At 67.5% G+C, this 113164-nt stretch carries 106 protein-coding genes and 1 tRNA gene (2 of these 107 running past the window's edge); 50 read left to right on the top strand and 57 right to left on the bottom strand.

Translation table 11 applies throughout. From position 1 onward, the window contains the following. From OHZ10_RS22710 to kdpA, 9 genes are all read right to left on the bottom strand, one after another. Nucleotides 1-303, bottom strand: partial view of an ABC transporter ATP-binding protein gene (locus OHZ10_RS22710; protein WP_174993080.1) — the beginning only. 465 nt of this gene lie to the left of the window's left edge; only the first 303 of its 768 coding nucleotides appear in the window; it begins with the start codon at nt 301-303; its stop codon lies off the left edge, out of view. A 33-nt stretch (nt 304-336) separates the two neighbouring features. After that, nucleotides 337-1050, bottom strand: coding sequence for an ABC transporter permease (locus OHZ10_RS22705; protein WP_059237437.1), 714 nt, complete (start codon nt 1048-1050; stop codon nt 337-339). After that, a complete protein-coding gene (locus tag OHZ10_RS22700) occupies nt 1047-1736 on the bottom strand; it encodes an ABC transporter permease (protein ID WP_059237438.1) in 690 nt (229 codons plus the stop codon). Before OHZ10_RS22700 ends, OHZ10_RS22705 begins: the two co-directional genes overlap by 4 nt. A 174-nt stretch (nt 1737-1910) precedes the next feature. Continuing rightward, complete coding sequence (locus tag OHZ10_RS22695; protein ID WP_059237439.1) at nt 1911-2684, bottom strand: ABC transporter substrate-binding protein; 774 nt, start codon at nt 2682-2684, stop codon at nt 1911-1913. Between the two features lie 290 nt (nt 2685-2974). After that, a complete protein-coding gene (locus OHZ10_RS22690) occupies nt 2975-3709 on the bottom strand; it encodes a response regulator (protein WP_059237440.1) in 735 nt (244 codons plus the stop codon). Next, nucleotides 3706-5391: a DUF4118 domain-containing protein gene (locus OHZ10_RS22685; protein ID WP_342705832.1), complete on the bottom strand. Its 1686-nt coding sequence runs from the start codon at nt 5389-5391 to the stop codon at nt 3706-3708. Before OHZ10_RS22685 ends, OHZ10_RS22690 begins: the two co-directional genes overlap by 4 nt. An 80-nt stretch (nt 5392-5471) precedes the next feature. Next, complete coding sequence (gene kdpB / locus OHZ10_RS22680; protein ID WP_425394794.1) at nt 5472-7556, bottom strand: potassium-transporting ATPase subunit KdpB; 2085 nt, start codon at nt 7554-7556, stop codon at nt 5472-5474. A gap of 20 nt (nt 7557-7576) precedes the next feature. Then, complete coding sequence (kdpC, locus tag OHZ10_RS22675) at nt 7577-8278, bottom strand: potassium-transporting ATPase subunit KdpC (RefSeq protein WP_174993078.1); 702 nt, start codon at nt 8276-8278, stop codon at nt 7577-7579. A 10-nt stretch (nt 8279-8288) separates the two neighbouring features. After that, entirely contained in the window at nt 8289-9992 is a 1704-nt protein-coding gene (gene kdpA, locus OHZ10_RS22670) for a potassium-transporting ATPase subunit KdpA (RefSeq protein ID WP_342705831.1), read from the bottom strand. Between kdpA and OHZ10_RS22665 the strand changes: the two genes are divergently transcribed. The 4 genes from OHZ10_RS22665 (at nt 9972) to hutC (ending at nt 13009) form a co-directional block, all read left to right on the top strand. Next, nucleotides 9972-10337 (top strand): hypothetical protein, encoded by a 366-nt coding sequence (locus OHZ10_RS22665; RefSeq protein WP_230950415.1) that lies wholly within the window; start codon nt 9972-9974, stop codon nt 10335-10337. The two genes, kdpA and OHZ10_RS22665, sit on opposite strands and share 21 nt — an antisense overlap. Nucleotides 10338-10547: 210 nt before the next feature. Beyond that, entirely contained in the window at nt 10548-10862 is a 315-nt protein-coding gene (locus OHZ10_RS22660) for a hypothetical protein (protein ID WP_081051941.1), read from the top strand. A gap of 142 nt (nt 10863-11004) precedes the next feature. Next, complete coding sequence (locus OHZ10_RS22655) at nt 11005-12132, top strand: porin (protein WP_342705830.1); 1128 nt, start codon at nt 11005-11007, stop codon at nt 12130-12132. 181 nt (nt 12133-12313) lie between these two features. Next, entirely contained in the window at nt 12314-13009 is a 696-nt protein-coding gene (gene hutC, locus OHZ10_RS22650) for a histidine utilization repressor (RefSeq protein ID WP_174993075.1), read from the top strand. A 15-nt stretch (nt 13010-13024) separates the two neighbouring features. Here hutC and OHZ10_RS22645 read toward each other — a convergent pair whose 3' ends face one another. Continuing rightward, a complete protein-coding gene (locus OHZ10_RS22645; RefSeq protein WP_342705829.1) occupies nt 13025-14266 on the bottom strand; it encodes a glycosyltransferase in 1242 nt (413 codons plus the stop codon). A gap of 92 nt (nt 14267-14358) precedes the next feature. Between OHZ10_RS22645 and OHZ10_RS22640 the strand changes: the two genes are divergently transcribed. Continuing rightward, a complete protein-coding gene (locus OHZ10_RS22640) occupies nt 14359-14979 on the top strand; it encodes a TetR/AcrR family transcriptional regulator (RefSeq protein ID WP_174993073.1) in 621 nt (206 codons plus the stop codon). 122 nt (nt 14980-15101) lie between these two features. Here OHZ10_RS22640 and OHZ10_RS22635 read toward each other — a convergent pair whose 3' ends face one another. Next, entirely contained in the window at nt 15102-15716 is a 615-nt protein-coding gene (locus OHZ10_RS22635; RefSeq protein ID WP_059237448.1) for a TetR/AcrR family transcriptional regulator, read from the bottom strand. A gap of 389 nt (nt 15717-16105) precedes the next feature. On the opposite strand from OHZ10_RS22635, the gene OHZ10_RS22630 reads away from it, so the two are divergent. The 3 genes from OHZ10_RS22630 (at nt 16106) to OHZ10_RS22620 (ending at nt 18926) form a co-directional block, all read left to right on the top strand. Continuing rightward, nucleotides 16106-16768, top strand: a complete 663-nt coding sequence (locus tag OHZ10_RS22630; RefSeq protein WP_342705827.1) for a DUF3313 domain-containing protein — start codon at nt 16106-16108, stop codon at nt 16766-16768. 34 nt (nt 16769-16802) lie between these two features. Further along, on the top strand, nt 16803-18395 hold the full coding sequence (locus OHZ10_RS22625; RefSeq protein WP_342705826.1) for an intermembrane transport protein PqiB: 1593 nt from the start codon (nt 16803-16805) through the stop codon (nt 18393-18395). A 177-nt stretch (nt 18396-18572) separates the two neighbouring features. Then, on the top strand, nt 18573-18926 hold the full coding sequence (locus OHZ10_RS22620) for a hypothetical protein (RefSeq protein ID WP_059237450.1): 354 nt from the start codon (nt 18573-18575) through the stop codon (nt 18924-18926). Between the two features lie 35 nt (nt 18927-18961). On the opposite strand, the gene OHZ10_RS22615 is transcribed toward OHZ10_RS22620, so the two are convergent. Then, the gene (locus OHZ10_RS22615; protein WP_342705825.1) at nt 18962-19759 is read right to left on the bottom strand and encodes an alpha/beta hydrolase; all 798 of its coding nucleotides are present in this window, start codon (nt 19757-19759) and stop codon (nt 18962-18964) included. A gap of 109 nt (nt 19760-19868) precedes the next feature. After that, nucleotides 19869-20786 carry a LysR family transcriptional regulator gene (locus tag OHZ10_RS22610; RefSeq protein ID WP_059237452.1) on the bottom strand — a complete coding sequence of 306 codons (918 nt, stop codon included), beginning with the start codon at nt 20784-20786 and terminating at the stop codon, nt 19869-19871. Between OHZ10_RS22610 and OHZ10_RS22605 the strand changes: the two genes are divergently transcribed. Then, nucleotides 20785-20967, top strand: a complete 183-nt coding sequence (locus OHZ10_RS22605) for a hypothetical protein (protein WP_342705824.1) — start codon at nt 20785-20787, stop codon at nt 20965-20967. The genes OHZ10_RS22610 and OHZ10_RS22605 overlap by 2 nt on opposite strands. Here the strand turns inward: OHZ10_RS22605 and OHZ10_RS22600 are convergent. The 3 genes from OHZ10_RS22600 to OHZ10_RS22590 form a co-directional block, all read right to left on the bottom strand. Continuing rightward, entirely contained in the window at nt 20949-21194 is a 246-nt protein-coding gene (locus tag OHZ10_RS22600; RefSeq protein ID WP_006482527.1) for a DUF3717 domain-containing protein, read from the bottom strand. The two genes, OHZ10_RS22605 and OHZ10_RS22600, sit on opposite strands and share 19 nt — an antisense overlap. A 267-nt stretch (nt 21195-21461) precedes the next feature. Beyond that, the gene (locus OHZ10_RS22595; RefSeq protein WP_059237453.1) at nt 21462-22997 is read right to left on the bottom strand and encodes an amino acid permease; all 1536 of its coding nucleotides are present in this window, start codon (nt 22995-22997) and stop codon (nt 21462-21464) included. Nucleotides 22998-23404: 407 nt separating this feature from the next. Continuing rightward, a complete protein-coding gene (locus OHZ10_RS22590) occupies nt 23405-23647 on the bottom strand; it encodes a hypothetical protein (RefSeq protein WP_174993056.1) in 243 nt (80 codons plus the stop codon). On the opposite strand from OHZ10_RS22590, the gene OHZ10_RS22585 reads away from it, so the two are divergent. From OHZ10_RS22585 to argG, 3 genes are all read left to right on the top strand, one after another. Further along, nucleotides 23586-25118: a sensor domain-containing diguanylate cyclase gene (locus tag OHZ10_RS22585; RefSeq protein WP_174993068.1), complete on the top strand. Its 1533-nt coding sequence runs from the start codon at nt 23586-23588 to the stop codon at nt 25116-25118. The two genes, OHZ10_RS22590 and OHZ10_RS22585, sit on opposite strands and share 62 nt — an antisense overlap. Nucleotides 25119-25464: 346 nt before the next feature. Then, nucleotides 25465-26535 carry an FUSC family protein gene (locus tag OHZ10_RS22580; protein WP_256086671.1) on the top strand — a complete coding sequence of 357 codons (1071 nt, stop codon included), beginning with the start codon at nt 25465-25467 and terminating at the stop codon, nt 26533-26535. Nucleotides 26536-26863: 328 nt separating this feature from the next. After that, entirely contained in the window at nt 26864-28198 is a 1335-nt protein-coding gene (argG, locus tag OHZ10_RS22575) for an argininosuccinate synthase (protein ID WP_031399031.1), read from the top strand. A 69-nt stretch (nt 28199-28267) separates the two neighbouring features. Here argG and OHZ10_RS22570 read toward each other — a convergent pair whose 3' ends face one another. Next, on the bottom strand, nt 28268-28921 hold the full coding sequence (locus tag OHZ10_RS22570) for an Imm5 family immunity protein (RefSeq protein ID WP_342705823.1): 654 nt from the start codon (nt 28919-28921) through the stop codon (nt 28268-28270). 219 nt (nt 28922-29140) lie between these two features. On the opposite strand from OHZ10_RS22570, the gene OHZ10_RS22565 reads away from it, so the two are divergent. Together OHZ10_RS22565 and OHZ10_RS22560 are read left to right on the top strand one after the other, a co-directional pair. Continuing rightward, a complete protein-coding gene (locus tag OHZ10_RS22565) occupies nt 29141-29638 on the top strand; it encodes a shikimate kinase (protein WP_256086673.1) in 498 nt (165 codons plus the stop codon). Between the two features lie 350 nt (nt 29639-29988). Then, the gene (locus tag OHZ10_RS22560; protein WP_059237458.1) at nt 29989-30783 is read left to right on the top strand and encodes a polysaccharide lyase family 7 protein; all 795 of its coding nucleotides are present in this window, start codon (nt 29989-29991) and stop codon (nt 30781-30783) included. Between the two features lie 80 nt (nt 30784-30863). On the opposite strand, the gene OHZ10_RS22555 is transcribed toward OHZ10_RS22560, so the two are convergent. Then, on the bottom strand, nt 30864-32174 hold the full coding sequence (locus OHZ10_RS22555) for an MFS transporter (RefSeq protein ID WP_059237459.1): 1311 nt from the start codon (nt 32172-32174) through the stop codon (nt 30864-30866). 195 nt (nt 32175-32369) lie between these two features. After that, a complete protein-coding gene (locus tag OHZ10_RS22550) occupies nt 32370-33452 on the bottom strand; it encodes a tartrate dehydrogenase (RefSeq protein WP_174993064.1) in 1083 nt (360 codons plus the stop codon). A 108-nt stretch (nt 33453-33560) separates the two neighbouring features. Here OHZ10_RS22550 and OHZ10_RS22545 point away from each other — a divergent pair, with 108 nt between their 5' ends. Further along, complete coding sequence (locus OHZ10_RS22545) at nt 33561-34481, top strand: LysR substrate-binding domain-containing protein (RefSeq protein ID WP_059237461.1); 921 nt, start codon at nt 33561-33563, stop codon at nt 34479-34481. 40 nt (nt 34482-34521) lie between these two features. Here OHZ10_RS22545 and OHZ10_RS22540 read toward each other — a convergent pair whose 3' ends face one another. From OHZ10_RS22540 to OHZ10_RS22530, 3 genes are all read right to left on the bottom strand, one after another. After that, complete coding sequence (locus OHZ10_RS22540) at nt 34522-35589, bottom strand: LysR family transcriptional regulator (protein ID WP_342705822.1); 1068 nt, start codon at nt 35587-35589, stop codon at nt 34522-34524. 101 nt (nt 35590-35690) lie between these two features. Then, entirely contained in the window at nt 35691-36110 is a 420-nt protein-coding gene (locus OHZ10_RS22535) for a hypothetical protein (protein WP_059237462.1), read from the bottom strand. Between the two features lie 117 nt (nt 36111-36227). Further along, nucleotides 36228-37028: an AraC family transcriptional regulator gene (locus OHZ10_RS22530; RefSeq protein WP_059237463.1), complete on the bottom strand. Its 801-nt coding sequence runs from the start codon at nt 37026-37028 to the stop codon at nt 36228-36230. A gap of 170 nt (nt 37029-37198) precedes the next feature. On the opposite strand from OHZ10_RS22530, the gene OHZ10_RS22525 reads away from it, so the two are divergent. After that, nucleotides 37199-37825 (top strand): LysE family translocator, encoded by a 627-nt coding sequence (locus OHZ10_RS22525; protein ID WP_059237464.1) that lies wholly within the window; start codon nt 37199-37201, stop codon nt 37823-37825. Nucleotides 37826-37838: 13 nt separating this feature from the next. Continuing rightward, nucleotides 37839-38588, top strand: a complete 750-nt coding sequence (locus OHZ10_RS22520; protein ID WP_174993062.1) for a class I SAM-dependent methyltransferase — start codon at nt 37839-37841, stop codon at nt 38586-38588. A gap of 21 nt (nt 38589-38609) precedes the next feature. On the opposite strand, the gene OHZ10_RS22515 is transcribed toward OHZ10_RS22520, so the two are convergent. The 4 genes from OHZ10_RS22515 to OHZ10_RS22500 all read right to left on the bottom strand — a co-directional run bounded on the left by OHZ10_RS22515 (nt 38610) and on the right by OHZ10_RS22500 (nt 41850). After that, a complete protein-coding gene (locus OHZ10_RS22515) occupies nt 38610-39299 on the bottom strand; it encodes a DUF2848 domain-containing protein (RefSeq protein ID WP_059237466.1) in 690 nt (229 codons plus the stop codon). 71 nt (nt 39300-39370) lie between these two features. Beyond that, nucleotides 39371-39757 (bottom strand): hypothetical protein, encoded by a 387-nt coding sequence (locus OHZ10_RS22510; protein ID WP_011356002.1) that lies wholly within the window; start codon nt 39755-39757, stop codon nt 39371-39373. Between the two features lie 50 nt (nt 39758-39807). Next, entirely contained in the window at nt 39808-41286 is a 1479-nt protein-coding gene (locus tag OHZ10_RS22505) for a 4-hydroxyphenylacetate 3-hydroxylase family protein (protein ID WP_059237467.1), read from the bottom strand. Between the two features lie 36 nt (nt 41287-41322). Further along, entirely contained in the window at nt 41323-41850 is a 528-nt protein-coding gene (locus OHZ10_RS22500; RefSeq protein WP_059240788.1) for a flavin reductase family protein, read from the bottom strand. Nucleotides 41851-42124: 274 nt separating this feature from the next. Here OHZ10_RS22500 and OHZ10_RS22495 point away from each other — a divergent pair, with 274 nt between their 5' ends. After that, nucleotides 42125-43336, top strand: a complete 1212-nt coding sequence (locus OHZ10_RS22495) for an IscS subfamily cysteine desulfurase (RefSeq protein ID WP_174993061.1) — start codon at nt 42125-42127, stop codon at nt 43334-43336. A gap of 45 nt (nt 43337-43381) precedes the next feature. Here the strand turns inward: OHZ10_RS22495 and OHZ10_RS22490 are convergent, their stop codons facing one another. Continuing rightward, on the bottom strand, nt 43382-43924 hold the full coding sequence (locus tag OHZ10_RS22490) for a MarR family winged helix-turn-helix transcriptional regulator (protein WP_059240789.1): 543 nt from the start codon (nt 43922-43924) through the stop codon (nt 43382-43384). A gap of 276 nt (nt 43925-44200) precedes the next feature. Between OHZ10_RS22490 and OHZ10_RS22485 the strand changes: the two genes are divergently transcribed. Beyond that, nucleotides 44201-44776, top strand: coding sequence for an AidA/PixA family protein (locus tag OHZ10_RS22485; RefSeq protein ID WP_059237469.1), 576 nt, complete (start codon nt 44201-44203; stop codon nt 44774-44776). Nucleotides 44777-44941: 165 nt separating this feature from the next. Here the strand turns inward: OHZ10_RS22485 and rtcR are convergent, their stop codons facing one another. Next, nucleotides 44942-46579 (bottom strand): RNA repair transcriptional activator RtcR, encoded by a 1638-nt coding sequence (gene rtcR / locus OHZ10_RS22480; protein ID WP_342705821.1) that lies wholly within the window; start codon nt 46577-46579, stop codon nt 44942-44944. 338 nt (nt 46580-46917) lie between these two features. Between rtcR and OHZ10_RS22475 the strand changes: the two genes are divergently transcribed. The 4 genes from OHZ10_RS22475 to OHZ10_RS22460 all read left to right on the top strand — a co-directional run bounded on the left by OHZ10_RS22475 (nt 46918) and on the right by OHZ10_RS22460 (nt 51116). Beyond that, a tRNA-Phe gene (locus OHZ10_RS22475) sits at nt 46918-46990 on the top strand. Between the two features lie 257 nt (nt 46991-47247). Then, entirely contained in the window at nt 47248-48387 is a 1140-nt protein-coding gene (locus OHZ10_RS22470) for a slipin family protein (RefSeq protein ID WP_059240790.1), read from the top strand. 60 nt (nt 48388-48447) lie between these two features. Further along, entirely contained in the window at nt 48448-49671 is a 1224-nt protein-coding gene (locus OHZ10_RS22465; protein ID WP_340625753.1) for an RtcB family protein, read from the top strand. A 293-nt stretch (nt 49672-49964) separates the two neighbouring features. Then, the gene (locus OHZ10_RS22460) at nt 49965-51116 is read left to right on the top strand and encodes a DUF1176 domain-containing protein (protein ID WP_059237471.1); all 1152 of its coding nucleotides are present in this window, start codon (nt 49965-49967) and stop codon (nt 51114-51116) included. 9 nt (nt 51117-51125) lie between these two features. On the opposite strand, the gene OHZ10_RS22455 is transcribed toward OHZ10_RS22460, so the two are convergent. Further along, a complete protein-coding gene (locus tag OHZ10_RS22455; RefSeq protein ID WP_059237472.1) occupies nt 51126-51794 on the bottom strand; it encodes an O-methyltransferase in 669 nt (222 codons plus the stop codon). 149 nt (nt 51795-51943) lie between these two features. Here OHZ10_RS22455 and OHZ10_RS22450 point away from each other — a divergent pair, with 149 nt between their 5' ends. Further along, the gene (locus OHZ10_RS22450) at nt 51944-53239 is read left to right on the top strand and encodes an O-acetylhomoserine aminocarboxypropyltransferase/cysteine synthase family protein (protein ID WP_059237473.1); all 1296 of its coding nucleotides are present in this window, start codon (nt 51944-51946) and stop codon (nt 53237-53239) included. 162 nt (nt 53240-53401) lie between these two features. Next, nucleotides 53402-54127 (top strand): ZIP family metal transporter, encoded by a 726-nt coding sequence (locus tag OHZ10_RS22445; protein WP_059237474.1) that lies wholly within the window; start codon nt 53402-53404, stop codon nt 54125-54127. A gap of 14 nt (nt 54128-54141) precedes the next feature. On the opposite strand, the gene OHZ10_RS22440 is transcribed toward OHZ10_RS22445, so the two are convergent. Further along, nucleotides 54142-54645, bottom strand: a complete 504-nt coding sequence (locus tag OHZ10_RS22440; protein ID WP_174993059.1) for a hypothetical protein — start codon at nt 54643-54645, stop codon at nt 54142-54144. A gap of 66 nt (nt 54646-54711) precedes the next feature. Next, entirely contained in the window at nt 54712-54987 is a 276-nt protein-coding gene (locus OHZ10_RS22435) for a DUF4148 domain-containing protein (protein WP_059237476.1), read from the bottom strand. Nucleotides 54988-55303: 316 nt separating this feature from the next. Here OHZ10_RS22435 and OHZ10_RS22430 point away from each other — a divergent pair, with 316 nt between their 5' ends. Beyond that, complete coding sequence (locus OHZ10_RS22430) at nt 55304-56464, top strand: porin (RefSeq protein WP_340625244.1); 1161 nt, start codon at nt 55304-55306, stop codon at nt 56462-56464. A gap of 26 nt (nt 56465-56490) precedes the next feature. Further along, nucleotides 56491-56808 (top strand): hypothetical protein, encoded by a 318-nt coding sequence (locus OHZ10_RS22425; protein WP_342705820.1) that lies wholly within the window; start codon nt 56491-56493, stop codon nt 56806-56808. A gap of 26 nt (nt 56809-56834) precedes the next feature. Here the strand turns inward: OHZ10_RS22425 and OHZ10_RS22420 are convergent, their stop codons facing one another. Then, entirely contained in the window at nt 56835-57074 is a 240-nt protein-coding gene (locus OHZ10_RS22420) for a hypothetical protein (RefSeq protein WP_059237478.1), read from the bottom strand. Nucleotides 57075-57370: 296 nt separating this feature from the next. Between OHZ10_RS22420 and OHZ10_RS22415 the strand changes: the two genes are divergently transcribed. Continuing rightward, nucleotides 57371-57658 (top strand): DUF4148 domain-containing protein, encoded by a 288-nt coding sequence (locus OHZ10_RS22415; protein WP_059237479.1) that lies wholly within the window; start codon nt 57371-57373, stop codon nt 57656-57658. A gap of 79 nt (nt 57659-57737) precedes the next feature. On the opposite strand, the gene OHZ10_RS22410 is transcribed toward OHZ10_RS22415, so the two are convergent. The 11 genes from OHZ10_RS22410 to OHZ10_RS22360 all read right to left on the bottom strand — a co-directional run bounded on the left by OHZ10_RS22410 (nt 57738) and on the right by OHZ10_RS22360 (nt 74074). Continuing rightward, nucleotides 57738-59174 (bottom strand): heavy metal sensor histidine kinase, encoded by a 1437-nt coding sequence (locus OHZ10_RS22410; RefSeq protein ID WP_059237480.1) that lies wholly within the window; start codon nt 59172-59174, stop codon nt 57738-57740. Next, entirely contained in the window at nt 59171-59854 is a 684-nt protein-coding gene (gene irlR / locus OHZ10_RS22405) for a heavy metal response regulator transcription factor IrlR (RefSeq protein WP_006490455.1), read from the bottom strand. Before irlR ends, OHZ10_RS22410 begins: the two co-directional genes overlap by 4 nt. After that, entirely contained in the window at nt 59854-63066 is a 3213-nt protein-coding gene (locus OHZ10_RS22400) for an efflux RND transporter permease subunit (RefSeq protein ID WP_059237481.1), read from the bottom strand. Before OHZ10_RS22400 ends, irlR begins: the two co-directional genes overlap by 1 nt. A gap of 125 nt (nt 63067-63191) precedes the next feature. After that, the gene (locus OHZ10_RS22395) at nt 63192-64661 is read right to left on the bottom strand and encodes an efflux RND transporter periplasmic adaptor subunit (RefSeq protein WP_059237482.1); all 1470 of its coding nucleotides are present in this window, start codon (nt 64659-64661) and stop codon (nt 63192-63194) included. A gap of 26 nt (nt 64662-64687) precedes the next feature. Beyond that, entirely contained in the window at nt 64688-66001 is a 1314-nt protein-coding gene (locus OHZ10_RS22390) for a TolC family protein (RefSeq protein WP_342705819.1), read from the bottom strand. Between the two features lie 243 nt (nt 66002-66244). Continuing rightward, on the bottom strand, nt 66245-67435 hold the full coding sequence (locus OHZ10_RS22385) for a phosphotransferase enzyme family protein (RefSeq protein ID WP_342705818.1): 1191 nt from the start codon (nt 67433-67435) through the stop codon (nt 66245-66247). 36 nt (nt 67436-67471) lie between these two features. Next, complete coding sequence (gene pnuC / locus OHZ10_RS22380) at nt 67472-68104, bottom strand: nicotinamide riboside transporter PnuC (RefSeq protein ID WP_059237485.1); 633 nt, start codon at nt 68102-68104, stop codon at nt 67472-67474. A 59-nt stretch (nt 68105-68163) separates the two neighbouring features. Continuing rightward, entirely contained in the window at nt 68164-70395 is a 2232-nt protein-coding gene (locus OHZ10_RS22375) for a TonB-dependent siderophore receptor (RefSeq protein WP_342705817.1), read from the bottom strand. 601 nt (nt 70396-70996) lie between these two features. After that, entirely contained in the window at nt 70997-71200 is a 204-nt protein-coding gene (locus tag OHZ10_RS22370; protein ID WP_006486164.1) for a DUF2970 domain-containing protein, read from the bottom strand. Nucleotides 71201-71321: 121 nt separating this feature from the next. Continuing rightward, nucleotides 71322-73394 carry a pyridoxamine 5'-phosphate oxidase family protein gene (locus OHZ10_RS22365; RefSeq protein ID WP_340625249.1) on the bottom strand — a complete coding sequence of 691 codons (2073 nt, stop codon included), beginning with the start codon at nt 73392-73394 and terminating at the stop codon, nt 71322-71324. A 35-nt stretch (nt 73395-73429) separates the two neighbouring features. Next, the gene (locus OHZ10_RS22360) at nt 73430-74074 is read right to left on the bottom strand and encodes a glutathione S-transferase family protein (RefSeq protein ID WP_059237488.1); all 645 of its coding nucleotides are present in this window, start codon (nt 74072-74074) and stop codon (nt 73430-73432) included. Nucleotides 74075-74201: 127 nt separating this feature from the next. Between OHZ10_RS22360 and OHZ10_RS22355 the strand changes: the two genes are divergently transcribed. Both OHZ10_RS22355 and OHZ10_RS22350 read left to right on the top strand, forming a co-directional pair. After that, nucleotides 74202-75146: a LysR family transcriptional regulator gene (locus tag OHZ10_RS22355; protein ID WP_059237489.1), complete on the top strand. Its 945-nt coding sequence runs from the start codon at nt 74202-74204 to the stop codon at nt 75144-75146. 230 nt (nt 75147-75376) lie between these two features. Continuing rightward, entirely contained in the window at nt 75377-75640 is a 264-nt protein-coding gene (locus OHZ10_RS22350) for a fucose-binding lectin protein (RefSeq protein WP_059237490.1), read from the top strand. A 309-nt stretch (nt 75641-75949) separates the two neighbouring features. Here the strand turns inward: OHZ10_RS22350 and OHZ10_RS22345 are convergent, their stop codons facing one another. After that, nucleotides 75950-76591: a TetR/AcrR family transcriptional regulator gene (locus OHZ10_RS22345; RefSeq protein WP_226195930.1), complete on the bottom strand. Its 642-nt coding sequence runs from the start codon at nt 76589-76591 to the stop codon at nt 75950-75952. Between the two features lie 103 nt (nt 76592-76694). Here OHZ10_RS22345 and OHZ10_RS22340 point away from each other — a divergent pair, with 103 nt between their 5' ends. From OHZ10_RS22340 to OHZ10_RS22330, 3 genes are read left to right on the top strand one after another with little or no spacing between them, the layout of a single operon-like run. After that, nucleotides 76695-77597: an SDR family NAD(P)-dependent oxidoreductase gene (locus OHZ10_RS22340; RefSeq protein ID WP_059237492.1), complete on the top strand. Its 903-nt coding sequence runs from the start codon at nt 76695-76697 to the stop codon at nt 77595-77597. Further along, nucleotides 77594-79168: a flavin-containing monooxygenase gene (locus OHZ10_RS22335; protein ID WP_059237493.1), complete on the top strand. Its 1575-nt coding sequence runs from the start codon at nt 77594-77596 to the stop codon at nt 79166-79168. The genes OHZ10_RS22340 and OHZ10_RS22335 overlap by 4 nt, the downstream gene beginning before the upstream one ends. A 7-nt stretch (nt 79169-79175) precedes the next feature. After that, nucleotides 79176-80159, top strand: coding sequence for an alpha/beta fold hydrolase (locus OHZ10_RS22330; RefSeq protein ID WP_059237494.1), 984 nt, complete (start codon nt 79176-79178; stop codon nt 80157-80159). 57 nt (nt 80160-80216) lie between these two features. On the opposite strand, the gene OHZ10_RS22325 is transcribed toward OHZ10_RS22330, so the two are convergent. Beyond that, nucleotides 80217-80615 (bottom strand): carboxymuconolactone decarboxylase family protein, encoded by a 399-nt coding sequence (locus tag OHZ10_RS22325; RefSeq protein ID WP_059237495.1) that lies wholly within the window; start codon nt 80613-80615, stop codon nt 80217-80219. A gap of 360 nt (nt 80616-80975) precedes the next feature. Between OHZ10_RS22325 and OHZ10_RS22320 the strand changes: the two genes are divergently transcribed. Together OHZ10_RS22320 and OHZ10_RS22315 are read left to right on the top strand one after the other, a co-directional pair. Continuing rightward, nucleotides 80976-83351, top strand: a complete 2376-nt coding sequence (locus OHZ10_RS22320) for a collagen-like triple helix repeat-containing protein (RefSeq protein ID WP_342705816.1) — start codon at nt 80976-80978, stop codon at nt 83349-83351. 127 nt (nt 83352-83478) lie between these two features. Beyond that, nucleotides 83479-84762 (top strand): isoprenylcysteine carboxylmethyltransferase family protein, encoded by a 1284-nt coding sequence (locus tag OHZ10_RS22315; protein ID WP_059237497.1) that lies wholly within the window; start codon nt 83479-83481, stop codon nt 84760-84762. A gap of 63 nt (nt 84763-84825) precedes the next feature. Here the strand turns inward: OHZ10_RS22315 and cml are convergent, their stop codons facing one another. Then, on the bottom strand, nt 84826-86019 hold the full coding sequence (gene cml / locus OHZ10_RS22310) for a CmlA/FloR family chloramphenicol efflux MFS transporter (protein ID WP_256086691.1): 1194 nt from the start codon (nt 86017-86019) through the stop codon (nt 84826-84828). 669 nt (nt 86020-86688) lie between these two features. On the opposite strand from cml, the gene OHZ10_RS22305 reads away from it, so the two are divergent. Both OHZ10_RS22305 and OHZ10_RS22300 read left to right on the top strand, forming a co-directional pair. Further along, on the top strand, nt 86689-87357 hold the full coding sequence (locus tag OHZ10_RS22305) for a histone acetyltransferase (protein WP_342705815.1): 669 nt from the start codon (nt 86689-86691) through the stop codon (nt 87355-87357). 56 nt (nt 87358-87413) lie between these two features. Next, nucleotides 87414-87986: an NADPH-dependent FMN reductase gene (locus OHZ10_RS22300; RefSeq protein WP_059237499.1), complete on the top strand. Its 573-nt coding sequence runs from the start codon at nt 87414-87416 to the stop codon at nt 87984-87986. A gap of 34 nt (nt 87987-88020) precedes the next feature. Here OHZ10_RS22300 and OHZ10_RS22295 read toward each other — a convergent pair whose 3' ends face one another. The 5 genes from OHZ10_RS22295 to OHZ10_RS22275 form a co-directional block, all read right to left on the bottom strand. After that, nucleotides 88021-88647 carry a DUF2894 domain-containing protein gene (locus OHZ10_RS22295; protein WP_342705814.1) on the bottom strand — a complete coding sequence of 209 codons (627 nt, stop codon included), beginning with the start codon at nt 88645-88647 and terminating at the stop codon, nt 88021-88023. Then, nucleotides 88644-89288 (bottom strand): OmpA family protein, encoded by a 645-nt coding sequence (locus OHZ10_RS22290; protein ID WP_342705813.1) that lies wholly within the window; start codon nt 89286-89288, stop codon nt 88644-88646. Before OHZ10_RS22290 ends, OHZ10_RS22295 begins: the two co-directional genes overlap by 4 nt. A gap of 3 nt (nt 89289-89291) precedes the next feature. Beyond that, nucleotides 89292-92339 carry a DUF802 domain-containing protein gene (locus tag OHZ10_RS22285; RefSeq protein WP_342705811.1) on the bottom strand — a complete coding sequence of 1016 codons (3048 nt, stop codon included), beginning with the start codon at nt 92337-92339 and terminating at the stop codon, nt 89292-89294. A gap of 10 nt (nt 92340-92349) precedes the next feature. Continuing rightward, nucleotides 92350-93132 (bottom strand): DUF3348 domain-containing protein, encoded by a 783-nt coding sequence (locus tag OHZ10_RS22280; RefSeq protein ID WP_342705809.1) that lies wholly within the window; start codon nt 93130-93132, stop codon nt 92350-92352. A 309-nt stretch (nt 93133-93441) separates the two neighbouring features. Then, the gene (locus tag OHZ10_RS22275; protein WP_012493146.1) at nt 93442-94080 is read right to left on the bottom strand and encodes a LysE family translocator; all 639 of its coding nucleotides are present in this window, start codon (nt 94078-94080) and stop codon (nt 93442-93444) included. Nucleotides 94081-94231: 151 nt separating this feature from the next. Here OHZ10_RS22275 and OHZ10_RS22270 point away from each other — a divergent pair, with 151 nt between their 5' ends. The 4 genes from OHZ10_RS22270 (at nt 94232) to OHZ10_RS22255 (ending at nt 97869) form a co-directional block, all read left to right on the top strand. Next, nucleotides 94232-94696, top strand: coding sequence for a GNAT family N-acetyltransferase (locus tag OHZ10_RS22270; protein ID WP_059237503.1), 465 nt, complete (start codon nt 94232-94234; stop codon nt 94694-94696). Between the two features lie 48 nt (nt 94697-94744). Further along, nucleotides 94745-95323, top strand: a complete 579-nt coding sequence (locus OHZ10_RS22265; RefSeq protein WP_342705808.1) for a hypothetical protein — start codon at nt 94745-94747, stop codon at nt 95321-95323. A 191-nt stretch (nt 95324-95514) separates the two neighbouring features. Next, on the top strand, nt 95515-96891 hold the full coding sequence (locus tag OHZ10_RS22260; RefSeq protein WP_059237505.1) for an FAD-containing oxidoreductase: 1377 nt from the start codon (nt 95515-95517) through the stop codon (nt 96889-96891). A gap of 75 nt (nt 96892-96966) precedes the next feature. Beyond that, nucleotides 96967-97869 (top strand): LysR family transcriptional regulator, encoded by a 903-nt coding sequence (locus tag OHZ10_RS22255; protein WP_059237506.1) that lies wholly within the window; start codon nt 96967-96969, stop codon nt 97867-97869. Here the strand turns inward: OHZ10_RS22255 and OHZ10_RS22250 are convergent. After that, nucleotides 97835-100858 carry an amino acid adenylation domain-containing protein gene (locus OHZ10_RS22250; RefSeq protein ID WP_342705807.1) on the bottom strand — a complete coding sequence of 1008 codons (3024 nt, stop codon included), beginning with the start codon at nt 100856-100858 and terminating at the stop codon, nt 97835-97837. The genes OHZ10_RS22255 and OHZ10_RS22250 overlap by 35 nt on opposite strands. Before the next feature lie 355 nt (nt 100859-101213). On the opposite strand from OHZ10_RS22250, the gene OHZ10_RS22245 reads away from it, so the two are divergent. Continuing rightward, nucleotides 101214-102203, top strand: a complete 990-nt coding sequence (locus tag OHZ10_RS22245; RefSeq protein ID WP_059237508.1) for a zinc-dependent alcohol dehydrogenase family protein — start codon at nt 101214-101216, stop codon at nt 102201-102203. A 32-nt stretch (nt 102204-102235) separates the two neighbouring features. On the opposite strand, the gene OHZ10_RS22240 is transcribed toward OHZ10_RS22245, so the two are convergent. Next, nucleotides 102236-103129, bottom strand: coding sequence for an SDR family oxidoreductase (locus OHZ10_RS22240; RefSeq protein WP_342705806.1), 894 nt, complete (start codon nt 103127-103129; stop codon nt 102236-102238). Nucleotides 103130-103224: 95 nt separating this feature from the next. Here OHZ10_RS22240 and OHZ10_RS22235 point away from each other — a divergent pair, with 95 nt between their 5' ends. From OHZ10_RS22235 to OHZ10_RS22225, 3 genes are all read left to right on the top strand, one after another. After that, the gene (locus OHZ10_RS22235; RefSeq protein ID WP_340625262.1) at nt 103225-104082 is read left to right on the top strand and encodes a helix-turn-helix transcriptional regulator; all 858 of its coding nucleotides are present in this window, start codon (nt 103225-103227) and stop codon (nt 104080-104082) included. A gap of 184 nt (nt 104083-104266) precedes the next feature. Beyond that, a complete protein-coding gene (locus OHZ10_RS22230; protein WP_342705805.1) occupies nt 104267-105496 on the top strand; it encodes a cyanate transporter in 1230 nt (409 codons plus the stop codon). Between the two features lie 141 nt (nt 105497-105637). Further along, nucleotides 105638-106408, top strand: a complete 771-nt coding sequence (locus tag OHZ10_RS22225; RefSeq protein ID WP_059240794.1) for an ABC transporter substrate-binding protein — start codon at nt 105638-105640, stop codon at nt 106406-106408. Between the two features lie 78 nt (nt 106409-106486). On the opposite strand, the gene OHZ10_RS22220 is transcribed toward OHZ10_RS22225, so the two are convergent. Beyond that, the gene (locus tag OHZ10_RS22220; RefSeq protein ID WP_059237511.1) at nt 106487-106873 is read right to left on the bottom strand and encodes a hypothetical protein; all 387 of its coding nucleotides are present in this window, start codon (nt 106871-106873) and stop codon (nt 106487-106489) included. 302 nt (nt 106874-107175) lie between these two features. Here OHZ10_RS22220 and OHZ10_RS22215 point away from each other — a divergent pair, with 302 nt between their 5' ends. The 5 genes from OHZ10_RS22215 to OHZ10_RS22195 all read left to right on the top strand — a co-directional run bounded on the left by OHZ10_RS22215 (nt 107176) and on the right by OHZ10_RS22195 (nt 110875). Then, nucleotides 107176-107919, top strand: coding sequence for an SDR family oxidoreductase (locus tag OHZ10_RS22215; RefSeq protein ID WP_342705804.1), 744 nt, complete (start codon nt 107176-107178; stop codon nt 107917-107919). A 73-nt stretch (nt 107920-107992) separates the two neighbouring features. Next, nucleotides 107993-108514 carry a GNAT family N-acetyltransferase gene (locus tag OHZ10_RS22210; protein ID WP_059237512.1) on the top strand — a complete coding sequence of 174 codons (522 nt, stop codon included), beginning with the start codon at nt 107993-107995 and terminating at the stop codon, nt 108512-108514. 263 nt (nt 108515-108777) lie between these two features. Next, on the top strand, nt 108778-108972 hold the full coding sequence (locus tag OHZ10_RS22205) for an antibiotic biosynthesis monooxygenase (RefSeq protein WP_217468154.1): 195 nt from the start codon (nt 108778-108780) through the stop codon (nt 108970-108972). A 335-nt stretch (nt 108973-109307) separates the two neighbouring features. Next, a complete protein-coding gene (locus tag OHZ10_RS22200; RefSeq protein WP_174992811.1) occupies nt 109308-109601 on the top strand; it encodes a hypothetical protein in 294 nt (97 codons plus the stop codon). A 326-nt stretch (nt 109602-109927) separates the two neighbouring features. Then, nucleotides 109928-110875 (top strand): GlxA family transcriptional regulator, encoded by a 948-nt coding sequence (locus OHZ10_RS22195; RefSeq protein WP_340625265.1) that lies wholly within the window; start codon nt 109928-109930, stop codon nt 110873-110875. Between the two features lie 90 nt (nt 110876-110965). Here the strand turns inward: OHZ10_RS22195 and OHZ10_RS22190 are convergent, their stop codons facing one another. The 3 genes from OHZ10_RS22190 to OHZ10_RS22180 all read right to left on the bottom strand — a co-directional run. Further along, on the bottom strand, nt 110966-111448 hold the full coding sequence (locus OHZ10_RS22190) for an SgcJ/EcaC family oxidoreductase (RefSeq protein ID WP_342705802.1): 483 nt from the start codon (nt 111446-111448) through the stop codon (nt 110966-110968). Between the two features lie 124 nt (nt 111449-111572). Continuing rightward, nucleotides 111573-112427, bottom strand: coding sequence for a DJ-1/PfpI family protein (locus tag OHZ10_RS22185; RefSeq protein ID WP_342705981.1), 855 nt, complete (start codon nt 112425-112427; stop codon nt 111573-111575). A gap of 153 nt (nt 112428-112580) precedes the next feature. Further along, a protein-coding gene (locus tag OHZ10_RS22180) for an SDR family oxidoreductase (protein ID WP_174992814.1) crosses the window boundary here: on the bottom strand, nt 112581-113164 show its 3' portion. Its footprint extends 163 nt past the window's final position; 584 of the gene's 747 nt are visible here — the last part of the coding sequence; the start codon falls outside the window, past its right edge; its stop codon occupies nt 112581-112583.

Genomic DNA, 113164 nt, shown 5'->3' with positions numbered 1-113164 from the left:
CAGGTTGAAGTGCTGGAACACCATCGACAGCTTCGTGCGCATCCGCTGCAGCTGCTTCTGGTCGGCCACGCGCAGCGCGCCGTTGCGGTCACGCGTGGTCTGGATCGGTTCGCTGCCGATCGTGATCTGCCCCGAGCACGGCTGCTCGAGGAAGTTGATGCAGCGCAGGAACGTGCTCTTGCCGGAGCCGCTCGAGCCGATGATGCTGATCACGTCGCCGGCCTTCGCCTTCATCGACACGCCCTTCAACACCTCGTTGTCGCCGAACTTCTTGTGCAGGTTGTCAACGGTAAGCTTGTACATGCTGGGTCCTTCCTTGCGAATCTTGCGGATGCGTTAATGGCTGCGCGGCGAGAGGTACGCGAGCCAGCGCGTCTCGAGCTTGCGGAACGCCCAGATGAGCGTGAACACGACGGCGGCGTACAGCACGGCGGCGATGCCGTAGGCCTGGAACGACATGTACGTCGCCGAATTGACGTCGCGCGTGACCTTCAGGATGTCGGGCACGGTCGCGGTGAACGCGAGCGTCGTCGCATGCAGCATCAGGATCACTTCGTTGCTGTAGCTCGGCAGCGAGCGGCGCAGCGCGGACGGCAGGATGATGCGCGTATAGAGCTTGAAGCGCGACATCCCGTAGGCCATCCCGGCTTCGATTTCGCCGGCCGACGTCGCCTTGATCGCACCGGCGAAGATCTCCGTCGCATATGCGCACTCGTTCAGCACGAATGCGAGCAGCGTGCAGTTCATCGCGTTGCGGAAGAACGTGTCGAGCAGCACGTGATCGTGCACGACCTGCAGGCTGTAGATGCCCGTGTAGCACATCAGCAGCTGCACGTAGAGCGGCGTGCCGCGGAACACGTACGTATAGAGCCAGACGGGGCCCGAGATCCAGCGGTTCGACGACGCGCGCGCAATCGCGAGCGGCACGGCGAGCGCGAAACCGAGCGCGATCGACACGACCAGCAGCCACAGCGTGATCGCGAGGCCGCTGAAGCGGTAGCCGTCGGTATAGAGATAGCTTTGCCAGTACTGGCTGACGAGTTCGATCACAGTGCGAGCCTCCGGACACCGACGGAATAACGCTTCTCGAGGTGATGCAGCACGACGTTGGACACCGTCGTGATCGCGAGGTAGATCGCGCCCGCAGCCAGCGTGAAGAAGAAGAAATCGAGCGTGCTCTTGCCTGCGTCCTGCGACGCCTTCACGACGTCGGCGAGGCCGATGATCGACACGAGCGCGGTGGCCTTCACGAGCACCTGCCAGTTGTTGCCGATGCCGGGCAGCGCGAAGCGCATCATTTGCGGGAACAGGATGCGGCGGAACACGCGCCAGCCGCTCATCCCGTACGCGAAGCCGGCTTCGAGCTGGCCGCGCGGCACCGCGAGGAACGCGCCGCGGAACGTCTCGGTGAAGTACGCGCCGTAGATGAAGCCGAGCGTGATGACGCCCGCCACGAACGGATCGATGTCGATCTGGTCCCAGCCGAGCATGTCGGTGAAATTGTTCAGCAGGATCTGGATCCCGTAGAACAGCAGCAGCATCAGCACGAGGTCCGGCACCGCGCGGATCAGCGTCGTGTAGAAGGTGCCGATCGACTTGAGCATGCGGTTCGTCGACAGTTTCGCGCTCGCGCCGATGAGGCCCAGCACGAGCGACGCGGCGAGCGACAGCACCGCGAGCTTCACGGTCTCGACCGTGCCGGCCCACAGCAGCGGGCCAAATCCTTGGAAGATCATATGAGGGATCCAGAACGAGGTGGCTGGATTGTCAATAGCCATTAGCCGCGCATCAAACGATATCTGCGCACAACCTGATGCACCCTGCTCATCAAGTCGGACACGTCACGCGATGCGGGTTGCACCCACGACAGGCGCGGCGCGCGCCACAGCCGGAGCGCGCCGCATGCTTGATCAGCCGCCGTAGACGTCGAACGCGAAGTACTTCTTCTCGAGCTTCTTGTACGTGCCGTCCTTGATGATGTCGGCGATCGCATGGTCGATCTTCGCCTTCAGGTCGGCGTCGTCCTTGCGCAGGCCGATGCCGGCGCCGTTGCCGAGCGTCTTCGGATCGTCGATGTCCTTGCCGGCGAATTCGAAGTTCGCGCCGCGCGGCGTCTTCAGGAAGCCGATGTCGGCCTGCACCGCGTCCTGCAGCGCCGCATCGAGGCGGCCCGACATCAGGTCCTGGTACACGCCGTCCTGGTTCTGGTAAGGCACGACCTGCACGCCCTTCGGCGCCCAGTAGGCCTTCGCGTAAGTTTCCTGGATCGTGCCCTGCTCGACGCCGACCGACTTGCCCTTCAGCGAATCGGCCGTCGGCTGCAGGTTCGCGCCCTTCTTCGTGACGAGGCGCGTCGGCGTATTGAACAGCTTGTCGGAGAACGCGATCTGCTCGGCGCGCGCCGGCGTCATCGACATCGACGACAGCACGCCGTCGAACTTCTTCGCCTTCAGCGCCGGGATCATCCCGTCGAAGTCGTTCTCGATCCACACGCATTTCGCCTTCAGGCGCGCGCAGATCTCGTTGCCGAGATCGACGTCGAAGCCGACGACCTTGCCGCTTGCGTCCTTCGATTCGAACGGCGGGTAGCTGGCGTCGACGCCGAACCGGATCGTCGACCAATCCTTGGCGTGGGCACCGACCGCGATGCAGGCAAGGGCAATACTGAGCGCGAGTTTCTTCATGGCGTTCCTGTCAGAGGCGAACTGGGCAGGGATCCCGTCGGGCGGCGCCGCCGTGAACCCTTCCAACCCGGGGATCGCCCTTCCGGCGACACTCGAAGTTGTACATACAACTTTGCCTTTTCAGGAGGTACGCCAGCAATCCGTGTTTATCACTAGTTGTCGGCGGATTGTTTCACCAACGGCGTTTTTCCTTTAATTTCAATTAACTACGAATTACGAAAAGCTAAACAACAGCTTTCTCCATACGTACTCGCACCGCCACGAACCGGCTTTCACTTGTCTAGACGTGGCTACGCCGCACCGCGCGGCCCGTCCGCCATCCCGACCGTTTCCAGACCGACCAGCCGGTACCCGAACTGCAGCTCCGTCAGCAGGTGCCGCGGCCGCGCGGGTACCGGTTCGAGCTTCTGCCGCAGGTTCGTCATGTACACGCGCACGTAGTGCGCGCGATCCGCGTCGTGAATGCCCCAGACCTCGGCCAGCAGCTGCCGCGCCGCGACCACGCCGCCGCGCGCGCGGATCAGCGCCGCGAGCAGCCGGAATTCGAGGCGCGTCAGGTGGACGGGCTCGCCGCTCCGAGCGACTTCGTGCTTGCCGAGATCGACCGTCACGTCGCCGAACCGCACGATCGACGACGATTGCCCGTCGGCCGACACGAACGCCGCGCGCCGCAGCTGCGCGCGCGCCCGTGCGAGCAGTTCGGGCACGCCGAACGGCTTGGGCAGGTAATCGTCAGCGCCCGCGTCGAGCGCCGCGACCTTCTCCACCTCCTGCTGGCGCGCCGACAGCACGATCACGGGCACCGTCGACCACTCGCGCAATTCACGGATGAAGGTCTTGCCGTCGTCGTCCGGCAGCCCGAGATCGACGATCACGAGATCGGGCTTGCTGCTCGACGCATACATCCGCGCCTCGCGGGCCGTCGACGCCTCGCAGGTGTCGAGCCCTTCCTGTTCCAGCGCCATCCGCACGAAGCGGCGAATGTCCGATTCGTCTTCGACGATAAGTACGCGCGATCTGATCATGTCCGGCTCTCGTGTTCGATGTCGGGCGGCGCGCCCAGCGGCAGACGAATCTCGAACCGCGCGCCGTGCGGATCGAGCGGCACCGCGCGGATCGAGCCGCCGTGCGCGTTGACGATGCTGCGGCACAGCGCGAGCCCGAGCCCCACGCCGCTGATCGACGATTCCTTGCGTTCGCGCTCGAACGGTTCGAACAGCGGCTCGGTGTTGCGCGCGATGAAACCGGGCCCGTCGTCCTCGACGAACACGTACAGCGTTTCGCCGAACACGCGTGCGCGCACCGACACCGCCGCCTCCGCGCCCGCGTATTTCGCCGCGTTGTCGAGCAGGTTCATCAGCACGCGCTCGATCAGCAGCGCGTCGACGTCGATCAGCGGCAGGTCGGCCGGCAAGTCGGCGCTCACGTCGCGGCCGACCAGCACGCCGGCCGAATGCGCGAGCGCGCTGCCGACGATCTCGTCGAGCATGTGCCACTCGCGATTGAGCCGCACGCCTTCGCTCTGCATGCGCGCGAGATCGAGCAGGTTCACGACGAGCCCGTGCAACGCCTCGGCCTGGTTGCGGATACCGTGCGCGAGCGCGGCCGGCTGCCCTTCCGCCAGACGCTCCGGCTTCTCCAGCGTCTCGGCGAGCCCGCGGATTGCGGTGAGCGGCGTCTTCAGGTCGTGCGACACGGCGGCCAGCAGCGCATTGCGCAACCGTTCGCCTTCGATCCGGACCAGCGTGTGCTGCGCGACGCCGACGTAGTGCACGCGTTCCAGTGCCATCGCGATCGACGAGCACAATGCATCGATCAGGCGGCGATCGTCGGGGTCGGTCGGCACCGGCTGCGCATCGCCGAACAGCACGAGCACGCCGCGGACGCGCATCGGCGCCTTCAGCGGCAGGTATTGCGCGGCCGCGCGTTCGAACGGCGGCATCCCGCAACCGGCAGCGCGTGCGTTCTCGAAGACCCAGCGTGCAGTCGGCACTTCGACGAACCGTGCGTGCTGCGCGGGCATCAGGCGATCGTCCGCATCGGGCAGCACGAGCGCGACGCGGACGCCGAGCAGCGGCGCGATCGTGCCGGTGCAGATCGATGCGATCTGCTCGGTCTCGATCGCGGCCGACAGATCGTGCGCGACGCGCGCGAGTGCGGCCGAGCGTTTCTCGTTCGCCCGCGCGGCGCGTGCCTCCGCGCGCAGGCGGGCCGCGAGCTGGCCGATCGCGAGCGCGACGGCCAGCATCAGCGCGAACGTGAACACGTACTGCGTATCGGACACCGCGAACGACAGCCGCGGCTCGACGAAGAAGAAGTCGAAGCAGCCGACGCAGACGAACGCGGCCCATGCACCGGCCAGCCGGCCGAGCCGCAGCGCGATCAGCACGACGGTCATCAGGAACAGCATCACGACGTTCGACAGGTCGAACACGCGCAGCAGCGCGCTTGCCGCGAGCGTCGCGAGCGCGCAGACGAGCGTGGCCAGCAGCAGCGGCACCACGTACTGCGACACCCAGACATGCGTGCGCGGATGCGCCTCGCGCACCGCCAGCGCGGGCTGCGCGTCGGGCCCGGCGCCCGCGATGCGGTCGGCCATCGCCGCGCATGCGCGCAGCACGCTGCGCCAGCGATCGCGGCCCGCACCGGTTTCCAGCGGCGCCCTCGCCCGTCGATTCGCTTCGTTCACGTCCACATTCACATCCATGATCGCTTCCGGCAATTGAAACGCCGAACGGCCCCGCGCACGCCGCGAAGGCGTGAGCGGGGCCGCGACGGCGCGTTCGGTCAGATAAACGGCGTCAGCAGCATGTCGATCAGCTTGATGCCGATGAACGGTGCGACGATCCCGCCCACCCCGTAGATCAGCAGGTTGCGCCCCAGCAGCTTTTCGGCCGGCTCCGCGCGGTACTTCACGCCTTTCAGCGCCAGCGGAATCAGCGCGACGATGATCAGCGCGTTGAAGATCACCGCCGACAGAATCGCCGACGTCGGGCTGTGCAGGCCCATCACGTTCAACGCGCCGAGCGCCGGATACGTCGCGACGAACGCGGCCGGGATGATCGCGAAATACTTCGCGAGATCGTTCGCGACGCTGAACGTGGTCAGCGCGCCCCGCGTCATGATCATCTGCTTGCCGACCTCGACCACCTGCATCAGCTTCGTCGGGTTGCTGTCGAGGTCGACCATGTTGGCCGCCTCCTTCGCCGCCTGCGTGCCGCTGTGCATCGCGACGGCCACATCGGCCTGCGCGAGCGCCGGCGCGTCGTTGGTGCCGTCGCCCGTCATCGCGACGAGATGGCCCTTCGCCTGGTGCTCGCGGATCAGCCGCAGCTTGTCTTCGGGCGTCGCTTCGGCCAGGTAGTCGTCGACGCCGGCTTCCGCCGCGATCGCGGCCGCGGTCAGGCGGTTGTCGCCGGTGATCATCACCGTCTTCACGCCGACCTTGCGCAGCTCGGCGAAGCGCGCGCCGATCCCGTGCTTGACGATGTCCTTCAGCTCGATCGCGCCGAGCACCGTGGAGCCGTCGGCGACGACGAGCGGCGTGCCGCCGCGCCGTGCGATGTCGTTGACGGCCGTCTCGACCGTTTGCGGAAACACACCGCCGAGCGCATCGACATGCGCGCGGATCGCGGACGCCGCGCCCTTGCGTACCCGGCGTTCGCCGATATCGAGGCCGCTCATCCGCGTGCGTGCGCTGAACGGCACCGCGATGCTGCCGTCGGCCGCCGACACGTCCAGCGAGAAGCGCTGCTTCGCGAGCGCGACGATCGAGCGCCCCTCGGGCGTCTCGTCGGCGAGCGACGACAGCTGCGCGGCTTCGGCCAGCGCACGTTCGTCCACGCCCGGCGCCGGCCGGAACTGCACGGCCTCGCGGTTGCCGAGCGTGATCGTACCGGTCTTGTCGAGCAGCAGCACGTCGACGTCGCCGGCCGCCTCGATCGCACGGCCCGACGTCGCGAGCACGTTCGCGCGCATCATGCGGCTCATCCCCGCGATGCCGATCGCCGACAGCAGCGCGCCGATCGTCGTCGGGATCAGGCACACGAGCAGCGCGATCAGCACGGTCAGGCTCACGGCCGAGCCCGATGCGTTCAGCAGCACGCTGAACTGCGAGAACGGCAGCAGCGTCACGCACACGAGCAGGAAGATGATCGTCAGCGCGACGAGCAGGATCGTCAGCGCCACTTCGTTCGGCGTCTTGCCGCGCTTCGCGCCTTCGACCATCGCGATCATCCGGTCGAGGAACGCTTCGCCCGGTTGCGCGGTGATCTTCACGATGATCCAGTCGGACAGCACGCGCGTGCCGCCCGTCACCGACGAGAAATCGCCGCCCGACTCGCGGATCACCGGCGCGGATTCGCCGGTAATCGCCGACTCGTCGACCGAGGCAACGCCGTCGATCACTTCGCCGTCGGCCGGAATCGTGTCGCCCGCCTCGACGAGCACGATGCTGCCGGCCGCGAGCTCATCGCTCGGCACGCGATGGCTCGTGCTGCCGAATTGCTTCGGCTCGTCGAGCACCTTCGCGTACACGCGCTTGCGCGCCGCGCGCAGCGCATCGGCCTGCGCCTTGCCGCGCCCTTCGGCCAGCGCCTCGGCCGCGTTCGCGAACAGCACGGTGAACCACAGCCAGCACGCAACCGCGAAGATGAAGCCGGCCGGCGCGTCGGCGGTGCCGGTCAGCGCCTGCAGCCACAGCATGGTCGTGACGATGCTGCCGAGATAGACGACGAACATCACCGGGTTCTTCAACTGCACCTGCGGCGCGAGCTTGCGGAACGCTTCGCGCACCACGGCCGTCCAGCGCATCGGCGGCACGGCGCCGACCGGCATGGCCGCCGGGTTGATCGGGGTTTCGATATGGGACATGAGTGACTCCGTGGTTCCTGCTATTGCTTCGCGCCGGCCGCGTGGCCGAACGCGCGGTCGAGCGCGAGGTTCAGGTCGAGCACGCGCACGCGCGGTTCGCCGAGCACGCCGAGCTGGCGCGGCGAGGCGATGCGGTCGACCAGCGTCGCGACCTGCGCGGCATCGACGCCGCGCGCATGGGCAACGCGCGCCGCCTGCAGCCGCGCGTTCGCGACCGAGATCTCGGGATCGAGCCCGGACGCGGACGCGGTGACGGCGTCCGCCGGTACCGGCGTACCGTCGGCGAGCGCGTTCTCCTGCCGGTACGCACGCACGCGCTGCGCGATGTCGGCGAGCAGCTTCTTGCTGGTCGCGCCCTGGTTGCTGGCGCCGCTGCCGGCCGCGTTGTACGGCTGGTCGACCGTCTTCGACGGATCGGCCGGATCGGTGCCGACCGTCGCGCTCGGCCGCGCATGGAAGTAGCCGGCTCGCGTGAATTGCTGCCCGATGACTGCCGAGCCGATCGTCGTGCCGTTCTGCTGCACGAGACTGCCGCGCGCCTGCGCCGGGAACAGCACGTTCGCGACGCCCGTGGTGAGCAGCGGATACGCGAGGCCCGTCACGAGCATGAACAGCACCGACGATGCGATCACGGGCCGCACGAGGCCGCGCGTCGCCGCGCCGAACGAAGAACCGGGTGCCGGCGCGGCGGCGGCCGCTGCCTGGCGATTGCCTTGAATCATGATGTTTCCCTCAGAACAGTTGGCCGCCCGACATCAGCAGGTGCTCGACGACCGGGCCGAGCGCGAGCGCGGGCAGGAACGTGAGACCGCCGACCACCAGGATCACGAACACCAGCAGGCCGGCGAACAGGCCCGTCGACGTCGACAGCGTGCCCGCGCTTTCCGGTACGCCCTTCTTCGCGGCGAGGCTGCCCGCGACCGCGAGCATCGGCAGCAGCGTCAGGTAGCGGCCGATCAGCATCGCGAAGCCGATCGTCGTGTTGAAGAACGGCGTGTTCGCGTTCAGCCCCGCGAACGCGGAACCGTTGTTGGCCGTGCCCGACGTGTACGCGTACAGCACTTCGCTGAAGCCGTGCGGCCCGAGGTTCGCGAGGCTATCCATCGTCGAGTGCAGCATCGCGGCCAGCGCGGTGAAGCCGAGGATGCTGAACGGGTGCGCGAGCACCGCGAGCATCACGAACTTCATCTCGCGCGCCTCGATCTTCTTGCCGAGGAATTCCGGCGTGCGGCCGATCATCATCCCGACGAGGAACACCGTGAGGATCGCGAACGTGAACAGGTTGATCAGCCCGACGCCGTCGCCGCCGAACACGTTGTTCAGCATCATCTGCGCGATCGGCACGAGGCCGCCGAGCGGCGTCAGCGAGTCGTGCATCGCGTCGACCGAACCGGTGGTCGCCGCCGTCGTGACGGTCGCGAACAGGCTCGTCTGCGCGATGCCGAAGCGCATTTCCTTGCCTTCCATGTTGCCGCCCGGCTGCGCGGCGCTCATCTGCTGATCGACGCCGAGCCCGGTGAGCAGCGGATTGCCGTGCTGCTCGGCCGAATAGATCACGGCGAGGAAGCCGACGAACATCACGACGAATGCGCCGAGGAGCACCCAGCCCTGGCGGCGCCGGCTGATCATCGTGCCGAGCGTATAGGTCAGCGCGGACGGGATCAGCAGCATCGACAGCATGTGCAGCGTGTTCGTGAGCGGCGTCGGGTTCTCGAACGGATGAGCGGCGTTCATGCTGAAGAAGCCGCCGCCGTTCGTGCCGATGTGCTTGATCGATTCGAGGCTCGCGACGGGCCCCATCACGATCTGCTGGCGCGCGCCTTCGAGCGTGGTCGCCCACGCGTCGGCGGCGAGCGTCTGCGGCATGCCCTGCCATACGTACACCAGCGCCATCGCGAAACTGAGCGGCAGCAGCACGCGATAGGTCACGCGCGTGAAGTCGACCCAGTAGTTGCCGATGTCCGCCGCGCTCTTGCGGCTCAGCCCGCGGATGAAGCCGCCCGCGGCCGCGACGCCGGTCGCCGCGCTGACCACCATCAGGAACGTGATGACGGCCATCTGCGAGACGTTCGACAGGCTGCTCTCGCCCGCATACGCCTGCCAGTTCGTGTTCGTGATGAACGACGCGGCCGTGTTGAACGCGAGGTCGGGGCTTTGCGACGCGCGCTGCAGCGCATCGAACGGCAGCACGTCCTGGATGCGCAGCAGCAGGTAGCCGAGCAGCATCATCCCGGCGTTACTGAGCAGCAGCACCATCCCGTAGCGCTGCCACGACATCGCTTCGTCGGGGTTCACGCCAAGCAGCGCATAGGTACGGCGTTCGACCCACGCGTGGCGCGGGCTCGTGAAGGCGTGCGCGAGCCATTTCCCGACGACGGGCACCAGCGCCAGCATGATCGCGAGAACGATCGCGAATTGAATGAGATTGTTGAACATGTCGACGCTCGCTCAGATCCGGTCGAGGCCGGTGATGAAACCGGCCGTCAATGCAAAGAACGCGAGCGTGAAAAAAATGAAAAGCAGATCGCTCATGACATTCACCGATATTTTCGAATTCCTGTTGAATCGCGCCGATCAATACCGCTCGGGCTTGATCAATGCATGAAACAGATAGATAAAGAGCGCGAGCGACAACGCGCCGGTGATCCACAACATGGCTTTCCCCTTTTTTCGTATGCGCGGCAACGCCGCGCGACCGTCGGCGCAGCGGGCCCTGCCGTATCGGCGCAGGCCCGGATGACGCCCCCATGCTCATCTGGCGAATGGGATGCGACAGTGTAGAAATCCGCGTATCAAAGCGGTGTTCAATTTCCTTGCAGGGAATAAAAAAGCTGTAAAGACGGCAACCGGCCGGCGCGCGTTTTTATGCATTCTTTTCAGGGCCGGTGCGAGTCTATACACCGTATCGCCACCGCGATTCTTAAACTGGGCGCCATGTCCAAGACGAGCTTTCCGCGGTGCGGAGCTCGATGCGTGCCGGGGGATGAAAGCATGAAACCGACCAGAACCGAATCCGCTGCTTCACGCGATCTGCCGCCCGTCCGCTCGCGGCGCAGGCTCCCTGCAGACGAACTCGTGCTGCTGTCGATCCGTGTCGAATCGGACAACCTCGCGGCCGTGCGCCGCCGGCTGCATCAGGCCGTCGGCGCCGCGCTCAATTTCTACACGGCCGCGATCGACAACCGTACCGGGCGCGCATGCATCGAGCTCGAAGTCGCGCGGTCGCAAGCATCGCCCGCGATCCTGTCGATCCTCCGCCTGCTGCCGGCCGCCGAATTCGGCACGATCCGCCTGCTGCAGCACTAGCCGGCGTTCACCGCCGCCGCGCGTGACACGTGACACACGTCACACGCGCCCCCTTTCATCGATTCGAACGCGCGTGCCCGCACGGACACGCGCGACGAATCGTCGTTCCCGTCGCAACGGGCCTTTCCAGGAAGCACACGCAATGAAAAAAGCAGTCGTCGGTACCCTCTCCCTCGCCTTCTTCGGCGCCGCCGCGCACGCGCAAAGCAGCGTCACGCTCTACGGGATGCTGGATGCCGGTATCGCCTATACGAACAACCAGTCGGGTAAAAGCGCGTGGCAGCAAGGCAGCGGCCTGCTGTCGAATACGGTCTTCGGCCTGAGCGGCAACGAGGATCTCGGCGGCGGCCTGCATGCGCTGTTCCGCCTCGAGAACGGCTTCAACCTGAACAACGGCACGCAGTCCTACAAGAACACGATGTTCGGCCGCCGCGCGTACGTGGGCCTGCAGAGCGACCGCTACGGCGCGCTGACGCTCGGCCGCCAGTACGACGCGGTGGTCGACTATCTCGGCCCGCTCGCGATGGCGAACAACGGCGACGGCAACAACCTCGCGTCGCATCCGTTCGACAACGACAACATCGACGATTCGTTCTACATCGACAACGCGGTGAAATACACGAGCCCGACGCTCGCCGGCTGGCAGTTCGGCGGCCTGTACGGGTTCAGCAACGCGGCCGGCGGCTTCGCGAACAACCGCGCGTACAGCGCGGGCGTGTCGTATGCGAACGGGCCGGTCAGCCTCGGCGCCGCGTACCTGCAGCTCAACCGCGGCGGGCTGACGGCCGGCGGTGCGCTGTCGACCAACGACGCGCCGAACTTCCCGGCCGTGCGCCAGCGCGTGATGGGCGCCGGCGGCAGCTACGCATTCGACCGGCTGACGGTCGGCGCGCTGTGGACGCATTCGATGTTCGACGAAACGGCCGCCTCGTCGCTGCCCGGCGCGCTGAATGCGCTGCGCTTCGACAACTACGAGGTCAACGCGCGCTATGCGCTGACGCCGGCCGTCTCGCTCGCGGGCGCCTACACGTTCACCGACGGCCGCTACGACGACGCAGCCGGCAGCCACCGGCCGAAATGGCATCAGGTGACGCTGATGGCCGGCTACGCACTGAGCAAACGCACCGACGTGTATGCGGAAACCGTGTACCAGCACCAGTTCGGCGTGCCGTCCGGCGCGACGCTCGGGTTCGCGAACGTGACGGGGCTCGCGGCTTCGTCGACGAATACGCAGGTGGTCGCGACGGTCGGCATCCGGCATAGGTTCTGACCGCGCGCCGGCCGTCGCAGGCCGGCCGCTCTGTGCAATCCCGCATGGACGCGCGCCGGCCGAACAGGGATCATTCGGGAATCCGGGCCCGCTCGCCCGCGAAACCGGTACACTCGGCGCCGGGCGCGCGCCGGATCGGCATTCGGCAGCGGGCCGCCGCCGACTCTGGAATCGCGATCCCATGACCACACCGATCTATCAGGAAATCAAGGACTTCATCCTCGCCCGCATTCATGCCGGCGAGTGGGCGGAAGGCGACCAGGTGCCGTCGGAGAACGAACTCGCGCGCGAATTCAACGTCGCGCGGATGACCGTCAACCGCGCGCTGCGCGAACTGACGGCCGAACAGGTGCTCACGCGCACGCGCGGCTCGGGCACGTATGTCGCATCGCCGAAGTACGAATCGACGCTCGTCGCGATCCGCAGCATCTCGGACGAAGTCGCCGCGCGCGGCCACGGCTACCGCGCGCAGGTGCTGCAGGTCGGCGCGGCCGTCGCCGATGCGAAGCTCGCCGACGAACTGCGGCTCGACACCGGCAGCCCGATCTTCCATTCGCGCGTGCTGCATTTCGAGAACGACACGCCGGTGCAGCTCGAGGAACGCTGGGTCAATCCGGCCTGCGCGCCCGAATATGCGTTGCAGGACTTCACGACGACGACGCCGAACCAGTACCTGACGCGCGTCGCGCCGCTGCAGCGCGTCGAATACCGGATCGAGGCCGCGATGCCCGACGCCGAAACGCGCCGCCACCTGACGATGGACGACCGCGAGCCGTGCCTGCTGCTGCATCGGCGCACGTGGTCGCAGGGGATGGTCGCGTCGGTCGCCAATCTGTGGCACCCGGGCAGCCGTTACCGGTTCACCGGGCATTTCTGATGCCGATGCGCGGGTTCACCGCGCGGCGGCGCGCCCCCATCGCTCGATCGCGCTGACGGCCAGCGTCAAACCGTCCTCCTGCGCGATGCGCGTGCCGAGTTCCGTCGCACGCGCCTTCGTCTCGCTGCGATCAGCAAACGCGATGGCACGCGCCAACACTGCAGCCTCCATACGCCGCCCCGCCACGGGTGCATCGGCGACACCCAGTCGCTGCAACCGGTTCGCCCAGAAGAACTGATCGCCCGCGAACGGCACGACGACCGACGGAATGCCGGCCCGTGCAGCCGAATGCGTGGTGCCCGACCCGCCGTGATGAATCGCCATCGATACGCGCGGGAACAGCCAGTCGTGCGGCGTGTCACCGATCACGCGAACCCGTGCCGGCAGCATCGACGCGTCGATACCGCTCCAGCCCGGATAGAACAGTGCGCGCCGGCCGGCGAGCGCATCGGTCAGCGCGTCGACCATGGCTGCCCGGTCGAAGCCGGCCATGCTGCCGAATCCGATGTACACGGGCGGATCGCCCGCTTCGAGAAACGCCGACAGCTCGGGCGGCGGCGCCCATGCACGCGCATCGATCCGCCACTGGCCGCATGCCTGCACATTCTCCGGCCAGTCGACCGGGCCGGACAGCAGCGCCGGCGACACACCATAAAGCATTGGATGCTCGGTCCACACATGCTTGCGCGGCGGCAACCCGCACACGCTGCCGCGCGCCACGTTCGTCGACTTCCTGAACGCCTGCCACAACAGCGCATTCACGAACCGGTGGCTCGCGCGATTCAGCCAGCGCGGCAACTTTCCCGGCGGCAGGAACGGCGACGCGAATCCGGCGGTCGGCGTGATCGGAATCATGCCGGTGCCGATCGCAGGTACACCGCGATACTCGGCGACCGACAGCCCGACGAACGACGCAAGCCCCGACACGAGGATCGCGTCGCAACCGGCCGACGCATCCGCGACTTCGCGCATCCACGCCGCCGTGTTCGCATTCGCGATCGCCGCGAGCGCCTTCGACGTGTCGGTGAAGCCACCACGCCCGCGCACCGCATCGGCCAGCGCGCCGTCCGGCGCGATCGCGCGGCGGATGTCGCCGGACAACGGTGCCGACGGCACGCCGAGCGCGGCAGCGGCCCCGAGCGTCGCCGCGTCGGCAAGCAACCGGGCGTCGTGGCCGGCGTCCAGCAGCGCGCGGCCCAGCGCCGCGAGCGGACGCGTGTCGCCTTCGGTGCCATAGGTGGCAATGACGAACTTCATGCACGACTCCTCGCACGACGGAAGCAGGTGGATTCTAAAAAATGCACGTCGTATACTAATGCAATTCGTACATTTTCAGCCAATCCCCCGCCATGACGATTCAGACCGACGATCCGGGCCGCCGTGCACGCAAACGCATCCAGATGCTCGCGCATCTCGCCGCCACCGCTGCGCGCCTGTTCGATGCGCACGGCTACGAGGCCGTCACGATGGAGCAGATCGCCGCCGAGGCCGATGTCGCGAAGCGCACGCTGTACAACCACTTTCCGACGAAGGAAGCCGTGCTCGCGCACTGGCTCGAAGGCGAACTCGCGCGCGATCTCGCACATCTGCAGCACGACGTCGCGCGGCGCAAGACCTTCGCGTCGCGCATCGGCTGCGTGCTCGACGCGTCGGCCGCATGGTGCGAACAGCATCCCGCGTACCTGCTCGCGTACCTGCGGCACCGGCTCATGAGCATCGGTGCAGTCGAACCGGACAGGAGTGGACAGAACGGCAGCGACATCGCGCTGGTGTGGCAGCAACTGATCGTCGCGGGGCAACAGGCCGGCGAACTGAACGGCACGCTGCAGGCGGATCAGCTCGCCACCTGGTTCCATCACCTGTATCTCGCGGCGATGCTGCGCTGGCTGACCGTGCCGGGATTGTCGCTGAAACGGGAGTTCCAGTCGGTCGCGAAGCTGTTCATCGAAGGCGCGGAAGCGAAGCGCTGAGCAACGCCCGCGTTCACCTCAGGCAGTCACACGCTCGTACGCTTACAAGCGCCCGAGCACGACCGCGAGCAGCGAGCGCCCGAAACGGGCGACCGCCGCGCCGCATGTCACCCACGCACGCTTCATTTTTTCGGTGTCGCGTTCGCCGCCCGCGCACCGCGTTGCGCGGCAGCGTCACCGCCCGACGGCCATTGCGTCTCGTCGAGCAGCCGGTCGAACAGCCTGGCGCGCTCGTCGTCCGACAGCGGACACAGCCCGAACATCGCCGATAGCGCGAGCCCCCATGCGGCCTTCCATCGCAGCAGCGCGAGATCGGGATCGCCCGATTCGGCCGCCATCCGCTTCACGTTCTCGGCATCGGTTTCCCGCACCTTCTGCAACGGCGCGGGATCCTCGACGAGCGCCGCCATGATCGCGAGCGCCGCCGACGGCTGCTGGTCGATCACTTCACGCATCGTCGCGATCTGCGCGGACAGCGTCGGCTGCGCTTCGCGCGGATCGCGCGCGGCCAGATAGTCGCGCTGGAAGCGTTGGTAGGTGTCCTGCTGATGTTCCATCAGCGCGTTCAGCACGTCGCCTTTCGTGCGGAACTGATGCATCAGGCCGCCCTTGCTGATCCCGCTTTCGCGCGAAATCGCATCGAACGTGAGCTTGCCCGGACCGTCGCGCTCGAGAATCGCGAGCGCCGCCTGGATCGCGGCAGTGCGCGTTCGCTCGGAACGCGTCGGGTTATCCATGAACTGTCCCCGGTATGGAGTGAGGCCATGCGACCGCGGCGTACCGTTGCGATCGCATGAAAGAAGTGCGCGGAGTCTATCACAAACAAACCGCCTGGTCGGTTTACATCCGGAAATGGCGGTGCTACGATCGGCTCCCGCATCGGCCCCGGCCGGATGACGGGCACGTCGCGCACGGCATGGTGCGACGCGAGCGCCATCTGCAGCCTGGCTTTCCGGCCGATGACTGCTACCGGATGGCCTGTCGTCCCCGATCTTCATGCGGTTATTGCGCCCCACAAACAAACCGTCTGGTTGGTTTTTTTTCATAAACCCGAGCGGCGATGCCGCCCTGTTGCACGACCCTTCGCACCGGCTCCACCGGCGCGAATCCCGACCCGGAGAGTCAGATGAACCGATCGATCAAGCCCAACCACCTGCTCAATGCCGCGCTTTGCGTCGCACTCGCCGGATGCGCCGGCGTCCAGCCTACCCGCTACAGCGGCATCGAATCGTCGCCGTACCTGCGCAGCGATCCGCAGGACAAGTCGGGTCGCGTGCCCTATCGCTACGCGCTGCCGGCGAACTGGCACCCCTACCGGAAGCTGATCCTCGACCCGGTCGCGATCTATCGCGGCACCGATCATCAATTCGGCAACCTGACCGACCAGGACAAGTCGACGCTCGCCACGTACATGGGCGACACGTTCGCGAAGAAGCTCGGCAAGCGCTTCGAGCTGACGAGCACGCCGGGCCCCGACACGCTGCGCGTAAAGCTGACGCTGACGGGCGCCGTCACCACGACGACGTTTGCCGGCGCCTTCGCGCATTTCGATCTCGCAGGCAACGTGTACAACGGCGTGCAGGCGATCCGCGGCCGCGAAGGCGCGTTCACGGGTTCGGTCATCTACGCGGTCGAGATCCGCGACGCGTCGACGAACCGGTTGATCAACGCATACGTGACGAAGCAGTATCCGAATGCGATGAACATCGGCGCGAGTTTCGGCGCGCTCAGCGCGGCAAGGACCGGCATCGACAAGGGTGCCGATGCGCTCGTCGCACAATTCGACTGAAGCCTGCCGGCGTACGTTGGCACGTGTCGCACAGATGCGTGCGGGGTGGCCGCGGGCGGCGATCTTCTGGCTCGTTCCGCTCGCGGCCGCTGCGTGCTGTCTCGCATGGGGTGCGTCGCTGCTCGGCAGCCGCGGCCCGACGATCACGATCGCATTCGCGACAGCCGACGGACTCGAAGCCGGCCGATCGACGCTGCGGCTGCGCAACGTCGAAATCGGTCGCGTCACGCGCGTTCGTGCAGCGCGCGGACAGCCGGGTGTCGTGATCAATGTCCGGCTGGACACCGACGCGCGCGCACTGGCGGTGGCGGACACGCGCTTCTGGATCGTGCGGCCGCGCATCGGGCCCGGTGGCCTGTCGGGTCTCGACTCGATGCTGTCCGGTTCATACCTCGCGGCCACCCTCGGCCGTTCGCACGAACCGCGCACGCGTTTCACCGGGCTCGATGCGCCGCCCGTGACCGAGGACGGCGGCCGGCATTACACGCTGCGCGCGACCTCGCTCGGCTCGGTCGCAACCGGTTCGCCGGTCTACCACCGGCGCGCACGCGTCGGCCAGGTGACCGGCCATGCGCTCGATGCAGACGGACACGGCGTATCGATCGACGTATTCATCGCCGCGCCGTTCGATCGCCACGTCGATGTCGATACGCGCTGGTGGCAGGCCGGCGGCCTCGGCCTGCGGCTCGACGCAGGCGGCATGCAACTCGACACGCCGTCGATTGCCGCGCTGCTCGCCGGCGCGCTCGCGTTCGGGTCACCGCCCGGACGCGCATCGACCATCGCAGCACCGGAAGGCACACGCTTTCGCGTCGCCGACAACGAAATCGACGCGATGCGCACGCCGAATGCACCGGCCGCGCCGGTGGTGATGCGTTTCGACCGCTCGCTGCGCGGCCTCGCGGTCGGTGCGCCGGTGGATTTTCGCGGTATCGAACTCGGCAACGTGACGGCCGTCGGCACCGAATACAACGCCGCACGCGGCGACGTCACGATGCGCGTGACGATGGCGCTCTACCCCGATCGTCTCGGGCAGCGCTATCGCGACGTGCTCGGCAACGGCGACACCGACGCCGGCAGGGCATTGCTGCGCACGCTCGTCGCACGCGGTTTGCGCGGCCAGTTGCGCATCGGCAATCCGATTGCGAACCGGTCGTATGTCGCGCTCGACATGTTCCCGCACGCGCCGCCTGCATCGGTCGACACGACCCGCGAACCGATTGCACTCCCGACCGTGCCCGGCACGCTCGACGTGCTGCGCGACCAGATTGCCGACATCGCCGGTACGGTTTCCCGATTGCCGCTCGACCGGATGGGCGCGCACCTGAACGCCGCGCTCATGAACACCGATGCGCTGTTCGCACGACTCGATACCGAACTCGCGCCGCAAACGCGCGATGCGCTGCGCACCGCACGTGGGGCATTCATGACTGCGCAGACCATGCTTCGACAAGAGGGTGCGAACGCATCGAACGTCCGCCGCACGCTGACGCAATTTGCGCGTACATCGAGCGCACTGCGCGTATTGGCAGACGATCTGGAACAACATCCGGAATGGTTGCTGCCGAACGGTTCAGGCGTCACGCGGCAGGATCACGTACCGCATCCGGCACGTACGGCGCGGTAAATGCGTCGCGCGACGCACACACATTATTACGACGAACGCACGCACCGCATGCCAAATTTCCCGCGCAGCAGTATGCTGATGACGTACGGCGGCGCACTGTGCATCGGGTAATCCCTTCGTTCGCACGTGATCGCGCCGCCGTCGCGACCGCAATCATGCGTTGCAAGGAGGGTTGTGATGGCTACCACGCATCAGCACTTCCACCTCGAACTACGGCACGCCACCGCGCCGACTTACTTCATCAGTTACCTGTTCCCCGCCTTGCTGTTCGTGTACGAACTGTTGCGCGTCGGCCAGTGGATCCGCGATCACGGGATGCAATTCGCCGCGTTCAAGCAGATGGGCTACGAGTATCTGCTGATGCTGCTGTTCGTCGGGTTACAGATCGTCGTCGAGGCGATCTTCCTGCTCGGCGCCGCGATGCGCCGCGACAATCGCGACTTCGAGCACCGGCTGCCGAACGTCATGCTCGGCATCGGCTGCTCGATCGCGGTGCTCGCGCTCGATCTCGCGATCCAGCTGTCGTTCTGACGGCGGGCGGGCCCCGCCCGCCGGTTGCCGGGCGCTCAGGCGCCCGCGTCGCGCACGCACGTCGCGATGGCGGCCAGCACGTCGTCCGTCCGCTCGCGGTGCGGCATGTGCCCGCATTGGGCGAGCAGCAGGAACGACGACGGCCCCGCGACGCGCGCGGCGATCCGCTTCGGATGCACGTCGGACCCGTATTCGTCGTCTTCGCCGTGAATCGCGAGCGTCGCGCATTGCACGCGCGGCAGCTCGTCATCAAGATTCCAGTTGCTGAACGCCGGCGACAGCCACGTTTCGACCCAGGCGCGCAGCACCCATTCGGCCTTGTCGCCGTGATAGCGCGCAAGCCGCCCGAGTTGCCCCGGCTCATCGAACTGCTGTCCTGCATCGCGAATGCCGGCCAGCGTGCGATCCTCGACGAACGCCTGCGCAGCAACCGTCACGAGTGCGCGACAGCGATCCGGATAGGCGGCCGCACAGCCCACCGCCATCCCGCCGCCAACGCTGTGCCCGAACACGACGAACGCATCGACGCGCAGTTGTTCGAGCACCGCAGCGAACGCATGATCGGCCTCGTCGCGCACGAACGTCGTGCCGAGCTTCCCCGGATGACGATCCGAGCGGCCGAAGCCGAGGCGGTCGTATGCGATCACGTCGCGCTGCGTGGCACGCGCGAGTTGCTCGGGAAAGTCGCGCCACAGATCGACGCAGCCGAGCGAATCGTGCAGCAGCACGATGGGCGCTGTCGCGTCGTGCGCCGCACGCGCACGCCAGCGTTTCGCAAAGAGACGTCCTTGCGGCGTCCCGACGGTTGTCTCCTCGGTCACGATATCGGTCATGTGTCGGTCGTCTGCGTGAAAGCGGCCGCACACAGGCGGCCGCATCGAATCGGGACATGGTGGCCTGCCGGCGCGCGCAGCGTCAAGCAAGCCCCTACGGCCCGCGCGTTCATTCGGGCTGCGGCGGCAGGTACTCCATCTGCGCTTCGTCGTACAGCCGGTAGATCAGCGCCTGCATCGCGCGGATGTCCTCCGATTCGTCGAGCATCCGCATGCTCATGATGATCGGCGACACGAGGTTCGGATCGTCGAGCGGCTTGTAGCTGATGTCGTCGCGCTTCAGCCCGTACACGCTGTGCGGCACGACCGACACGCCCTCACCCATCGCAACCAGGCCGAGCGCGATCTGCAGTTCGCGCGTCTCGTAGATCCTGCGCGGCTGCAACGCGCGATCGTGGAAGGCCGCGAGCACCTGGTCCGCATAGCTCGGGCGCGGCGCCTTCGGGAAGATGATCAGCGTGTCGTTGACGAGATCGTGCAGCGACAGCACGGGCTTCGCGCTGTCGAGCACATGGCCGACCGGCAGCGCGACGATCATCCGCTCCTCGCGCAGCACGACGCGCCGCACGCTCGGATCCTCGTGACGGATGCGCCCGAACCCGACGTCGATGCGTCCTTCCTTCAGCGCCTTGATCTGGTCCATCGTCGACATCTCGTGCAGGCTCAGTTCGACGGCCGGATATTCGCTGCGAAAGCGCCGGATGATCTTCGGCAGCATCCCGTACAGCGTCGAACCGACGAAGCCGACCGACATGCTGCGCTCGATCTTGCCGACCCGCTTCGTCATCGATTCGAGTTCGGTCGTCTGCGCAAGCAGCTGCACCGCATGCGAATAGAAGAAGCGCCCCGCGTCGGTCAGCTTCAGCGGCCGCGCGTTGCGCTCGAACAGCGGCACGCCGAGCGCCTCCTCGAGCTGCTGGATCTGCCGGCTCAGCGGCGGCTGTGCGATATGCAGCCGTTCCGCCGCCCGCGTGAAATTCCGCTCTTCGGCCACCGCGACGAAGTAGCGGAGGTGTCTCAACTCCATGTTCGATGCCTCCCGGACAGCGATCCAGCGCAAACCGCGGCCGGATGATGTCGTCACGATACCGCAGGCGGCGCACATCGCGCCGCGTAAAGCAAAACGGGAAGCCCGCGAGCTTCCCGTCGTTTCATCGCCGCCGCAACGCGGCGGCATCGCGACCGCGCGTCACCCCTCGGTCGCGTAGAGCGCGTCGCGCTGCTCATGGCTCAGCGAGTCGAGCGGCACGTCCGGCAGCTGGTAGCAGATCATCGTGCCGTACAGCTCGGCGAGGCAGTTGCTGCCGGCGTCCAGCGCGTAGCCGTCCTCGCCGTCCGGCGCCGGCGGGTACACTTCGCGCCACGCGTTGATCGCGGCTTCGATTCGCACGATGGAAACGGGTCCGGCCTTCCGCTCGGCGGGTGATGCGCTCATGGATTCCTCTGGGTTGCGCGCTCCGCGGGCCGTGCCGGCCCGGATGGAACGATGAAAACGCCGGACATGTCGCCGGCCGTCGCGCGCCGCGCACGCCGGATGCCGATCCGCGCTGCGCCTGTCGCGCCGGCCGGGCCGTGGCCCGGTAGGGTCGGGCAATATAACCGGCTTTGACCCCGTGCAGGCAAAAGCCGGGCAAAAAAAACGGGAAGCGCGCGGCTTCCCGTTGTTTCGTCGACCGTCGCGCGGCAGCCTGCCGCGCCCGCGTCAACCCGCGGTTTCGCGGTTCGCCACCGGCTGCCGCTGCGCGCCGCGGCTCGCGGCGATCCACGGTGCGATTTCCATGTCTTCGTAGCGCACGAAGCGGCTCTTCTTCAGGAACCGGAAGCCGAGCCACACCACGAGGAACAGCGGAATGCCGACATAGGTCGCGGCCACGCCGGCCCAGTCGATCCGGTTCGCGAGGAACGCCTGGTAGTCCTGGCCGAGCGCGATCACGAGGCACAGCACGAACGCGAACAGCGGTCCGAACGGGAACCACTTCGACTGGTACGGCAGCTGGTCGAGCGAATAACCCTGCTTCACGTAACCCTTGCGGAACCGGTAATGGCTGACCGCAATGCCGAGCCAGGCGATGAAGCCCGTCATCCCCGACGTGTTCAGCAGCCACAGGTAGACGGTCTTGTCGCCGTACAGCGACGTGAAGAAGCACAGCGCGCCGACCGCGGTGGTCGCGTACAGCGCATTGCGCGGCACGCCGCCCGACGACAGCTTCGCGAATATCTTCGGCGCGCGGCCTTCGGTCGCGAGGGTATAGAGCATCCGCGTGGACGCATACATGCCCGAGTTGCCGGCCGACAGCACGGCCGTCAGGATCACCGCGTTCATCACGCCGGCCGCGAACGCGAGGCCTGCGTGGCGGAACACGAGTGTGAACGGGCTCACGCCGATGTCGGTCACGTCCGTCTTCAGCAGGTTCGGGTCGGTGTAGGGAATCAGCACGCCGATCACGAAGATCGCGAACACGTAGAACAGCAGGATCCGCCAGAACACCTGACGCACCGCGCGCGGGATCGTCGTGCGCGGGTTTTCCGATTCGCCGGCCGCGACGCCGATCAGCTCGGTGCCCTGGAACGAGAAGCCCGCGATCATCGCGACGCCCATCAACGCCGGCAGGCCGCCCGCGAACGGCGCGTCGCCGATCGTCAGGTTGCCCCAGCCGTTGCTCGGCGCGCCCTTCAGAATGCCGAAGATCATCAGCAAGCCGACGCCGATGAACGCGACGACGGTGACGACCTTGATCAGCGCGAACCAGTATTCGGCTTCACCGAAACCGCGCACGGTGAGCGCATTGAGCAGGAACATCACGCCGAGGAAAGCCGCGCTCCACCACACGCCCGGCACGTCCGGAAACCAGTAATGCATCACGAGCTGCGCGGCGACGAGTTCCACCGCGATCGTCACGGCCCAGTTGTACCAGTAGTTCCAGCCGAGCGCGAAACCGAAGCCTTCGTCCACGTATTTCGCGCCGTAGGTCGCGAAAGAACCCGACACCGGCATGAACGCGGCCATCTCGCCTAAGCTCGTCATCAGGAAGTAGACCATCAGGCCGATCAGCATGTAAGCGACCATCGCGCCGCCGGGGCCGGCCTGCGAGATCGACGCGCCGGACGCGACGAACAGGCCCGTACCGATCGAGCCGCCGATGGCGATCATCGTCAGGTGGCGCGCCTTCAGCGCGCGATGAAGCTTGGGGGGGTTCGCGGACGAACCGGGTGGGTCGGAATTCGGAATTGCGGACATAAACGAGACGAACGTTGAGCGGGCCGGCATCCGTTGCCGGCGCATGCGGGATCGGAGCGCGGTGCGCGTCCTGCGATGCAATCGATGCGGCCCCGATACGCGTTGCGCGGCGGGCGCCTGCGGCGAAGCGCGGATTCTACCTGATTCGCCGCGGGGACAGCGCAGGTCGGCACGCCCGCCGCCGCGCGGGAGATTTCGCAGAATCAAGGAGTTGGCTGCATCGACACGGCCGCGACCGCATGCCGGTGCAAAAACCTTGGTTAATTCGGGGTTATTTGGTTTTCTCGTCGTGGCCGGTCAGCGCGCAATCCTGTCCCGATCCGCCAAATACTTCACCAATACGCAAAATCGACCGATCGGCGCACCATTAATCAGACAAAAAGACCGACACTGATAATTGATTCAAATCAAATCACCCGCGCGCAATGCAGTAATGATGCGTAACCGTTTCGAATCGCCGTATCCGCATGCATGTTTTGCATGCGCACGCGAAAGTCCGGAATTCGCGAGATAATGCGGGTTAATTCGAAATAATCAGCGCGCGGAACCGCCAACGACGCGAATATCCGCCGCCCGCCACGCCCGAGGATGAAGTCACTCCCGCTGCCCGCCACGCTGCGCCGCCATACCGCGTCGATCGTGGCACGCATTCTGTCGCCCCGCGGCGTGCTCGTTGCGGGCATCGTCCTGCTGATGTTCAGTTGGGGACTTTCCACGTCGCTATTAATCGAGGCACGGCGCGACGCGTATGACCATGCGGTCGAAAATGCGCGCAACCTGATGCTGCTGATCGAACGCGATATCGCACGCAATATCGAGCTCTACGATTTGTCGCTGCAAAACGTCGTCGACGGCGTGGCCGATCCGGAACTGATGACGTTGCCGCCGCGCCAGCGCCATCGGCTGCTGTTCGACCGCGCGGCGACCGGCGAGTATCTCGGTTCGATTTTCGTGATGGATCCGCACGGCAATATCGTGATCGATTCGAGCGCGTCGCCCGCGCGGCAGGGCAATTTCGCCGACCGCGACTATTTCGCCGTGCACCGCGACCGGCTCGCACCAGGCCTCTACATCAGCCGGCCGTACGCATCCCGGCTGCGCGGCGGCGCGCTGACGATCGCGCTGAGCCGCCGGATCAACCGGCCCGACGGCACGTTCGGCGGCATCGTCGTCGGTACGCTCAGCATCGACTACTTCCGCGCGCTGCTCGACGGCCTCGCGGTCGGCACGCACGGCAGCGCGGCGATCGTCGAAGACAACGGCACGCTCGTGTCGCGCCTGCCGTACGACACGCACGTGGTCGGCCTCGACCTGCACGACTCGCCGCTGTTCATCGATTCGCTGCGCAGCCGCCACGGCGAGCTGACCGGTGTCGGCGCGATCGACGGCGTCCGGCGCATCTATGTTTACAAGCATCTCGCCGGCCTGCCGCTGATCGTCGACGTCGCGCCCGCCGAGATCGACATCTACGCGTCGTGGCACCACCGCGCGTTCTGGACCATCGTGCTGATGGGCCTGTTCACCGGGTTCATCGCGTGGGGCTCGCTCGCGCTGTCGCGCGAGCTGAAGCGCCGGCAGATCGCCGAATCGAAGCTGTACCGGCTCGCGCACACCGATTCGCTGACGGGCCTCGACAACCGCGGCACGTTCGACACGGTGCTCGCGAAGGAGGCACAGCGGGCGTCGCGCAGCGGCCGCCCGCTGTCCGTGCTGTTCGTCGACGTCGACCACTTCAAGGCATTCAACGACTACTACGGCCACCCGGCCGGTGACGACGTGCTGCGCCGGGTCGCGCAATCCGCGTCACGCTGTCTGCGCCGCGACGGCGATCACGTCGCGCGCTACGGCGGCGAGGAATTCGTCGTCACGCTGCCCGACACCGACGCGCAAGGCGCGGCCACCGTCGCCGAAGGCATCCGGCGCGCCATCGCGGGGCTCGGCATCGAGCACGTGAAGAGCCCGTACGGCCGCGTCACGGCCAGCATCGGCACGGCAACCACGGCCGACGGCCGGATGAACGCCGCAACGCTGCTGCGGCGCGCCGACGAAGCGCTGTACCGCGCGAAGTCCGGCGGCCGCAACCGCGTACTGGACGCGCTGCCGACCACGGCCGACGCGTGACCTGACGTCACGTCGCGCGTCGGATTGTGCCGCCTGACTGCTTGCCTGCCTGTCTGCCCGCCTACCCGCCTACCCGTCTCCTGCCCGTCTGCCCGTCTGCCCGTCTGCCCGTCTGCCCGTCTGCCCGTCTGCCCGTCTGCCCGTCTGCCCGTCTGCCCGCCGGCCCGCCGGCTCGGCAGCTCGGCAGCTCGGCAGCTCGGCAGCTCGGCAGCTCGGCAGCTCGGCAGCTCAGCGTAGCGCCGTGGACAGCCCGCGCGCGTTCGGTTAGCGTGACGTCTGCTGCGCATGCGGCGCGGCGCCGGCCCGCGCAGGCCGCCGTGCGCGTTCCGGCCACCCCAGCTCCGTCATGACCACCCCGCTTCCTACCCGGCTGCCGCCCCTGCTGCGCAACGCGCTGCGCCCGCTGCTCGACCCGTACCGCCGCTACCGGCACGCGAAGCTGATCCATGCGGCGCGCGTCGCGCTTGCGATTCTCGTGTCGATCGCGCTGTCCACCGGCCTGCACGTGCCGCACGGCGAGTGGTCGACGATCACCGTGCTGATCGTCGTCGGCGGGCTGCAGCACCACGGCAACATCCGCAAGAAGGCGGCCGAGCGCGCGCTCGGCACGTCGATCGGCGCGCTCGCGGGGCTCGGGCTGATCCTGCTGTATTCCGTCGTGCATGCGCCCGTCGCGATCTACCTGCTGATGGCCGTCGCGTGCGGCTTCTGCGCGTATCACGCGATCGGCAAGGCCGGCTACATCGCGCTGCTGTCGGCGATCACGATGGTGATCGTCGCCGGGCACGGCGACAACGAGATCGTCGACGGCCTGTGGCGCGCGGTGAACGTGCTGGCCGGCATCGCGATCGCGCTGGCATTCTCGTTCGCGCTGCCGCTCTACGCGACCTACTCGTGGCGCTACAAGCTCGCCGACGCGCTGCGCGCGTGCGCGGCCGTGCATGCCCGGCTCGCGGGCGACCGCCACGTGAGCGACGACGCACACCTGAAGGAAATGGCCGCGCTGAGCGCGCTGCTCGTGCAGTTGCGCTCGCTGATGCCGTCGGTATCGAAGGAATGCGAGACGTCGATGACGCAACTCGAGGCGATCCAGCGCAGCCTGCGCCTGTGCATCGGCTACCTGGAGATCCTGTCGAGCGCGGTGCCGGCCCGCGACGACGTGGCGGCCCGCGAATACATGCGCGTCGAGATGAAGGCCGTGAACCGGCGCATCCGCGACACGCTGGTCGGCGCGAGCCGCGCGCTCAAGTTCGGCACGCCGAGCCGGCTCGCCCCGCGCCGCCGGCCCGTCGATCCGCCGCACGACGCGCCGCCGCCGCAGTTGTCCGGGTACGTGTCGATCACGGCCAAGCTGGCCGGCGAAGTCGATCAGTTGCGCGAGAAGCTGCTGGATACCGCACAGTCGTGGAATATCTGAGGCGCTGACGGATTCCGGGTTTCAATGGCCGTCTTTCATATTCCTTTCGGCGCAGCAAGCCGGCCGCCTGACGGCCGCCGCCCCGCCCGGCGGTCGATCCGGCCCCGCAAACCCGGCCCGCGACCGCACTCGTCCAGGCCCGTTTCGGCCGCGGTTTCGCGCCTTTCCGCATCGCTTTCTCCGCCTGGTTAACCGCTCGCCAGGCCCGCCCGACGGGCCGGACGACGATTCCGCACGAAAATCAGCCCTTGCCCCAACTTCCCGGACAGCCGATACTCGCATATTCCGCGAAATACGATCCCACCGGCTTCAATCCACGGTTATTCCTATGAGCACGATTCTCGAAAGCCTCCCGACCGGCCAGAAGGTCGGTATCGCCTTCTCCGGCGGCCTGGACACCAGCGCTGCGCTGCACTGGATGAAACTGAAGGGCGCCGTCCCGTACGCATACACGGCGAACCTCGGCCAGCCCGACGAAGACGATTACGACGCGATCCCGAAACGCGCGATCGAATACGGCGCAGCCGGCGCCCGCCTGATCGACTGCCGCGCGCAGCTCGTCGCCGAAGGCATCGCAGCGCTGCAAAGCGGCGCGTTCCACATCACGACGGCCGGCGTCACGTACTTCAACACGACGCCGATCGGCCGCGCCGTGACGGGCACGATGCTCGTCGCCGCGATGAAGGAAGACGGCGTCAACATCTGGGGCGACGGCAGTACGTACAAGGGCAACGACATCGAGCGCTTCTACCGCTACGGCCTGCTCGTGAACCCGGATCTGAAGATCTACAAGCCGTGGCTCGACCAGACGTTCATCGACGAGCTCGGCGGCCGTGCCGAAATGTCCGAATTCATGAACCAGGCGGGCTTCGCGTACAAGATGTCGGCCGAGAAGGCATATTCGACCGATTCGAACCTGCTCGGCGCGACGCACGAAGCGAAGGATCTGGAAAGCCTCGAAAGCGGCATCAAGATCGTGAACCCGATCATGGGCGTCGCGTTCTGGCGCGACGACGTGAAGATCGCCGCCGAAGAAGTGACGGTGCGCTTCGAAGCCGGCCAGCCGGTCGCGCTGAACGGCGTCGAGTTCACCGACCCGGTCGAGCTGCTGCTGGAAGCGAACCGCATCGGCGGCCGCCACGGCCTCGGCATGAGCGACCAGATCGAGAACCGCATCATCGAGGCGAAGAGCCGCGGCATCTACGAAGCCCCGGGCCTCGCGCTGCTGTACATCGCATACGAGCGTCTCGTCACCGGCATCCATAACGAAGACACGATCGAGCAGTACCGCGAGAACGGTCGCCGCCTCGGCCGCCTGCTGTACCAGGGCCGCTGGTTCGACCCGCAGGCGATCATGCTGCGCGAAACCGCGCAACGCTGGGTCGCACGCGCGATCACCGGCGAAGTGAAGATCGAACTGCGCCGCGGCAACGACTACTCGATCCTGAGCACGAAGTCGCCGAACCTCACGTACCAGCCGGAACGCCTGTCGATGGAGAAGGTTGCATCGACGTTCTCGCCGCGCGACCGGATCGGCCAGCTGACGATGCGCAACCTTGACATCACCGATACGCGCGACAAGCTGCGCGTGTACTCGCAAGTCGGGCTGCTGACGCCGGGTGAAACGTCGGCGCTGCCGCAGATCAAGGGCGACGACAAGTAAGTCGCTTGACGCCGCTCGCGGGCCGGTCGATTTCCGACACGCCCCGTGAGCGGCCGACTCGATCACCAATCAGACGCTCTGCCCCGGGTTCGCCTGCACCCGTTTGAACGGCAACGGCGCGAGAACGTCCCACGCCCGAGGGACTGCCTTCTCCAGATACCATCGCCAATACAATCGGCGACTTGCATCACCTCCCTTCTCCTCCCACACTGCACTGCCCGAAAGCGCCAGCGCCCCGTAATAACCGGCATCCCAATCGTCCGGGCACACGTTTTTTTCGTTTTCGCCGACCGCATCGAAATTCGTGTCGTACAAGATCGTATTGATCGCCGCGAAAACGGTCATGCCGGCATAAACCGGGACAAACGCCGCTTCGCCGTGTTCAAACAGATCGATGACCCGGGTGTGGTACGCGCCGTTGTCTCTTCCCAGACAGACCAGGTCATATTTTCCGGCCAGCGCGTCGGCGCCGTTCGCCAGAATGGTCCGTGCCGCCGTCAGCACGTTCGCGTACGGATTCAGCCAATCGATCGCCTCTTCGGCACACAGCATCGCCAGCCGCACGCGGCGCAAGTATCCGGCATCGCCATGTTCGGCAGACGACAACGTCTCGATCAACCGAAGTAGCTCCCTGCGCACGGCAGCCGGAAGCTCCCCGTCAGCCGTAATTGCCGACAGCGACACCGACAACGCATCTGCCAACTCTTGCGGAATATTCGTCATCTACGCAGATTCACAATAAGGAACATAGGGCGCACTTCACTTTCGGGGCACCCGGTTTGAACGGCACCCGTGCGAATTCCCGCACCCGGCCCACCCAGCGCGACACGCATCTTACTGACCAAACGCGCGCTGATCCATCGCCGTCACCGGTGCCGTTCGGCACTGCACCGCTGCGCCGGTCGTGGCAAGCTGCGAGTCGTTCGATTTCTTCGTTGGCTCATGACCACCCTGACCGTCATCCACCTGAACGGCCCGATCAACAGCGGCAAGACGACGATCGGCCTCGCACTCGCACGCGTGCTGCCCGATGCGCGCTTCATCGACGGCGACGATCACGATGCCCCTGAAGATGCGCCGTTCGACGTGCAGTGGGCGATCGCGCTCGAACGTCTCGTCACGCAGATCACGGACGCGCGCGAACGCCATCTGGTCATTGCCTATCCGATCGGCGAAGCGGAACACGAACGGCTGCGCGCCGCCTGCGACGCGCGTGATGCGCGGTTGTTCGTCGTCACGCTCGCGCCGCCCGAAGCAATCGCGGCGTCGAATCGCGGCGCGCGCGTGCTGACGGACTGGGAGCGCAACCGGATCGCCGAGATGTATCGCGAAGGCTATGCGTCGCGGCCGTTCAGCCAGATGGTGCTGGATACGTCCGGTGCGACGCCCGAAGCGTGTGCGGCACGCATCGGGCGCCAGCTCGCGGCGACGACGGCGTAGCGCCTGCGCGCACATCCCGGTGCCGATACGCGGATCGCGCGCGGCGCATCCCGGCATCAAACGGCCTAGACAACCCATTAAGGAAAACGTTTACTCCTTCTGATCTTCTTGATAGCATCGGCTCCGATCGGTTGACAAAACCATTCAGAAAGCCGATCGCAAGCATCATAAATTTCAACATTCCCGCTTTTTATTCCAGTTTCTCCAGCTGTATTCGAGCCATACCTGCTTTCTGTATTTTGGAGTGCTTTCTACCGGCAGCCGATCGCCCTCGCGGCAATCTCGCGCCCAAACAGGAAAACGTTATCCACAACGTGGCGCCCAGCCACGGACCATCAGAGAGAGACACCATGAAGAACAGGATCATCCCGTGCGTCGTCGCCGTTCTGTCCGTTGCGTTCCTTTCCGCCTGCGGCGGTGACGACCCGGCCAGCCCGGCCGCCGCTGCGCGCCAGCAGGCCACCGCGATGGCGCTCAGTCCGTCGAATCCGCCCGGCTCGAACTTCAACCTCGCGCCGTTCACACTGCAGTTGCCGACCGGCTCGTCCGGCAAGGTCGACACCGTGAGCGGCTCGTCGCTCGCAGGCGGCTACGTGAACCCGACGTATTTCTACACGGACGGCAGCGACGGCTCGATGGTGATGATGGATCCGACGCAGGGCTGGACCACGTCCGGCTCGCTGCATCCGCGCACGGAACTGCGCGAGAACGCGATCTGGCCAACCTCCGGCACCAACCGGCTGAATGCGACGGTGGCCGTCACGCAGGTGCCCGATCACACGACGATCGGCCAGATCTTCCAGGGCACCGGCCCGAGCAAGCCGCTGTGCGAACTGCAATTCACGTCCGGCGGCGTCGTACAGCTGCTGCTCGAAAGCACCAACCAGGGCGGCAAGTCGACGACCACGCCGATCACGACGGTCGGCGTCGGCAAGAAGTTCAGCTACGCGATGAGCCTGAGCGGTACGACGATCACCGTCACCGCGAACGGCACGACCAGGACCTTCACGATGGATTCGAGCTTCGACGGCGAAAGTTTCTACTTCAAGGCGGGCGACTACGACCAGACGGCCGTGTCCGGCACGCCGCTGACGACGCCCGGCACCGTCGTGAAATTCTATGCGCTGACGCTCACGCACAGCTGAAGGTGAACGCGCGTCACGACGCATGAAGCCGGGCGGGTACGCAACACGCACCCGCCCGGCTTCATGCACACATCCCGCGCTTACGAGTGATGCCGCACGCCCGGCACGACCGCTTCCCGCGCACGCTTGCGGCTCAGCATCAGCGTGACGACCGCCGACACCGCGAGCGTGCCGGCCACCACGTAGAGCCCTGCCGCATACCCGCCCGTCACATGCTTCAGCCAGCCGATCGCGAACGGCCCGACGAACCCGCCGAGATTGCCGATCGAGTTGATCATTGCAATGCCTGCCGCCGCACCCGCGCCGGACAGGAACGCGCTCGGCATCGCCCACAACGGCGCTTTCGCGGCACTGATCCCGATGTTGACGACGACCAGCGCAAGCACGGTCAGCAGCGCGGTGCTCGCCTGCCCCGCGAACACGAAACCGATGCATGCGAGCACGCACGGAATCACGACGTGCCACGTGCGCTCGCCGGTGCGATCCGAATGACGCGCCCACACGATCATCGCGACGACGGCGGCGATGCTCGGGATACCGGTCAGCAGGCCCGTCTGCAGCGCGGTGAAGCCGAACTGCTTGACCATCAGCGGCGCCCACAGGCCGAGCGTGTAGAGCCCCGCCGACGTGCCGAAGTAGATCAGCGCGAGCGCCAGCACGCGCGGATCGCGCAGCGCCTGCCACGCGCCGGCCGTGTGCCCGGCGTGCGTATGGCGCGCGTCCGCTTCGGCCTTGAGCTTCGCGATCAGCCAGTCGCGTTCGTCGGCGCGCAGCCACGCGGCCTTCGACGGCGAATCGGTCAGGCACTTCAGCACGACGAAGCCGAGTACGACCGCCGGCAGCGCTTCGACGACGTACAGCATCTGCCAGTCGGCGAGCCCGAACATCGGCGGCATCTGCATGATCGCGCCCGACAGCGGCGAGCCGATCGCGGTCGAGATGGGCGCGGCCGCCATGAACCACGCGGCGGCCACCGCGCGCTGCTTCGCGGGGAACCACAGGCTCAGGTACAGGATGATGCCGGGGAAGAATCCGGCTTCGGCCATGCCGAGCAGGAAGCGCAGCACGTAGAAGCTCGTCGGCCCCGCCGCGAAGGCGGACACGGCCGACACGATCCCCCACGTGATCATCACGCGCGCGATCCAGATGCGCGCGCCGACGCGGTGGAGGATCAGGTTGGACGGCACTTCGAACAGGAAGTAGCCGATGAAGAACAGGCCGCCGCCGAACCCGAACGCGGTCGGCGACAGGCCGATCGCCTTGTTCATCGTCATCGCGGCGAAGCCGACGTTGACGCGATCGAGAAAGCTGACGAAGTAAAGCAGCATCACGAACGGAATGATGCGCCACATCAGTTTCCGCGCGACACGGGTTTCCAGATCCGCTTGCATGTGTCTCCTCCTTCGAGGTCGAGCCGTGCTCTGTCTGTGAATGCTCGCCGGCACCGCGATGACGCGGGCGGCCGGCGCCCGGCTCGCGTCGGATGCGCGAGTCTCGGGCAGGAAAATCCGGGGCGATGAACGGGCGGCGCGCCGATTACCGCTTGACGCTTTCGCGCCGCCCGCCGCCCGCCGCCCGCCGCGTCGTCAGGCTGCGACCGCCGCGTGCGCAACGCGCTCGCAAACAGCCGCCGTCACCTGCGCGGTCGTCGCGCTGCCGCCGAGATCGCGCGTATGCAGCGACGGGTCGGCCGTCACGGCCTCGATCGCCTGCATCACGCGCGCGGCCGCGTCCGTTTCGCCGAGGTGCTCGAGCAGCATCACGACCGACCAGAACGTGCCGACCGGATTCGCGAGCCCCTTGCCCATGATGTCGAATGCGGAGCCGTGGATCGGCTCGAACATCGACGGATAGCGGCGCTCGGGATCGATGTTGCCGGTCGGCGCGATGCCGAGGCTGCCGGCCAGCGCGGCGGCGAGATCGCTGAGGATGTCCGCGTGCAGGTTGGTCGCGACGATCGTGTCGAGCGACGCCGGGCGGTTGACCATGCGCGCGGTCGCCGCATCGACGAGCTCCTTGTCCCACGTCACGTCGGGGAATTCCTGCGCGACCTGCTTCGCGATCTCGTCCCACATCACCATCGCGTGCCGCTGCGCGTTGCTCTTCGTGATCACGGTGAGCAGCTTGCGCGGACGCGACTGCGCGAGCCGGAACGCAAACCGCATGATCCGTTCGACGCCGGCGCGCGTGAGGATCGACACGTCGGTCGCGGCCTCGATCGGATGGCCCTGGTGCACGCGGCCGCCGACGCCCGCGTATTCGCCTTCGGAATTCTCGCGGACGATCACCCAGTTCAGATCGTCCGGCCCGCAGCGCTTCAGCGGCGCATCGATGCCCGGCAGGATGCGCGTCGGGCGCACGTTCGCGTACTGGTCGAAGCCCTGGCAGATCTTCAGGCGCAGCCCCCACAACGTCACGTGGTCGGGTACGTCGGGATCGCCCGCCGAGCCGAACAGGATCGCGTCCTTGCCGCGCAGCGCGTCGAGACCGTCGGCCGGCATCATCGCGCCGTGCTGGCGGTAGTAGTCGGCGCCCCAGTCGAAATCCTCGAACTCGAAGGCAAAGCGGTCGCTGCCGCGGGCCAGCGCTTCCAGCACCTGCTTGCCGGCCGGCACCACTTCCTTGCCGATGCCGTCGCCGGGAATCGTTGCGATACGGTAGGTCTTCATGCGGAGATCCTCGATTGATCGTGAGCGTGAATGCACTTTACCGAACCAGCAGTGTAGAAACCGGGGCTATACTCAAAGCATCTTTAACTTGAATTCATGAATCCCGCCATGGCGGATACCGTCCAGCCGGCCGATCTCGGCTTCTTCTCGACGCTGGCCGCGTCGGGCAGCCTGAGCGCGGCCGCGCGCGAACTCGGGCTGACCGCCGCGGCCGTCAGCAAGCGGCTCACGCAGATGGAGCGGCGCGCGGGCGTCACGCTCGTCAACCGCACGACGCGGCGGATGATGCTGACGCCCGAAGGCGACGTGTATCTCGACTACGCGCGCCGGATCCTCGACCAGATGGACGAACTCGGCGAGCTGCTCGGCAGCGCGAAGCAGCGGCCGAAAGGGCTGCTGCGCGTGAATGCGACGCTCGGGTTCGGGCGCAGCCATATCGGCCCCGCGATCTCGCGCTTCGTCGCGCGCTATCCGGAAGTGACGGTGCAATTGCAGCTGTCGGTGATGCCGCCGCCGCTCACCGACGACGCGTTCGACGTGTGCATCCGCTTCGGCGAGCCGCCGGATACGCGCGTCGTCGCGCGGCGGCTTGCGCCGAACCGCCGGCTGCTGTGCGCGGCGCCCGCGTATCTCGCGCGGCACGGCGTGCCCGGCACGCCGCACGACCTGGCGCGGCACAACTGCATCGGCATCCGGCAAGGCGACGAGGGTTACGGCGTCTGGCGCCTGACGAGCGGACGCGGCGCGGCGCGTCGCACGGAAGCCGTGCGGATCAACGGCAACCTGACAACGAACGACGGCGAGATCGCGGTGAAGTGGGCGCTCGACGGGCACGGGATCCTGATGCGTGCGGAATGGGACCTGCGCGACTATCTCGCCGACGGGCGTCTCGTCGTCGTGCTGCCCGATCACGAAACGCCGAGCGCCGATATCTATGCGGTGTATGCGCAGCGTCACCAGATGTCCACGCGGATTCGCGCGTTCGTCGATTTTCTGGCGGAAGAACTCGGGCGCCTGAAAGGCGCGTGACGCGGCGGCCGCCCTTTTGCGCCGGGCGTGAAAGGGCGGCTCAGTTCACCGCGGCCAGCGCAGCCTGTTCGAGCGCGCCGGCGGTCGTTTCGAACGCCGCGCGCGTACCGTCGCGCCCGGTCGCGCCGCTTTCCGGCGCGTGCGCAACGCGCGCATCCGGCGCCGGCCGCCACCCCACGGCCCCCGCTGCCACCCGCCCCTCGTGCTCGTGCACGGCCTGCACGAAACGCTCGGCGATCCAGTCGACGAACGCGCGCACGCCGGGCGACACATGCGGGCGCTTTACGTAGACAGCCGACACGGCGACCGCATCGGGTTGCCAGCACGGCAGCACTTCCTGCAGCCGTCCCGCATCGATCAGCGGCTGGGCGGCGACGCGCGTCGGCTGGATCAGCCCGAGGCCGTGCTCGCCGCACGCCAGATACGCCTGTTCGTCATCGACGCTGACGATGCTGTCGAGCCGGACCTTGCGCACGGCATCGTCCACAATGAAATCGAGTTCGGCCGCGCGCTGGCCGGTCACCAGCACGCCGCTGACCGCACGGTGTGCCGAGAGCGCGTCGAGCGTGCGCGGAACGCCGAAGCGGTCGAAATACGCGGGGCTCGCGCACGTCACGCGTTCGAGCGTGCCGAGCCGGCGCGCGACGAGCGACGAATCGGGCAGCGCGCCCAGCCGGATGCCGCAGTCGATCGCGTCGGCGTCGCGATCGCCCGCGCGCCCGGCCACGCCCAGCATCAGCACGAGATCGGGATGCCGCGCATGAAATGCGTCGAGCGCCGGCAGCACGATCGCGCCGGCCACCGACGCCGGCACCTCGACGCGCAGCGGCCCGCTCGGATGCCGCGCGGCACCGCGAATGCTGGCTTCGAGCTCGTCGACGTCCGCCGTGATGCTGACGCAGCGCCGGTAATACGCATCGCCTTCGGACGTCGTCCGCAGCGCGCGCGTCGTGCGCACCAGCAGCGGCGTACCGAGCGCCGCTTCGAGTTCCTGCACGGTCCGCGTTGCGGTGGCGCGCGAGATGCCGAGCGCCAGCGCCGCGCGTGTAAAGCTCTTCATTTCGACGATGCGCGTGAAGATGCGCATCGCGCGGATCGGATTGTCCACCGGTCACCCCTGCGTGATTGCGACATGCCGCGGCGCGCGCGTGCGCACCGTGCCTGCGTGTCGATGTCGACGAAAGCCGCGCGAACGGCGCGGCCGCCGGGTCAGGCGTTCGCCGCCGCGAGGCTGCGCGCGGGTTCGGCCAGCAGCCGTTGCGCGAGCGCCAGCGCGTCGTCGCGGCTCGCCGCCGCGTTCAGCGGGTAACCCCAGACCTTCTCGAACGTGCCCGAGAACGCATCAAGCGCCGCGCGCCGCGCCGCGTCGGGCTCGATCGCGATCATCGCGGGAATCCATTCGCGCGACTGCGCGCGATTGGCCTTGCTCCACTTCGCGAGCTGCTTGCGCATCTCGTGATCGTTGTCGGCGCGATCGTCGCCGGACGGCGCATCGTCGGTCAGAAGAACGAAGCGTTCGCGGCGCGCCAGCAACGCGTCGAGTTCGGCAATCAGGCGAGCGGGATCGGTATGGGTCGCGCCGCTGTAACGCAGCCAGACGAACGGGAACTCAGTCGTGGTGATTTGCATGTCGGCCTCCAGATGAGAATGGTTCTCATTTTATGGATCGACACTCCATGCGTCATTTCTCATCCCGGCCAACTGCTTTCTCAATCCGGCCAACCGTGCACGGGCGGGCCCGGCCGCTCAGCGTTGCCGATCGGTCAGGAATTGCGTCGGCGGCTTGCCGGTCGCCTTGCGGAACATCGTGACGAAGCTGCTCGCGCTCTCGTAACCGAGGTCGATCGCGATCTGGTGCACGCGGCGGCCGGTCGTCAGCATCCGCAGCGACAGCGCGACGTGCAGCCGCCGGCGCCAGTCGCCGAGGCTCATCCCGAGTTCCTTCGTCGCGAGCCGTGTGAGGCTGCGCTCGCTGATGCCCGCGCGCCGTGCGAGTTCGGGCAGCGGCGACTTGTCGGCCGGATCGTCGAGCAGATGATCGATCAGCTTGCGCAGCCGGCGGTCGGCCGGCATCGGCAGGTATAGATCCTCGACCGGCGCCGCGACGAGTTCGTCTAGCAGCGTCGCCACCAGCCGCCCTTGCGGCCCGTCGACGTCGTACAGGTTCGGGAAGCTCGCCGCCTTCAGCAGCAGTTCGCGCAGCAGCGGCGACATGGCCAGCGTGCAGCAGTGCCTCGGCAGGTCGAGCGCCGCATCGGGTTCGACCAGCACCGCGTAGAAAGTCGCGCCGGCCGAGCCGCGCGCCGCATGCGGCACGTCGCCCGGAATCCAGACCGTACATTGCGGCGGCGCGCTCCATACGCCGCCGTCGATCTCGCAATAGATGACGCCGCTCAGCGTGTAGAGCAACTGCGCCTGGCGATGACTGTGCCGCTCCAGCCGCCATTCGGGCTCGACGACCGAGCCGCCGAACACGACGAGCGGACGCGGCACGTGATAGACGTCGGCGTCCGCGGCGGGATCGGTAGTCGGTGGAAGCTCGCGCATGGAACGACAGGAGGTGGAAAAGGACGGACACCGGCACCGCGCGTCCTTTCGTGCTTATACCAGAAAGGCAGCGGCGCAGCCGGGCCGTTCGACGGGGCGTCTGCGGCCGCGCGCCGAACCGAATACAATGCCCCGATCCCCTACCGCTGCGCCACCCCGCCGGAGCCGCCATGTTCGACCTGACCACGCTGACCACCTTCACGGCCGTCGTTCTGGGCCTGTTCCTGATCCCCGGCCCCGCCGTGCTGCTCGTGCTGAGCCGCACCGTGCAGGGCGGGCGCAAGACCGGCATCCTCACCGGCCTCGGCGTCGCGAGCGGCGACTTCGTGCACACGCTGTTCGCGGCCGTCGGGCTGTCCGCGCTGCTGATGACGTCGGCGCTCGCGTTCAACGTCGTGAAGCTGGTCGGCGCCGCGTACCTGATCTATCTCGGCGTGCGCGCGCTGCTGGAGAAGGCGTCCGATCCGTCGCTGCCGCAAGTGTCGCCCGTCACGCCGCTCAAGGCCTACCTGCAGGCCATTCCCGCCGAAGTGCTGAATCCGAAGACCGCGCTGTTCTTCCTCGCGTTCATGCCGCAGTTCGTGCATCCGGAGCGCGGCTCGACGTTCGTGCAGTTCGCGGTGCTCGGGCTGATCTTCGTCGTGCTCAGCTCGCTCTACACGACGCTGATCGCGTGCTCGATCCGCCCGCTCGGCCGCATCGTGAAGCGGCTCACGTGGCTCACGCGCTGGCAGGGCAAGATCATCGGCTCGATCTTCATTGCGCTCGGGCTGCGCGTGGCCGTGCAGCAGCGCTGATACCCGCGGCCGCATGACGCCCGACGGCGAAACCCTCTACACCGATCCGCGCCTCGTCGCGCTCTACGACCTGTTCAACGCGGGTGATCGGGACTTCGCGTTCTATGCCGCCGTGATCGGCGCCGCTCCGCAACGCATCCTCGATCTCGGCTGCGGCACCGGCACGTTCGCGCGCCGGCTCGCGGCGGCCGGCCACGACGTCGTCGCGATCGATCCGGCACCGGCGATGATCGACTACGCACGACGCCAGCCGGGCGCCGGCGCCGTGCGCTGGCTCGCAGCCGGACTCGGCAGCCTGCCGCCCGGCGCGCCGTTCGATACGGTCGTGATGACCGGGCATGCGTTCCAGTGCCTGCTGACCGACGACGACATCGACGCGACGCTGCATGGCGTGCGACGCGTGCTCGTCGACGGCGGCCGCTTCCTGTTCGACACCCGCAATCCGCGCGTCGAGCCGTGGCGTGCGTGGACGCCCGCGCATTCGGCACGCAGTGTCGAATCGCGCGACGTCGGCAGCGTGGTTCTCCATCACGCGGTGCGCGCGATCGACAACGCGATCGTGACGTTCGACACGTGCTACCGCTTCGGCCGCGACGATACGCTGCTGACGAACACGAGCCGGCTGCGCTTCATCGCGCAACCCGAACTGCGGGTACGCGTGGCCGCAGCCGGTTTCGCATCGGCCGACTGGTGCGGCGACTGGCAGCATGCCCCGTTCGACGAAGCGACCAGCGCGGAGATCATCGCGATCTGCCGCGCCTGAGTTGCGCGGGCGTCGGCTGCGTCAGCCCGCGACAGGCAGCGTATCCACCGCATACGTATGCCGGATCGTGCGGCCCAGCACCGGATCTTCCAGCTCGACCTCGAACCGCTCGGCCGGCCGAATGCCGCCGATCGCGGCCAGCGTCCCGCACAGCATCGCCGTGCCATCCTCGAAGCGGCCATCGTGGCGCGCAAACTGCGCGAGCAGATCGTCCGGCGTGCGCATCGCCGTCACCTTGCCTTCCTGATACAACACGCGCTCGCCGTCGATCGTCGCATATGCGCGCAGCACGAGCTGATCCCAGTGGCCGGCCACGTCGTCGAACTTCCACAACGTGTTCGCGCACGGCTTCCCGCACATCTGCTTCGATACGGTGATCCCGTACGTCTCGACCTCGCGGTCGGTATGGTCGGACGCGATGCCGACGAAGGTTTCGCCGCCGTCGCGCACCAGCACGAATTCGGCTTCGCCGCTGCTCTGCCCGCCCGAGACCTGGATCGCAGGCGACGGATCGAGGCGATCGGCCGCGACACGGTAGAACACCGGTGTCGTCGCCGGGCGCTTGACGCCGAGCGCTTCGAGTTCGCGGATATGCTTCTCCATGGCGACCGTGTCACGGCCGGTCCAGCCCGCGATCACGAGCGTGTCGATCGCGATCGCGCGCTCGGTGCGGCCGTCGCGACCGTCGATCGCGAACGTGATGGTTTTCATCGAATGCTCCTGGTGGCGGGCAGCGCACGCGCGACGTGCCGCCGCCCGCCGTGTGTCATTGACCGGCCGGCTTACGCCGGATCGTAGTAGTGGATCTCGAGCAGCACGCAGCCGCCGTTCGACTTGAACGGGCCGTGCCATGCGCCGGGCGGCCGCACCGCGTATGTGTAGCCCTTGAACGGCGTGCCGCCGTTGCCGTGCTCGTCGTTGCCGACGGTCAGGTCGCCTTCGACGAGAAAGACTTCTTCCCAGTAGTCGTGCACGAACGGCTTCTTCGTATGCAGTCCGGCCGGCAGGCGCAGCAGGCGCGTGCGGCTGCCGCGCTTGCGCTCGGTGTCGAGCGCACCGGACAGGATCAGTTCCTGCGCGCCGGATGCCGGGTCATAGCCTTCCGGCAGCCGCCAGTCGCGCTGCATGTCCAGCGTATGGAATTCGTCGTGAAGCTTGTTGATGGCCATCTGTCTCTCCTGAATGCGATAGCGGGTGAAATCGGGCGCGACGGGACGCGTCAGGCAGCGCGCGGCGTCGACAGTTCCTGGCTCAGCGAGTAGCTGCCGAGCATCGAATCGACGAGATGCGACGCGCGCTGCCAGTCGTACGTGCGGTACGCATGGCCCTTGGTGACGAACGATGCGCCGGCGTAGAACAGTTCGTACTGGTTGTGGCGCGACGCGAATTCGGAGCCGACGGCGTCCCATGCGAGCTTGAAGAACTTCACGCGATCCTCCGACGAGCACACCGGCGACTTCTGCGTCTTCTCGATGATGCGCAGCAGGTCGGGGTTCTCGAAATCGCGCACGCTGGACGGCAGCATGATCATGCCGCCACCGGCAAGCTCGCGCAGCGTGTTGAGCACCTTCGAATACAGCTGCTGCGTGACGACCTGCGAGCCGTACAGCATGTTGCGGTCGGGCACGTAGAAGCCGTTGACGACGGTGCCCTTCGCCTCCATCCCGTAGACCCACGCCTCGACCATCGACGCTTCGGCCGCGAGCTGCCCCAGCGTCTCGCGCACCTGCGGGAACGTGTTCGTGCCGTTGACCTCGGAGATCTTCAGGCCGAGCCCGACGAGGAAGCGCAGCTTCGTCATCAGTCGTACCTGGCATTGATAGTTCTGGTACACGTGTGCAGGCGTCGCATGGAACTGCTTCGCGCACATCGCCGTATTGCCCGCGACGAAGATCCGCTCCCACGGCACCTTCACGTCGTCGAAATACAGCACCGCATCGTTCTCGTCGAAGCGGCTCGACAGCGGGTTGTCGAACACCGACGTCGCGTTTTCCTCGTACGACTTGCGCGACATGATCTTCATGCCCTTCGCGTTCATCGGCACCGCGAACGACAGCGCGTACATCTCGTCGCCTTCGCGCAGCGGCTGGATGCAGCTGCAGAACACCTCGTTCGCCATGATCCCGCTCGTCGCGAGCATCTTCGCGCCGCGCACCGTGATGCCTTCGGCATCCTGATCGACGATGCCGACCGCGAGGTACTTGTCTTCCTGTTCGTGCGCCGGCTTCGACTGGTTCGCCTGCGGATTCACGATCACGTAGGTCAGGAACAGGTCGTTGTCCCGCGCATAGCGGTAGTAATCGCGCAGCGCACCCGCACGCGCCGGGTCGTATTGCTCGAACACCTCGACGCCCATGACCATGCCCGACAGGCATGACGCGACGTGATCGGGCGAGCGGCCCATGAAGCCGTAATGCAACTCCGACCACGCTTCCAGCGCGGCACGGCGTTCGACGAGTTCGTCATAGGACGTCGGCAGTTGCCAGATCCGGCTGACGCGGTTGCCCGTGTCGGGCGACACGAACGTCATCTTCTCGACGTTCTCGTCGCGTGCCTGGTAGTCGTACAGGCTTGCGTAGCTGCGGATCGAATTGCGGAATGCCGCGTGCGCGGTCACATCGCCGACCGGCTGGCCGTTCAGGTAGACCTGCCGCCCGTCGCGCAACGACGCGATGTGCTGAGTCCCGTTCTTGATCATGATGTCCTCCTGGGTGGAATGAATCGTGGGTCGCGTTCACACGGACGGCGCATGCGCGCCGTCGAGCGTGCGATAGCGGCCGCCGAAGAAGATCAGCGGGCGCCCTTCCGAGCGCACGCGGTGCCGCGTCACGCGGCCGACGAAGATCACGTGGTCGCCGCCGTCGTATTGCGCATAGGGCGCGCATTCGAAGGTCGCGAGCGCATCGGGCAGCAGCACCGCGCCGTCGTCGTCCGCCGCGCCGGCGCGCCAGCCCCATTTGTCGCCGTTCGTCTTCGCGAAGCAGTTCGACAGGTGCTGCTGCGTCTCGTCGAGCACGTTGACCGCGTAACCGTCCGCACCGGCCAGATCGCCGAGGCTCAGGCTGCGGCGGTCGACCGAGAACAGGATCAGCGGCGGGTTCAGCGACACCGAATTGAACGACGCGACCGTGATGCCGACCGGCACCCTCTCTTTGCGCGGTGCGGTAATCACCGCGACGCCCGTCGCGAACATCGACAGCGCGGTGCGAAAGCACCGCTGCTCGTCGGCGCCCGCGCCGGTTCCGGCATGGTTCTCGCTCATCTCTTCCTCCTTGGGTTGCATCGCCGGATTCCGCTGCGGAATCCAGCCCAACAAAGCACCGTCATTTAGCTTTGTTATTTAGCTTTTATTAAATGTAAACACAAAGACGGATTCAAGTTGTCGTAAACCCTGACCTTAAAAGCTTTATTTGAAAGACAACCCTACTGGCGTGATGGATGTTGCGTGGCGCCCGCGAATGTCCACGTACACTGCGCCAACCGTATTCCCCGGCTTTCGCGACCCGCGAGAGACACAGCTTTCCGGAGCCTTTTCGATGCAATCCCGTCCGATCTACATGGACTACAGCGCGACGACGCCCGTCGATCCGCGCGTGGTCGACAAGATGGTGCCGTTCCTGCACGAGCAGTTCGGCAACCCGGCTTCGCGCAGCCACAGCTATGGCTGGGACGCCGAGCAAGCCGTCGAGGAAGCGCGCGCGCACGTTGCCGCGCTGCTCGGCGCCGACCCGCGCGAAATCGTGTGGACGTCCGGCGCGACCGAAGGCAACAACCTGGCGATCAAGGGCGCCGCGCACTTCTACCAGGGCCGTGGCAAACACCTCGTCACGGTGAAGACGGAGCACAAGGCCGTGCTCGATACGTGCCGCGAACTCGAGCGCCAGGGTTTCGACGTCACGTACCTCGACGTGCGGGAGGACGGCCTGGTCGATCTCGATGCGTTGCAGCAGGCGCTGCGCGCCGACACGATCCTGGTATCGGTGATGCTCGCGAACAACGAAACGGGCGTGATCCAGCCGGTGGCCGACATCGGCGCGCTGTGCCGCGCGCGCGGCATCGTGTTCCACTGCGACGCCGTGCAGGCGGCCGGCAAGATTCCGGTGGACGTGAATGCGCTGAATGTCGACCTGCTGACGGTGACCGCGCACAAGGTGTATGGCCCGAAGGGGATCGGCGCGCTGTACGTACGCCGCAAGCCGCGCGTGCGCATCGAAGCGCAGATGCACGGCGGCGGCCACGAGCGCGGCATGCGTTCGGGCACCCTGCCGACGCATCAGATCGTCGGCATGGGCGAAGCGTTTCGGCTTGCGAAGGAAGAGATGGGGGAAGAAAGCCGCCGCGTCGGTGCATTGCGCGACCGGCTGCTCGCCGGCCTGTCGACGCTCGACGAGGTGTACGTGAACGGCGATCTGGCGCACCGGATTCCGCACAACCTGAACGTCAGCTTCAACTTCGTCGAAGGCGAATCGCTGATCATGGGGATCAAGGGCGTCGCGGTGTCGTCAGGTTCCGCGTGTACGTCGGCGTCGCTGGAGCCGTCGTACGTGCTGCGTGCGCTCGGCCGCAGCGACGAACTCGCACACAGCTCGATCCGCTTCACGCTCGGCCGCTTCACGACCGAAGCCGAAGTGGACAGCGTGATTGCTCAGGTGTGCGACACCGTCGGCAAGCTGCGCGCGCTGAGCCCGCTGTGGGACATGCATCTGGAAGGGGTCGATCTCGATACGATCGAGTGGGCCGCGCACTGAGCGAGCGTGCGCCGCGACGTCGCGCCGGCCTGCGGCCGGCGTGCGTCAGCCTTTTTCCTGGCGTGCGATCATGTGCGCGAGGTCGAGCGTCGCGCGATCTCCGTTGGTGACAAGGCGGTCGATCACCGAGCACAGCACCTTGAATTCGGTCTTGGTCACGCCCTCGAACAGCACGTTGTTGATACGCTGCTGGGTCGGCGCCAGCGCCTTCAGCAGCTTCGTACCGGCCGGCGTGACCGTGAGCCGCATCTTGCGCTTGTCGTCCGGGTCCGCGCGCTTGTCGATCAGGCCGAGCTTCTTGAGCTTGCCGGTCTCGATCGTCACGAACGCGCCGCTCAGGTGCAGGTGGTCCGCCAGGCGGTTGACGGTCACGACGTCGTCGTGGGACAGGTGCGCGACCGATACGAGCAGCGAATACTGGATGCCGGTGAGCCCGGCAATCGAGCCGAAGCCGTCGCGCACCGACAGCAGGCGGGCCGCGAACGGCAGCAGCCCGTTGATCAGGTGGCGGAATTCCGTGTCCGTGCCGTCGATCAGGCAGGCCGGGTGGGTAATGGTCAGAACGGACTCCTCTTGCTGCTTGGCCATGACGTCGACGCTCCGTGCAGTCATGCGAATTTAGCTTTGAAACGAAATTATACGGCAAAGGCACATGCGCTCCCGGCCGGGCCGCCGCGGACTGCGGCGGCCATTGCTCCGCCGAACTGTAATCGCGTGTAATCGATTCGCGTGCCCATTACGCCTACGCTGCCAGCACCCCTTCACCCGATTCGGATTCTTCCAGGAAGAAGACTATCGACCTGAAAGGGACGCTGGCGCCGCAGGCGCCCTCACTTGGCACATCATTTCTCTTCGGAGCGAATCATGGGACACCGCGAAATTCTGGCCGGCGCACCGGCGACCATCGAGATCGTCACGCTGTTCGACGTCGAGCTGATTCTGCACGACTTCAAACCCGTGGGTAACAAGACGCCTCAGACCGCCATCTGGCTCCCTCACGGGCCCGCCTCGGTGAAGTATGCGTACATGGTTGCACCCGAGGAGTATGTGAAGCCTTCGACGAATGCGACGCCGGACATCTCGATCTACGGCTTGAGCGGCGACACGGTTCGCTGGCGCGGCCTCTCGTTCAGCGGGAACGTCAATCACGCGGGAGCGCTGGTTGCGGTCGAGCCGAACGGCGCCTCCAAAGTCCTCAAGTTCCAGGGCCCGCCGAACGATGTTCCGGGATCCTATCTTGCGTACAACATCGACAAGAAGGAACCCTACGATCTCAAGAATTTCCTGGACAACCGCGTCAGCGCTTCCGTTGTCGGTTACGGTACCGATCAATACATCGTGACCTTCTACGCAATGGAGGTCGACCGCAGGACCGGGGAGATCGATTATGCAAAATCCGGATACTACAAGTGGGATCCGGAAGTGACCTGCCTCGCCTGAAGCGATCTCCGACCGACGCGGGGGCGATGATGCCTCACCAATCGCCCCCGCGGATGAAGCAGCCCCTTTTTTAGCGAGAAGGTCCCCTGCGGCCAGCCGCCCTGACCGGCGGCTGGCCGCAGGCCGCTCGTGCCGGCCGCTCCGACGGCTTGCGAAGTAACGCCGCTAACGCCCGCCGGCCGACGGAACACCCCGGTCGAGCACCTGCCTCACCGCCTCCCAATCCAGCCCGAACCGCGCAAGATACTTGCGCAGGCGGTCCGCATCGTTCGGTTGCCGCTTGCTCTGCCGCGACACCGCAAACAGCGTGCGCCCGGCCTCCGACAGGCTCGCCGATGTGCGGCACACGTCGAGCACGCGTTCGAGCTGCACACAGTCGAACAGGTCGAGTTCCGCCGCACGCGTACCGAACACCGCGTCGACGCACGGTTCCGACCCGCCCGCGCCGCCCGGCGGCGACCACGTGCGCGTCAGCCGCTCGACCTCCTGCTCGGCGAGTTCCTCGGTAATCCGCCCCGCATCGGCCAGCGTCGCCATCCGCGTGACCGAGGCCGACAGTTCGCGGAAGTTGCCGGCCCACACCGCGCGCGGTGACGCCGCGAACGCGAGATAGCGCCGCTTCGCCTCCACGTTGAATCGCACCTGCTCGCCCTGCTCGCGGCCAAAGCGGTCGAGTTCGAATTCGAGGTTCGGCTCGATGTCCTCGCGGCGCTCGGCCAGCCCTGGCAATTCGTAGGTCCAGAGATTGATCCGCGCATAGAGATCCTCGCGGAACGTGCCGGCCGCCACCATCTGCCGCAGGTCGCGGTGCGTACCTGCAATCAGCTCGAAATCGCTGGTCGCCTCGACGTCCGCGCCGACCGGCAGGAAGCGTTTCTCCTCGATCGCCTTCAGCAGCATGGCCTGCTCGTCGAGCCCGAGCTCGCCGATTTCGTCGAGAAACAGCAGCCCGCCTTCCGCGGCGCGCAGCAGCCCCGCGCGTGCCGACTGCGCGCCCGTGAACGCGCCTTTCACGTGACCGAACAGCGTCGACATCGCCGCGTCGCCGCGCAGCGTCGCGCAATTGATCTCGATGAACGGCCCCGCGAGCCGATGGCGGCCGCGCTTCAGCTCGTACACGCGTTTCGCGAGAAACGACTTGCCGGCGCCCGTCGGCCCGACCAGCAGCATCGGCGCGCGCGAACGCACGGCCACGCGCTCCAGCTGTTCGATCAGCGCATTGAAGCGCGCGTTGCGTGTCGCGATGCCGGCCTTCAGGAACGACACCGTTTCATCGCGCTCGCGCGTGAAACGCTGCGCGATCCGGTTGTAGCGCGACAGGTCGAGATCGATCACCGATATCGTGCCCGGCCCGCTCGGCCCTTCGTCGGTGCGCTGCGGCGGCCCCGTCTGCACGAGGCGCGCGGGCAGGTAGCGCGCTTCCGCCAGCAGGAACCAGCAGATCTGCGCGACGTGCGTGCCGGTCGTGATGTGGATCAGGTAGTCCTCGTGCTCGAGGTCGAACGGATACGCGCGCGCGAAGTCGTGCAGCGTCGCGTAGACCTTCTCGAAATCCCATGGATCGTGGAGCGTGACGGGCGTAAGCCGCACGTCGGTATGCGGCGACAACTGCGCGAGATCGTCCCGCACGTGACTGGCGAGACGCACGTACTCCTGCGGATACAGCAGTTCGAGCCGGTCGATCGGCAGGTCGGGATGCTCGCACAGCGAAATCGTCGGCCGCCATTTCGGGTAGCGGCGCGCGGTGCGGTCGCCCTGATCGAGCACGGTGCCGAGGAAACCGATGGCAACGGTCTTTCGCATGCTTATCTCATGGGATAAAAAACGATCAGATTGTATCGGAAATTCATCATGACGCGAGACGGAAGGCATCGACACCCAACGCAGCCCATCAAATAAAACTCCTTTATTTTCAATGAATTAAAAAACATCCCGAGCGCAAACACACCCGCTGGCACGCTCCTCGCTAAATAGAACACGCCGGATGTCCCGCTGGCCCTCGAGCCAGGGTTCCAACGCCCTGCTGGTGCGCCGCCGCCGAACCTCGTTCGTCGCGGCAGCGCATGCCGCCATGGACAGATGAAGGCAAAAGGGGCGCGCGCCAGGATGCCTCGTCCGGGTTCGAATCCCGGAGCGCCCATTGTTCGGAAGCTCAGCCAGGTGGAGCAGCCGGCGAAAGCCGGCCGGCGGCGGGTTCGAATCCCGCTCGAACACTGTCCGCAAGGACAGTCTTGTGATGAAAGCAGTACCCGCCGGTGCGGGCCGACAGGCCCGCCGCGCGTCGGACCGGTTGCGGTTCCGCGCGATCGGCCGGGCGGCCGCACGGCCCGCGCGAATGCGCACGACGACGCGATGCAGGATGCGTCACCGTGGGCTTCGACGCCGGCCAGCGCGCCGCCCGCCCGATTGCGTCGCACCCCGATTCGCACGATGCGCGTCACCCGGCGGTCATTGAAAAAAAGGACAAAAATATGTGGAAGCGACATGTAGTGAAAAAGAACGAGCGCGCGCTGCTGATGAGCGAAGGCGATTTCGTCAAGGTGCTGGAACCGGGCGTGTTCAAGGCCTTCGATCCGCTCAAGCGCCTGTCGGTGCAGACCGCGCGTCTCGATGCGCCGCTCGCCGACGCGGCGCTGGCCGACTACCTGCGTCACGACGCACCGGACGTGCTCGCGCAGTACTTCGTCGCGATGGATCTCGCCGACGATGAAGCGGGCCTGCGCTATGAAGACGACGTGCTCGTCGAGATCCTGGCGCCCGGCACGCGCCGGCTGTACTGGCGCGGCCTGGCCGAGCATCGCCTCGAACGCGTCGACCTCGCGCAGCACAGCATGCTGCCGGCCGCGCTCGTGAAGCGCATCGCTCAACCGGCGCTGCGTGCGCGCGGCGTGGCGGGCCTGACGGGCGTGCTGCTGGCGCAGGTGCCGGCGTACCACGTCGGCGTGCTGAAGATCGACGGCAAGATCGAGCGGTTGCTGGACGCGGGTACCTCGGCGTTCTGGCGCTTCAACCGCGACATCGCGGTCGAACTCGTCGACCTGCGCCTGCAGGCGATCGAAGTCGGCGGACAGGAAATCCTGACGCGCGACAAGGTTGCGCTGCGGCTGAACCTGTCGGCGACGTGGTGCTATGCGGACGTGCTGCATGCGTTCGGCCGGCTGCAGAAGCCGGTCGAGCACCTGTATCGCGAGCTGCAGTTCGCGCTGCGGTCGGCGGTCGGCACGCGCTCGCTCGACGAGCTGCTGGAGGACAAGCAGTCGATCGACGAGGTCGTGATCGCGCAGGTGCGCGCCCGTCTCGGCGATTCGGGCGTGGACGTGCGCAGCGTCGGCGTGAAGGATATCGTGCTGCCGGGCGACATGAAGGCGATCCTCGCGCAGGTGGTCGAAGCGGAGAAATCCGCGCAGGCGAACGTGATTCGCCGCCGCGAGGAAACGGCGGCCACGCGTTCGCTGCTGAACACCGCGAAGGTGATGGAAGAAAACCCGACCGCGCTGCGGCTCAAGGAGCTGGAAACGCTCGAGCGCGTCGCGGAACGGATCGACCGCATCTCGGTGTTCGGCGGTCTCGACCAGGTGCTGAACGGACTCGTCAGCATCAAGGGCACGTAATGCAGGACACGGCGCGGCACACGTGTGCCGCGCCGGATAACGGAATGAATGGTGAAGCAAATGAATGACATGGGTTATCAGGTGATGGAACTGGCGGGCGGCAAGCCGGTGAAGATGTGGACGCAGGGTGTCGCCGTCGAGGACGAAGCGCGCGCGCAGCTGCGCAACACCGCGCAGATGCCGTTCGTCTTCAGCCACATCGCGGTGATGCCGGACGTCCACCTCGGCAAGGGTTCGACGATCGGCAGCGTGATTCCGACGAAGGGCGCGATCATCCCGGCCGCGGTCGGCGTCGACATCGGCTGCGGGATGATGGCCGCGCGCACGACGCTGACCGCGTCCGATCTGCCGGACTCGCTCGCGGGGCTGCGCAGCGCGATCGAACGCGCGGTGCCGCACGGCCGTGCGCCGGGCCGCCGCGATCCGGGCGCGTGGGGCGATCGCACGCCGGCCGCCGTGACCGAATCGTGGAAGTCGCTGCAACCGGGCTTCAAGCGGATCGTCGACAAGTATCCGAAGCTGGAAAAGACGAACCACTACGCGCATCTCGGCACGCTCGGCACCGGCAACCATTTCATCGAAGTGTGCGTCGACGAAGCGGACCACGTGTGGTTCATGCTGCACAGCGGCTCGCGCGGCGTCGGCAACGCGATCGGCAGCCTGTTCATCGAACTCGCGCAGGCCGACATGCGTCAGCACATCGCGAACCTGCCGGACCGCAACCTCGCGTATTTCATCGAAGGCAGCCGGCACTTCGACGATTACGTCGAAGCGGTCGGCTGGGCGCAGGACTACGCGCGGCGCAACCGGCAGGCGATGATGGACGCGGTGATTGCCGCGGCACGCGACGTGATCGCGAAGCCTTTCGCGGTCGACGAGCATGCGGTGAACTGCCACCACAACTACGTGCAGCGCGAACGCCACTTCGGCGAAGACGTGCTCGTGACGCGCAAGGGTGCGGTGTCCGCTCAGAAGGGGCAACTGGGGATCATTCCGGGCTCGATGGGCGCGAAGAGCTTCATCGTGCGCGGGCTCGGCAACCCGGAAAGCTTCTGCTCGTGCAGCCACGGCGCAGGCCGGACGATGAGCCGCACCGAAGCGAAGCGGCGCTTCACGGCCGACGACCAGGCCAGGGCCACGCAGGGTGTCGAATGCCGGAAGGACGCGGGCGTCGTCGACGAAATCCCGATGGCCTACAAGGACATCGACGCGGTGATGGCGGCCCAGCGCAGCCTCGTCGAAGTGGTGCACACGCTGCGCCAGGTGGTGTGCGTGAAGGGATAGCGCGGTGCGGCGTGTCGATGCGCGACACGTTCCCGCGCGATGCCATCGACTGTCGATGAAAAGCAAACGGCGCGGTGCTTTCGGGCATCGCGCCGTTGGTCCATTTGCAGCTGTCGCTGCGCGGCCGGCAACGCGCGTACCCGCACGTTACGGGCCGTCGCATCAAGCGCCGCCCGTTGCAGCGGTATACTTGATGCCGTTCGCGCCGCTGCACTCGACCTGCACCGCTTGCCGACGATGCGCTTGCAGTCCGGCATCTTCCGCCCGCCCTTTCACCGTCGATACGAACCGTCATGCCGCACCGCTTTTCGCTTGCCCTCGCCGTCCTCCTCGCCGCTTCCCCGATCGCCGCACAGGCCCGCCCGCTCGCGCGGCCGCCGATCGAGCGCGATTTCAAGAGCTGGTCGGTCGTCTGCGACAACGGCAATCGCTGCGTGGCCGAGAGCCACACGGACGATATCGACGATGCACGCCCCGCCGTCATCCTGCGCGTGACGCGCGATGCCGGCCCCGATGCGCAACCGTCGCTCGATCTCTACGCGTCGGCGCCGCTGGACCTGCGTACCGCACGCGTTGACGGCCGCCCGTTCGATGCCGCCCCGGCCCAATGGCATGCATTCGGCGACAAGACCGATGACGAAGCGCACCCGCTGCGGATCCGCACGAACGATCCGGCAACGGTGGCCGCCTGGCTTTCTGCATCGCGCAATGCGCAACTGCTGAGCTTCGGCGATCCGGCGTCGGCACACAGCGCGCGTACGCCGTTGTCGGGGTTGAATGCCGCGCTGCTGCTGATCGACGATACGCAGGGCCGCGTCGGCACGGTCACGGCGCTGCTGCGCCCCGGCACCAGGCCTGCGTCGTCGGTGCCGGCCGCGCCCGCATTGCCCCCCGCCGTCACGCCGGCGCCGCCGCCCGCCGCGAACCTGTCGGCGGCAGAACAGCGTCCGCTCGTCGACGCGGTGCTCGCGAAATTCGGCGCCGACGTGAAGCAATGCGCGGCCGATGTCGAAGACGAAATGTCGGCAAGCGATCGCCGCAAGGCATCGACGGCCGTGGCGATCTCCGCCGACGAGGCACTCGTCGCGATCCCGTGCCAGACCAGCAGCATGTATAACCACACCGACCTGTGGTATCGCATCCGCCGCACCGCACCGTACGCGCCGACGGCGATGAACTTCGGCGAAAACGCGAACGCGGGCCTCGATTCGCCGTCGTTCCCGAATGAACTGACCGAGGCCGGCTACGATCCGGCCAGCGCGATGCTGTCGAGCAAGGTCCGGTTGCGCAGTGCCGGCGATTGCGGTTCGACCGCATCGTGGATCTTCGACGGCCGGCGCTTCCTGCTCGACGACATCGCGACACACGGCACCTGCAACGGCCTGTTCCAGGACCAGTGGCCGCGCCTGTATCGCCGCGCCGACGCGGCTGCTAGCGCGCACTGACGCATCAGGTCACGCGCCGACGATCGAGATCGAGAACCCGTCCCAGCCCTTCTGACCGACCGTCTGCACGGCCGTCGTCGTGAGCGCCGGCTCGGCGACGAGGCGCGCGAACCCGTCGCGCACGCCGACCACGTCGGGCTCGCGATTGTCCGGATCGGCCACGCGCCCGCGCCGCACGACGTTGTCGACGACGATCACCGTGCCGGGCCGCGACAGCTTCAGCGCAGCGTCGAGATAGATCGCGTTGTTGTCCTTGTCCGCATCGATGAAGATGAAATCGAACGGCGCCTCACCGGCGTCGACGAGCCGCGCAAGGCTGTCCTTCGCGCTGCCGACCACCACCGACACGACGTCCGCGAACCCGGCGCGCGCAATGTTCTGCGTCGCAACCTTCGCATGGCCGGGGTTCAGTTCGAGCGTCACGAGCGAGCCGCCGGGCGGCAATGCGCGCGCGAGCCAGATCGTGCTGTAGCCGCCGAGCGTGCCGACCTCGAGGATGCGGCGCGCGCCGCGGATCGTCGCGAGCAACTGCAGCAGCTTGCCCTGGTTCGGCGCGACGTTGATCGCGGGCAGCCCGGCCGCGTCGCTTGCCGCCAGCGCCGCGTCGAGCGCGTCGTCGGACGGCACGAGCGTCGCGGAAAAATACGCATCCACCTGATTCCACTGATCCTGATCCATCGCGCACCTTTCGTCTGCGGAAAAACGCATTCTATGCGCCGCGCCTCCATAAGCAACAAACCATTCGTTCTAAGGACAGCAGCGCGCGTGCTCCTATAATCGCCGGACGGCAGGACCCCTCGACCTTCACAACAACAAACGGAGCACCCATGACCGATCAGGCCAATTCGAACTGGCGTCTCGAAACCATCGCCGTGCACGGCGGCTATCGTCCCGACCCGACCACGCGCGCGGTCGCCGTTCCGATCTACCAGACCGTTGCGTACGCATTCGACGATACGCAGCACGGCGCCGACCTGTTCGACCTGAAGGTCCAGGGCAACATCTACACGCGGATCATGAACCCGACGACGGACGTGCTCGAGCAGCGGATCGCCGCACTCGAGGGCGGCATCGGCGCGCTCGCGCTTGCCTCGGGCCAATCCGCCGTCACGTACGCGATCCAGACGATCGCCGAAGCCGGCGACAACATCGTGTCCGCGAGTTCGCTGTACGGCGGCACCTACAACCTGTTCGCGCATACGCTGCCGCAATACGGGATCACCACGCGCTTCGCCGATCCACGCGACCCCGCGTCGTTCGAACCGCTGATCGATGCACGCACGAAGGCGATCTTCGCGGAATCGGTCGGCAACCCGCTCGGCAACGTCACCGACATCGCCGCGCTCGCGGAAGTCGCGCATCGCCACGGCATCCCGCTGATCGTCGACAACACGGTGCCGTCGCCCTACCTGCTGCGCCCGTTCGAGCACGGCGCGGACATCGTCGTGCACTCGCTGACGAAGTATCTCGGCGGGCACGGCACGAGCCTCGGCGGCGCGATCGTCGATTCGGGCAAATTCCCGTGGGCCGAACACGCGGACCGCTTCAAGCGGCTGAACGAGCCGGACGTCAGCTATCACGGCGTCGTCTATACGGAAGCGTTCGGGCCGGCCGCGTATATCGGCCGCGCGCGCGTGGTGCCGCTGCGCAACATGGGCGCGGCGATCTCGCCGTTCAACGCGTTCCAGATCCTGCAGGGCATCGAGACGCTGGCGCTGCGCGTCGAACGGATCAGCGACAACGCGCTGAAGATCGCGCAGCATCTCGCGCGCCACGAGCACGTTGAATGGGTGAACTACGCGGGCCTGCCCGACCATCCCGACCATCCGCTCGTCGCACGCTACCTGTCGGGCCGCGCGCCGGGCATCCTGACGTTCGGCGTGAAGGGCGGCCGCGACGGCGGGGCGAAGTTCCAGGACGCGCTGATGCTGTTCACGCGGCTCGTCAACATTGGCGATACGAAGTCGCTCGCGACGCACCCGGCATCGACGACGCACCGTCAGCTGTCGCCAGCCGAGCTCGCAAAAGCCGGCGTGAAGGAGGAAACGGTACGGCTGTCGATCGGCATCGAGCATATCGACGACCTGCTCGCCGATCTCGACCAGGCGCTCGCGCAGCTTTGACCGGAACGGACGCGCCGGCTCGCCGGCGCGTCCCGCATCAAACATCTTGACCTTGAAGCGGCTTCAAGGTGTTCAATCCCCGGTTGATGCCGGGGCGACGCCCGGCGCGTACGATCGTGCAACGCAGCCTGCGCTGCGGCACGCCCACCGCCGAGACGCCTCATGACACCGACCGCGAAGCTTGCACTGCTCACGTTACCGCCCGTGCTGGCGGCCTGTTTCGGCGCCCTCGCGGCCGCGTGGCGCGCGCCCGGCCCGAAAACGTCGAGCGTCATCCAGCATTTCACCGGCGGCATCGTGTTCGCCGCCGCGGCGCTCGAGCTGCTGCCGCAGGACCGCGCGCATGCGCTGTTTCCGGTCGTCGTCGGGTTCGTGCTCGGCATCGCGCTGATGCTCGCGATCCGCGCGCTGTCGGGCGCGATCGAGACGCGCTACGAGGAAGCGCGCTTGCCCGTGAGCCTGATCATCGTCACCGCGATCGACCTCGTCGTCGACGGCCTGGTGCTCGGCATCGCATTTTCCGCGAGCGACGAAAGCGGCATCATCCTGACCGTCGCGCTGACGCTCGAAGTGCTGTTCCTCGCGCTGTCGGTCAGCGCGGCGCTTGCCGCCGCAGGCATCGGCCGGATGCTGTCGATCGTCGTGCCGGTCGGGCTCGCGGCGCTGCTGAGCATCGCGGCCGTGGCCGGCAACGCGGCGTTTGCCGGCCTGCCGGCCAACATCTACGCCGCATTGCTGGGGCTCGGCACCGTCGCGCTGCTGTACCTCGTGACCGAAGAACTGCTGGTCGAAGCGCACGAGGTGCCCGAAACGCCGTTCGCGACGGCGGCGTTCTTCATCGGCTTCATCGTGTTCTTCCTGATCGAAGGATCAGTGAAGGCAGGATAAGCCGTACGCGCCGGCTACCACGTCGTCGCGCCCGTCGGATACGTCTCGACGATACGCGTGCCGTTCACGGGCGTGACGCCCTCGTTGCGCAGTGCGGTCCACAGGTCGATCGCATGTTCGCGCGACTTGCGGCTGCCGTCGTCGGTCAGCACGTTCAGCGCGATCACTTCGTCGCGCGTCGTCAGCTGCAGTTGTTCCTTGAGCTTGCGCGACTGATGCGACGCAGTGCGGACGTCACCGAGCACGATCCGTTTCTCCGCCGTGGCCGGCTCGCTTCCCGCATCGGCCGGCACGAACGTCAGCCGGCCGTTGTCGACCTCGCACTGTCCGCGCGAAAACGTCGCGGTCCATGCGCCCGCCGGCACGGCCGCCAATTCGCAGCGCATCCGCTCGTTCGCACGCTGGCCGACGTCGTGTGCCGGCGCGTGCGACAGCGCCCGCTCCGGCCAGCCGGCCGCCATCGCGGCGCTCGACATCAGGCATGCCGCCAGCACGATTCCCTTCGCGATATCGCGCATGACACTCTCCTCTGCATGATTGAATCCGGCCGGCGGGCTTCAGCCCGGCCGACCGCGAATGATTGATCAAAGCACCGCGAAGCGGTTGTCGTGTGCATCGACCATTGGCGCTTTCTCGCCACGATGCACCGTCGAACGATGGATTTCCTGATTGCGCGCGACGGTGGCCGGGCTCGCCGGGTAGTCGTGATTCGGGCTCGGAATCACGCCGTCGTGGCGCGCGCGCACCAATTCCTGAATCACCTCCTGACGACTCTTCGGCTGCGCCGACACGGCCTGCGAGAAGGCGGAAATCGACAGTGCGGCAACGGCGACGGCGATCATCGGGCGCGGAATGTTCATGGTGTTTGCTCCTTGCGGGAGAGGCGTAACAGGAGCCTTCACTGTGATCCGGCGACGGTGCGGAATCGTGATCGCCGCATGACGGTTTCGTCACCGGCCCAACATCTCCTGCATCGCAGTGCGAACGAAGTTTCGCGCATTATTCGTCGCTCATGACACCGCGATGACATTTTTCTCATTTGTCCCTCACCTCCACGATTCGAACGCTTTCCAGAATCGCCAGCGCGATCGCGATATTTCGGCCTGCCGCCACAAGGCTCGGCATCGGAATCGATGCGATGCACGAAACGATCTTCTTGAACCTCAGGGGCACACCATGAAAACTCCAGTTCGGCTCGTCATGATGTCGGGCACGCTGCTCGCAGCCACCCACGCGGCTCACGCGACGGAAGTCACGCTCTACGGCCTGTTCGATACGTCGCTCACGTATGTATGGAACGCCAATGCGGACGGCAAGAATCTCGTTGGCCTCGGCAACGGCAATCTGCTCGGCAACCGCTTCGGCGTGAAAGGCGCGGAAGATCTCGGGGGCGGCCTGAAAGCGGTCTTCACGCTGGAAAACGGCTTCAACCCGAACACCGGCGCGCTCGGGCAAGGCAACCGGATGTTCGGGCGGCAGGCGTTCGTCGGCCTCGAAAGCGCGCGCTGGGGCACGCTGACGCTCGGTCGCCAGTACGATGCGCTCGCCGATGTCGCGTGGCCCGTCACCGGCGACTTCTACTTCGGCAGCGTGTACGCAACGCCCGGCGACGTCGACAACTACGACACCTCGTCGCGAACCGACAACGCGGTGAAGTACACGTCGCCCGTGATCGGCGGATTCCAGTTCGTCGGCATGTATGCGCTCGGCGGTGTGGCCGGCAAGAGCGGCGCCGGGCAAACCTGGTCGGCCGGCCTTTCATACAGCAACGGCCCGGTCGATGTCGCGGGCGGCTACTACTACGCGGCCAACCGGTCATCGCTCGCCAACGGCATCCGGACCGGCTGGAACGGCACCTCCGACGGCACGTTCGACGGTTCGCTGGTCAATGGCGGCTACATCTCCGCGAAATCGATCGGCATCGCGCGCGGTGCATTGCGCTACAACTTCGCGCCGTTCGCGGTCGGCATCGACTACAGCAATGCGCTGTACAAGGCCGATGTGATGTCCGCGTTCCGCAGCACGCAGAAGTACGACACCGCGCGCGGCTTCTTCAATTACCAGGCGACGCCCAGCCTGCTCGTCGGCCTGGGCTACAGCTACACGCGTGCCCGCGGCGATACGAGCGCGACCTACCATCAGGTGTCCGCCGGCGCCGACTATGTGCTGTCGAAGCGCACCGATCTCTATGCGGTCGGTGCGTGGCAACGTGCGAACGGGGAACAGCGCACGCTCGATGGCGGCACGCAAACGGCGCAGGCGTCGATCGGTTCGTATGGCTATGGCGGCACGCGCACGCAGGGCATCGTCAATCTCGGGTTGCGTCACCGGTTCTGAGCGCGGCCGCCGCCCATGCGCACCGCGTGACGAAAATTTCATGTTCCGATCAGGTTCACGATGCGTCTCGCCGCTACGATCGGAACGGTAACGGGCCACGCCCGTTCCCACCCACGCAGCGGGTCGATGCCGCACGGCACGATCACGCGTTAGGCCCGGGCTCGTCGAGTGCCGGGCCTTTTTTTGCGTCGCGAGCCGGCACCTGGGCGCGCGGACGCGGCTGGGCGCTGTGGAAGGCGCTCATCACGCTCGCGAAACTGGATGAAAGCCTGCACGCGAGCGATCCGTCGACCCGCACGATCCGGCACCTGCTGGACGATCATCGCCGGGAATGCGGACACTGAGCGCCGACTGACCGCCCGCGACGCGATCACGGCGTGCCGATGCGTTGCGGAAACAGGCACGTATGCGTTTTCACGTACAGGTTCGGATTGCCGCAGCGGTGGCCGGCATAGTCGATCTGCTCGCCGGGCATGAGGTCGGCCGGCACCGTCTTGCGCGCCGCGGCGGGCGCGGCCGCCGGGGTGCCGGAACGTGTCGAGGCACAGCCCGCGAACAACGGGACGATCAGGACTGCGATCAAGGCTAAACGGATGGCGGGACGATCCACTTTTCGGTCCGGGATGAAAGTCTGAACGGGGCCGCCCGCTTTCCATGCTGCTGTCGCGAACGGCGCGAATACCGTCGGCCCTGGCGGCCAATGGCAGACTTCATGTTCCCCTTCCCGCCCATCGCGCCCATGACGCGAACATGACGGTTGCGTCATGTCGGTCGTGTCTCAACGGCGCGCTACCGGCTTGCGCAATCTGACGGTTTTTTCATCTCGCGATCACGATGACGCACGGCTGCTTTCGCATACTGGGTCCATGGTTCGCCACCCGGCGGCCTGATCAAGGAGAGCATTCGATGAAAACGGCAAAACTCGCAGCACTGTTCGTCACCGCCACGCTGTCGCTCGGCATGGCCACGCAGGCCGCGTTCGCGGAAACGCAAACGCAGGGCAAGAGCCGCACGCAGGTCGTCAACGAGCTGAAGCAGGCGCAGCACGACGGCGTCGTGCCGACAAGCAAGACGCAATACCCGCCGACCGGCGAGATCGTCGCGCGCAACAAGGAGCTTCACGGGATTTCGGTGCATGGCGGCGAGAAGAAGCCGCAAACCGACAACCACGACAACCTGACCGCGCGGCAATGATGCCCGGCCACACGATCGCGGACAGCGCGCCGCGCGTGGCCGCATCGCGGCGAACGCGCGGGCGTCACCGCCCGCGCTGTCAAGTGCGGATGGCCGCCGGCCGGTCCGGCTCGGCCGGCCGGCGCGGAAAGCGCAGCCAGAACGTCGTGCGGCGGCCGGGATCGCTGTCGACGCCGCATTCGCCGCCGTGATTGTCCATGATCGACCGGACGATCGCGAGGCCGAGCCCCGTGCCCGACGCCGAATTGTGCCGCGACGGATCGACGCGGTAGAAGCGCTCGAAAATCCGCCCGACATGCTCCGCGGCGATGCCGGGCCCCGTATCCGACACGGCGATCGTCGTCGCGCCGCCCTGCTCGACGCAGTCGATCGTCACGACACTGCCGCGCGGCGCATAGGTCAGCGCATTGGACAGCAGGTTGCTCAGCGCGCGCTGGTACAGCGTCAGATCCGCATCGACCCACGCGTGGCCGTCCACCTTCACCGTCACGCCCTCGTCCTCCGCCAGCGGCTCGTAGTAGCCGGCCACCCGCTCCGCCTCCTGCGCCGCATTCAGGCGCCGCACGCCGATTGACGTGCCGGCCTGCTCCGAGCGCGCGAGAAACAGCATGTCCTCGATCATCCGCGACAACCGCTGGTATTCGTCGATGCTCGACTCGATCACGTTCCGGTATTCCTCCGCGCTGCGCGGCTGCGACAGCACGACCTGCGCGGCCGCCTGCAGGTTCGTGAGCGGCGTGCGCATGTCGTGCGCGAGATTCGACGAGAACTGGCTCAGCCGCGTGAACGATTCGTTCAGCCGCGCGAGCATCCCGTTGAACGCATGTTCGAGTTCCTTCAGCTCGCCGGACGTATCGAGTTCCGGCAGCGGATGCGCCAGCCGGCTCGTCGACATCTGCTCGGCACGCGCCGCAAACCGCCGCAGCGGGCTCAGCCCGAGCGCCGCGATGCCGTACGCGATCGCAGCCGCGAGCACCACGCCGAACACCTCGATCACGACGATCGTATAGGCATGCGTGCGCAGCAGCAGCACGTCGGCGCTGCGGTCGTACTGCACCGCGACGCGCACCACGGGCCCGCCCGCCCCCATACCGGCGCCGGCCAGCGGCACATTCGTCACCAGATACTGGTGCCGCGCGCCAGGCGGCGCGACGCCGACCGGCACGCGCCCGGCATCCAGCGACATCAGCGGCGCATACGGGCGGAAGCCGGGCGTACCGACGAGGCGCATGCCCGTGGCATCGAAGATCGCGAGATCCATGTTCGGATGACCATGCAGCTGGTCGATCCAGATGTCGGTGTTGCGCGCGACGTCGGCCGTGCTACGCGCTTCGGCCAGGTGCGCGCCCAGTGCGGCGGAAATGCCGGCCATCTGCTCGGCCGCCGTCGTCTCGACACGGTTGCTCAGCGCTTCGTACAGCGCAACACCGCTCGACGCGAGGATCACCGACGTCGACAGGATGATCAGCGCGGTCAGGCGTCCACGCAGCGTGCGCGGCAGCAGGCGCGCGATCATGCAGCCGCGCCGCCGCGCGCTTCGAGCACGTAGCCCATGCCACGCACCGTGTGGATCAGTTTCGGTTCGTACGCATCGTCGATCTTCGAGCGCAGCCGCCGGATCGCCGAATCGACGACGTTCGTGTCGCTGTTGAAGTTCATGTCCCACACCTGCGACGCGATCGTCGCGCGCGGCAGGATCTCGCCTTCGCGGCGCATCAGCAGCCACAGCAGCGCGAATTCCTTCGCGGTCAGCAGGATCGTGTCGCCCTGCCGCGTGGCCTTGCGGCGCGTCAGGTCGAGTTCGAGATCGGCCACGCGCAGCGTGTTCGAGTCGCGCGGCTGGCCGCGCCGCAGGATCGACTTGATGCGCGCGGTCAGCTCGACGAAGTCGAACGGCTTCGCGAGATAGTCGTCGGCGCCGAGCTCGAGCCCCTTCACGCGATCGCCGACGTCATCGCGCGCGGTGAGGAACAGCACGGGCGTCGACTTGCTGCGCCGCAGGTTCTGCAGCAGCGTCCAGCCATCCTGGCCGGGCAGCATCACGTCGAGCACGAGCAGGTCGTATTCCTCGGTCTCCGCCTGGTGCTGGCCCGTGATGCCGTCCTCGACCCAGTCGACGACATAGCCGGCCTCGGTGAGGCCCTTGCGCAGGTACGCGCCCGTCTTCGGTTCATCTTCGACAATCAGAATTCGCATCACGCATTACCCTTGAAGAAACCCAGCCGGCGCAGCAGACCGGCGCCGAGGCCGCCGCGGAACGCCGCACGCCACGACACCGCATGGCTGACACGGTACAGCACCGGCAGCACCAGCAACGTCAGCGCCGTGGACGACAGGATACCGCCGATCACGACCGTCGCCAGCGGACGCTGCACCTCGGCGCCGGTGCCGGTCGCGAACGCCATCGGCAGGAAGCCGAGCGACGCGACGAGCGCGGTCATCAGCACGGGCCGCAGCCGCGTGAGCGCGCCGTCGTGTACGGCAGCGTCGAGCGGCATCCCTTCGTCGCGCAGGTTGCGGATGAACGAGATCATCACGAGACCGTTGAGCACGGCCACGCCCGACAGCGCGATGAAGCCGACCGCCGCGGTGATCGACAGCGGAATCCCGCGCAGCCACAGCGACACGACGCCGCCGCTCAGCGCGAACGGAATGCCGGTGAACACGAGCAGCCCGTCCTTCACGTTGTTGAACATCACGAACAGCAGCACGAACACCATGAACAGCGCGAGCGGCACGACGAGCTTCAGGCGCTCGCTCGCGCTTTGCAGCTGCTCGAACTGCCCGCCCCACGACACCCAGTAGCCGGCCGGCACGCGCACGTCCTGCTGCAGCTGCTCGCGCGCATCGGCGACGAACGAGCCGACGTCGCGGCCGCGCACGTTCGCGCTGACGACGACGCGCCGCTTGCCGTCCTCGCGGCTGATCTGGTTCGGGCCCGGCGCGACATCGATCGTCGCAAGTTCAGCCAGCGGCACGTACGGGGCCGCGGCGAGCGGCGCGCTGGCGCCGGCGGCCGGCGCGGGCAGCGCGATCGGCAGCCGCTTGATCGCCTCGATGTCCGAGCGCAGCTCGTCGGGCAGCCGCACGACGATGTCGAACCGGCGGTCGCCCTGGAACAGCGTGCCGGCCTTCTGCCCGCCGACGGCCGCGGCCACCGAGTCCTGCAGGTCGGCCACGCTCACGCCATAGCGCGCGAGCTTGTCGCGATCGAGGTTGACGGTCAGCACCGGCAGGCCCGTGGTCTGCTCGACCTTCACCTCCGATGCGCCCGGCACCTTCTGCAGCGCGGCCGCGATCTGCTCGCCGGTCTGGTTAAGCACGGCCATGTCATCGCCGAAGATCTTCACCGCGACGTCGCTGCGCACGCCCGAGATCAGCTCGTTGAACCGCAGCTGGATCGGCTGCGAAAACTCGTACGCGTTGCCCGGCAGCTCGGCGAGCGCTTCCTCGATCTCGCGCACGAGCTGGTCGCGCGGCTTCTTCGGGTCGGGCCACCGGTCGGCCGGCTTCAGCATGATGTAGCCGTCCGACAGGTTCGGCGGCATCGGGTCGGCCGCGATCTCGGCCGTGCCGGTGCGCGCGAATACGCGCTCGATCTCGGGGAAGCGCGCCTTCAGCGTCTTCTCGATCGACTTCTGCATCTCCACCGACTGCGACAGGCTCGTGCCGGGAATCCGCAGCGCGGAGACGGCCAGATCGCCTTCGTTCAGGCTCGGGATGAACTCGCTGCCGAGCCGCGTCGCCAGCCCGAGCGTGACCAGCACGATCGCGCCCGCGCCGATCATCACGCGCGCCGGGCGCGTCATGAACGCGGCAAGCACGGGTTCGTACGCGCGCCGCGCCCAGCCCATCAGCCGGTTCTCCTTCTCCTCGACACGCTCGCCGATGAACAGCGCGACGGCCGCCGGAATGAACGTGACGGTCAGCACCATCGCGGCCGCGAGCGCCATCACGACGGTAATCGCCATCGGGTGGAACATCTTGCCTTCGACGCCGGTCAGCGCAAAGATCGGCAGGTACACGACCATGATGATCAGTTGCCCGAAGATCAGCGCGCGCCGCGCTTCCTGCGATGCGCCGAACACTTCGGCAAAACGCTCGTCGCGCGTGAGCGGCCGTCCGGCCGCCGCCTGCGCATGCGCGAGCCGCCGCACGCAGTTCTCGACGATCACCACCGCGCCGTCGACGATGATCCCGAAGTCGAGCGCGCCCAGGCTCATCAGGTTCGCGCTTACCTTCGCATTGACCATGCCGGTGAAGGTCATCAGCATCGACAGCGGAATCACCAGCGCGGTGATCAGCGCGGCGCGGATGTTGCCGAGGAACAGGAACAACACCGCGATCACGAGGATCGCGCCTTCGAGCAGGTTCTTCTTCACCGTCGCGACGGCCTTCTCGACGAGCACCGTGCGGTCGTACACGGGAATCGCCTTCACGCCGGCCGGCAGCGTGCGGTTCACGTCCTCCATCTTCGCGGCGACGGCCTTCGACACCGTCCGGCTGTTCTCGCCCATCAGCATGAAGACCGTGCCGAGCACGACTTCCTCGCCGTTCGACGTCGCGGCGCCCGTGCGCAGTTCGCGGCCGATGTCGACCGCGCCGACGTCCTTCATCCGCACCGGCACGCCGCCGACGTTGGTCAGCACGATGTTCGCGATGTCGTCGACGGTGCGCGCCTGGCCCGGCACCCGCACGAGATACTGCTCGCCGCGCTTTTCGATGTAACCGGCGCCGACGTTGTCGTTGTTGCGCTCCAGCGCGCGCACGACGTCGGCGAGCGTCAGCCCGTACGACATCAGCTTTGCCGGGTTCGGCGCGACGCGGTATTCCTTCACGTAGCCGCCGATCGAGTTGACCTCGGTCACGCCGCGCACGTTGCGGAGTTGCGGCCGGACGACCCAGTCCTGCAGCTCGCGCAGGTCGGCCGCCGTATAACGCGTGCCGTCGGGTTTGCGTGCGTTGGCATCGGCCTCGACGGTCCACAGGTAGATCTCGCCGAGGCCTGTCGACGTCGGCCCCATCGCGGGCGCGATGCCGGCAGGCAGCTTGTCCTTCGCTTCCTGGATGCGTTCGTTGACGAGCTGCCGCGCGAAGTAGATGTCGGTGCCGTCCTTGAAGATCACGGTGACTTGCGACAGCCCGTAGCGCGAAATCGAGCGCGTCTGCTCGAGGCCCGGCAGCCCGGCCATCACGGTCTCGACCGGATAGGTGATGCGCTGTTCGGCTTCGAGCGGCGAATAGCCCGGCGCGGACGTGTTGATCTGGACCTGCACGTTCGTGATGTCGGGCACCGCGTCGATCGGCAGCCGCTGGTAGCTGAACACGCCCAGCGCGGCCACGGCCGCGATCGCCAGCATCACGAGCCAGCGGTGCGCAATCGCAAAGCGGATCAGGCGCTCAAACATGTCGGGATTCCTTGAAACGGGGAACGGTCGGCCGCACCGGACGGGCCGCCCGGCCGGTCACACGGCGAGCCGGAAAGCGGGCCGCATACCGGGCCGCGAGCCGGGCAACGGCGCACACGTCGCGCTCATTCATGTTCCGCGCTCCCCTTGCCGAGTTCCGCCTTCAGCACGAAGCTGTTCGACGCCGCATATTCCTGGCCCGGCTTGAGCCCCTTCAGCACTTCGGTCGCGCGCTCGTCGCGCCGCCCCGTTTCGACCGCCTGCGCGACGAACCCCTTCGGCGAACGCACGAACACGGAAGGCGCGCCGTCGACGTCCTGCAGCGCGTCGCTTGCCACCGCCAGCGGCACGCCCTGCTTGCCCGCGTCGACGGATACGTTCACGAACATCCCCGGGCGCCACACGCCGTCCGGGTTCGGCAGCACGACGCGCGCCGGTGCGGTGCGCGTCTGTTCGCCGAGCAACGAGCCGACGTACGCGATCGGGCCGCTCGAACGCGATTCGAACGCGGTCGCACTGACGGTCGCGTCGCGGCCGACGCGCACGTCGTTCAACCGCTGCGCGGGTACGGCCATCTCGGCCCACACGGTCGACAGGTCGGAAATCACGAACATGCTCGCGTCGGCGGCGATCGCCTCGCCGGGCGTCGCATGTTTCTCGACGACCGTGCCCGCGAACGGCGCGCGCAGCTCGTAGCGGTTCAGCGCGCCCGCGCCGACCGGCGCGTTCAGCGCGGCGAGCTTCTGCCGCGCGTTCTGCACGGCGATCTCGGCCTCGCGCAGCTGCACCTGTGCCTGCTGGTAGTCCTGCTCGGCCGAGATGCGCTCCTTCCACAGCGTGCGTTCGCGCTCGTAGGTCGCCCGCGCGCCCGACAGCCGGCGCTCGGCCGTCAGCAGTTCGCTGCGGCGGTCGGCCAGATCGGTGCTCGCGATCACGGCCAGCACCTGCCCCTTCGCGATGTTCTGCCCGAGCGATACCGACACCTGCTCGACGATGCCGGCCACGCGCGGCACCACGTGCGCGGTGCGGTCCTCGTTGAACTTGATCTCGCCCGGCAGCTGGAACGGCGTCGCGATCTGCGCCGGGCCGGCCTTCGCGAGCGCGATCTTCGACGTCGCCAGTTGGGCGTCGGTCAGCGCGATCGCGCCGTCGGCGCGCGCGAACGGGAACGACGCGGCGTCGTTGCCGGCCTTCACGTCGATCGTCGCGTCGAACACGTGCGGCTTCGCGATCGACTGCGCGGACACGAACTTCTGGCCTGCCGCGTCGAAACGCAACGGTTCGTGGGTGCGGTCGTACCGCACCAGCGTGCCGGACACGGTCACGGCCTTGGTCGCAGGCTTGCCGTCGACGAACGGATAGACGACGAGCCGTGCGTCGCCGGGCTTTTCCGTCATCACGATCTCGACGGACAGCTTGCCGCGCTTGAGCACGACGCCTCCGCGCGCCCCGGCGCCATCGGCGGGTTGCGCGGCTTCGGCACCCGCTGGCGCCGACGTGCCGCCGCCGCCCCGCGTGACGGCGAGCGCGCCGATCACGATCCCTGCGCCGCCGAGCACGGCCGCCGCAATAACGAAGATTCTGCTGCGTGACATGATGATCCTTCAGGTAAGAGGGGCGCTTATTGCGCGACGACCGCGAGCGGCGTGCCGACCAGCCGGCCGATATCGGCGCGGGCCGAATGGGCGTCCGCGAGCGCGCGCACGTATTGCGACTGCCCCTGGAACAGCGTGCGCTGCGCGTCGAGCACGTCGAGGAAGCTGAACTTCCCGAGTTCGTAGCCGCGCGACATGGCATCGAGCGCGAGGCGCGCGGCCGGCAGGATGTCCGACTTCAGCCGCTGCGCTTCCTGCTCGGCGGCCTCGAAGTTCGCGTAGGCCTGCGTGAGCGCCAGCCGCAGGCGCGTGCGTTCGCGATCGAGATCGGCGTTCGCGCGCTCGGCCTTGTGCGTCGCCTCGAGCAGCGCGCCCCGGTTCGTGTTGAACAGCGGAATCGGGATCGATACGCCGACCACGGCCTGGTTGTCGGGGACGCCGCCGGTCGTCACGCGCTTCACGCCCGCGCTGACCGTCACGTCCGGAATGCGCCGCGCACGCTCGAGCGACACGGCCGCGTTCGAGCGCAGCATCTCGGCGCGAGCGACCCGCGCGAGCGGCGAATCGTCGAGCTGCGCGGTCAGCGCGGACAGCGGCTCGACCGGCGGCACGGCTTCCAGGTCGCCCTGCACCGCGAGCCGGTCGCCGCGCGCTTCGCCCATCACCGCGTTCAGCTTCTCGCGCGCAACCTCGACCCGGCCGCGCGCGGTTACGACTTCGATCTGCACACCGGCCGCCGCCACCTGCGCCTTGGTCGCCTCGACCGGCGACACCTTGCCGGCCTGCGCGCGGCGCCCCGCAAGATCCGCGGAGCGCGCGGCGATCGCGGCCGATTCCTCGGTCACCTGAAGCTGCCGCTGCGCGGCGAGCAAGCCGTAGAACGCGGCGATCACGTCGGCGCGCACGACGGCGCCCTGCTCGTCGAGCGACGCGCTGGCCGACTCGCGGCCATACGACGCGACGTCGAGCCGCGCGCGGCGCTTGCCGCCCAGCTCGATGGTCTGGTTGATCAGCGCGGTCGACGTGCGTTCGGCGCGGCTGAAGCCTTCCTGCAGGAACGACACCTCGGGATTGGGGCGGGCACCGGCCTGCATCAGCGCGCCGGCCGACGCGTCAACGTCCGCGCGTGCGCCACGCAGCGCCGGATTGTTCCGGGCCGCAACCGCGAGCGCATCGGGGAGCGTCAATGACGGGGGGGAAAGCGCACCGGATGGCGGTGCGCCGGGCGGCGTTGCGCTGCCTGCTGCAGCCGGGGCCGGCCCCGGCGACAGCGACGGCTGCGCATAAGTCGTCGCGGCCATCGCGAAGGCGACGGCCACGGCGAGAGAGAGCTTGAGCATGTTCGGTTCTGCGGTAACGGTTTGCGACCGATGCTACGGTCGGGCCGCAGTGCGAACATGAGGCGAAGATGATATTTCCGTCATGTCGGGCGCAATCGCACGCAGACGTGCAATGCCCTGCGGGGACGGCGCCCCGCTTTGACGATCGGGAGGATTCGGTGCGCGTGCGGCGCGACGGCCGCACGAAAGACTGCAGAGAACCGGGGATTCGACACGCGCAGGCCGCACGCCCCCTCGCGCGAATCAGGTGATGCGTTGCTTCGCGCGCCTGCGTTGCACGAGCCAGTCGAGCAGTTGCCGCCCGTCGCGTTCGCCGAACCAGCGCGCGTGCCCGATCAGGTAGCCGTCGTACGCGATGTCGACGATCGCCGGCGCATCGATGATGCAGCCGAAATACGCGACTTCCGACAGCGCGAACTCCGTATGCACGATCGGCAGCAACGCGACCAGCGCCGCGTACGCGTCGTCGCTCAGCGGTTCCAGCGATTCGTAGCCGTCGAGCAGCGCGTCGATCTGTTCGTATTCGATGCGCCGCGCATCGGCCGGCGCCATCCAGTCGACCGTATTGCGCTCGATCGCAAGCGCGAGGTCCATCACCGCGCACGTGCGATCCGACAAGCCGAAATCGAGCACGGTGCGCACCTGCGCGCCGGGTTCCGCCCCCGTCCACAGCAGGTTCGACGCATGCCAGTCGCCATGCGTCCACAGCGGCGGCAACGCCGGCAGCAGCGGCACGAGGCGCGCGTGATACGGGCCGATCGCGTCGGCCACGTCGCCGCGCCAGTCGCGCGAACCGAGCGCGCGCACGAGCAGCGGCTGCGCATCGACCCAGCGTTCGAGCGCGCCCGCCAGATCGGCGGACGACAGCACGCGAAAACTCGACAGCAGCGTGCGGACGGGCCGCGCGGGTGCGTCGTAATCGGCCGACGCGCGATGCAGTTCGGCCAGCGCGCGGCCGGCCGCGTACGCGTGCGAAGGATGCGTGAACGGCTGCCACGACATCACGCCACGATACGGGTCGACGCCGGGCGCGAGCACGTGCACCTCGTAGGTCCAGTCGCCGGACGCAAACGCGGTCGCGCCGTTGCGATCGGCCAGCACGTCCACCACGGGGATGCCGCGTTCGCGCAGATGCGCGATGAAACGATGCTCTTCCTCGAGCCCCGCGACATCGCGCAGGCTCACGTGATGACGCTTGACGAACAGCCCGCGCCCGTCCGCCATCCGCACGAGCACGGCCGCCGCGAACTGCCGCGGGCTGTGCCACGTGAGCCGCGCCGGCTCGCCCGCGCCGTCGATCCGCGCGAGTACGGCCGCCACCTCGTCGTACGTCATCAGCGGCCAGTCGCGTTCGGCCTGCTCGCCGTCGACGCCGAATTGCGGCGGCGCGACGTCACGCGACAGGGGGCCGTCCGGCTCGAGTGGGAATGACATGACCGATGTTGCTCCGTCGTTGAATCCGTGCGTGAATCAGCGTGCGCCGCCGCCCGACGCCAGTGCGCCGCCGGCTGCCGCGCGCAACGCAGCGGCCGTGCGGCTCCAGTCGCGCCAGCCGACGACAGCCAGCCCGATGAACAGCGCATAGAGTCCGGCCGTCAGATACAGTTCCTTGAACACGAACATCCCGACGTACACGACGTTCACGACGATCCACAGCCCCCACGACGCGATGTAGCGCCGCGCGGTCCAGTATTGCGCGACGAGGCTGAACGCGGTCAGCGACGCATCGACGAACGGCAGCGCCGCATCGGTCCAGCGCGCCATCATGCCGCCCAGCAGCGCGCTGCCGATGACCGCCGCGATCAGGTCGGGCAGCATCTTGAGCGGCCGCACGCCGGTGACGGGCGCGACGTCGCCGGCCGGCGCCGCGCCGCCGTCTGCCTCGCTCGCGCGCTGCGCGAGCCAGCGCTGCCAGCCGTACACCTGCAGCACCGCGAATGCGCCCTGCAGCAGCATGTCCGAATACAGCTTCGCATCGAAGAAGATCCAGCCGTACAGCGCGACCGACGCGAGCCCGACCGGCCAGCACAGCATGCGGCGCTTCGCGGTCAGCCAGATCGCGAGCGCGCTGACGATCACGCCGGCGATTTCGAGTGGGGACATCGTCTGTGCTCTCCTGGTTAGCTGCCGGGGCGGCGCATCACGCGGCCGGTTCCGGACGGTCAGAAATCATAAGTCAACGACACGCGCGCGGTGCGCGGCGCCCCCGGGAACAGGTACGCATCGCCCTGCTGCTCGCCCGCGTCGCGCCAGTAGAACTTGTTGAACAGGTTGTCGACCGACACGCGCAGCACCGTGCGATGGCCGCCGATCTTCGTCGTATAGCGCGCGCCGAGATTGAACACGAACCACGACGGCACGCGCGCGGTGCCTTCCTCGTTCGCATTGCGCGCCGCGCTGTACTCGACGCCGCCGAGCACGTTCAGGCCCGCGACGCCCGGCACCGCGTAGTCCGCATACAGCGACGCACGCAACGCAGGCACGTTGATGATCTGGTGCCCTTCGTAGGTCGGCGACCCCGAATCGACCGCACGAGCGCGAATCGCCGCGACGCTGGCCGTCAGCCCCAGCCGCTCGGTCAGGCGGCCGGCCGCGCCGAGCTCGATCCCCTGGTGCCGCTGCGTGCCGCGCTGCACGAACGTATAGGACGTGCCCGACGGATCCGGGTCGGCGAACTGGAACGGCTTGCTGATCGAGAACATGGCGGCCGTGAGGCTCAGCCGGTCGAGCCAGTCGTATTTCGCGCCGACCTCGAACTGGTGCGATTCGACGGGCGGCAGGAACGCATACGCGTTGGTCGCGCGTACCGGCGCCTGATCGCCGAGCGACAGCGCCTTGCTGTACGACGCATACAGCGACAGCACGTTCACCGGCTTGTAGACGAGCGCGACCTGCGGCAGGAACACCGAGCGGTCGGTGCGCGTCGTGTCGCCGTCGAGGCTGCTCCAGCTGCGCTGGCGCAGCAGCACTTCCTTGCCGCCCGCGAGCACCTGCCAGTGTTCGCCGATGCTGATGCGGTCGAGCCCGAACACGCCGTATTGCCACGCGTCGAGGCGCGGATACGACGGCCCCGGCGAATTCGGCGACGGCGAGAAGGTCACGTCGGGCCCGTAGACGTTCTCGCTGCCCACGTAGTCGTACACCGCGTCGGCCATGTGCACGACGCGCCGCTGCACGCTCACGCCGAGCGTCAGCTCGTGCCGCAGCGGCCCCGTCGCGAACTTGCCGGTCGCGACCGCGCGCAGGTCGTCGTTGCGCCGGTATTCGCCGGGGCTGCGGAAGTCGTAGACATCGTAGTCGCCGTTCGCGCCGAAGAAGAACGGCGACGTCGCGCCGGCCGTGCAGCTCGCCGCGTAAGAACAGCCGTACGCGAACGCGCTGTTGTCGTCGATCATCGTGCGGCTGCGGCCGGCGGCGAGGTAGGCCTTCCAGTCGTCGTTGAACTGGTAGTCGAAGCGCGCGTTCAGGTTCAGCGCGTCGGTCGTCACCGGTTTCGCCCACGGCTGCGTGCCGAGCGCCTTCGACGTCGTCTTGACCGACGGCACGACGGTGCCGCCGAGCAGCTGGTAGCCGGGCGCCGAGCGCTGGATCCACTGCTGGAATTCGGCGTTGAGCTGCAGGCTCGCGCGCGGGCTGATGTCCCAGTCGGCGGCGATCGAGCCGAACGTGCGCCGCCCGTTGGTGCCGTCGATGTAGGAGTGCATGTTCTCCTTCGCGGCATTGATCCGGAAGCCGAACTGATTGTCGGGGCCGAAGCGGCGGCCGAGATCGACGGCCGCCGACGTCGAGCCGCGGCTGTCGACGCCGCCCGTCACGCTCGCGACGTTCGCGGAGCGCTTGGTCACGAAGTTGATCACGCCGCCGGGTGCGACGACGCCGCTGTCGATACCCGCGAGCCCCTTCAGGATCTCGACGCGCTCCTTGTTCTCGAGCGGCACGTTCTGCTCGCCGGACACCGTCAGCCCGTCGATCCGGATCGCGCTTGCGAGATCGACCGGAAAGCCGCGGATCGCGAAGCCTTCGAAATAGCCGACCGGCGCGTAGTCGTTGACGACCGATGCGTCGTTGCGCACGACGTCGCTCAGCCGCTTCGCCTGCTGGTCGTCGATCAGCGCGCGCGTGATGACGTTCACCGACGCCGGCGTGTCGCGCAGCGGCGCGTCGTCCAGCCCCGCGACCGAGGCTTCGCGCGCGCGCAGCGTGCTGCCGCGCTCTCCGCTCACCGTGATGGCAGGCAGCGTCGCGCTGCCTGCCGCGCCGGCGTCCGGTGCGGGCGCGTCGCCGGGTGCCGCGGCGGCCTGCGCCGCGAAAAGCGTGATGCCGAGGCCGACTCCGAGCCCGACCTTCGTGCGCCGCCGCCGTGCGGGCAACGCTGTTGTTCTATTCACCGTCATTGTTCTGGATGGAAAACTCGCCACTCGACCTTGTCGAAACCCGTTACGAAGCTGCGACGCGTGCTCCCGCGGATACTTCCGCCCCTTCCTCCGGACGCATGCGTCGACACGATTTTCATCAGGCGAATCGGACGATTCGGCACGCGCGCGTGCCGGCCGGTCAGGAAGACGCAGGATGGGACATCGGATTCAGGTGACGCGCCGGGCACCGACGCAGCTGTCGACGGCTTCGTCGGGAACTGGCGGGCGGCCGGCGGCATCGCGCGGTCGTGTCATGCGGGGGACGCTTCGAACGCCCCGGTGCGTGCGGCGGGCCTTGCGCCGGCCGTTCTCGTCGGAACGGCGGCCTGCCCGTCGCGCGCGACATCGCGGCGTGGCGCGCATTTTACCCCGGGCGGGCGCATTGACCGTGGAATCCGGCGGAACGGGGGGCGGGAAAGGCGGGAACGGGGAAAAGCGCTTCGGGCGGCACGGCAACGGCGACGATCCGGCCGCGCCGCCCGTCATGCGACGCAACGTCGACGATCGGCGCGATCCCGCGCCGGTCAAGCGACGGAAACCGCGAGCAGGCGATATCGTCCGCTCGCGGTTTCCGGGCCGCTCAGAACCCCTGCATCGTCACGGTCGGATCGACGACCAGATGCACGACGCCGTAGATCACCGCGCCGACCAGCAGCGCGAGCAGGATCGCCACGAACGGCAGCAACGTGAAGTTGGCGTTCGCGAGATCGGTCGCGTGCGCCTTGCTGTTGCGCACGCCGAAGAAACTCCACAGGACCAGGCGGACCATGCCGAGCAGTTTCATGATGGGCTCCTTTCATCGAATCGGTTGACGCTATCGTCGATCCGACCGGCATCCGAAAAAAGAAGCAGTTGCGCGCGCTTTTCGCGCAGCAGGCCGTCTGCGGCGGCATGTCGCAGGGGCGTCAGCGGTCGAGCACGAGCGGCTCCGTGGCCCCTGCCGCGGGCCGCGCGACGCACAGCAGCGCGCAGCCGGGTTCGACTGCTGCATCGGGCGTTTGCTCGTAGTCGACCGAACCGGACAGCACGCGCGTCGCGCACGTGCCGCACGAACCGGAGCGGCATTCGGACGGCACGGCCACGCGCTGCCCTTCCGCGAATTCGAGCAGCGTGCCGTCGGCGGGCGTCCACGCGGCTTCGCGCGCCGTGCGCCGGAACACGACCGGCACGCTTGCCGCCGCCGGCGTCGCTGACGCGCGGGTCGTACTGCGTGCGACGCTCGACGGCCCGAACGCCTCGAAGCGGATGCGCTCGTCCGCCACGTTCAGCGCGCGCAGCCCGTCGTACAGGTCGCGCATGAACGCCGCCGGCCCGCACAGGTAGAAGTCGTAGTCGTCGAACGACAGGATCCGCTTCAGTTGCGCGATGTCGATGCGGCCGGCCCGCGCTGCCGAGCCTTCGCCGGGATGACTGTCGAACCAGTGAAGCGACACGCGTGGATCGGTGGCCGCGAGGTGCGCCAGTTGCGCCGCGAACGGCCGGTCGGCCGCTTCGCGCGCGCCGTGCACGAACACGACGCGGCGCGACGGTGTGTCGTCGGCCAGCGCACGGTGCAGCATCGCGACCATCGGCGTGATGCCGATGCCGGCCGACACGAGCACGGCCGGCCGCGGGCTCGCGAGATCGAACGTGAAGCGGCCGCGCGGCATCTGCGCGTCGAGCGTCATGCCCGCCTGCGCGTGATCGTGCAGCCACGCCGATGCGCGTCCTTCGCGCTTCACGCTGATCCGGTACTGCGCGCCGCCCGGCGCGCCGGACAGCGTGTAGCTGCGAATCGCCGGCGCATCGCTGCCCGGCAGCGCGATGCGCAGCGTCAGGTGCTGCCCGGCTTCATAGGCGGGCAACGCGCCGCCGTCCGCCAGTTCGAAATGGAACGACCGGATCGCGCGCGCTTCGTCGACGATCTTCGCAATGCGCAGCGGCCGCCATGCGGGTGCCGATTCGGGTGCCGATGCAGGTGCGGCCGCAGGCGCCGCAGGGGCAGCCCCCGCCACGCCCTCCGAAGCCGCCGCCGTCGCCACGAACTGCGGCGCACGCTCGACCGCCGACCACCGGAACGGCAGCACCGCACGCACGCGCCGCACTTCCCGCACATGGAAGCGCACGACGCGCTGCGCGCCGTCGAACGACGCGACGAGCGGCCCGTCCCACACGATTTCCGCGTGCGCGGCGACATACAGCAGGTCGCCGCTGTCGAAATCGACGAACAGCAGCCCCGCGCGCGGATCGTGCTGCAGGTTGCCGAGCGTGTTGAAGAAGCGGTTGCCGCTGAAATCGGGCGTCGTCAGCGTATGCGCATCGTCTACACGCACGAAGCCCGGCATCCCGCCGCGATGCGATACGTCCGCGCCGCGCGCGGCGCCCGCATCCGCCGACGTGTTCGCACTCGCGACGAAGAACGTGTCGGCCTGCGCGAGCAGCGCCCGATCCGCCTCGCTCAACGCGTCGGACACGTCGGGCGCGACGGATGCATCGACGGCCCGCGCGACGAAGGCCGGCTTGCGACCCTGAATGTACTTCGCGCAGTTGCCGAAGCTCTGCTCGACCGCGATCGTCAGCGCATCGCCATCGATCGCGCGCACGACGCCGTTCACGCGATTGCGCCGCCGCGTATCGAATTCGATCCCGAGCCCGCCGAGCGCCGCGCCCGGCTGCCACGCGCCGGCCAGCGGATCGCCCGGCAGCGCACGCGCCGCGATGCGCAGCGTGCGTGCATCCGGCGACGTGACGAAGCCCGGCGCGCCGGCGCGCAGCGTCGCCCACGGCTGCCCGTGCGCATCGACGCCGCCGAGCACGAAGAACGGCAGTTGCGCGAAGAACGTCCGGTGCTGGTCCGGCATGAAGCGCCGGATCCCGCGCCGGCCGGCCGCGCCTGCGGCCTCGCTCACGCCCGCGCGCTGCTGCACGGCGAGTTCGCCCGCGTGAAACGGCGCGGTATCGAGTTCCCAGCCCGGTATGACGGCGGTCGGCGCGTTCATCGCGTTCTCCTGGACAGGCGCGGTTGTGGGGGGCGTTACGCGGCGAGCAGGCCCGCGCGCGTCGTCGGCATGCCGACGAAGCCCGGCAGCGCCTCGACTCGGGCCAGCCACGCCCGGACGTGCGGATACGGTTCGAGCGACACGCCGCCTTCCGGTGCGTGCGCGATGTACGTGTACGCGGCGATGTCCGCGATCGTCGGCTGCGCGCCGGCCGCGAACGGCTTGCCGGCCAGTTCGCGATCGATCACGTCGAGCACCTTCGCGGCCGTGCGCTTGGCCGCCTCCGGGTCGAGCGGCGCCCCGAACACGGTCACGAGCCGCGCGGCCGCCGGGCCCGACGCGATCGGGCCGGCCGCGTACGACAGCCAGCGCTGCACGGCCGCCGCGCCGACCGGGTCGCCGGGCAGCCAGTGCGCGTCGCCGTAGCGCTTCGCGAGGTACACGAGAATCGCGTTCGAATCGGCGATCACGGTGCCGCCATCGTCGATCACGGGCACCTGCCCGAACGGATTGAGCGCGAGGAACGCCGGTTCGCGCTGCGCGCCGGCCGCGAGATCGACGTCGATGGTCTCGGACGGCAGCCCGAGCAGCGACAGGAACAGCCGCACACGGTGCGCATGCCCCGAGAGCAGGAACGAATAGACGCGGATCGGCGAGGCGGGCTTGCGGGCGGCAGACATGGAAAACACTCCGGAATCTCGCGCCGCCGGGAGTCGGCGACGAACGGCTCCAGCGTAGCGCTCGCCGTTCATCGCCAGAAGACGGATAATCGTGGAAACATTATCCGCTTTCATAGGACAATCGACGATGGCCGACCTGCGCGACGTGAACCTGAACCGGCTGGCGATCTTCGTTGCGGTGGTCGATGCCGGCTCGCTGACGGCCGCGGCCGAGCGGCTCGGCCTCGCGAAGACGGTCGTCAGCACGCACATGCAGCGCCTCGAATCGGAGGTCGGCGCGAACCTGCTGGTGCGCACGACCCGGCGACTGAGCGTGACCGATGCGGGCCGCGTGTTCTACGACGCGTGCCGCGACATCGTGCGCGCGACCGAAACCGCGCTCGACGCGGTGTCGTCCGATGCCGGGCCGCTGCGCGGCACGCTGCGCGCGAGCGTGCCGATCGACTACGGCGCGCTGGTCGTCGCGCCGGCCGTCGTCGCGTTGCGCGACCGGCATCCGGAGCTCGATGTCGAACTGGTGGCGAACGACCGCGTCGTCGATCTCGTCGCGGACAACCTCGACGTCGCGATCCGGATCGGCCGCCTCGCCGATTCGAACTACCGCGCGGTACAGCTCGGCACGTACGAGAAATGGCTGGTGGCAAGCCCTGCGTTCGTCGCGCGGTACGGGCTGCCGCGCGATCCGGATGCGCTCGCCGGGCTGCCGTTCGTGATGCTGTCGACGCTGTCGCGCCCGCACACGCTCGAACTCGGCAACATGGACGGCGCCCATGCGGCGGTGCGCTGCGTCGCGCCGGTCGTGTCGAACACCGCGACCGCGTGCCGCGCGATCGTGCTCGCGGGCGGCGGCTTCGGGCTGCTGACGGATTTCTCGACCGCGGACGACGTCGCAGCCGGCCGGCTCGTACGGCTGCTGCCGGGGTGGCGCACGGCGCCGGCCGGGATTCACGCGGTGTATCCGTCGACGCGGCTGCCATCGCCGAAGGTGCGGGCGTTCATCGATGCGATGAAGGGGCGGATCGGGGAGACGCCGCCGGGGGCACCGGTGCGTGCGAAACGCACGACCGGCTGAACCCGGATTGCCGGTCATGCCGGACGACGCTGCGGCAATCCGTGCGCTTCATTTACCTCCAAATTCCTTTCTCGCGGCTTTCCGATTCGGATCGAATATACCCTCTTTTATTTCCGAAAATTAGGCATTGCCTTTCCATTTTTTCTACTAATCTTATTCCCGGTAATACGCTGATTTGCGTTTACCGAAATGCCTCAATACTCCACTTTATTCAACAAAGGAGTCTGAAAATGCAAACCGCCGCAATTTCATGGGGAAGCACGCCGTCGATCCGCGTCTACACGGCCAACGGCAACAAGATCACCGAACGCTGCTACGACGGCCAGAACTGGTACACGGGTGCGTTCAACCAGGCAGGCGACAACGTGTCCGCGACATGCTGGCTGGTCGGAAGCGCAATCCACATCCGCGTGTACGCGACCAGCGGCGGGACGACGACCGAGTATTGCTGGGATGGCGACGGCTGGACCCGGGGCGGATACACGGGTTCCTGATCGAACGTGCCTGGGGCGCCGAGGGTTGAGCGCCACGATCGGCGCAATGCGAGCCGTTTCACATTGCGCCGTTTTTTAATTGCCATCGCATCCCGCCATCAATCAATGGCGCATGGAGAAAGATTAATACAGCGATATTTTTAAACCCGATCACAATTCGTCACCCAATCTCTTTTTTATTTATTAAAAAGACGATTAAATCGCATGCAATGACAACACGGCGCCCCGGGCACCGTGCGGTTATCCTGTTTTTTCATTTTCAGCCTGCCATTGCCGGGGCATCACGGGAATGGCGCAATACCATCCGGCCTACCCGATTTCCCGCAACGTCCCCAGCAGCACCCGCCGGCAACTCGCGATCATCTGCGCCTCCGGATCGCGATATTCGGTGAGCAGCCACGCCGCGCCGACGTTCGTCATCGCGCCGACGAGCGCGAGCCCGATCAGCCGCTGCTCGGTGCGCTCCGCGGGCGTCGCCGCTTCATGCGGCGCGCCGATCGCCATGATCAGCTTGCCGAAGTCGATCAGCATGCGCTGGTACGTCATGTCGGTGTCCGCGCTCACGCCCATCACCTCGAGCAGCAGCACACGGGCCGCGCACGGGTCGCGCAGGAACCCGAAGAACGCGGCAAGCCCGACGTCGACGCTCTCGTACAGATCGCCGCCGCGCTCGGCCACCGCCTGCGCGACCGCGTCATGCAATTGCTGCGCGTGATGCAGGTAGGTGCAGCGCAGCAGATCCTCGGTGCTGTCGAACGCCGCATAGAAATAGCGATCGTTCAGCTTCGCTTCCTGGCAGATCGACCGCACGGTCGCCTTGCGGAACCCGACCGTGCCGAACACGCGCGTCGCCGCGCGGATCAACGCGTCGCGCCGCTCGGCGGCCCGTACCTCGGGCGCCACGCCGCCATACGACCGGCCCCTTTTTTCCGTTTCGAGTGCTTTCTCCATTCCGCTATTTGACATCAGGACACCCGAAAACTAAAGTGGTGACGATCAACACCACAATAGGCGCACCGCCGGTGCAGCGCAAGCGGAACGGGAGGAACGACGAATGAAGGGGTTTTCCGGGAAGGTCGCCGCGATCACGGGCGCCGGTTCGGGCATGGGCCGCAGCCTCGCGGTCGAGCTCGCGCGGCGCGGCTGCGAGGTCGCGCTCGCCGACGTCAACGAAACCGGGCTCGCCGGCACGGCGGCCGCATGCGCGCAGCACGGCGTGCGGGTGAGCACGCGGCGGCTCGACGTCGCCGACCGCGATGCGGTGTTCGCGTGGGCCGATTTCGTCCGCGCCGGGCACGGCAAGGTCAACCTGATCTTCAACAACGCGGGCGTGTCGCTGGCCGCCAGCGCCGAGACCGCGCGCCTCGCCGATCTCGAATGGATCGTCGGCATCAACTTCTGGGGCGTCGTGCACGGCACGCAGGCGTTCCTGCCGCACCTGCGCGCGTCCGGCGACGGTCACATCGTCAACACGTCGAGCCTGTTCGGCCTCGTCGCGATGCCGACGCAAAGCGCATACAACGCAACCAAGTTCGCGGTGCGCGGCTTCACCGAAGCGCTGCGGATGGAACTCGAGCTCGACGGCGCGCCGGTGAGCGCGACCTGCGTGCATCCGGGCGGCGTCGCGACCAGCATCGTCGACGCGGGCCGCGTCGATACCAGCATTCACGCACTGACGGGCCAGGACGAAGCGACCCATCGCCGCCAGGCGAACCGTCTGATCAATGCAACGACGGCCGACGACGCCGCGCGGCAGATCCTCGCGGGCGTCGAGCGCAATGCGCGCCGCGTGCTCGTCGGCGCCGACGCGCGCCGGCTCGACCGGATCGCGCGCCTGCTCGGCGCCGGTTACCAGTGGCTGATGCTGCGCCACGTGCGCCGCGCCCGCGCACGCAACCTCGACCGCGCGCATGCCCCGGCCGCGCTCCCGACCACGCCGACCAAGGACCCCGCATGACCTCGACGACGACCGACCGGCGCGATGCGCCGCCCGCCCCCGGCGCCCGCCGCGACAGCAACGACCTCGACGTGCTGATCGTCGGCGCCGGCCTGTCCGGCATCGGCGCCGCGTATCACCTGAAGCAGCGCTGCCCGCATGCGAGCGTCGCGATCGTCGAAGCGCGCGAAGCGATCGGCGGCACCTGGGATCTGTTCCGCTATCCGGGCGTCCGTTCGGATTCCGACATGTTTACGCTCGGCTACAGCTTCCGCCCGTGGCACAGCGACAAGGCGATTTCCGACGGCCAGACGATCCTCGACTACATCCGCGACACCGCGCGCACGTACGGCATCGACAAGACGATCCGCTACGGCCAGAAGGTCGTCGCGGCCGACTGGGATTCGAACCGTGCACGCTGGACGGTGCGCATCGAGCGCACGCAGGGCGGCACGACCGACACGCTCGTGACCACCTGCCGCTTCCTGTTCATGTGCAGCGGCTACTACGACTACGACGCCGGCTACCGGCCCGACTGGCCCGGCATGGACACGTTCGAGGGCAACCTCGTGCATCCGCAGCACTGGCCGAAGGACCTGTCGTACGCGAACCGGCGGGTCGTCGTGATCGGCAGCGGCGCGACGGCCGTCACGCTCGTGCCGTCGATGGCGGCCGACGCACAGCACGTGACGATGCTGCAACGTTCGCCGACCTACATCGTGTCGCTGCCCGCCCGCGACAAGATCGCGAATGCACTGCGCCGCGTGCTGCCGTCGCGGCTCGCGCACCGGCTCGTGCGCGTGAAGAACGTGCTGCTGACGATTTACCTGTACAACGTGTCGCGCCGCAAGCCCGACCAGACGAAGAAGTTCATCATCCGCGCGGCCAGCAAGCAGCTCGGCCCCGACTTCGACGTCGCGAAGCACCTGACGCCGCGCTACATGCCGTGGGACCAGCGCGTGTGCCTCGTGCCGAACGGCGACCTGTTCAAGTCGATCCGCGCGGGCCGCGCGTCGATCGTCACCGACGAGATCGAGCGCTTCACGCCGACCGGCCTCAAGCTCAAGAGCGGCCAGCAGCTCGACGCGGACGTGATCGTCACCGCGACCGGGCTCAAAGTGAAGATGCTCGGCGGCGCGCGCGTCACCGTCGACGGCCGCGTGGTCGACCTGCCGGAGACCGTGTCGTACAAGGGGATGATGTACAGCGACGTGCCGAATCTCGCGTCGTCGTTCGGCTACACGAACGCGTCGTGGACGCTGAAGGCCGAACTGATCGCGCGCTACGTGTGCCGGCTGCTCAACCACATGCGCGCGAACGACTACGACACGTGCGTGCCGCGGCTCGGCGCCGGCGAACTCGGCGACGTGCCGGCCGTCAACCTGAGCTCGGGCTACATCCAGCGCGCGGCCGGCATCCTGCCGAAGCAGGGCCATCACAAGCCGTGGAAATTCCACCAGAACTACGTGCGCGATCTTGCCTCGCTGAAGTTCAGCGCGCTCGCCGATTCGGCGATGCATTTCGAACGCCGCGCAAAAACCGGCCCGGCCGCCACCGCGCCCGTCGCCGAACCCGCACTCGAAACCCGTTGAGGCCGACATGACCCCTGTGCTCCATCTGATCCAGAACGTACTGCTCGGCGTCGTGGCGGTGCTCGCCGCGCTCGCGCTGTTTACCGGTTACGTGGCCCGGCGCGTGACGCGCGGGTTTCCGCCCGAAGGCCGCTTCGTGGACATCGGCGGCGACCGCATCCACTACGTCGAATACGGCGACGGCCCGCCGATCGTGTTCGTCCACGGGCTCGCGGGGCAGTTGCGCAACTTCGCGTACCTGCCGCTTGCACGTCTCGCGCAACGGCATCGCGTGATCATCATCGACCGTCCGGGCGCCGGCCGCTCGCTGCGCGGCGCGGGTTCGCAGGCGAACGTGTACGCGCAGGCCCGCACGGTCGCCGCGTTCATCGACGCGCTGCGGCTCGACAAGCCCGTGCTGGTCGGCCATTCGCTCGGCGGCGCGATCGCGCTGGCGGTCGGCCTCAACCATGCGGACCGCGTGAGCCGGCTCGCGCTGATCGCCCCGCTGTCGCACGAGCAAACCGAGCCGCCCGCGCCGTTCCGGCCGCTGATGCTGCCGTCGCCGCTCGTGCGCCGCTTCGTGTCGTGGACCTTCGCGATCCCGCTGACGATCCTGACCGGCCGCAAGGCGGTGCGCCAGGTGTTCGCGCCGGAAGACGTGCCGCGCGACTTCCCGGTCAAGGGCGGCGGCCTGCTCGGGATGCGCCCGCACGTGTTCTATGCAACGGCGACGGACCTGCTGTCGGCGCCCGTCGACCTGCCCGCGATGGAGCGCCGCTACGCGGATCTCGCGCTGCCGGTCGACGTGCTGTACGGCCGCGCCGATCCGATCCTGAACTGGCGCGAGCACGGCGAAGCGCTCGCGAAGAAATCGGCGCGCGTGCGGCTGAAAGTGGTCGAGGGCGGGCACATGCTGCCGGTCACGATTCCCGATGCGACGGCCGACTGGCTGCTCGAAGTCGCCGCCGCGCCGGTCGAAGCAGCCGCACCGGCGGCACGCATCGCGTAAGCCGCGGCAGCGAAACCGGGCCTGATTCCGTGCCGTGCCGCCGGCACCGCGGCGGAATCAGGCTTCGTCGTCGGGTAGCGACAGCCCGAGATCCGATATCACCTCGCGCGCGGTCCGGAACGCCTCGACCGCGGCCGGCGCCCCCGCGTACAGCGCGCTGTGCAGCAACACCTCGCGGATTTCGACGAGGCTCGCGCCGTTGTTGAGCGCACCGCGAATGTGCCCCTTCAATTCCGTGCTGCGGCCGAGCGCCGCCAGCATCGCGCACGTGCACAGGCTGCGCGTCTTCAGGTCGATCCCGCCGCGCTGCCACGTGCTGCCCCACGCATGTTCGTTCAGCCAGTTCTGCAACGGACGCGAAAATCCGTCGAGATCGCGCATCGCGCGCTCGACGAACGCCTCGCCCATCACGTCGATCCGCCGCGCCTTGCCGTATTCCCTGTCCTGTTCGCTCATGTCGGTGTCCTGGTTGGAGTCGTGGCCGCTTCAACGCCACCGGCGGCCGGGGGATTTCGCGCCATGTTCATCGGGCCGCCGCGTTTCGTCAAAGATGCGGCCCTCGGTTCGCCCCTGCCCGCGCAACGCGATGTCGAACGCTACGTAACATCGCGCCGCACGTTACGTCGGCTTATGGGAACATCGCAACGGACACGCAGGCGCACCGGACGTGCCCGTCGCGCGAATCCGCCATTACTCCGTTTAAATCGCGCCGATATTCCCGATTCCCGCAACAAAGCACGACACCGTTTCTCGAAACCTGTCGTGGCGCGGAATTTGCAGTGAAGGCTTCGACACACTTCCAATGTCGAGGCCAACATGCACAAACTCTTCAAAAAGACGACGGTAACGATGGCCGTCTCGTCACTGCTCGCGCTGTACGGCTGCGGCTCGGTCGATGGACCGACGACCCCGCCGACGATCAAACCGAGCACGTCCGGGACGGGTGGCACCTCGGGGACGTCCGGTACGTCCGGCGGCGGTTCGTCGGGGACGTCGGGTGGCGGTAGTTCGGGGACTTCCGGTACGTCGGGTACTTCCGGTACCTCGGGTACTTCCGGCACCTCGGGCACTTCCGGCACCTCGGGCACTTCCGGTACGTCGGGTACTTCCGGTACGTCGGGTACTTCCGGTACCTCGGGTACTTCCGGTACCTCGGGTACTTCCGGTACCTCGGGGACTTCCGGTACCTCGGGGACTTCAGGCACCTCGGGTACTTCCGGCACGTCGGGTACTTCCGGTACCTCGGGTACTTCCGGTACGTCGGGTACTTCCGGCACGTCGGGTACTTCCGGTACCTCGGGTACTTCCGGCACCTCGGGCACCTCCGGTACGTCGGGCACCTCCGGTACGTCGGGCACCTCCGGTACGTCGGGCACCTCCGGCACCTCGGGCACCTCGGGCACTTCCGGCACGTCGGGCACCTCCGGTACGTCGGGTACTTCCGGCACGTCGGGCACCTCCGGTACGTCGGGCACTTCCGGCACCTCGGGTACTTCCGGCACCTCGGGCACTTCCGGCACCTCCGGTACGTCGGGCACCTCCGGCACCTCGGGCACTTCCGGCACCTCCGGCACCTCCGGCACCTCGGGCACTTCCGGCACCTCGGGCACCTCGGGCACCTCCGGCACCTCCGGCACGTCCGGCACGTCCGGCACGTCCGGCACCTCCGGCACCTCGGGCACTTCCGGCACCTCCGGCACCTCGGGCACCTCCGGCACCTCGGGCACTTCCGGCACGTCGGGCACTTCCGGTACGTCGGGCACTTCCGGTACGTCGGGCACTTCCGGTACGTCGGGCACCTCCGGTACGTCGGGCACTTCCGGTACCTCCGGTACCTCCGGCACCGGCGTCACCCCCCTCGGCAATGTCCTCCAGAAATCCGGCAACCTCGTGACGGCGCTCGGCACGACGGTCGCGAACGGCGGCGGTCAGATCGGCGGCGTGCAGATCCCCGGCACGAACCCGACGACGGCCACCAGCGTCGGCAACGCTGTCACGAGCCTCGGCAACGGCGTGCAGTCGCTCGGCAATGGCGTCGCGGCCGGCCTCGGCTCGATCGGCGTGTCGGCGAACCCGCTCGGACCGACGCTGACGTCGACCACCGGCCTGCTGACCGGCGCCGGCGGCGCGGTCAACAACCTCGGCAACGCGGTGAAGAGCCTCGGCTCCGGCCCGCTGTCGCCGCTGTCCCCGGTCACGACGCTCGTCGGCGATCTCGTCAATACCGTCGGCGGCGCCGTCAATTCGACCGCGTCGGGTCTCAACACGGCGCTGAACAGCGCGCCGGTCCAGCAGCTCGAGACGCAGGTCGGCAAGCTGATCAACCCGATCACGAATACGCTGACCGGCGGTGTCGCGACGCCGGGCGCCACGCAGACGCTCGGTGGCGTCACGCTGCTCGGCACGCCGCTCAACGGCCTGCTGAGCACGCTCGGCAACGGTCTCGCGCTCGCGGGCTCGAAGGTCGGCGGCGCAACCGACAACCCGGTCGGCGCGGGACTCGGCGGCGTCGTGACGCAGCTCGGCAACACGGTGACGTCGGCCGGCGGCCTCGTCCACGACAACAACGCGGGCAGCTCCAGCAGCGGCACCGGCGGCAGCAACCCGCTCGCCCCGATCACGGGCCTGCTCGGCACGCTGACGGGCGCGCTCGGCGGCGGCAGCTCGAGCGGTTCGGGCGGCACCAGCGGCACGAGCAGCGGCGGGCCGCTCGGCCCCGTCACGGGCCTGCTCGGCTCGCTGACGGGCGCGCTCGGCGGCATCGGGTCGAGCGGCACGGGCGGGACGAGCGGTACCGGCGGCACCAGCGGCACCGGTGGCGCGGGCATCGGCGGCCTGCTGGCGCCGGTCACCAACCTCGTCAACTCGCTGACGCCGCTCGGCGCCAGCCTCACCGGCACCGTCACGACGCCGGGCGGCAACGTGACCGGCTCGCTCGGCGGCGTGCTGACGAGCGGCCCGGTCGGTGCGCTCACGGGTGCCTTGACGACGCCGGCCGGCTCGGCCGGCGCCACCGGCACGGTCAGCCCCGGCGCAGCAGCCGGCACGGTGACCACGCCGGCCGGCAGCGGCACCGTCGCAGCCGGCTTGACGGGCGGCTCGAGCGGCGGCGCCGCAGGCGGTGCCGGCAACCTGCTGTCGCCGGTGACCAACCTGCTCGGCGGTCTGCTGGGCGGCGGCACCAAGAAGTAAGCCTTAACGCATCACGAACCAGAACGACAGGCCAATGGCCGGGCGCGCATCCATACAAAGCCCGGCCGACGGCCGGCGTCACCCGCCAAGCGGGGACGCCGGCCCTCATCCCTACGAGGATCCAACCATGAATTCCACGCTCGACGGCATCGTCGCGGCCCAGGACCGCCCACCCCGTTCCGCCACGCCCTTCCGGGCCGGCCTGCTCGGCATCACGGCCGGGCTCTTTGCGCTGTGGGTCACGCGCGACCATCCGACGCTCGATGCAGCCACGCGCGCGGTCATCGCCAGCCTCGCGATCATCGGCACGATCGCGCTGCACGAACTCTTCATCTCGCGCGTCTACCTGCGCCCGAGTGCCGGGCTGTCGCGCCAGGCCGTCCGGCCCCTGGGCATCGCGCGCGTCACGACGCGGCTCGGCGCGCTGACGTCGATCTACGCGGGCATCGGCGTCATCTACTGGCTGCTGCCCGAATACCACGGCGCGTTCTACTTGCCGTTCTGGTCGCTGCTGCGCTCGCTCGCGCCGTACGTGATCGTCGCCGCGCCGTTCTACTTCGCGTGGATGGACCGCCACCAGCGCGAGACCGACGACGCGTACCTGCTGTGGGGCCGCTTCCTGTTCCGCCGCGAGCAGCCCGCGAGCTGGAAACCGGTGCGCGAGATGCTGGCCGGCTGGGGCGTGAAGGCATTCTTCCTGCCGCTGATGACCGTGTATCTGTCGAAGGACGCCGATCACCTGAGCGCGTCGCTCGCGAACGCGATGCACGCGCCGATGACGATCTCGACCTTCGTGTTCATGTACGACCTGTCGTTCACGATGGATCTGATGTTCGGCACCGTCGGCTACCTGTGCACGTTCCGCATCCTCGACAGCCACGTGCGCACCGTCGAGCCGACGACGCTCGGCTGGGTGGCCGCGCTGATCTGCTACCAGCCGTTCTGGTCGCTGATCTCGAACAACTACATCCGCTACGAAGGCTCGGTGTTCTGGGACAACTGGCTGCTGTCGGCGCCGACGCTGCGCGTGATCTGGGGCGCGGCGATCATCCTGCTGCTGCTGACCTACGCGCTGTGCACGATCTCGTTCGGGCTGCGTTTCTCGAACCTCACCAACCGCGGGATCATCACGTCGGGCCCGTACCGCTTCACCAAGCATCCGGCGTACATCACGAAGAACCTGTCGTACTGGATGGTGTCGGTGCCGTTCGTCGAGCCGCTCGGCTGGCAGATCGGGCTCATGCACTGCGCCGGGCTCGTCGCGGTCAACCTGATCTACTACACGCGTGCGAAGACGGAAGAACGTCACCTGATGCGCGATCCCGACTATCGCGCATATGCCGAATGGATCGCGCAGCACGGGCTGTTCGCGCGAATCCGGCACGCGTTCGGAGGGCGGCAGGCGGCGTGACCCGGCGACTCCGTGCCGGGCCGGCCACGCGTCGGCCCGGCCGCCAACGCGCACGCCGCCGGCTCATCCGCATCGGCGCTTCAACATGGAAATCGCGACGACGCATGCCGCCGGCATGACGAAGCAAAATCCCGCCAACGGCCACGGCGTATCGCCCGGCAGTACCAAGGTCGCAAACGTGCCGGCCCCGCCGACGATCAGGCTCTGAACACAGTAATACAGCGCGACCGCGGTTCCCGCGGCATCGTCGAAATCCCGAAGCGCACCGTTCGCCGTCACCGACGACATGAGAACGATGCCGACCGCGACGATCCACATCGGCATCACGAACGCGACGAATGACGGCGCCATCGCGACGGTGCAGGCCGCCAGGACGATGGCCCCCGTCATCATGACGCCGGCGCCGCGAACGAAGCAGCCCGGAATGCCCCAGCGCGGCACGAACCATCGCGCAAAGCGCGCGGCGATGATCATCACGATCGCGACGGTGGCAAATGCCGCACTGAATTCGGTGCGGGAAAAAACGGCACGACCGATGAGCACACGCGGCGCGATCGAGAAGAACACGAAAAAGGCACCCATCGCAGTGCCGAAACCGAGCGCATGGACCCGGAACGACTGGTTGCGCATGATCGACGCCACCGGCAGTCGTGGCCTGCTCTTCACCGGCGGTCGCGTTTCATGCCATCGCGACCACGCGCGGCCGAGTGCCAGACATCCGGCCAGACCGAGCGTCACGAAGATCGCGCGCCATCCGAAACCGTGCGCAATGCCTGCACCGAGCATCGGCCCGAGCGCCGGCACGAACGCCAGGATCGCGCCGAACTGACTGTAGAGGGTGCTGCCTTCCGGCCGGCCGGCGTAGACGTCGCGCACCGTCGCGAAGGTAGCCACGAGGACGGCGGACGCACCCAGCGCCTGCAGCAGACGCAGCGCAACGAATACGTCACCGCTGCTTGCCATCGCGAGCGCCAGCGAGGCCGCCGAGAACAGCAGCGCGCCGCCCAGCAGGACCGGCCGCCGTCCGACACGATCCGACAACGGGCCGAACATCAACTGGCCCACGCCAAGCACGACCATGTAGACGCTTAGCGTCAACTGAACCATCGCGGGCGACGCATGCAGCGCCGACGGCATCTCCGGAACCACCGGCAGATACACGTCCATGGCCAGCGACGCGAGGAGATCGAAGGGGGCCATCAGCAGCAGGGCCGACGGCAACGAGTAGGCCCATGCGGGCGCAGATTGATCAGGCATGACAAGGCTTCCGCTCGGAAAAAGGAAATCCGGCGGCAATCTGCCTGCTGAGTCAGTGACGAGAGGAGATCGCCGCAACAACCGGGTGAAGAAGGTTGCTGCGGCTCAGCGATCCGTGGACGGGCCCGCTCCCATGATCAGATCCTTGTGGGGGGTCGTTAGCCGTGCAGTGTATGCGATTTCGCGGCGCGAACGCGCAACGCGGCCACGACCATCCGCAGCCTCTCGCACGGCATCGGCTCACGCCCCCTTGCGGCCAATTGTCGCGAAACACCGCGATTCTCCTCTTTTCGTCGCTTTTCTCCGCCTGCCCGGTTGCCGCCCCCCGGCACCTCGCGTAGGGTGCTGGCCGTCCGCGCACGATCCGTCGCGCCGACACCCGACCGTCGTTCCGCATGACGGCCGTGCGGGCCGTGCCCGCCGCTCACCGTCTCCGCGATGCCGCCCGCCGGCGCCGCGCATTCATGAGGAAAGAGGCGTGATCCACAAAGTCCTGATCCTGTTCGCACTCTGCATCGCGGGCCTCGCCGCGATCGCCGCCGGTTTCCAGCACATCCCCAGCTGATTCGCGGCCCCGGCTCGCTGCGCCGAGCCCGGGGGCCGCACCCATTCGTTTCCCATTTGCGATGAACCTCTTTCCCGAACCGCCCGCGACGGGCGGCCTTTGCCATGCGTATCGACGTACAGCATTCCCAGCACGACATCGACGACGAACTCGACCTCCTTCATGAACGCCTCCACCAGCCGGGCCATCGCCTGCACGGCCTGCCGGCCGTCGCGCTCGGCCGCTCGGGCCTGATCGTCCGCCACCGCGAAGCGGATGGCGAATACTTCCTGTACGTCGAAGATCCGGCCGCGCGCCAGCTCGCCGGCTACACGGTGTTCAACCGGCTGCCCGAGATCCCGCGCCGCGCCGACCGCTACCTGCGCGCGCCGCACACGCGGCTGCGCGGCTCGGCGCAACGCAAAGGCCTCGCGACGACGCTGTACCGCTGGGGGCTCGACGCGGGCCTGTGCCTGCTCAGCGGCGCGCGCCAGTCGGTCGGTGCCGCGCAGTTGTGGACGGCGCTCGCGCAGGATTACCGGCACGGCTTCGTCGATGTCGCGGGCCGTGCGCTGCACTATCTCGGCGATGCCGTCGCCGACGACGTGCACGGTGCGCTGCATACGCGGCGGCTGTTGCTCGGGAACGGATGGACGATGACGGAATTCGCGCGGGCGGCCGGCATGAGCGATACGGAACCGGTTCGGTGCGATCCCGCGATGGTATTAAACGCGACACGCCGGGACGCAAGCATCGGCAACGGACACGACGACGCCCGGCCGCCGATGCGATAATCCGTCGGATCCGCGCGACGCGGCTGCGCATTGCGCGCCAACCGAAACGCCCCTCGATGACCACCGATCCCCGACCCGACGCCGACCGCCGCATCGACATCGTCGCGCTGTGCGGCAGCCTCCGCGCGCAATCGTACAACGCCGCACTGCTCGATGCGGCCGCACGCGTCGCCCCGCACGGCATGCATGTCACGCGCTTCGATCGTCTCGGCGAATTCCCGTTGTTCAATCCCGATGCCGAATATCCGTCGCCCGCTGCGGTGCGCGACCTGATCGACCGCCTGAACGCAGCCGACGGCATGCTGATCGCCAGCCCGGAATACGCACACGGCGTAACGGGCGTGATGAAGAACGCGCTGGACTGGGTCGTGGGATGCGAAGCGGTCGTGTACAAACCGGTCGCGGTGCTGAATGCGTCACCGCGTGCGACCCATGCGGACGCGGCGCTGCGGGAAACGCTGTCGGTGATGTCGGCGCGCATCGTCGAACCCGCGTCGATCACGCTGCCGGTTCTCGGGAGCCAGCTCGACGCGGCCGGCATCGCCGCGCATCCGCCGTTCGCGTCGGCGCTCGCCGACGCGTTGCACGCGCTGCGCGCGGCGATCGACGCCACGCCGCCGGGCCGATAGGCAACCCGCACGCCCGAACGCGTGCGGCATCGCGTTATCGCACCTTGGCGCGCGTCACCTTCTTCGCCGGCTTGGCCGCCTTTGCGCGCGGCGCTTCCTTCTCGGGCTGCGCGCCGCCGCCGGCGAGATCCTCGAGCCACGCGAGCGCATCGACATAGGACAGGAACTGCTGCAGATATTCAGGCGACAACTCGCGCATCGTCGCAAGCGACCGGTGCACGAGACTATTCGAATTGAGCGGCCCCGCGTTGCGCGGCACCTGGTCGAGCGATTGCCGGTACTGCTGTTCCGTGCGGACTTTCGACCACATCGCGCGGAAGTAGTCGACCAGTTCGGGATCGAGCCCGCGCCGGTCGGCCTGCGCATCGCGAGCCAGCCCTTCGACGAGCGCCGCGAGCCCGCCGTGTGCGGGCGCCGCCGTTACGGCGGCCAGCGCGTCGCGCATGGGGCCGGCTTCACCGGCCCGCGCAACGACCTCGGCAAAACCGTCGAGCAACGTCGCCAGCCGCGCGTCGAGCAACGCGCGCGCGCCGCCCTCGAGCGCGGCCGCGCGCCGTTCGAGCGCGTCGATCCGGTGAAAGCGCACGGGATCGAGCTGGTCGGCGCCCTGCTCGCGCCATGCGTCGAGCGTTGCGCGCACGTGCGTCGCGTCGCCCGTCACTTCGCCTTCCCTCCGTTCGATGCCGACTTGCGCGGCACCGGCGCGATCTCCACGCGGCGGTTCTTCGCGCGGCCTTCATCGTCCGCGTTCGAGCTGACCGGCTGCTCGGAGCCGAACGCAGCCGCGAACACCGACGTCGCCGGTACGCCGGCGTCGATCAGCGCGCGCGTGACCGTCAACGCGCGCTTGGCCGACAGCTCCCAGTTGTCCGCGAACAGGCGGTTGCCGGCATGCACCTGCTGGTCGTCGGCGAAGCCGCTGATCATCAGGATCTCGTCGCGCGTCTTCAGGTACGTGGCCAGCGGTACAGCCAGCGTCTTCAGCAGGTCGCGGCCCGCCGGCTGCAACTGATCGGAGTTCAGCGCAAACAGCACGTTGCCGCTGATGCCGATGCGCCCGTTCACGAGCGTCACGCGGCCGGCCGCGAGCGGCCCGGCGAGCGCCTGTTCGAGCGACTTGCGCTGCTGCGCCTCGAGCTGGCGCGCACGCACGGCTTCCTCGAGCTTCGACGTCAACTGAAGCTGCATGCCGATCACGCCGACGAGGATCAGCACGAACGCGCCGAGCAACACCGACATCAGGTCGGCGAACGCGGGCCATACCGGCGCCGATTCCGCGCCGCCGTCGATTTCGTCGTGCATGCGTTACGCTCCGACGGGTGCCCGCCGGCCGGCGAGATGCTGCAGGTCTTCGACGATCTGCTTCTGCGACATCACGCTCAGGTCGATCACCTCGCGCGCCTGCGCGACGTAGTACTCGAGCTGCTCGTCACTGCGCGCGAGCGATTTCTCGAGCGCGGCCTCGATGCGCTGCAGATGGGTCAGCAGCTTGTCGTTCGATTCGCCGAATACCTGTACGGCCATCCCGAACGCATCGCCGAGGCTCGCCACTTCGACGGCGCCGGCCGTGACCTGCGCGGCCACCGAGTCAAGCTTGCGCGTTTCGGCATCGACGGTGTCGTTGAAGCGCGCGCCGACGCGATCGAGCAGATCGGCCGACGTGCTGACGAGCGCGTCGATCGCGGTGCGCTGTTCGGTCGACGCGTGGTTGACCGCGCCGAGCAGCGTTTCGAGCGTCGCGAGCAGGCGGCTGCGCTCCTCGAGCGTCGCGGTGTCGCGCACCATGCTGTCGGACAGGCGCTGGCGCAGTTCGGCGACGACGTCGGCCGCGGCCTTCGGTGCTTCCGACGCAGCCTGCACGAGGCGTGCGATTTCGTTGATCGTGTCGCTCGCGTGCACTTGCGCCTGCGCGGTGATGTCGTTCGCGGTGCGGGTCAGCGTGTCGCAGATGTCCTGCTGGCGCGTCGCGGCCTGCGCGCTCGTCTGCGCCCATTCGTCGCGCAGCGCGGCCGCCATCGCGGCGAGCGAATCGTTCCATGCGGACAGGCGGGCTTCGTCGCGTGCGGCCAGTTGCGTCTGCAGGCCGGCATGCGAGTCGCGAATCGTCGACAGCAAGTCGTTCGAGCGTTGTTCGAACGTTGCAGCTTGCGTGGTCAGATCGCGCGTCGTCTGGGCGAGCGCGTCGCAGATTTCCTGCTGACGGCCGGCGCTGTGCACACCCGCGCGCTGCCATTCGTCGCCGAGCTTCGCGGCCATCGCGGCCAGCGAGTCGTTCCATGCCGACAGGCGCGCTTCATCGCGTGCGGCGAGCTGCGATTGCAGGCCCGTATGCGAATCGCGGATCGTCGACAGCAGGTCGTTCGAGCGTTGTTCGAACGTCGACGCCTGCGTGGTGAGGTCGCGCGTCGTCTGGGCGAGCGCGTCGCAGATTTCCTGCTGACGGCCGGCGCTGTGCACACCCGCGCGCTGCCATTCGTCGCCGAGCTTCGCGGCCATCGCGGCCAGCGAGTCGTTCCATGCCGACAGACGTTCTTCGTCGCGTGCCGCGAGCTGCGATTGCAGGCCCGTATGCGAATCGCGGATCGTCGACAGCAGATCGGTCGAGCGCTGTTCGAACGTCGAAGCCTGCGTGGTGAGGTCGCGCGTCGTTTGGGCGAGCGCGTCGCAGATTTCCTGCTGGCGGCCCGCGCTATGCACGCCCGCGCGCTGCCATTCGTCACCCAGCTTCGTGGCCATCGCGGCCAGCGAGTCGTTCCATGCCGACAAACGTTCGTCGTCGCGTGCGGCAAGCTGCGCTTGCAGGCCCGTATGCGACTCGCGAATCGTCGACAGCAGATCGCTCGAACGTTGTTCGAACGTCGAAGCCTGCGTGGTGAGATCACGCGTCGTCTGGGCAAGCGCATCGCAGATTTCCTGCTGGCGGCCCGCGCTATGCGCACCCGCGCGCTGCCATTCGTCGCCCAGCTTCGCGGCCATCGCGGCCAGCGAGTCGTTCCACGCCGTGAGGCGCTGTTCGTCGCGCACCGCCAGATCGGTCTGCAGCCCCGCGTGCGACTCGCGCATCGCGGCGAGCGTCGCGCCCGAATGGCGCTCGAACGTCGCGGCGGCTTCACCCAACGCCCGCGCGTGCTGGCCCGCGAGCGCCTCGCCGACCTGCTCCTGACGCGCCAGCGCATCGCGCCACGCATCCGACAGCCGGCCTTCGGTCGATTCGAGACGCGTCGCGACGCCGTCGAGCAGGTCCGTCGAACGCTGTGCGAAGGTATCGGTGAACTGGCCGAGCGTCGTCTGCAGTCGCTGCGCGACGGCGTCGCCCGCCTGACGTTGTTCGTCGATCGCGCGGTTCCAGACGGCCGTCACGTTGCCGGTGGTCTTCTCGAAGCCTGCCGTCAGCCCGTCGAGCTGACGCTGCACGGCGCCGGTCACGGTGTCGCGCAGCGCGGCCATCTCCTGCGCGAGCCCCGTCATCGTCGCGGCGACGACCGGCTGCAGCGCTGCACCGGCCACCCGTGCGCTTTCGGCGGCGCTTTCCTTCAGCGCGTCACCGACGTTCGACGCGAGCCCCGCATACGCGCGCTCGGTCCGGTCGAAAAACGCCTGCTGGCTTTCAAGCTGACGGTCGTGCAGCGCAACGCTGCGCGCCTCGAGCGTCGTCATCATCGTCTGCAGCCGGTCAACCAGCGCCGGCATCACGTCGGCCTGGCGCTGCAGCAGCCGGAACGATTCGTCGCGCTGATGCGCGGACGAATGCACGCGCAGCGTCGTCGCGATCTTCGCGTCGAGCTGCTGGGCCGCATCGATCCGCTCGCGGCGCACGAGCGCGGACAGCAGCCCGAGCATCGCGGACGTCGCGACACCGGCGATCGACGTGCCGAACGCGAACCCGAGCCCCTTCACCGGCGCGATCAGCGACGCGCGGATCGCATCGAGATCGGTCGCGCTTTCGAGTGCGGCGCCGGTGCCCTTCAGCGTGACGACCATTCCGAGCAGCGTGCCGAGCATGCCGAGCAGCACCAGCAGGCCGACGAGGTAAGGCGTGAGCGCCGGGCCGGGCAGCGCGACGCGTGCGCCTTCGACACGGGCGCGCACCGCGCCGCGCAGGCCCGGGTGCAGGGTGTCGAGCCATGTGTCGAGCGTCGCGGGCGGCTCGGTCAGGCCGGCCACCGCGCGCGACAGCGTGGCGGTCGCCTGCCGGTAGCGCAGCAGTTCCCACGCGCCGGCGACGTAGCACGCGCCGATCAGCAGCGTGACGGCCGACGCCAGCGGGTTCGACGCGATATAGCCGACACCGATCCAGCCCACTGCGAGCAGACCGGCGACGAAGACAACGAGATCAAGGCGAATTCTGGACATAGCGTGTTGATTAGCAGGTGCGAAGGGCCGCGAGCAGCCCGTCTACCGTTTGAAACCGGACTTCGAGTTCGGCAAGCAGGATGCTTTGCATCTCGTCGCGAAACGTATCGAGCCATGTGCCGGGCACGATGGCCGCGACGGTCGTAGTGTCGGCCGCCGCGCGATCGTCAGCCGGATCGGCCGGGTCGGCGGCGGCTGCCGCGGCGGCGGATTCGGCATCGGCCAGCGCCTGCCGCTCCGCGTCGCGCAACCGCCCGAACCGCGTGCCGAGCAGCGCGGGCACGGCCGACAGCAGGCTGCGCTCGCGCGCGCCGAGCACGCGCTCCATGATCGTGTCGAGCGTCGCGAGCCGCGCCATCCCGGACGAGCGCGCGGCGAGCGCGACCCGCAGGCGGCCGCGCAACTGGCCGATCGCCGTCTCCATATCCTGTTGGAGGGTCAGATAACGCTGGCGGAAGTCCGCGAAATCGGCCGTATCGGCGGCCGGCGGCGGCAGGTCGCCGGGCCGGCGCCGCGCGCGCGGCCGGTTGGTGGCCGTGATCGCCTGCGCGAGGTCGTGCCGCACGCGTGTGCAGTCGCGTTCCGCATCGTAGCCGCGCACGCCGGCCGCGACGCCCGGCGGGCTCGCAGTCAGCGCGGACGACAGCGTGATCGCGTCGGTCCAGCCGAGCCACTGGCTCAGCCGGTCGGACAGCGTCTGCCGGGATTCCGCGACGTCGGCATCGGCCAGGCGCGCGAGCAGCCGGACGAGTGTCGGACCGCTCAGCGCCGGGCGCGGAGGTGCTTGCACCATGCTGCAAACCGTCAAAAAAGGCAGCAGTTTACACGTCGCCGGGAGGTCGGCCGCCAGAATCGGGCGCGCGACGCCGTCCGGCGCGTCGTGCGACACACGCGAACGCCCGTCGCGCAAGGCTCGGCAGGCGGTGGCGGGGAGTCGGGAACAGGGCTGGCGGCAGCTCGGCGAGCGGCCGCGTCATGAGGAAGCAACGCGTTTGCGGAACCCCGCTGCGCGATCGGGCGGCGGCCCGGCCGGTTCGCGCCGGCGGCCAGCCCGGGGATGGCTGGCCGCCGTACGATGCGTGTCAGGTCAGGAACGAGGCGGTCAGATCCCCGCCTTCGGCGCGTTCAGGATCAGCCGCAGCCCGAGCAGCGTGATCGCACCGGCCGCGATGCGGTCGACCCACTTCTTGGCGCGCAGGTAAAGCTCGCGCGGCCGGCGCGTCGAAAAGCACAGCGCGACGAGCGTGTACCAGCCGAATTCGACGGCGAACACCAGCGGCGGCAGCACGAGGTAACACCACAGCGGCGGATGCTGCGGGAGCAGCGCCGCGAAAATGCTGCCGTACCAGATCGCCGTCTTCGGGTTGCTGAGCTGGGTCGTGAGGCCCGTCAGGAACGACTTGCGCGCGCTGCCGCCCGCCATCGCCTGCGGGTCGTCCATCGCGATCGGCCGATCGGCGCCGCGCCAGATCTTCGACGCCATGTAGATCAGGTATGCGCCGCCCGCGACCTTGAGGCCCACATAGAGCCATTCGACGGCCTGCAGCAGCGTGTAGAGCCCGGCCAGCGCGACGCCGCCGAACACGATGCCGCCGATGCCCATGCCCAGCGCGGTGGCGAGCCCGTCGCGGCGCGACAGTCCGATCGAATTGCGGGCAACCAGCACGAAGCTCGGGCCCGGAATCATCGCGCCAAGAAACAGCGCAGCCAGGATGGCGAGTACGGCAGCCGATGCAGTCATCGAAGTCTCCTTGGTCAGCGGCGCCGATTCGCCGGCGCCGGCGTGTCGTTTCCGACGGTCGAGCCGCTGATTCTGGCACGCTTCGCACGTGGCCGAAAGCGGCCGCGCGCTGCTATGCTGACCCTTTTTCCCGTCATCCCGCCCCGCCGCCATGATCGAAATCCGCGCCGCCTGCTACCCCGACGACGCCGCAGCCGTCGAAGCGATCTTCCGCGAGTACATCGCGAGCCCGACCGTCAGCCTCGAATTCCAGGACTACGAGCCGGAAATCGCCGCGCTGCCCGGCAAATACGCGGCGCCGCGCGGGTTGCTGCTGCTCGCGTGGCACGGCGAGCGCGTGGTCGGCTGCGCGGCGTTTCGCGAAATCGACGATACGGCGTGCGAGATGAAGCGTGTGTACGTACGCCCCGAGGCGCGCGGGCTGAATGTCGGCCGCCAGCTCGTCGAACGGCTGCTGCGCGACGCGAAGGCGGCCGGCTACGCGCGCATGTGCCTCGACGTGCTTCCGGAGTTCGTCGCCGCACGGCAACTGTATGCGTCGCTCGGTTTTACGCCCGCACCGCCCGTCGCGTTCAATCCGGTGCCGGGCACCGAATTTCTCGGGCGCGATCTGTAACCGCCCGCGGCCAGCAACCCTTTCCTCCTTTCGACCGGACCTCCCGCCATGCGCGTTCTCCGCCTCGCTACCCTGCTGCTCCCGTTGCTCGCGGCGCTGCCTGCCGCCGCCCGCGCCGACGACCTGCCGAAGTCGATCGCCACGCAACTGCCGCCCGGCTACCAGCCGCTGCTCGCGAAAGCCGGGCCGGCGCTCGACAACGGGCGGCACAGTTTTCTCGTCGTCGCGCATCGCGCGGACGATACGCGCGAACAACCGTCGCCGCGCCCGCTGCTGATCTACGAGGAGCAGGCCGACCGCACCTTCCGGCTCGCCGCGCGCAACGACCAGGTGGTGCTGCGCGCGAACGAAGGCGGCCAGTGCGATCCGTTCGATCCCGACGATGCCGCCGACAACGGCCTTGCGGTGAAGGGCCGCTATTTCACGGTGCAGAACTTCGTCGCGTGCGGGCAGCACTGGACCGACTACATCACGTTCCGCTACGACCCGCGCACGCACGGCTGGCTGTTCTCGAACCAGATCGTCACCGAATCGTTCCCGATCGACGACAAGCCCGACCACGTCACCGTCACGCGCGCCGACGCGCACCAGCCGGTGTCGCTCGGGCAGTGGAAACGCAAGGACTAGCCGCCGCGCGCGGCACGCATCGATGCCGTCGGCAGCGCCGTGGTTTCCATGCGGCGGCCATCGCCCGCCCGCCACTCGCGACGCCGCGCCAACAGGTCTACCATAGGCGCTCGTCGCCCCTCGGCGACCGCGGGCACGGCACGCGGTTCGCGCCTGCCCCTTTCCTCGCTGCATCCGCCCAGGAGGACGTCATGACGCAACACTTCGACGCGATCGTCATCGGCACGGGCCAGGCCGGGCCGCCGCTCGCCGCGCGGCTCGCCGCCGCCGGCCTGAAAGTCGCGATCGTCGAGCGCGGCCGTTTCGGCGGCACCTGCGTGAACACTGGCTGCATCCCGACCAAGACGCTGATCGCGAGCGCGTACGCCGCGCAGCTCGCACGGCGCGCCGGCGAATACGGCGTGTCGGTGGGCCCCGTCACCGTCGACATGAAAGCCGTGAAGGCACGCAAGGACCAGGTTGCCGGCCGCTCGAACCACGGCGTCGAGCAATGGGTGCGCGGCCTCGCGAACACGACCGTGTTTCAGGGTCACGCCCGATTCGAGCGCGCCGACGCGGTGCGCGTGGGCGATGAACTGCTCGAAGCCGAACGCATCTTCGTCAACGTCGGCGGCCGCGCACAGGTACCCGCGATGCCCGGCCTCGACTCGGTGCCGTACCTGACCAATTCGACGATGATGGACGTCGACTTCCTGCCGGACCATCTCGTGATCGTCGGCGGCAGCTATGTCGGACTCGAGTTCGGCCAGATGTACCGCCGCTTCGGATCGAAGGTCACGATCGTCGAGAAAGGCGCGCGCCTGATCCGCCGCGAGGACGAGGACGTGTCGCAGGCCGTGCGCGAGATTCTCGAGAACGAAGGGATCGACGTGCAGCTCGACGCGAACTGCCTGAGCGCACGGCGCGACGGCAACGGTGTCGTGGTCGGCCTCGACTGCGCGGGCGGCGGCCGCGAGGTCGCGGGCTCGCACCTGCTGCTCGCGGTCGGCCGCGTGCCGAACACCGACGATCTCGGGCTCGACCGGGCGGGCGTCGCAACCGACGCGCGCGGCTACATCGCCGTCGACGAGCAGCTGCGCACGAACGTGCCCGGCATCTGGGCGCTCGGCGACTGCAACGGACGCGGCGCGTTCACGCACACCGCGTACAACGACTACGAGATCGTCGCGGCGAACCTGCTCGACGACGATCCGCGCAAGGTGTCCGACCGCATCACGGCCTACGCGATGTACATCGACCCGCCGCTCGGCCGCGTCGGCATGACGCTCGCGGAAGCGAAACAGACCGGCCGCCGGCTGCTGGTCGGCACGCGCCCGATGACGCGCGTCGGGCGAGCGGTCGAGAAAGGCGAAAGCCAGGGCTTCATGAAGGTGATCGTCGATGCGGACAGCCACGCGATCCTCGGCGCGTCGATCCTCGGCGTGACCGGCGACGAAGTCGTGCACGGCATGCTCGACGTGATGGCCGCCGGCGCGCCGTACACGACGATCAGCCGCGCGATGCATATCCACCCGACCGTGTCGGAACTCGTGCCGACGCTGCTGCAGGACCTGCATCCGGTCGCGTGATGCGCGGCGGGCGGCTGAGCACGGGTGTCGGACGGTGTGCGAAGATGGCCGCTCGCCACGACACCCGGGAACGCCATGGACCGCCTGCAAGCGATGCAGATCTACGTACAGATCGTCGAGCGCGGCAACTTCACGCAGGCCGCCGACGCACTGCAGTTGCATCGGCCGGCCGTCACGAAAGCCGTGCAGCAGCTCGAACAGGCGCTCGGCGTGCGGCTGCTGAACCGCAGCACGCGGCGCGTCAGCGTGACGGCGGAAGGCGAAGCGTTTCATGCGCGCTGCGTGCAGCTGCTCGGCAGCATCGACGATGCGTTCGCGTCATTCCCCAAACAGCGGGCGGTGCCGAAGGGCCGGTTGCGGATCGACATCGCGCTGGCGCTGGCGAAGACGGTCGTGATTCCGGCGCTGCCCGACTTTCAGCAGCGCTATCCGCAGATCGAACTCGTGCTCGGGGCAAGCGACCAGCCGGTCGACCTGATCGGCGAAGGCATCGACTGCGTCGTGCGGGTCGGCACGCTCAAGGATTCGAGCATGGTCGCGCGCACGGTCGGCGCGGTGCCGATGGTCACGTGCGCGTCGCCTGCCTATGTTTCGCGCCACGGCTTGCCGCGCACGCTGGACGACCTGCGTACGCATCGCGCGGTCAACTTCTTCACCGGCAGCAATCGCCGCGTGCTCGAGTGGACGTTTCGCCCGCACGGCGAAACCGTCGCGGTGAAGCTCACGAGCAGCCTGCTCACGGACAACTCGGAAGCGCTGCTGTCCTGCGGGCTCGCGGGCCTCGGCATCGTGCATGCGCTGCGGCCCGCGCTGCAGCCGAGCATCGACGCGGGCCTGCTGATCGAACTGCTGCCCGGCGTGCCGGCCGTGCCGAAGCCGGTGTCGGTGCTGTACCCGAACCGCGCGCACCTGTCGGACAAGGTGCGCGCCTTCATCGACTGGCTCACCGACCTGTTCGCGCGGCGTTACCCGGCCTAGCCGCGACCCGATAACCGATCGACCGCTCCATGTACCGCGCCAGCTGTTCGCGGGAAAATGCCGGCTGCTCGATGCCGCTGCCTTCCAGAAACGCGATCACGTTGCGACAGTCCCACACGTAATTGTTCTGATACAGCTCGACCGTGCTCAGGCCATCGCGAATGTTGTCGTCGAACAGGCTCAACAGCGGATACAGCGGTGCGTCGCTATCCGTCTTCCATGCATCGAGCCATTCGCGGTACGGAACGACCCTGAACCGCAGGTCGAAGTATCGTTCGAGCCTCGAGAAAAACGCCTTCAGCGTCAGGTCGGACTCGGGCGAATTGATCAGGTTGAACTTCCGCCCCAGCGCCGCCGGATTGCGCGAAATCCGCGCGAGCGCTTTCGTCATGTAGTCGACGCTCGTCAGCCCTTCGCGCAGGTCGTGCAGGTCGGGCACGGTGCCGCGCGCGATGCACGTCCTGACCAGCCGCCCCCACCATTGATAGTCCGCGCTCACGCCGGTCTCGCCGTGAAACGTCGCGTAGCCGAGCCGGAAGGTCATCAGCGGCAGGCCGCGCAGCGCAGCCAGGTCGGCCATTTTCTCCATCACCCACTTGCTGCGCGTATAGCCGATGTCCTCGAGCACCGCCGGCAGGTTCTGATCGATGTCGTCCGCCTCGGTCATCATGGTCTTGCCGGTGACACGATGGCCCCAGCTGTACACCGAGATCGTCGACAGCAGGGTCAGCGCCTTGGTTCGCCGGCATCCGGCAAATGCGAGGATCCGGGCCAGGCCGTCCACGTTGATCCGCTTCATGTACGAATACGGCTGGATGAAATTGACCGCGCTGGCCGAGTGGTAAACGAGGTCGATCCCGTCCGCCAGCGCCGCGTAGTCGTGCTCGTTCATGCCGAAGCGCGCTTGCGTGACGTCGCCCGCCCACACGCGGATGCGCGAACGCTCGCCCGGCCCGAGGTTCACGTCGTACGCGCGCAGTTTTTCATCGATCCGCGCCCGCCCCGCTGCCGCATCCTTCGCGCGCACCAGACAATGCACGGCCGCCGACGTCGTCGCGAGCAGTTCGGCCAGCAAGTGGACGCCGACGAATCCCGTGGCGCCCGTCAGCAGGATCGTGCGCGGACACGCGAGCAGCGCCTCGTCGAACGCTCCGCTGAAATCCGCTTCGTCCGGCACGCGGATATCGTTCTCCAGCGCATAAACCGGCTCGCGTTCGATCGCGCGCGCCGCGCTGGCGGCACGTCGCTCGATTTCGCGTGCAAGCGCCTCCACCGATTGGTGCTCGTAGACATCCCGGATCAGCATCTTCGTCCCCGCCGCGTCCGACAACGCCCTCGCGAGCTTCGCGGTCAGCAGCGAATTGCCGCCTATATCGAAGAAACCATCGGTCTTGCGAAAGGACGCGTGGCCGGTCAACGCGACGAATGCATCCGCGACGATCCGCTCGACGGCGGAATACAGCGCCGGCTCCGTCCGGCTGCGCTGTGCTTCGCGGTATCGAAGTTCGAGCGCGGCCCGGTCGGTCTTGCCGTTCGCCGTCACCGGCATGCCGTCCAGCAGCACGTGACCGACGGGCCACATGTAATCGGGCAGGGTTTGCCGGACGCTGGCCTTGAGTGCATCGACGATACGCGCATCCGGCACGGCGGGATCGCGCGGCACGACGAACGCGACAAGCTCCATCCCGGCTCCGGCCGCGCCGGGCAATGCCAGCACCACGGCCCTGCGCACTTCGCCGGACCGGACGAGCGCAGCGTGAACTTCGCTCAGCTCGACCAGATTGCCGCGAATCTTGACCTGATCGTCCAGGCGCCCGAGGAACTGGATCGAGCCGTCGTCCAGCCAGCGCCCGAGATCGCCCGTGCGATAGATGATCCGGCCGGGCTGCCGCGGGTGCGGACGGAATTTCTCGCGGGTCAGCGCCGGGTTGCCCAGGTAGCCGCGGGCCAGGCCCGGCCCGCCGATGCAGATCTCGCCGACGTCGCTCCCCGTTACAGCATCCCGTGCGTCGTTCAGGATCAGGATCTCCGTCGCGCCGACGGGCCGCCCGATCGACTCCGGACGGCCGAGTGCCGCGCTCGGCACAACCTGGCAAGTCGCGAAGATCGTCGCTTCGGTCGGCCCGTAGTAATCGATCACCGTGTAAGCGATCCTGCCGGTATCGATCGGGCCGAGCTTTTCACCGGCCGTAAACAGGTACTTCAGCTTCAGGTCCGCAGGCTGGCCGACACCGACCACGTCAGCCACCATCACGGTGGGCACGTACGCATGCGTGATCCGGTGGCGGGTGAAGAAGCCGACGAGCGCGTCGGCGTCCACACGCGTTTCGTCGTCCGGCAGACACAACGTCGCGCCCGCGCAAAGGGCCGACCAGATTTCCCACTGCGATACATCGAAGCCGAGGCCGGCCATCAGCGTCGTACGGCTTGCACCGTTCATCGCGAAACGTACGTTGTGCCAATCGACGAGCGCCGACACGGCGGCATGTTCGACGATCACGCCCTTCGGCGCACCGGTGGAGCCGGACGTGAAGATCACGTAGATCGCGCCGCCCTGCGCATCGGCATGTTGCGTTGCGCGTGCATCGTCGCGATCCGGCCGCCACGCGGACAGGTCCGCCACGCTCGCGAACGGCGCTGCCGCATCGCGCGGCGCCGTACGGGCCGTCAATACCAGCGCGGCATTGCATTGCCGCAGGATGTGATGTTTGCGGGCGTCGGGATAGCGTTCGTCGATCGGCACATAGGTTGCGCCCGCCTTCAGGATGCCGAGGATGCCGACAATGAACGCCGCGTTCCGCGCCGCCTCGATCGGCACGAGGTCGCCGCTTGCGATGCCTCGCGCCCGCAATGCACGCGCCACCGCATCGCTCCGAAGGTCCAGTTCCCGGTAACTCAGGCATTCATGCTCCGAAACCACGGCTGACGCGTCCCCGTCACGCGCCGCCTGAGTCCGGAATATTTCGATCACGTTCGATTGAGTAGTCATCCTTTTTATTCCTCATATCGACAGGCGCAGATCTCAATATAGAGTGGCACGCATAAAACGCAATTCACTGGTGAACGGCACACAGGCAACTTGTGTCGGTCACGAACCGCGTCGTCACACACAGCGAAACGATGGCGATGTTTGATGCACTTGAAGCAGCATTCGACGACGTGCCGGGTATCGCGGCGCCGGTCGCCCAACCAGCGTAGTCCATCGGACATCGACGGCCACACATACGTTGGCATCCATTGTTATTCGTCAAATAACAATCAATGATCCCGGCGCACGTTTATCCGGCGCGGACACCCGCCTACGATGCTTCTTCATCGACACCCGTTCATCGAAGGAGCAATCCATGTCCCGCATCGTTCGTTTCCACCGCATCGGCGGCCCCGACGTCCTGCAGATCGACACCATCGACGTGCCCGCGCCAGGCCCCGACGAGATTCAGCTGCGCGTGAAGGCGATCGGCCTCAATCGCGCGGAAGTCATGTTCCGCAGCGGCGAATACACGTTCATGCCGCGCTTTCCGGCATCGCTCGGCTACGAGGCGTCGGGCGTGGTCGCGGCAGTCGGCCGCAACGTGACGGCATTCGCCGAAGGCGACGCGGTGAGCGTCGTACCGGCGTTCTCGTTTGCCGACTACGGGATGTACGGCGAGGTGGTCAACGTGCCCGCGCACGCCGTGGTCAGGCATCCGGACAGCCTGTCGTTCGAGGAAGCCGCCGCGACGTGGATGATGTTCGTCACGGCCTACGGCGCGTTGATCGAACTCGGCGGACTGAAGCGCGGCGATGCGGTGTTGATCGGCGCCGCGTCGAGCAGCGTCGGGCAGGCGGCGATCCAGGTCGCGAACCACATCGGCGCGGTGCCGATCGCGCTGACGCGCGGCGAATCGAAGCGTCAGGCGTTGCTCGACGCGGGCGCGAAGCACGTGATCGCCGGCAGCCCGGCCGACCTGCCGCAGCAAGTGGCGGAGATCACCGGCGGCACCGGCGCACGCCTCGTGTTCGATCCGGTCGGCGGCCCCGATGCGGCGAACCTGCTGCGCGCGCTGGCCACGAACGGCACGTTCTTCCAGTACGGCGCACTCGATACGCGCGACATCCCGGTGCCGGTGATGGACCTGCTCGCGCGCCACCTGACGCTGCGCGGCTACGAGCTGTTCGAGATCACCGGCGACGCGCAACGGCTCGAGCGCGCGAAGCGCTTCATCGTCGACGGGCTCGCGGCCGGCACGCTGAAGCCGCTGATCGACCGCACGTTCGCGTTCGACGACATCGCCGACGCGCACCGCTACATGGAAGCCGGTGCGCAGGTCGGCAAGATCGTCGTCACGGTCTGAGCCGTGCGCGGCGGGCGCTGCCCGCCGCCCGCTCAGCTTTCGAAATACCGCGGCCGATCGATGTCGGCCAGCAGCCGCGGCTGCGTCGGCACCCAGTCGAGCAATGCGCGCGTGCGCTCGCTGGTGGCCGGCGCATCCATCCCGGCAAACATCGCGAACCAGCCGAAATGCTCGCCGGCCTCCGCCGGCGACTTCGTGACGACCGGTACGTTCAGCCGCCGGCCGATCACGTCCGCGATCTCGCGAAACCGCACACCGGTATCGTCGACCGCGTGATAGCGCGCGCCGCCCGTCCCGCGTTCGATCGCGAGCCGGTACACACGCGCCGCGTCGAGCCGGTGCACGGCCGGCCAGCGATTGCCGCCGTCGCCGACGACCGCCGAAGCCCCCTTCTCCCTCGCGAATGCAATCAGCCACGGCACGAAACCATGATCGCCGTCGCCGTGTACGGACGGCGGCAAGCGTACGACCGACGCATGTACGCCGCGCGCTTCCAGCGCGACCGCGGCCGCTTCGGACGCACGCGGATAGGCCGGCGACACCGGCACGTGCGAATCGTCTTCCGTCGCCTCGCGGCCCGGCGCGACGAGCGCCAGCCCCGACGTGACGACCAGCGGCCGCGCCGAACCCGCGAGTACCGCGCCAACCGTCTCGATCGCACGGCGATCGAGTTCGCAGTTCTGCGCGAAGCGCGAGAAGTCGTGATTGAATCCCGTGTGGATCACCGCGTCGGCGGTTTCGGCGCCGCGCGTCAGGCTGTCGAGATCTTCCAGCGACCCGCGATGCACGTCGGCGCCTGCGGCGGCCACCGACGCGGCCGCCGCTTCGGACCGCGCGAGCCCGAGCACCGAGTGCCCGGCGGCAACCAGTTCGGCGACGACGGCCGAGCCGACGAATCCCGACGCTCCCGTAACAAAGACACGCATGTTCAGTACCTCCGGATGAAATGGAGGCTTACTATCTGTCGATGGCCGCTCGCGGTGAAGTCGTGACGGTTTACCGGTAAACGAACTAACAGGATATGGCTGACGCCCCCGACAACCTGCTCGGCGCGTACCTGAGGGACCGCCGCGAGAAACTCGACCCGGCCGCGCTCGGGCTGCCGGCCACCCGCCGCCGCACGCCGGGCCTGCGGCGCGAGGAAGTCGCGCAGCGCGCGCATGTGAGCGCCGCGTGGTACACGTGGCTCGAACAGGGGCGCGGCGGCGCACCGTCGGCCGATGTGCTCGACCGGCTCGCCCGCGCACTGATGCTGAACGAAGCCGAACGCGAACATCTGTTCCTGATCGGCGTCGGCCATCCGCCCGACGTGCGCTATCGCGCGCCGGCCGGTGTAACGCCGCGCCTGCAGCACGTGCTCGATTCGCTCGACGCGAGCCCCGCGATCGTGCGCTCGGCGACGTGGGACGTCGTCGCCTGGAACGACGCGGCGGCCGCCACGCTGACCGACTACGCGAAGCTGCCCCCCGCCGCGCGCAACATCCTGCGGCTGATCTTCGTCGACGCGGGCGTACGCGATGCGCAGCCGAACTGGGAGCGCGTCGCGCGGTTCGCGGTCGGCGCGTTTCGTGCGGACGTCGCGCGCATTGGCGCGACGCAGGCCGTGCAGGCGTTCGTCGACGAGATGCGCGCGACGAGCGCCGAATTCGACACGATGTGGCGCGACCACGACATCCATTCGCATGACGAAAGTACGAAAGAAATCCGCCATCCGCAGGCCGGCCGGATCGCGTTCGACTATTCGGCGTTCTCGGTCACCGGCCGCCCCGACCTGAGCCTCGTGATCTTCACGCCGGCGACGCCGGCCGACCGCGCGCGCATCCGGGCGCTCGTCGCAGCGCGCGACCAGGCCGGTGCGCGGCAGGCACCGGCTGCATGACCGCACGCGGCGGGCGCCGCCGCCCGCCTCGCCGGCCTTCCCATCCGGCCCCTTCGGCTGCCTTCACCCCCATCACAATCCGCACTGATTCCCAGTCGAATATTTAATTTTCACCTGGCGTAGCGCGCGCTTACCCTTTCGGCATCGCATCACAGGGCCACCGGCCCCTCCCTGGAGCATCCCGATGACCGACCCCGGCACCGCGCAAGCCGTCCACCGCCCGCACGCGGCTTCCGTGTCCTATGGCGCACTCGCGCTGCTGGTACTGGCCGGCCTCAACCTGCGCCCGTTCCTGACCGCGTTCGGCCCCGTGCTCGACGTCGTACGCGCCGACACGGGCCTCGGGTTTCGCGCGGCCGCGCTGCTGACCACGCTGCCGTTCGTGCTGATGGGGGTCGTCGCCGGGGCCGGCGTCGGGCTCGCGCGGCGCTTCGGCGAGCAGCGTGCGCTGACCGCCGCGCTCGCGCTGATCGCCGCCGCCTGCACGGCGCGCCTGTGGACGCACGGCAGCGCGGGGCTGATCGCGACCGCCATCGCCGCCGGCGCGGGTGTCGCGGTAATCCAGGCGCTCGTGCCGGGCCTTGCGAAACGCTGGTTCGTCGACCGGTTGCCGCTCGCGATGGGCCTCTACTCGGCGGCGCTCGTCGGCGGCGGCGCATTCGGCGCGATGGCAAGCCCGTGGCTCGCCGCGCACGGCGGCTGGCATCTCGCGCTCGCCGTATGGGCGGTGCCCGCCCTCGTCACGCTCGCGCTGTGGCGCGCGAAAGCACCGCGCGACACCGTGCAAGCGACGGCCGCGTCGGCGTCGATCACCGCGTTCGTCCGCATCCCGCGCGCATGGCAGCTCGCGCTGTTCTTCGGCCTCAGCAACAGCGGCTATGCGAGCCTCGTCGCGTGGCTGCCGGCGTTCTACCGCAGCGTGGGCATGAGCCCGCAGGCGAGCGGCAACCTGCTCGCGTGGATGGCGCTGTTCCAGGCCACCGGTGCACTGGCGATGCCGATGCTCGCGAAGCGCTCGGCCGACCGTCGCGCCGTGCTGTGGCTCACGCAGGCGCTGCAGGCGGTCGGCTTCATCGGATTCGCGACGCTGCCCGCGCTCGCGCCGTGGCTGTGGGTCGCGAGTGTCGGCCTCGGGCTGGGCGGCTTCTTCTCGATGAGCCTGATCGTCACGCTCGACCACCTGCCCGATGCACGACTTGCCGGCGCACTGGCCGCGTTCGTGCAGGGCATCGGCTTCCTGACCGTCGCAGCGAGCCCCTGGTTGATCGGCTGGCTGCGCGACGCGGGCGGCGGCTTCGCGATCGCGTGGTGGATGCATCTCGGCGTGATCGCGTCGACGGCCGCGCTGAACGCCGTGTTCTCGCCCGCCGGCTACCGGAACAGCATGGCGCGCATCGCCGGCGCCGCCCGCTAAAACCCCCTTCGAATCCGGGCGGCCGCCGGCCTTCTCCTGCGACCGCCCCGCCGCCCGCGCATGGCCGGGCGCGGGCCGTCACGCCCAATGGCCGCTTCCCCGCTTCACGACAAACAACATCAACCGGTAATGGAGACAATCATGAAAAAGCTCGTTCTGGCCGCCGCGCTCGCGCTGGCGGCAGGCGCCGCCGCCGCGAAAGACCCGGCGGTGCTGCGCCTCGGCGTCGATCCCAGCTACGCGCCGTTCGAATCGCTCGCGCCCGACGGCAAGCTCGTCGGCTTCGACATCGATCTCGGCAATGCGATCTGCGAACGGATGAAGGTGCGCTGCGTGTGGGTCGAGAACGCGTTCGACGGGATGATCCCGGCGTTGAAGGCACGCAAGTTCGACGGCGTGCTGTCGTCGATGAGCGTGACCGAGAAGCGCCTCGCGCAGATCGCGTTCACCGACAAGATCAACAACGTGCCGCCGCGCCTCGTCGCGCGGCGCGGCGCGAACCTGCAGCCGACGCCGGAGTCCCTGCAGGGGAAGAGTGTCGGCGTCGAACAGGGGACGACGCAGGAAACCTATGCGCGCACCTACTGGGAACCGAAGGGCGTGATCGTCCGCACGTACCAGACGCAGGATCTCGTGTATCAGGATTTGCTGTCGGGCCGGCTCGACGCGTCGTTGCAGTCGTCGGTGCAGGCCGATCTCGGCTTCCTGAAGACCGCGAAGGGTGCGAATTTCGAATTTGCGGGGCCGGCGCTGCATGATCCCAAGACGCTCGGTGTGGGTTCGGCGATCGGCATGCGCAAGGACGACGACGCGCTGCGCACGCAGATCAACCAGGCACTCGCGAGCCTGATTCAGGACGGCACGTATCAGCGAATCGCGAAGAAGTACTTCGCGTTCGACATTTACAACTGACGAACACGGGCAGAAGACGCAAAAGGGCGTCGCGCATTCCTGCGCGACGCCCCTTCTTCGTGTACGGAAAACGGCCGGCTAGGCCACCGCGCGTTGCAGCAAATCCGTTGCGAACGACCGCGCATGCGCGACCGCTTCCTGTGCATCGCCGAAGACGCCGAGCTGATCCCAGTGCTCTTCGGCCGCGTATGTCCCCTTCACGGCGAGCGCCCGCTGAACGCTCAACTGCGCCGCGTATCGGCCATCGTCCAGCGGCCGGGCCGTCGCGACGACCTTGTGCGGCGGGCTGGCGCGCTCCGGCTGAACCAGCTCGACCGCCCCGCCGACGACGCCGAGATTCATCAACTCGTTCCTGGCCTTGCAGTCCGGGCAGTGGAAGCACCACCCCGCGTCGTCCTGATGGGGCTTGACTTGCCCGCGAGCCAGCACGGCGCGACATTCGACGTTTTCGCAGATGAACGGCATCGCAGCGTCTCCGAAGTTGTTTGACGGAAATCCTAGCATGTCCGCCGGCTCTCAACCATCGGCATCCGCATGATTGACGCACCGGAATTCCAGTTCGTCACGATGGCCGGGCGAGGCGCGCACCCACCCCTTTCGCTGCACTGCAATATCGGCGCCTTCCTTTCCTGATCCGGGAAGCGCATTCCCGTTCGTGCCCCATGCATTCTCGGAGAATCGTGCAAGAAATGCGGACTCGCAGGATAACGCCGGCGCCCCCTTCCGCGCGATGCTGACGTCTCTTCACCGTGAACCGAGGAATGAACATGACGAACCACAACATCGAACAAAAAGTGGTCCTGATCACCGGCGCAAGCAGCGGGATCGGCGAGGCCACCGCCCGCTATCTGGGCGAGCGCGGTGCGCGCCTGATGCTCGGCGCACGCCGCACCGAGCGTCTTGCGGACCTGGCCGGCAACATTCGCACCCAGGGCGGCACCGCTTCGTGGCGTGCGCTCGACGTTACGAAGCGCGACGACAACGTCGCGTTCGTCGAAGCCGCGCTCGCCGAGTATGGCCATATCGACGTCATCGTCAACAACGCAGGCGTCATGCCGCTTTCGCCGATGGCGTCGCTGAAAGTCGACGAGTGGGACCGGATGGTCGACGTCAACATCAAGGGCGTGCTGTACGGCATCGCGGCCGCACTGCCGGTGATGAATCGCCAGGGTTTCGGGCAGATCATCAACGTATCGTCGATCGGCGGGTTGCGGGTATCGCCGACGGCCGCCGTCTATTGCGCGACGAAGTATGCGGTGCGCGCAATTTCCGATGGCTTGCGGCAGGAGAACGACAAGCTGCGCGTCACGAGCATCTGCCCCGGTGTCGTGACGTCCGAACTGGCCGACACGATCACGGACCCGACCGCCGCCGACCTGATGGCGAAGTACCGCAGCATTGCGCTCGAACCGGAAGCGATCGCGGCAGCCATTGCGTATGCGATCGCGCAGCCCGCCGATGTCGACGTGAACGAGATCGTCGTGCGCCCGACGGCAACGATCGGCGGCTAGCGGGTAACGACGCGCCGGCCGGATGTCGCTCGCGATACACTGTCTGCCCGACCACCGAAGCGAGAAACCCCCGATGTTGATCCGCGTTGCGACACTGGCCGATGCAGCCCCGCTTGCCGACTTGAAGCGCGATACGTTTCGCGAAACCTTTCTGCAGGACGGCTTCGGCATCAACTATCCGCCGAACGATCTTGCCGCGTACGAGGCACGCAGCTACTCGGTTGAAACGGTCAGCGAACAGCTCGTCGACCCACAGTGCCGCACGTGGGTCGCCGAAGACGACGACGGTACGCTGGTCGGCTATGCACACGCGGGGCCGTGCAAGCTCCCGCATCCGGAAGTGGCGGACGGTTCGGGCGAGATCCATCAGATCTACCTTCGACGGGGTACGCAGGGAACCGGCGCCGGACGCACGTTGTTCGATGCCGCGCTGGCTTATCTGTCCGACGAACGCCCCGGTCCGGTATGGCTAGGCGTGTGGTCCGGTAACGCGAAGGCCATCGCGTTCTACGAGAAGGCCGGCTTCAGGCAGGTCGGCACGTATGATTTCAAGGTCGGGGAATCGACCGACCTCGAATACATCTACCGTCGCTAATTTCACGGATAGGGGAATCCGCTGCAATCGACGTGAATCGACATGTCCCCGTCGATCGCGGTACCTTGAACCCATGCCGCCTGATCCGGTTTCCCTCGTAACCGTCACGACAACGACAACCATCGGCACTGGGGGGGCGTCGGGAACGCGCGCGCGGTAGTCTTCGCAGTTGCATGTCACCAGCGCCCCGCCGGCAAGCGACGGGGCTCTTTGCGTTTACGGCACCCCGCTTCTTGTCGGAATCACATCAGCCAGGAGTCGCCATGAACGAAGTCGATCGTCAAAACCGGAACAACAAAAACGAGGTGCTGCTCATCATCTCGCGCCGGATCGTGCCCGGAAAGCGTCACGAACAGATCGCCGCGTATGAGCACCTGGCGTCCGTCGTTCGGGCCGAACCCGGTTGTCTTCAATACGACCGTCATCCCGTCGTCGGCGATGAAGACAGGTTGTGCTGATCGAGCGCAGCGCATCGGCTGACGCGCTGGCCGCTCACGAAGTGACGCCCCACATCATCGCCAACGATGCACGGAGCCCGGCGTTCAGGGTTGCACCCGCGACGGTCCTGCGGCTGGCGCCAGACGGCGTCGCGTAGGCGAAAAAAAGGTGCATCGCGGGTTTCCGGCGCGCACCATACATTTGTCCGCGTTCGCCCACGAGCGCGGCACTGGCGCCTCCAATCGATGCGATATTGTTTTGGCGAACCATCACTGTCAGCATACGCAGACTGCCCATAGCGACTGAATTTCAGCGTGGGCACCCGCCGGAAACCGAGTACAGCACCAGGACAATCATGTCGCGACTGAAACGGTGGAAAATTTTCTTCCTGGTGGCCGATCTCCTGCTTCTGATGGTGTCCGCGCCAGTTGCCTTGACGTTCTTCTTTTCAGCGTTCACGGTTCCAAAAGAATTTCCATTCTGGCTTCTCGCGTGTGCTGGCGCCGTCTCTGCGCTCTTGAGCGTCGTCGGCGTTGCTCGCCTCGAAAAACTTTCTCCGTGGTGGCATTCAATGATCACGGTGTTGGCCGCGGGTTTCATCTATCCCGTCATCGCCTTGATGGACGCATTAGGAAAAAACCCGCCTTGAGGATTGGGTAAATCATGCTCATCTTTCGTTTGCCAGTCGGGCAACGCGAAGGCCATCGCGTCCTACGAAAAGGCTGGTTTCAGGCAAGTCGGGGAATCGACTGACCTCGAATACATCTACCGTCGCTGACCTTCGCCGCTGCATGACAACCGCGCCCCGCCGGCAAACGACGGGGCGTTTCGCGTTTACTGCGCGTCGCAACTTGCCGGCTGCGCGGGAACCGATTGCGATGTCAACGACGTATTTCCCTCGTTTCAGGCTGAATGACACGATTTGAGGGTTCTCGCTAAAATACGCCTTCCCGAGTTTCCGGTATCTGCCCTGTCATGCATCGAATTGGATTCTTCGTTTGCCGTGGCTACGATGCGCTTGACCTTGGCGGGCCACTGTCGGCCTTTAATCAGGTAACCACGGCTGCCGGCCATACGCCCTATGACCTTCATGTCATCTCGCAATCCGGCGGCCCGATTCCCGGCAATACCGGCCTTTCGATCGACACGAAGCCAATGGGAAGGCGCACGTTCGACACGGTCGTTTTCGTGGGCGGTGATATCGAGCCGATGCAGACACCGGAAAACGTCGCCGCTGCCCGAAAACTGGCCGCCAGGGCCTCACGGGTCGCCAGCGTGTGTACGGGAGCGTTCCTGCTCGCGGAAACCGGCTCGCTGGACGGACTGAGAGCAGCGACGCACTGGCGATACGCTGCGCTGATGCAGTCGCGCTTCCCTCGCATCAAAGTCGACGGCGACAGTATCTATGTCGTGGATGGCCGCGTCTGGACATCGGCAGGCATCGCCTCCGGAATCGACCTGGCGCTCGGCATCGTCGAAAAAGACCTGGGGGCGGAAATTGCGCGCGCCGTCTCCCGGCTTCTGGTCGTGCCGTATCGTCGACCCGGCGGGCAGTCGCAATTCTCCGCGATGTCGCAGATGGAACCGGAATCGGATCGCATCCGCATCGCGCTGAATTTTGCGAGGGAACATCTGGCGGAAGCGTTGCCGGTCGAACGACTCGCGGACGCCGCACGATTGAGCGTGCGACAGTTCGGACGCGCCTTTCGCCGGGAAACCGGCGAAACGCCTGCGAAGGCGGTCGAACGCTTGCGCGTCGAAGCCGCGAGGCTGCGGCTGCAGGGTGGCAGCGAACCGATCGAACAGATTGCGCTGGCGGTGGGGTTCACCGATCCGGAGCGGATGCGGCGGGCCTTCATCAAACTGCATGGGCACCCGCCGCAGGCGATTCGGCGCGAGAGCAGATCGAACCCAGCACGCTGATCGCCCTCGACGAACGGCGTGCTGCGTGGTCGACGTCCCGCTAACGGACTATTGGCGCGTGGGCCAGTGACGCGCCGTGCCGCCGGACGCTCATTGGCCGCCGGTCTTGACGGGCGCGTAATCGTTCCACATGTCGCGATGCAGTTTCCACGCGCCGTCCTGTTTCAGAAAGACGAGAATCTGCTTCGCGCGGATCCGGCGCTTTCCATCGTGATCGCGCACCTCCGCATCCGATACCTCCGTCACTTCCCGGTCATTACCGTAAAACTCGTAATTGCTGAACGATACGGTGCCGGGTTTCGATCCGGCATACCCGTTGGCGAAATACTCGGTGATCGCACGGCGCCCCGTGACCTTGTCGCCGCCGAGCGGCAAGAGCGCGCCGTCGTCGGTATAGAGTCGGCCGAGCGCCTCATAATCCCCGCGCGCAAAGGCATCGGCCCATCGCGCGTTTTCGGCCTTGATGGCCGCTTCGGGCGGACGTTGCGAACCACCGGCAACAGCCGGCGCCGTGAAGGCGAAAAAGGACACGCAGGCCGCAAGCGCGGCAGTACAAAGACGGATCTGTTGCATCGAGTGATTTCCGGTTGTGGCTTGAATTGAAGCGGGTGCCCGAGCGGGCAGGCGGCACAGGCAGCGTCGCCGGCGGCCTTCATCGAGGCCGGCGGATGGCCTCGCACACGGGGGCTGCAGACGTTCAGCGCACGCCGGGGATTCGTGCGAGCCCCCTGGATGCGCCGGGCAGTTCCTTGTCGACCATCGCGATCACTTCCGGCCGCGCATCCCTCGGATGACCGGAATGGAACGGCGGAGCGGGATCGTATTCGATCACGAGTTGCGTGAACTCGGCGGCCTGTTGGCCGCGCAGTTTCGCTGCCACGCGAAGCGCGAAGTCGATGCCCGCCGTCACGCCGCCGCCGCTCATGAAGCGGCCGTTGTCGTCTTCGACGAAGCGATCCGGAACGGGAATGGCGCCATATTCGGACAGCTTGTTGACGAACGCCCAGTGACAGGCGCTGCGCTTGCCCTTGAGCACGCCCGTCGCGGCGAGCACGAGCGATCCGTTGCACACCGACGTCACGTGTTTCGCGCTTTGTGCCAGGCGCCGGATCTGCGCCTGGTACGCCGGTTGCATCGGCACGCTCAGATCGGATCCGCCGGGAACGAGAATCACGTCGGTCTTCTCGATATCGGCCAACCGTTCGGTATTGCCATACACGACGCCGAATTCGAGCGTCACGTTGCCGCCATTGAGGCTCGCGTAACGAACGTGCGTATTCGGCAACCGGTGGAAAATCTCGCTCGGGCCGGCAAAGTCGAGCAGCGTCCCCCCGTCGTAATTGACGATCAGAATATCGAGGGGGTCGTTCGGGGCAAGCATGGCATCGCTGCCTGCCTGCGCAAGCGCGGGCGTCGCGTGCCCGAGCAAGGCCCCGCCGCCCAGCATGGCGCCGAGCGTGGCGACGCTTCCAAGCTTGAGCATGTCGCGGCGCGAACGACCTGCCCGGGTGAGTGGCGTGGCGGATGCGTGGTTATCGCTACTGTCGGTCAAGATGATTTCTCCTTGCACTTCGGCCCCCTCTGCGAGCGCAACCAGGCCGGGCCGGATTGAACCACCGCCACGACGAAAGGCATGGCGGACGTGAAGTCGGGATGTGGACGAGCCGCGACGACGTGCCGGGCTCCGGATGCATGAACTGCCGGCTTAAAGCTGCGACGCTCCGCCGTCGACGACCAGTTCGGTGCCGACGACATAGGAGGATTCGTCACTGGCGAGATAGAGGGCCGCGTTGGCGATGTCCTCGGCCTTGCCCATGCGGCCCACCGGAATCGCTTCGGCGAACTCGGCCTTGCGGTCGCGCACCCATTCGTCGGGCATGCCCCACCGGGAGAGCAGCGGCGTGTCGATCGCACCGGGGGCGATCGCGTTGAAGCGGATCTTCCGGCCGAGAAACTCGTAGGACCAGCTGCGCGCGAGCGATCGCACGGCAGCCTTCGCGGCCGCGGTCAACGAGATGCCATGCTTGCCGGTCTGCGCCACGAACGAGGTATTGAGGATCACGGACGAACCTTCCCGCAAGTCCGGCAGCACCGCCTGCAGCGTGAACACCACGCCCTTGACGTTGATGTCCATGATCTCGCCATAAAGTGCGTCGTCGATGTCGTTGACCGCGGACGGGAATGCCCAGCCCGCATTGGCGAACACGATATCCAGGCCGCCGAATTTCGCGTTGACCTCGGCGGCAATCGCCCGCATGTCCTCGAGCGAACGGACGTCGCCCTTGAGAA

It is taken from the genome of Burkholderia arboris (assembly GCF_038723655.1).
GTDB classification, from domain to species: Bacteria; Pseudomonadota; Gammaproteobacteria; order Burkholderiales; family Burkholderiaceae; genus Burkholderia; species Burkholderia arboris.
The sequence above is the reverse complement of the archived record's forward strand: the minus strand, read 5'-3'. Positions and strand labels throughout refer to the sequence as shown.

Excerpts from the sequence above, each read along its gene's own strand:
- OHZ10_RS22385 (WP_342705818.1), bottom strand. The coding sequence starts at position 67,435 with ATGTCATTCCCACTCGAGCCGGACGGCCCCCTGTCGCGTGACGTCGCG.
- cml (WP_256086691.1), bottom strand. The coding sequence starts at position 86,019 with ATGCCTGATCAATCTGCGCCCGCATGGGCCTACTCGTTGCCGTCGGCC.
- OHZ10_RS22490 (WP_059240789.1), bottom strand. The coding sequence starts at position 43,924 with ATGGCCAAGCAGCAAGAGGAGTCCGTTCTGACCATTACCCACCCGGCC.
- irlR (WP_006490455.1), bottom strand. The coding sequence starts at position 59,854 with ATGCGAATTCTGATTGTCGAAGATGAACCGAAGACGGGCGCGTACCTG.
- OHZ10_RS22225 (WP_059240794.1), top strand. The coding sequence starts at position 105,638 with ATGAAAAAGCTCGTTCTGGCCGCCGCGCTCGCGCTGGCGGCAGGCGCC.
- OHZ10_RS22585 (WP_174993068.1), top strand. The coding sequence starts at position 23,586 with ATGAAGTCACTCCCGCTGCCCGCCACGCTGCGCCGCCATACCGCGTCG.
- OHZ10_RS22395 (WP_059237482.1), bottom strand. The coding sequence starts at position 64,661 with ATGTCACGCAGCAGAATCTTCGTTATTGCGGCGGCCGTGCTCGGCGGC.
- OHZ10_RS22190 (WP_342705802.1), bottom strand. The coding sequence starts at position 111,448 with ATGCAACAGATCCGTCTTTGTACTGCCGCGCTTGCGGCCTGCGTGTCC.
- OHZ10_RS22370 (WP_006486164.1), bottom strand. The coding sequence starts at position 71,200 with ATGAAACTGCTCGGCATGGTCCGCCTGGTCCTGTGGAGTTTCTTCGGC.
- OHZ10_RS22465 (WP_340625753.1), top strand. The coding sequence starts at position 48,448 with ATGAATGACATGGGTTATCAGGTGATGGAACTGGCGGGCGGCAAGCCG.
- OHZ10_RS22285 (WP_342705811.1), bottom strand. The coding sequence starts at position 92,339 with ATGTCCAGAATTCGCCTTGATCTCGTTGTCTTCGTCGCCGGTCTGCTC.
- OHZ10_RS22580 (WP_256086671.1), top strand. The coding sequence starts at position 25,465 with ATGACCACCCCGCTTCCTACCCGGCTGCCGCCCCTGCTGCGCAACGCG.
- OHZ10_RS22320 (WP_342705816.1), top strand. The coding sequence starts at position 80,976 with ATGCACAAACTCTTCAAAAAGACGACGGTAACGATGGCCGTCTCGTCA.
- OHZ10_RS22315 (WP_059237497.1), top strand. The coding sequence starts at position 83,479 with ATGAATTCCACGCTCGACGGCATCGTCGCGGCCCAGGACCGCCCACCC.
- argG (WP_031399031.1), top strand. The coding sequence starts at position 26,864 with ATGAGCACGATTCTCGAAAGCCTCCCGACCGGCCAGAAGGTCGGTATC.
- OHZ10_RS22640 (WP_174993073.1), top strand. The coding sequence starts at position 14,359 with ATGACGATTCAGACCGACGATCCGGGCCGCCGTGCACGCAAACGCATC.
- OHZ10_RS22695 (WP_059237439.1), bottom strand. The coding sequence starts at position 2,684 with ATGAAGAAACTCGCGCTCAGTATTGCCCTTGCCTGCATCGCGGTCGGT.
- OHZ10_RS22660 (WP_081051941.1), top strand. The coding sequence starts at position 10,548 with ATGAAACCGACCAGAACCGAATCCGCTGCTTCACGCGATCTGCCGCCC.
- kdpA (WP_342705831.1), bottom strand. The coding sequence starts at position 9,992 with ATGTTCAACAATCTCATTCAATTCGCGATCGTTCTCGCGATCATGCTG.
- OHZ10_RS22220 (WP_059237511.1), bottom strand. The coding sequence starts at position 106,873 with ATGCCGTTCATCTGCGAAAACGTCGAATGTCGCGCCGTGCTGGCTCGC.
- OHZ10_RS22550 (WP_174993064.1), bottom strand. The coding sequence starts at position 33,452 with ATGAAGACCTACCGTATCGCAACGATTCCCGGCGACGGCATCGGCAAG.
- OHZ10_RS22645 (WP_342705829.1), bottom strand. The coding sequence starts at position 14,266 with ATGAAGTTCGTCATTGCCACCTATGGCACCGAAGGCGACACGCGTCCG.
- OHZ10_RS22260 (WP_059237505.1), top strand. The coding sequence starts at position 95,515 with ATGACGCAACACTTCGACGCGATCGTCATCGGCACGGGCCAGGCCGGG.
- OHZ10_RS22620 (WP_059237450.1), top strand. The coding sequence starts at position 18,573 with ATGGCTACCACGCATCAGCACTTCCACCTCGAACTACGGCACGCCACC.
- kdpB (WP_425394794.1), bottom strand. The coding sequence starts at position 7,556 with ATGTCCCATATCGAAACCCCGATCAACCCGGCGGCCATGCCGGTCGGC.
- OHZ10_RS22330 (WP_059237494.1), top strand. The coding sequence starts at position 79,176 with ATGACCCCTGTGCTCCATCTGATCCAGAACGTACTGCTCGGCGTCGTG.
- OHZ10_RS22520 (WP_174993062.1), top strand. The coding sequence starts at position 37,839 with ATGACGCCCGACGGCGAAACCCTCTACACCGATCCGCGCCTCGTCGCG.
- OHZ10_RS22210 (WP_059237512.1), top strand. The coding sequence starts at position 107,993 with ATGTTGATCCGCGTTGCGACACTGGCCGATGCAGCCCCGCTTGCCGAC.
- OHZ10_RS22255 (WP_059237506.1), top strand. The coding sequence starts at position 96,967 with ATGGACCGCCTGCAAGCGATGCAGATCTACGTACAGATCGTCGAGCGC.
- OHZ10_RS22250 (WP_342705807.1), bottom strand. The coding sequence starts at position 100,858 with ATGACTACTCAATCGAACGTGATCGAAATATTCCGGACTCAGGCGGCG.
- OHZ10_RS22215 (WP_342705804.1), top strand. The coding sequence starts at position 107,176 with ATGACGAACCACAACATCGAACAAAAAGTGGTCCTGATCACCGGCGCA.
- OHZ10_RS22445 (WP_059237474.1), top strand. The coding sequence starts at position 53,402 with ATGACACCGACCGCGAAGCTTGCACTGCTCACGTTACCGCCCGTGCTG.
- OHZ10_RS22700 (WP_059237438.1), bottom strand. The coding sequence starts at position 1,736 with ATGATCTTCCAAGGATTTGGCCCGCTGCTGTGGGCCGGCACGGTCGAG.
- OHZ10_RS22265 (WP_342705808.1), top strand. The coding sequence starts at position 94,745 with ATGCGCGTTCTCCGCCTCGCTACCCTGCTGCTCCCGTTGCTCGCGGCG.
- OHZ10_RS22300 (WP_059237499.1), top strand. The coding sequence starts at position 87,414 with ATGACCACCGATCCCCGACCCGACGCCGACCGCCGCATCGACATCGTC.
- OHZ10_RS22355 (WP_059237489.1), top strand. The coding sequence starts at position 74,202 with ATGGCCGACCTGCGCGACGTGAACCTGAACCGGCTGGCGATCTTCGTT.
- OHZ10_RS22440 (WP_174993059.1), bottom strand. The coding sequence starts at position 54,645 with ATGCGCGATATCGCGAAGGGAATCGTGCTGGCGGCATGCCTGATGTCG.
- OHZ10_RS22280 (WP_342705809.1), bottom strand. The coding sequence starts at position 93,132 with ATGGTGCAAGCACCTCCGCGCCCGGCGCTGAGCGGTCCGACACTCGTC.
- OHZ10_RS22275 (WP_012493146.1), bottom strand. The coding sequence starts at position 94,080 with ATGACTGCATCGGCTGCCGTACTCGCCATCCTGGCTGCGCTGTTTCTT.
- OHZ10_RS22200 (WP_174992811.1), top strand. The coding sequence starts at position 109,308 with ATGTCGCGACTGAAACGGTGGAAAATTTTCTTCCTGGTGGCCGATCTC.
- kdpC (WP_174993078.1), bottom strand. The coding sequence starts at position 8,278 with ATGATTCAAGGCAATCGCCAGGCAGCGGCCGCCGCCGCGCCGGCACCC.
- OHZ10_RS22430 (WP_340625244.1), top strand. The coding sequence starts at position 55,304 with ATGAAAACTCCAGTTCGGCTCGTCATGATGTCGGGCACGCTGCTCGCA.
- hutC (WP_174993075.1), top strand. The coding sequence starts at position 12,314 with ATGACCACACCGATCTATCAGGAAATCAAGGACTTCATCCTCGCCCGC.
- rtcR (WP_342705821.1), bottom strand. The coding sequence starts at position 46,579 with ATGCGAAAGACCGTTGCCATCGGTTTCCTCGGCACCGTGCTCGATCAG.
- OHZ10_RS22290 (WP_342705813.1), bottom strand. The coding sequence starts at position 89,288 with ATGCACGACGAAATCGACGGCGGCGCGGAATCGGCGCCGGTATGGCCC.
- OHZ10_RS22555 (WP_059237459.1), bottom strand. The coding sequence starts at position 32,174 with ATGCAAGCGGATCTGGAAACCCGTGTCGCGCGGAAACTGATGTGGCGC.
- OHZ10_RS22610 (WP_059237452.1), bottom strand. The coding sequence starts at position 20,786 with ATGGAGTTGAGACACCTCCGCTACTTCGTCGCGGTGGCCGAAGAGCGG.
- OHZ10_RS22240 (WP_342705806.1), bottom strand. The coding sequence starts at position 103,129 with ATGCGTGTCTTTGTTACGGGAGCGTCGGGATTCGTCGGCTCGGCCGTC.
- OHZ10_RS22375 (WP_342705817.1), bottom strand. The coding sequence starts at position 70,395 with ATGACGGTGAATAGAACAACAGCGTTGCCCGCACGGCGGCGGCGCACG.
- OHZ10_RS22605 (WP_342705824.1), top strand. The coding sequence starts at position 20,785 with ATGTTCGATGCCTCCCGGACAGCGATCCAGCGCAAACCGCGGCCGGAT.
- OHZ10_RS22335 (WP_059237493.1), top strand. The coding sequence starts at position 77,594 with ATGACCTCGACGACGACCGACCGGCGCGATGCGCCGCCCGCCCCCGGC.
- OHZ10_RS22350 (WP_059237490.1), top strand. The coding sequence starts at position 75,377 with ATGCAAACCGCCGCAATTTCATGGGGAAGCACGCCGTCGATCCGCGTC.
- OHZ10_RS22615 (WP_342705825.1), bottom strand. The coding sequence starts at position 19,759 with ATGACCGATATCGTGACCGAGGAGACAACCGTCGGGACGCCGCAAGGA.
- OHZ10_RS22530 (WP_059237463.1), bottom strand. The coding sequence starts at position 37,028 with ATGCGCGAGCTTCCACCGACTACCGATCCCGCCGCGGACGCCGACGTC.
- OHZ10_RS22230 (WP_342705805.1), top strand. The coding sequence starts at position 104,267 with ATGACCGACCCCGGCACCGCGCAAGCCGTCCACCGCCCGCACGCGGCT.
- OHZ10_RS22460 (WP_059237471.1), top strand. The coding sequence starts at position 49,965 with ATGCCGCACCGCTTTTCGCTTGCCCTCGCCGTCCTCCTCGCCGCTTCC.
- OHZ10_RS22245 (WP_059237508.1), top strand. The coding sequence starts at position 101,214 with ATGTCCCGCATCGTTCGTTTCCACCGCATCGGCGGCCCCGACGTCCTG.
- OHZ10_RS22345 (WP_226195930.1), bottom strand. The coding sequence starts at position 76,591 with ATGGAGAAAGCACTCGAAACGGAAAAAAGGGGCCGGTCGTATGGCGGC.
- OHZ10_RS22325 (WP_059237495.1), bottom strand. The coding sequence starts at position 80,615 with ATGAGCGAACAGGACAGGGAATACGGCAAGGCGCGGCGGATCGACGTG.
- OHZ10_RS22410 (WP_059237480.1), bottom strand. The coding sequence starts at position 59,174 with ATGATCGCGCGCCTGCTGCCGCGCACGCTGCGTGGACGCCTGACCGCG.
- OHZ10_RS22270 (WP_059237503.1), top strand. The coding sequence starts at position 94,232 with ATGATCGAAATCCGCGCCGCCTGCTACCCCGACGACGCCGCAGCCGTC.
- OHZ10_RS22570 (WP_342705823.1), bottom strand. The coding sequence starts at position 28,921 with ATGACGAATATTCCGCAAGAGTTGGCAGATGCGTTGTCGGTGTCGCTG.
- pnuC (WP_059237485.1), bottom strand. The coding sequence starts at position 68,104 with ATGTCCCCACTCGAAATCGCCGGCGTGATCGTCAGCGCGCTCGCGATC.
- OHZ10_RS22455 (WP_059237472.1), bottom strand. The coding sequence starts at position 51,794 with ATGGATCAGGATCAGTGGAATCAGGTGGATGCGTATTTTTCCGCGACG.
- OHZ10_RS22505 (WP_059237467.1), bottom strand. The coding sequence starts at position 41,286 with ATGATCAAGAACGGGACTCAGCACATCGCGTCGTTGCGCGACGGGCGG.
- OHZ10_RS22690 (WP_059237440.1), bottom strand. The coding sequence starts at position 3,709 with ATGATCAGATCGCGCGTACTTATCGTCGAAGACGAATCGGACATTCGC.
- OHZ10_RS22545 (WP_059237461.1), top strand. The coding sequence starts at position 33,561 with ATGGCGGATACCGTCCAGCCGGCCGATCTCGGCTTCTTCTCGACGCTG.
- OHZ10_RS22600 (WP_006482527.1), bottom strand. The coding sequence starts at position 21,194 with ATGAGCGCATCACCCGCCGAGCGGAAGGCCGGACCCGTTTCCATCGTG.
- OHZ10_RS22340 (WP_059237492.1), top strand. The coding sequence starts at position 76,695 with ATGAAGGGGTTTTCCGGGAAGGTCGCCGCGATCACGGGCGCCGGTTCG.
- OHZ10_RS22205 (WP_217468154.1), top strand. The coding sequence starts at position 108,778 with ATGAACGAAGTCGATCGTCAAAACCGGAACAACAAAAACGAGGTGCTG.
- OHZ10_RS22500 (WP_059240788.1), bottom strand. The coding sequence starts at position 41,850 with ATGAGCGAGAACCATGCCGGAACCGGCGCGGGCGCCGACGAGCAGCGG.
- OHZ10_RS22630 (WP_342705827.1), top strand. The coding sequence starts at position 16,106 with ATGAACCGATCGATCAAGCCCAACCACCTGCTCAATGCCGCGCTTTGC.
- OHZ10_RS22485 (WP_059237469.1), top strand. The coding sequence starts at position 44,201 with ATGGGACACCGCGAAATTCTGGCCGGCGCACCGGCGACCATCGAGATC.
- OHZ10_RS22305 (WP_342705815.1), top strand. The coding sequence starts at position 86,689 with ATGCGTATCGACGTACAGCATTCCCAGCACGACATCGACGACGAACTC.
- OHZ10_RS22515 (WP_059237466.1), bottom strand. The coding sequence starts at position 39,299 with ATGAAAACCATCACGTTCGCGATCGACGGTCGCGACGGCCGCACCGAG.
- OHZ10_RS22450 (WP_059237473.1), top strand. The coding sequence starts at position 51,944 with ATGACCGATCAGGCCAATTCGAACTGGCGTCTCGAAACCATCGCCGTG.
- OHZ10_RS22470 (WP_059240790.1), top strand. The coding sequence starts at position 47,248 with ATGTGGAAGCGACATGTAGTGAAAAAGAACGAGCGCGCGCTGCTGATG.
- OHZ10_RS22535 (WP_059237462.1), bottom strand. The coding sequence starts at position 36,110 with ATGCAAATCACCACGACTGAGTTCCCGTTCGTCTGGCTGCGTTACAGC.
- OHZ10_RS22595 (WP_059237453.1), bottom strand. The coding sequence starts at position 22,997 with ATGTCCGCAATTCCGAATTCCGACCCACCCGGTTCGTCCGCGAACCCC.
- OHZ10_RS22400 (WP_059237481.1), bottom strand. The coding sequence starts at position 63,066 with ATGTTTGAGCGCCTGATCCGCTTTGCGATTGCGCACCGCTGGCTCGTG.
- OHZ10_RS22590 (WP_174993056.1), bottom strand. The coding sequence starts at position 23,647 with ATGCGTGCCACGATCGACGCGGTATGGCGGCGCAGCGTGGCGGGCAGC.
- OHZ10_RS22685 (WP_342705832.1), bottom strand. The coding sequence starts at position 5,391 with ATGGATGTGAATGTGGACGTGAACGAAGCGAATCGACGGGCGAGGGCG.
- OHZ10_RS22415 (WP_059237479.1), top strand. The coding sequence starts at position 57,371 with ATGAAAACGGCAAAACTCGCAGCACTGTTCGTCACCGCCACGCTGTCG.
- OHZ10_RS22560 (WP_059237458.1), top strand. The coding sequence starts at position 29,989 with ATGAAGAACAGGATCATCCCGTGCGTCGTCGCCGTTCTGTCCGTTGCG.
- OHZ10_RS22390 (WP_342705819.1), bottom strand. The coding sequence starts at position 66,001 with ATGCTCAAGCTCTCTCTCGCCGTGGCCGTCGCCTTCGCGATGGCCGCG.
- OHZ10_RS22510 (WP_011356002.1), bottom strand. The coding sequence starts at position 39,757 with ATGGCCATCAACAAGCTTCACGACGAATTCCATACGCTGGACATGCAG.
- OHZ10_RS22495 (WP_174993061.1), top strand. The coding sequence starts at position 42,125 with ATGCAATCCCGTCCGATCTACATGGACTACAGCGCGACGACGCCCGTC.
- OHZ10_RS22365 (WP_340625249.1), bottom strand. The coding sequence starts at position 73,394 with ATGAACGCGCCGACCGCCGTCATACCGGGCTGGGAACTCGATACCGCG.
- OHZ10_RS22525 (WP_059237464.1), top strand. The coding sequence starts at position 37,199 with ATGTTCGACCTGACCACGCTGACCACCTTCACGGCCGTCGTTCTGGGC.
- OHZ10_RS22235 (WP_340625262.1), top strand. The coding sequence starts at position 103,225 with ATGGCTGACGCCCCCGACAACCTGCTCGGCGCGTACCTGAGGGACCGC.
- OHZ10_RS22360 (WP_059237488.1), bottom strand. The coding sequence starts at position 74,074 with ATGTCTGCCGCCCGCAAGCCCGCCTCGCCGATCCGCGTCTATTCGTTC.
- OHZ10_RS22565 (WP_256086673.1), top strand. The coding sequence starts at position 29,141 with ATGACCACCCTGACCGTCATCCACCTGAACGGCCCGATCAACAGCGGC.
- OHZ10_RS22195 (WP_340625265.1), top strand. The coding sequence starts at position 109,928 with ATGCATCGAATTGGATTCTTCGTTTGCCGTGGCTACGATGCGCTTGAC.
- OHZ10_RS22435 (WP_059237476.1), bottom strand. The coding sequence starts at position 54,987 with ATGAACATTCCGCGCCCGATGATCGCCGTCGCCGTTGCCGCACTGTCG.
- OHZ10_RS22635 (WP_059237448.1), bottom strand. The coding sequence starts at position 15,716 with ATGGATAACCCGACGCGTTCCGAGCGAACGCGCACTGCCGCGATCCAG.
- OHZ10_RS22625 (WP_342705826.1), top strand. The coding sequence starts at position 16,803 with ATGCGTGCGGGGTGGCCGCGGGCGGCGATCTTCTGGCTCGTTCCGCTC.
- OHZ10_RS22655 (WP_342705830.1), top strand. The coding sequence starts at position 11,005 with ATGAAAAAAGCAGTCGTCGGTACCCTCTCCCTCGCCTTCTTCGGCGCC.